Origin of the sequence: Streptomyces amritsarensis (assembly GCF_001953875.1) — a bacterium.
GTDB classification, from domain to species: domain Bacteria; phylum Actinomycetota; class Actinomycetes; order Streptomycetales; family Streptomycetaceae; genus Streptomyces; species Streptomyces amritsarensis.
The window spans coordinates 1-99,147 of sequence record NZ_MQUR01000015.1 but is presented as its reverse complement, the minus strand read 5'-3'; the positions used below and the strand labels follow the sequence as shown (position 1 = coordinate 99,147).

Below are 99,147 nucleotides of genomic sequence, written 5' to 3'. Positions count from 1 at the left end.
GCGCTCGCTCATGCACCGATGATGACCCGCAAAGCTGTGCCCCGCCCGGCCGGTGGGCCGGGCGGGGCACAGGCGCGCGAGCGCTGCGGCCGGTCCTACTCCTCGCCCGCCAGCGTCAGGCGGCGCAGCTTCTGGCCTGCGTAGACGGTGGCCCCGACCGTGACCACGACGAGCAGGACCGACGCTGTCGGGAGAGCCACCGTGGCGTCGACGTACCCCTCCCCGGCAACCTTCTCGGCCAGGGCCAGGGCCCACTGCTGGACGCTGAGGGTCTTGGCCCCCGAGACCAGGCTGCCGAAGAGCGACTCCCAGATCAGGGCGTAGACGAGGCCGAAGACGACCGCGTGCCGGCTGACCGTGCCCAGCAGCAGGAAGAGGGCGCTGTAGGCGATCGAGGCCACGAGTGCGGCGATCGTGTAGGCGACGGCGATCTGCTGGCCGTTGCCGTTGAGGATGAATCCGGCGATGAGGGTCGGGATCGCGGAGAAGGCCATGGTGACGGCGATCGCAACGATCAGCTTGGTCATGATGATCTTCGGCCGCTTCACCGGCTTGGCCAGCAGATAGACGATGGAACCGTCGTCGATCTCGGGTCCGATGGCGCCGGTGCCGGCGATGACACCGATCAGCGGGACCATCGTGGCGAGGGCGAAGCCCCCGAGGAGGTCGGCAGCGACCTTGTCGTCCACACCGACGAAGGCACGGACGACGCAGGCGATGACGATCAGCAGGGCGGGCAGTGCGAAGAGGATCAGCGCGCGGCGCCGACCGAGCAGGGCCCGGTAGGTGAGCCGGGCAACGGTGGGGTCGTACACGTACATGGGTGCCAGCTCCTTTCAGGCCGTGACGAGGTAGGAGAAGACCGACTCGAGGGACTCGTCGGAGGGCGAGACCGTCAGCAGTCGGATGCCGTGCTGACGGGCCACCAGGGGCAGCAGCTCGGTGAAGCGGCCGAAGTCGACGGCCTGGATGCGCAGTGCGCCCTCCTTCACGTCCACCTCGATGCCGGCCGTGGAGGGGTCGGCGATCAGGGCTGCGGCGAGCGACCGGTCGTCGGAGGAGCGGACCAGGTAGCGGTGCGGGCGGTCCGTCATGAGGCGGCGGATCTTGCGGAAGTCGCCGGAGGCGGCGTGCCGGCCGGCCACGACCACCTCGATGTGCGAGGCGAGCTGCTCGACCTCCTCCAGGATGTGGGAGGAGAACAGGACGGTGCGTCCTTCGTGGCCCATGCGTCGCAGCAGGTCCATCAGCTGCATGCGCTGGCGGGGGTCCATGCCGTTGAACGGCTCGTCCAGGAGCAGTACGGACGGGTCGTGGACGAGCGCGGACGCCATCTTGACGCGCTGGCGCATGCCCTTGGAGTAGGTGGAGATCTTGCGGTCCTGCGCGTACTCCATCTCGACGGTCGCGAGGGCGCGCTGCGCGGCCGCGTCGTCGAGTCCGTGGAGCTCGGCGTTGGCGACGACGAACTCACGGCCGGTGAGGAAGTCGTACATCGCCTCACGCTCGGGCACGACGCCCACGTGCTTGTAGATCTGCTCGTTGCGCCAGATCGGGGCGCCGTCGAGGGTGACGGTGCCCGTGGAGGGCGCGAGGAAGCCGCCCATCATGTTGATGAGGGTGGACTTGCCGGCGCCGTTGGGGCCCAGCAGTCCCGTGACGCCGGGACCGATGCGCATGGTCACGTCGTTGACGGCGACGACGTTCCCGAACCAGCGGGAGGTGTGGTCGATGTCGATGGTGGTCACAGCCCGGCCTTCCGGTAGCGGGCCATCAGGGCGGCGTAGGAGCCGGCGATCAGGCCGAGGGCGACGAGCAGGTAGACGAAGCCGATGCCGGCCGAGGGGCCCTCACCGCCGGGGAAGGCGGAGGTGGCGCCGAGGAACGCGGTCTGCACGCCGTCGATCAGGGTGATCGGGGAGAACAGGCCCATCCAGTCGATGGCTCCGGCGTTCCCGGTGCTGTAGGCGATGCCCTGCACCGCGGTGACCGCGCCGTAGGGGATCAGGAGCACTGCGATGATCGCGGCGACGCCGAACCCGCGGCGCGGGGTGAGCGCGGCCATCACCAGGCCGATCCCGGAGAAGAGCAGCGAGAGCAGCAGAACCGACACGAGTCCCTGCCCGAATCCCTTGGTCTGGTCGGCGAAGTCGAACTTCGCCAGGAGCGCGCCGATCCACATGATCAGCAGCGGGGTCGCGGTGAGGATGAACATGGCCGAGGCCATGGCCGCGTACTTGGCCACGACGTAGTCGACGCGCTCGATGGGCCGCGAGAAGTAGAGCGGGACCGTCTTGAAGCGCAGGTCCCGCGAGACGGACTGCGGCGCCTGGGAGGCGAGGTAGAGGCCGATGACCACCTGGGTGGTCAGGGCGTACGTCGTGTACTTGATCGGCAGGTCCGTGGAGCCGGGCACCGCGATGGCCACCGCGACGATGATGAGCGCCGGGACGCACATCACGGCGAAGAGCAGCATCGGCAGGACCTTGGACTTGGCGGACCGGCCGAGCCCGTAGGCGCCGCGCAGGGACTGCGAGAACAGCGACGTGCGGGCGTAGGCGCGGCCGAGCCGGGGTCCGTCGTAGGACCGGTAGCCGATGTTGTGGATCTGCGTCGAGGTCTCAGGCGCCATCGGAACCGGCTCCCTTCTGCTGAGCGGTGTACGCGGGCTGGTCGTTGTCGCGGAAGACCTCCGCGATGTGGTGGCGGCGCTGCTCCATCCGGACCAGGCCGATGCCCAGCTCCGCGACGGTGTCGCGGATGGTGTCGTAGGTGTGCTCGCCGGTGGCCTCGACGAGGAGGATGTGGCCGGCGCCGGGCAGGCCCTGCTCCGCGCCGGCGTGCAGGGTCAGGCCCGCCTCGGTCAGTGCCTTGCGCAGCGCGGTGGTGCCGTCCGGGTGGGCGTCGGAGTCGGTGACCTCGACCGCGAGGGTCGCGGTGGTCTGCGTGAAGTCGCTGGTGGAGCTGGAGCGCAGCAGCTTGCCGCCGTCGACGACCACGACGTGGTCGCAGGTCCTCTCCAGCTCGCCGAGGAGGTGGGAGGTGACCAGGACGGAGATGCCGAAATCGGTGTAGACCCGGCGGATCAAACCGAGCATCTCGTCGCGGCCGACCGGGTCCAGGCCGTTGGTCGGCTCGTCGAGGAGGACCAGCTGGGGGTCGTGGACGAGCGCCTGGGCGAGCTTGACGCGCTGCTTCATGCCGGTGGAGTAGCCGCCGATGGGACGGTAGCGCTCCTCGTACAGCCCGACGTGGCGCAGGGTGTCGGCGGTGCGCTCGCGGGCCGCGGTCGGCGGCAGCCCGGACATGCGCGCCATGTGGACGACGAACTCGGTGGCCGAGACGTCGGGTGGCAGGCAGTCGTGTTCGGGCATGTATCCGACGCGTTCACGGATGGCGCTGCCATGCGTATTGACGTCGAGGCCGAGCACGGCGGCGCTGCCCTCGGTGGCGGGGGACAGTCCCAGCAGAATCTTGATCAGCGTGGACTTGCCGGCTCCGTTGGCGCCCACGAGCCCGGTCACGCCGGGGCCGATGTCCAGGGAGAGCCGGTCGAGGGCGGTCACTCGGGGGTACCGCTTGCTCAGGCTTTCAGTCGCGATGACAGTCACGGATCCGACGTTAGTGGCGCGGCTCTCGCGCGGCGTCAGACCTGGAGCTGGATCCCGTCTCCGCCTTCAGGCGTACATGCCCGTACTGGAGGCTGATGTGGACCGGACAACTTTGTCCACAGGTCCCCGCACGACCCTTGACGTGATCTCCGGTCATTGTCACATTCATCAGTGTCAACTTACGGGCGCGTACGGCTACACGGATGGACGGGCTGACATGGCTGGGGACACCAGGCAACGCACCGCGCGGCACTCCGGACGGCTCTGCGCCGACCTGAACGGTTTCAGAGAGGTGCAGCGCCTCTCCTACGAGTGCGCCGAGGCCGTCGCGGCCCGACTGCGGCCCGGAGTGACCGAGCGCGAGGCCGCGCGCATGCAGCGCGAGTGGCTGCGCGAGCGTGGGGTGCGGGACTGGTTCCACCTGCCGTTCGCCTGGTTCGGGGACCGCACCGCCTTCGCGAACTTCCGGATCCCGCTGCAGTTCTTCCCGACCAACCGGCGGCTGGAGCCGGGCATGCCGTTCATCCTCGACATGGCGCCGGTCTACAAGGGCTTCTCGGCCGACATCGGATACTCGGGCAGCCTCGGCCTGAATCCGGTGCAGGACCGGCTGATGGCCGATCTGCAGGCCCACCGGGCGCTGATCCTGGAGCAGGTGCGCGAGCGCCGCTCCCTGCGCGAGATCTACGAGGACGTCGAGCGGCTGATGAACCGGCAGGGGTACGCCAACCGGCACCGCGCCTACCCCTTCGGCGTGATCGCCCACAAGATCGACCGGGTGCGGGAGCGGCGCTGGTCGCCGACGGTGTTCGGCTTCGGCACCCAGTCCCTCAAGGGGCTGGCCGGTGACGCCCTGCACGGGCACCGTGAGGGCTGGTCCCCGCTGTGGAGCCCGTACCACTTCTCCGACCACCCGCCGCAGCCCGGCCTGTGGGCGGTGGAACCGCATCTGGGCTTCCGGGGCACCGGCGCGAAGTTCGAGGAGATCCTCGTGGTCACCGACTCACGGGACCCCGAGGAGAGCGCGTTCTGGCTCGACGACGACCTGCCGCACGTGCGGCGCTGGGCCGAGGAGGAGAAGGCAGCATGAGCGGCATGAGTGGAGCAGGAGCGGCGGAGCTCGCGGGTGCGCGGGAGCGCTGGGTGCGCACCGGCGGGATCGAGCTGTGCGTGGTCGAACTCGGCGAGAAGGGCCGCCCGACCGTGCTGCTGGTGCACGGCTACCCGGACAGCAAGGAGGTCTGGACGGAGGTCGCCGAGCGGCTCGCGACCCGCTTCCACGTCGTGCTGTACGACGTACGCGGCCACGGGCGCTCCACCGCGCCGCAGCCGCTGCGCGGCGGCTTCACCCTGGAGAAGCTGACCGACGACTTCCTCGCGGTGGCCGACGCGGTCAGTCCGGACCGGCCGGTGCACCTGGTCGGCCACGACTGGGGTTCCGTGCAGGGCTGGGAGTTCGCGACGGTCGGCCGTACGGAGGGGCGCATCGCCTCCTTCACCTCGATGTCCGGGCCGTCCCTGGACCACTTCGGGCACTGGATCAAGAAGCGCATGGCGCGGCCGACCCCGCGTGCGGCGGCGCAGCTCCTCGGACAGGGCGCCAAGTCCTGGTACGTCTACATGCTGCACACGCCCGTGCTGCCGGAGCTCGCCTGGCGCGGACCGCTGGGCAAGAGGTGGCCCGCGATGCTGCAGCGCGTCGAGAAGGTGCCGGCCGGCTCCTACCCGACGGCCTCACTGCCCTCCGACGCGGCGCACGGCGCCTGGCTCTACCGTGACAACGTCCGCCCGAGGCTGCGCCGACCGCGCGCCGACGCCTACGCCCACGTACCGGTGCAGCTGATCACCCCGACCGGGGACGCGTTCTTGTCCGAGCGGCTCTACGACGGCCTGGAGCGGTGGGCGCCGGACCTGCTGCGGCGGACCCTGCCCGCCAAGCACTGGATACCCCGCACCCGGCCCGACCAGCTGGCCTCCTGGATCGCCGACTTCGTCTCGGCCCGGGAGGAGCCGACCTCGCGGGCACTCGGGCAGAAGGCCCCGGCGAAGTACGCCGACCGCTTCGGCGGCCAGCTGGTCCTGATCACCGGCGCGGCCAGCGGCATCGGCCGGGCCACCGCCTTCGCCTTCGCCGAGGCGGGGGCACGGGTGGTGGCCGTGGACCGGGACGCGGAGGGCGCGGCGCGCACGGCCGACATGGCCCGCCTCGTCGGCGCCCGTGAGGCGTGGGCGGAGTGCGTGGACGTCAGCGACGAGCAGGCGATGGAGAAGCTCGCGGTGAAGGTCGCCGCCGAGTACGGCATCGTCGACGTCCTGGTCAACAACGCCGGGATCGGCCTGTCGGGATCCTTCCTCGACACCACGGCCGAGGACTGGAAGAAGGTCCTGGACGTCAATCTGTGGGGGGTCATCCACGGCTGCCGGATCTTCGGGAGGCAGATGGCCGAGCGCGGTCAGGGCGGGCACATCGTCAACACCGCCTCGGCCGCGGCCTACCTGCCTTCCCGCACCCTGCCCGCCTACAGCACCTCGAAGGCCGCGGTGCTGATGCTGTCGGAGTGCCTGCGTGCGGAGCTCGCCTCGAAGTCCATCGGCGTCTCCGCGATCTGCCCCGGCATCGTCAACACCAACATCACCGCCACGTCGCGCTTCGCCGGGGTGGACGAGGCGGAGGAGAGGCGCCGGCAGGAACGCTCCTCGCGGCTGTACGGCCTGCGCAACTTCCCGCCGGAGAAGGTCGCCGACGCGATCCTGCGCGCCGTGGTCCGCAACGAGGCCGTGGTGCCGGTCACGCCCGAGTCCAAGGGCGCCCTGTGGATGTCCCGCTTCACCCCGCGCGTCCTGCGGCGCATCGCACGCCTGGAGCCCCGGCTGTGAACGGGGGGTCGTGTCCGGTCGTCCCGCGCCGGGTCGCCGGCTGAGGTACGGCGTGGAGAGAGCTCGGCACGGCCATACCCCGCTCCTTCCGGCGGTCGTACCATCCCTCGCAGGGGGGCTCGCTGCGCAGGGCGGTCGAGTACCTTGCGGCTTCACCTGCCGCCCGGGCCGCAGCCGGCGCGGGCGGCCGAGCCGCGATGTCGTAGGGAGCCGGGATTGTCCGATCAGGCGGTAGCCGAGTACCGGATCGAGGATCTGGCGCACCACAGCGGAGCGACGGTGCGCACGATCCGCGCGTACCAGGACCGCGGTCTGCTGCCCAAGCCGGAGCGGCGCGGCCGCTCCAACGTCTACCGGGACACGCACCTGGCGCGCCTGCGCCAGATCGCCGACCTGCTGGACCGCGGCTACACCCTGGCCTCCATCAAGGAACTGCTGGAGGCCTGGGACGCCGGGCGCGGGCTGGGCGGCGTACTGGGGCTGGTCGCCGAGGTGCACGGGCCGTGGACCGACGAGGAGGCGGCCCGGATCAGCCGTGCCGAGCTGAACGAACGATTCGGCGGCCTGCCGGACGACGAGGCGGTGAGCGAGGCCTGCGAGCTGGGCGTGCTGGAGCGGATCCCGGGACGCCCGGACCAGTTCCTGGTGCCGTCCCCGCAGGAGCTGGCGGTGGCGGCCGAACTCTACGCGGCCGGGGTGCCGCTCGCGGCCATCACCGGACACCTCCGGGAACTGCGGGGGCAGGTGGAGCACATCGCCTCGCGCTTCCTGGAGTTCACCACCGAGCACGTCTTCGCGCGCTACCTCGGGCAGGTGCCGCCCACGGACGCGGACGCCGCGGAGGCGGCGACGATGGTACGGCGGCTGCGGCCGCTGGCCCAGCAGACCGTGGACGCGGAGCTGGCCCGGGCGATGCGGCTCTTCGCGACCCGGCACCTCCAGCGGCACCTGGGAGCGGCCGGGGGACCGCAGCCGACGGGGCCCTCGCCGGTGGCGCTGCCGGCCGGGACGGTACGGGCGGTGCAGGAGCTGGTCGGAGCCGACCACGTGGCGGAGTTCGTGCGGGCCGCGACGGAGCGGGAGCTCCAGGCCCGGACGATGAACGATCTGGCGCGCCGGGGCGACCGATAGGGGGGACGCCCCGCCGGGGGACGGCCGACGGCGCGGTGACCCGTGGCGGCTCCACGGAATCGGTCCACAGGTTCCACAGGGCGGATCACGCGTTTGCCGTCAAAACCCACCCAAACGGCTGTGGACAAGTCCCCTTTTCCTGTGGGCAACTGAGACGGCGTCTCAACCGATGGTCTGGTACGCGGTCCTGTCGGGGCCGACGCCCTCCACCGGCCCCGCCCCGGGGAGCACGGCCGGCACGGCTGCTCCGCCCGGCCCCGGCTCGGCCTTGCGGACCTCGGGGCCCCCGGGCGCGGCGGCGTCCTTTGCCCGGGACCCGTAGAGGAAGGCCGCCAGCGCCAGACCGAGGACCCCGCCGAGGAGCTGGGCGGCGACGAAGCCCGGCAGCGATCCGGGCGATATGCCGGTGAAGGAATCGCTGAAGCTGCGGCCGATGGTGCCGGCGGGGTTGGCGAAGGAGCCGGAGGAGGTGAACCAGATCGCCGCCGCGATGTACGCCGCCACCGCCGCCGGGACGAGACCGGCGCGCCCGGTGCGCCCCAACCCCTGGATCACGAGGACGAGGCCGGCGGTGGCGAGAACCTCACCGGCGAGCAGGTGGCCCCCGTCGAGCACCCGGGTGGCGAAAGTGCCCGGAGTCCGACCGAACATGGCCTCCGCGACGACGGCGCCGCCGATGGCTCCGGCCGTCTGGGCCACGACGTAGACGAGCACCTCGCGGCCGCCGAGTCCCTCGCCGCCGGTCCGGCGGGCCCACCATGAGGTGAGGGTGACCACCGGGTTCAGGTGGGCGCCGGACAGCGGCCCGAAGAGGGTGATGATCAGCCCGAGGCCGATGGCCGACACCAACGAGTTCGCGAGGAGGGCGACGCCGGTGTCGGGGCTGAGCTCGGCGGCCTTGAGCCCGGAGCCGATCACGACGACGAGCAGGCCGGCCGTCCCGATCAGCTCGGCCGCCGCCCGGCGTGGCAGAGAGGTATGGGCTGTCATGGTTTCTCCCCCAGAGTGGAAGCGACAATGGAAAATGTATTCCGCATCTTGGAATGAGGATAGGGGACGTCCATCGGCCGCCGCCCGCCGCACGGGCGCCGAAAATCCCTGCCGGAGGCCCTCACGAGCGGGCACGCTGGGGTCCATGGATGAAAGACGCACCGTGAAGGTGTCCAAGTACGTCTCGAAACACCTGCGGCACCAGCCGGAACGGATCGGACTGGTGCTCGATCCGCACGGCTGGGTGGAGATCGACGATCTGCTGAGCGCCGCCGCAGCACACGGTTTCCACTTCAGCCGCGCCGAGCTCGACCACGTCGTGGCCGCCAACGACAAGCAGCGGTTCGCCGTCGACGGCACCCGCATCCGGGCCAGCCAGGGCCACACCGTCGCCGTGGACCTGGACCTTCCGGAGGCCGAACCGCCCGCGTACCTCTACCACGGCACCGTCGCCGGCGCTCTCGACGCGATCCGCGCCGAGGGCCTGCGTCCGATGGCCCGCCACCACGTGCACCTCTCCCCCGACCGGGAGACCGCGACCCGCGTCGGCGCACGCCGCGGCCGGCCCGTCGTCCTCAGCGTCGACGCCGGCGCGATGCGGGCGGCCGGGCACGTTTTCCGGATCAGCGCCAACGGGGTGTGGCTGGTCGACGCCGTGCCCCCGCAGTTCCTGCGCTTCCAGTAGCCCGGCCGGCAGCACCTGGCGGACGCCTGAAATCGCGCGGAGATTGTCGGACCATCCGCCTAAGGTGTGTCCCACTCCGGGATCAGTGAGGGGGGGACCTCGCGATCGCCGAACCATTCACGCATGCACGCGAGGTGACGCCCCATGACGTCCACACCCACGCCCCCGCCGATGTCCGCACACCACAGCTTCCAGGTCGATCTGCGCGGTCTGGTGGACCTCCTCTCCCACCACCTCTACTCCAGCCCGCGCGTCTACGTCCGCGAGCTGCTGCAGAACGCCGTGGACGCGGTCACCGCGCGCCAGGCGGTCGACCCGGGGGCACCGGTCCGCATCCGGCTGTCGGCTTCCGGCGGCCGGGTGACCATTGAGGACAGCGGCATCGGCCTGACCGCCGCCGAGGCCCACTCCTTCCTCGCCACCATCGGCCGCAGCTCCAAGCGGGCCGGCGGGGACGGGCTCCACGACCAGGCCCTGGAGGCCACCCGGAGCGAGTTCCTCGGCCAATTCGGCATCGGGCTGCTCGCGTGCTTCGTCGTGGCCCGCCAGATCCGGGTGGTCACCCGCTCCGCCCGCGACCCCCAGGCAGCACCCGTGGAATGGCTGGCCGCCGACGACGGCTCCTACACGGTGCGCGAACTGCCCCACGCGGCCCGCCCCGAGCCCGGCACCACCGTCGTCCTGGAGGCCCGCCCCGGTGCGGCGGAATGGACCGTCCCGGCCAAGGTCGAGGAACTGGCCCGCGACTTCGGCTCCCTGCTCCCCTACGACATCACCTTCGAGGACGGCGAGGGCGGCGGGCCGCGCCCCGTCACCGACCGGCCCGCCGTGTGGGAGCGCGCCTTCCCCACCCCCGCCGCCCGCCGCGCCGCACTGGCCGGCCACTGCGCGGAGCTCTACGGCTTCACCCCGCTCGACAGCATCGACCTCGACCTGCCGGTCGCCGGCGTGCGCGGGGTGGCGTACGTCCTGCCCGACCCGACCAGCCCCGCCCACCGGGCCGGACACCGCGTCCACCTCAAGGGGATGCTGCTGACGCAGCGGGCCGACAACCTGCTGCCGGACTGGGCGTTCTTCGTCCGCGCCGTCATCGACACGGACACCCTGCGCCCCACCGCCTCCCGCGAGAACCTGTACGACGACGAAACCCTCTGCGCCGTACGGGAAGCCCTCGGCGCCCGCATCCGCGGCTGGCTCGCGGAGCTCGCGGCGAGCGATCCGGAGCGCCTGGCCGCGTTTCTGCGGGTCCACCACCTCGGTGTGAAGTCCATGGCCCGGCACGACTCCGAACTGCTGGGGCTGATGCTGCCGTGGCTGCCGTTCGAGACCAGCGCCGGCTCGATGAGCCTGCAGGAGTTCGCGGCGGCCCACACCGACATACACTTCACGCGCACCGTCGAGGAGTTCCGCCAGATCGCGCCGATCGCCGCGGCCCACGGCCTCGGCGTCATCAACGCCGGCTACACCTACGACGCGGACCTGCTGGCCCTGCTGCCCTCCGTACGTCCCGAGCTCAAGGTGACCGAGCTGGACGCCGGAGCCGTCACCGAACGCCTCGACCCGGTGCCCACCGCGGCCGAGCTGGCACTCGCGCCCTTCCTCGCCACCGCGCGCACCCGCCTCGAAGCCCAGAGCTGCGACGTGGTGCTGCGCGCCTTCCAACCCGTCACCGTGCCCGCGCTCTACCTGGACGACCGCCAGGCCCGCCAGGAACGCGACCGCGGCGCCGCGATGGAGAGCGCCGACTCCCTGTGGACAGGCATCCTGGGGGCACTGCGTGGATCCGCGCCCCGTGCGCGACTGGTCCTCAACCACAACAACCCGCTGATCCGCAGGATCTCCGGTCTGCAGGACGAGGCACTGACCGGCACCGCCGTCGAATCGCTGTACGGGCAGGCCCTGCTGATGTCCCAGCGACCCCTGCGACCCGCCGACTCCGCCCTGCTCAACCGGGCCTTCCTCGGGCTCCTGGAGTGGGCTACGCACTCCACCGCGCACCCCACCGACGCCCGTGACGGCGAGGAGGACCAGAAGTGACGACCCTGACGCACGAGGAGATCGTGCGGGGACTGGCGGAGAACCGCGAGGCGCCGAACGGTGCCGCGCGCAACGCACACGCCGAGGCACTGGCCGGCGCGGCCGAAGCGGTCGGCGACCGGGCCCTGTTCCGCGAGGCCCTGGACAACCTGATCAACGCCTACCTCTACAGCTCCGAGTCGCCGAAGATCCTCGTACCGTTCGCGCGTCTGCTGCAGGAGTACGACAAGGATCCGGCCGCCTTCTCCGAATGGGAGACCCACTCGCTGTTCTGGCAGTTCAAGTGGGTGGCAACCGCCATCGCCGATTCGCCCGGCATCCCGCTGGAGTCGGCGACCGGCTGGCTGGAGGAGATGGAGCGCCGCTACCGGCTCGCCGGATACAGCGAGCGGCCGGTGCGCGACGCCGAACTGTGGCTGGCCCATGCCACGGGCGACGACGAGCGCGCCGAGCGTGCCTTCCGGAGCTGGCTCGCGGCGGAACGCGACGACATGAGCGACTGCCAGGCCTGCGAACTCGGGGGCCAGGGCCACTACGCCGTCCTGCGGGGCGACGACGCCGAGGCCCTGGAACTGTGGCGGCCGGTCCTCACAGGGGAACTGGTCTGCGCCGAGGAGCCGCACCGCGTCCTCGCCAGTTCGCTGCTGCCGCTGCTGCGGCTCGGCCGGAACGACGAGGCACGCTCGAACCACCTGCGCGGCTACCGCATGGCCCGCGGCAACGAGAGCCTGCTGCCATCGGTCGGCAAGCACATCGAGTTCTGCGCGCTCACCGGCAACACCTCGCGCGGCCTGGAGATCCTCGCCGAACACGCCTCCCACGTGGCGCCCCTCGCGAACCTCGACGACCGGCTGGCCTTCCACGGCGGCATCCTCGTCCTGCTGCACCGCCTGCGGGAGCTGGGCCACGGCGATCTCCCGGCCGTCTCCTACGAGGGCACCCCCCGCACCGTCTCCGGGCTGTACGAGGTGCTGTACGCGGGCTGCCTGGACGTCGCCGGCCAGTTCGACGCGCGCAACGGCACCGCACGGGTCTCGGAGCGCTTCCGCGCCCGGGTCGTCCGGGAGCCGCTGGCGGCGGACCTGCCGCTGGGGGTGCGCAGCACCGGGCTGCCCCGGCCGACCAACGACACCGGAAAGGCCGCTCCCGCCGTGCCGGCGCCGGACGCGGCGACGCCCAACGGCTTCGCCGAACTGGTGGCGCGGGCCCGCAACGCCCGGGACCTGGGCCATCCGGGTGCGGACGCGCTGTGGGCGGAGGTGGCCCTGCGGCTGGACGCGCAGCCGGCGGCGGATCCGCTGGTCCGCGCCGACCTCGCCGATCAGCAGGCACTGGCCGCCGCGCGGCGCGGGGCCCAGGAGGCCCGCGAACTCCTTGCCGCCGTCCGGGACGAGTACCGGGTGCTCGGCCGCGCGGAGCGGGCGGCCCTCGCGGAGCTGCGGATGGCGGGCGCGGCCGCTCAGTCGGCAGCCGCGCCCGCCGAAGTCCGCGAACTGCTGCGGGCCGCCCTGCGATCCGCCGAGGCACTGGACCACGCCGAACCGCTGCGGGCGCGGCGGATCGCCCTCGCGGAGCTGTCGGCGATCCGCCTCGAGTCATACCTTCGCTCGGTGGAGGCATCCGGGCCGGGCGGGCACCACCAACACGGCCATCCCGGCGAAGAGGGCCAGGAACACGCTCACGGTGAGCTCGCCGCCGAGCTGGCCTCCTTCATCGCCGCCCACGAGGAAGCCGCACCCGATGTGGTGGCGGAGGCCGAGGAGATGTCGGGCCGGGTGACCCTGGCCCAGGGCGACCCCGAGCGGGCCCTGCCGCTGCTCGCGACCAGCGCCGCGCGGGCGGTCACGGCGGGCCGCCCCTGGCAGGCGGTGGACCCGCTGGTGCTGCGGGCCGGGGTACTGATGTCGCTGGACCGCACCGAGGAGGCGGAGCAGGCGGCGCGGTCCGCACTGGAGCATGCCGCCGAGCTGACCGACGCCGAGGCGCAGGGCGCCGTACGGCTGACCCTCGCGGACATCCTGCTGCGGCGTGGCGGGACAGCGGCGGAGGCCGCGGAGCACGCGCTGACCGCGGCCCACTGGTTCGACCGGGCAGGCCTCGGGACCGACGGCGGCGCGCAGGCCCGGCTGCTCCTGGTCAGGGCGTACGCGAACGACGAACGCACCGTCGAGGCCGCAGAGGTACTGCAGTCGACCTTGCCGGACCTACTGGAACACGGCGACGGCCAGACCGTGTTCGTACGGGAGTTCCTGGGCGACCTGCTGCGCCGGCTGGGCGAGCTCCGCCCCGCGGCGGAGCAGTACCTGCTGGCGGCGGAGGTGGCCAAGGGCTGGGAGGACCCCCGCCCGCAGGCGAGCCTGGCGCAGTCGGCCGCCGACACCCTGGACGACGCAGGGCTGGCCGAGGAGGCGGTCGCCGCCTACGAGCGGGCCCTGGAGCTACACCGCAGGACCGGCGCCGACCCCGTCGCCGAGGTGCGCGTTCTGCGCTCCCTGGCCTGGCTGGGGCTGCGCGAGGAGATCACCGCCCCGGCGGTGGACCTTGCCCGGGGGCGTATGGGGGAGGCCGCGGCCGTACTGGAGGCGGCCCTCGCCGCCGATCCCGGAGCCCCCGCCCTGCGCTCCGAACTCGCCCAGACCTGGCACCAGCTGGCGCAAGTGCTCGACCGGTACGTCGCCACCGCCCGGGAAGCCGACGGGGACGAGGACATCGACGATGCCCGGCCGACCCCGCTGAGCCCGGCGCAGGTCGACGCACTGCGCCGGGAGGAGATCGAGCTGTGGGACCGCTCCGGCCGCACCTACGCGGAGCTCGGCCCGGACCACCTGCGGGACCGGTTCCAGTGCCTGAACAACGCGGCCTGGACGGAGCAGGAACGCGGCGACGCCGAAGCGGGAGCGGCACGCGTCGCCGCGCTGATCGAGGAGGCCCGGGCGCTTGCCGAGGACGAGGTGCCGGACTGGCTCCTGCCGTCCGCGGAGAGGCTGCTCACGCAGCTGAAGGGCCGGGCCGGGTAACGGGCCCGGTGCGGTTTCCAGCACCGGTGGTCGCCGCTTCCGTACGGGAGCGGCGACCACCGGGTGGGTCAGCTGTCGAGCTGCGCCAGGGCCTCGGTGGCGATCTTCTCGAAGACGGCCTCGTCCGCTGCGAAGTCGGAGTCCGGGATCGGTGCGTGGATCACCAGCTCGGTGAACCCCAGCTCGCGATGCCGTCCTGCGAAGTCGACGAACGCGTCCACGGACGCGAGCACGGTGTTGGCCTCGGGAGTGAAGCCGGTCAGCAGGATCTTCTCCATGGGCTCGGGAGCCCGGCCGACCTCCACGAAGGCCTTCTCAAGCCGTTCGAGCTGCCCTCGCAGAGCCTCCCGCGACTGCTCGGGCGTGCCGCTCTCGAAGAGTTTCGGGTCACCCGTGGTCACCCACGCCTGCCCGTGCCGGGCGGCGAGCCGCAGACCCCGCGGGCCGGTCGCGGCGACCGCGAACGGCAGCCGCGGCCGCTGCACACAGCCGGGGATGTTGCGGGCCTCCTCGGCGGAGTAAAAGGTGCCCTCGTGGCTCACGGCCCCCTCGGTCAGCAACCGGTCCAGCAGGGGCACGAACTCGGCGAAGCGATCGGCGCGCTCACGCGGGGACCATGCCTCCTGACCCAGGGCCGTGGCGTCGAAGCCGTTTCCACCGGCGCCGATACCGAGGGTGATCCGGCCGTCCGATACGTCGTCCAGGCTGATGAGGTCTTTGGCGAGGGTCACCGGATGACGGAAATTCGGCGAGGTGACGAGCGTGCCCAGGCGCATCCGCTCGGTGGCGGCGGCCGCCGCGGTCAGTGTGGGCACCGCACCGAACCAGGGACCGTCGCGGAAGCTCCGCCACGACAGGTGGTCGTAGGTGTAGGCGGTGTGGAACCCGAGCTGCTCGGCGCGCAGCCACTGGTCCCGACCCCCCTCGTGCCATCGACGTACCGGAAGGATCACCGTGCTCAGACGCAGACTCATGCATCGAGCCTACGGTGGGGCCGATGTTTCACGTGAAACATCGACCCGCAGACGTGTTTCACGTGAAACACCGTCGATCACCCAGCGAGCAGACTGGCTTGATCATGGTCCGGCCCTCTCCTCCCATGGGCGAAGATGGAGCCGTGACCTCGGCTCCTCAGTGCCCGGACGGGCAGACCCCCGCGCCCCGGCTCATCGCCACCGACCTCGACGGCACCCTGCTCCGGGATGACCAGTCCGTCTCGCCGCGTACCGTCGCGGCGCTCGCCGCCGCCGAGGAGGCGGGCATCGAGGTCTTCTTCGTCACGGGGCGGCCCGCCCGGTGGATGGACGTGGTCGCCGACCACGTCCACGGACACGGCCTCGCGATCTGCGCCAATGGCGCTGCGGTGGTCGACCTGCACGCAGGACGGGAATTCGTACAGGTCAGGGCCCTCCCGAGGACGTCCGCCCTGTCCGTCGTCGAAGCCCTGCGCGCGGCGGCACCCGGTACGTCCTTCGCGGTCGAGCTGACCACCGGCATCAACTACGAGCCGGCCTACCCTCCCTTCTTCAAGGATCCGGGCGCCAGGCTCGCGACCGCCGAGCAGTTGCTCCGTGACAACACGGACGGCAGTGCCGCACCCGTTCTCAAACTGCTGGCGCACCACTCCGAAATCACCCCGGACGAGTTCCTCGCACTGGCCCGCTCCGCCGCCGGCTCGTACGCGTCGATCACCCGGTCCAGCCCCACCGCCCTGCTGGAGATCAGCGGGCACGGCGTGTCCAAGGCGAGCACCCTGGCTCTGTGCTGCGCCGAGCGGGGCATCTCCCCCGCCGAGGTCGTCGCGTTCGGGGACATGCCGAACGACGTCGAGATGCTCAGCTGGGCGGGCACCTCCTACGCGATGGGCAACGCCCACCCCGATGTGATCGCTGCCGCGTCCGGCCGTACGGTCGCCAACAACGAGGACGGGGTCGCCCTCGTCATCGAGCGCATCCTGGCGGAACGCCTCGCACGGCACCAGGCCTAGGCAGCGCGACCAGGCGCTACTGGAGCGGGGCCTCCCACACCAGGGTGGTCCCGCCACCGTCCTCCCCGATGCCGGGGCCGTAGGAGCTCGTGCCGCCGAGCGACTCCGCCCGCCGCCGCAGGTTGCGCAAGCCGCTGCGCCTGCCGCTGTCGGGGATGCCCACCCCGTCGTCGGCGACTTCAAGCCGGACTCCGGGCCTGCCGTCGGGCAGTGTGACGGTGCAGTCCAGGACCACCTCGATCCGGGAGGCGTCGGCGTGCCGGAAGGCGTTGGACAGCGCCTCGCGCAGCGCGGCGATCAGGTTCTTGCCGACGAGCTCGCCGACGACCGTGTCGACCGGCCCGAGGAAGCGGTGCGCGGGCTTGAAACCCAGGGGAACGGCCGCCATGTTGATCTCCCGCAGAACGCGGGTGCGCAGCCCGGACGGTGCCTCCGCAGGCCCCTGCTGGAGGGCGAAGATCGCCGTGCGGATCTCCTGGATCGTGACGTCCAGTTCGTCCACGGCCTTGCCCACCCCGTCCCGGACTTCGGGAACGATCGACCGGCGCTGGGCCCCCTCCAGCATCATCCCGGTGGCGAACAGCCGCTGGATGACGAGGTCGTGCAGGTCGCGGGCGATCCGATCGCGGTCCTCGAAGACCGCCAGCCGCTCCCGGTCGCGTTGTGCCTCGGCCATCATCAGGGCGAGCGCCGCCTGTGAGGCGAACTGAGTGGCCAGGGTCCGTTCGGCCTCGGTGAAGGGTCGCTTGCCGCGCGCACGGGGGGTGACCAGCGCGCCCAGCACGCGCCCGCCGCTGTGCAGGGGCAGCATCATGCAGGGGCCGTACTGGCTGGTGAGCGGGCTGATCATACGGGGGTCCGCCGAGGCGTCGTCCGTGAAGACCGGCTCGCCGCGCAGCAGATGGCCGGCCACCGGGCTCTCACCGGGGACCACCACGCCGAGCGACGTGGCCGGGTTCTCCGCCGATACGGCGACGATCTCCATCCCGCCCTCTTCGGCCGGCAGCAGGACGATCCCGGCGGCGGAGTCGGCCAGTCGGCGGGCCTGCTCGGCCACCACCGAGAGGGCATCGTCGGCGTCCCCGCCGGACAGCAGGGCCGTGGTGACGGCGACCGAGCCGTCGATCCAGCGCTCGCGCTGGGTGGCCGCCTCGTACAGTCGGGCATTGCCGATGGCGATGCCCGCCTCGGTGGCCAGAACCCGGACCATGTGGACGTCGTAGTCGTTGAACTCGACGCCGCCGTTCTTCTCGGCGAGGTACAGATTGCCGAATATCTCCCCCTGCACCCGGATCGGGACACCGAGGAACGTCTTCATGGGCGGGTGGTGCGCCGGGAAGCCCGCCGAGCGCGGGTCCTTCGTCAGATCGGCGAGCCGCACGGTGTCGGAGTGCGAGATCAGCGCTCCGAGCAGACCCCGCTTCCCGTCCGGACGGTGTCCGATCTTCCGGGACACCTCCGGGCTGATCCCGTGGGTGACGAAGTCGGAGAGCCCGCGGCCCTCCGTGTCGACGACACCGATCGCCGCGTAGCGGGCCCCCGCGAGCTCGGCCGCTGTCTCGCAGATGCGGTCGAGGGTGGAGTGCAGCTCCAGGCCGGTCCCGACCGACCGCATGGCCTCCAGCAGCTGCGGTACCCGCGCCGTCAGCTCGGTGGACAGTCCGTGCAGGCTCCTGGTGGCCTCCGTGGCGACAGCCAGGGGATCCGATGTCCCCTGCGGCGGATCCGGCAGGGGATCCGGTGATTCCTGCGACGGCTGCACTGGCATGCCCTTGAGAGTAGTTAGTCCCCATTAGCGGGGAAAGTCGGCCAGAGTCCCGTCCGTCGCCCGTTCCCGCTCCAGCATTCGGCGCAGCGGCCCCTCGACCGCGGCCAGCTCCGCGTACCCGCCGCGCTGCACGACCTCGCCGCGGTCCAGCACGAGCACCTCGTCGACCGCGTCCAGGCCGGCCAGCCGGTGCGTGATCAGCACGGTGGTGCGGCCCTCCGTGGCGGCCAGCAGGTCCGCGGTCAGGGCGTCCGCCGTGGCCAGGTCCAGATGCTCGGCCGGCTCGTCCAGGACCAGTACGGGGAAGTCCGCCAGCAGTGCCCGGGCCAGGGCGAGGCGCTGGCGCTGGCCGCCCGAGATCCGCTCGCCGTGTTCGCCGACCAGCGTGTCCAGCCCGTCGGGGAGGCCGTCCGCCCATTCCAGCAGCCGGGCCGCAGCCAGAGCGTCCCTCAGCTGTTCCTCGCTCGCCCCGGTCCTGGCCAGCCGGAGGTTTTCCCGGACCGAGCTGTCGAAGAGGTGCGCGTCCTGGGCGCACAGCCCCACGAGCGCCCGTACGGCGTCGCTGTCGAGCGTGCGCGCGTCGGCGCCTCCCAGGGTGTAGAAGCCTTCGGCCGGGTCCAGGAACCGCAGCATGACCTGTGCCAGCGTGGTCTTGCCGGAGCCCGAGGGGCCGACGACCGCGATGCGGCGCCCGGCCTCCAGGGTGAGGTCCACCCCGCGCAGCGCGTCGTGTTCCTGGCCCGGATGGCGGGCGGAGAGCCCTGTCAGCCTGAGGGGGAAGGGCGAGGCGAGGGCCTCGGCGGGCTGCTCCGGCTCCGCAAGGGGAACGGGCGCGTCGATGACCTCGTAGACCCGCTCGGCGCTACGGCGCACCCGCTGGCGGTACTGGACGGCGAGGGGGAGTCCGGTCACCGCCTCGAACGCGGCGAGGGGCGTCAGGACCGCGACGGCCATGGCGACCCCGGACAGCCGGCCGTCGTGGACCGCGTTCGCGGCGACGGCCGCGGCGGCCACAACCGTGAGTCCGCAGACGAGGGCGGACAGCCCACCGCCCAGCCCGCCCGCGGCGGCGCCCCGCGCGGCGATGCGGGTCAGCACGCCGTCGCTCTCCCGGGCCCGGTCCTTGCGGTCCGCCAGCGCCCCGGCCACAGTCAGCTCCGCGGTGCCGGTCAGGAGGTCGGCCACCCGGGTGGCGAGCTCGCCCCGCGCGGGCGCGAGCCTGCGCTCCGCACGGCGGGCGCAGGCGCCGCTGACCAGGGGCACCCCGATGCCAGCGGCGAGGAGGCCGGCGGCGAGCACGGCTCCGGCCTCGGGCAGCAGCCATGTGGTGAAGGCGACGGAGCCCGTTCCGACGAGGACCGCGGTGCCGACGGGCAGCAGCCAGCGCAGCCAGTAGTCCTGCAGGGCGTCGGCGTCGGCGACCAGCCGGGCCAGCAGGTCCCCTCGGCGGTGTTCACGCAGCCCGGCGGGTGCGATGCGCTCCAGCCGCCGGTACACGGACACCCTGAGGTCGGCGAGCATCCGCAGGACGGCGTCGTGCGAGACGAGCCGTTCGGCGTACCGGAAGACGGCACGGCCCATTCCGAAGGCCCGGGTCGCGGTGACGGCCACCATCAGATAGAGGACGGGCGGTTGTTCGGAAGCCCTTGAGATCAGCCAACCCGACACGGCCATCAGTCCGACGCTGCAGCCGACAGCCAGTGATCCGAGCAGCAGCCCCAGCCTGAACCGTCCCTGCCATGCCCTGGCCACCGCCCGCACCCGGCGCAGCGGATCGGCTCCGCCCGCGTCCGCCGAGGTCCCGCCGATCCGCACCCGCTCGGGAGCGGCGCCGAGGATCCACTCCCCGGCGTCGGGGCCGAGGTCACCGGCGGCCGGCTCCTCGGCCGCCGTGGGCACCGCGGTGCGGGGGAGGGTGTCGGGCCCGTCGGGTACGGGGCCGGCCGCCATACGGACCACCCGGTCCGCGACGGCGAGCAGGGCCGGCCGGTGCACGACCAGCAGGACCGTCCGTCCCGCGGAGAGACGCCGGACGGCGTCCACGATCCCGGCCTCGGTCTCGCCGTCCAGCGCCGCCGTCGGCTCGTCCAGCAGCAGCACCGGCCGGTCGGCCAGGAAGGCCCGCGCCAGCGCCAGCCGCTGCCGCTGCCCGGCGGACAGGCCCACGCCGCCCTCGCCCAGCAGGGTCTCGGCCCCGCGCGGCAGCGCGGAGACGAACTCCCAGGCGCCGGCGTCCTCCAAAGCGGCGGCCACCTCACTGTCCCGGGCCCCGGGCCGGGCCAGCCGTACGTTCTCGGCGACGGTTCCGGCGAACAGGTGCGGCCGCTGCGGCACCCACGCGATCCGCTCCCGCCACTGCTCCGGCGACAGCTCGGCCAGGTCCACGCCCGCGATCCGCACCCGCCCGGCGGTCGGCCGCACGAACCCCAGCAGCACCTGGAGCAGCGTGGACTTGCCGGCCCCGCTCGGGCCGGTGAGGGCCACGCACTCCCCCGGTCCGACGGTCAGCGAGACGGGGCGGGGCGAGTCCTCGTCCCGGCCCTCGTAGCGGACGGCGACCCCGTCGATCTCGATTCGCAGGGGAGCACCGCCGGGCAGCTCCGCCGTACCGGCCGGGCCGGCGGCGGGGCTCTCCAGGACCTCGAAGATCTCCTCGGCGGCTGCCAGCCCCTCTGCGGCCGCGTGGTACTGCGCGCCCACCTGCCGCAGCGGCAGGTAGGCCTCGGGCGCCAGGATCAGGATGACCAGGCCGGTGTAGAGGTCGAGTTCGCCGTGGACGAGGCGCATGCCGATGGTCACGGCCACCAGCGCGACCGACAGGGTCGCCAGCAGTTCCAACGCGAAGGACGAGAGGAAGGCGATCCGCAGCGTCCGCATCGTCGCCCGGCGGTAGTCGTCGGTGATCTTGCGGATCGACTCGGCCTGCGCCTTGGCCCGGCCGAAGACCTTCAGCGTGGGAAGACCGGCCACCACGTCGAGGAAGTGCCCAGACAGCCGCGACAGCAGCCGCCACTGGCGGTCCATCCGGGACTGGGTGGCCATGCCGATGAGGACCATGAAGACCGGGATGAGGGGGAGGGTGACCACGATGATGGCCGCCGACACCCAGTCCTCGGTGACGATGCGGGCGAGTACCGCCACCGGCACCACGACGGCGAGCCCCAACTGGGGCAGGTAGCGGGAGAAGTAGTCGTCGAGCGCGTCCACGCCGCGGGTGGCCAGCGACACCAGCGATCCGGTGCACTGACCGCCCGCACGCCCGGGCCCGAGCTCCGCGGCCCGGTCCAGCAGGCGGCCCCGCAGTTGCGACTTGACCGCCGCACTGGCGCGGTGCGCGGCCAGCTCCGTCAGCCACGCGACCAGGGCGCGGCCGAGGGCGACCGCCGCGAGAAGCAACAGCGGCGTACGGAGCGCCGCAGCGTCGAGGCCCTGCTCGAAGGCGCCGACCACGATCTCGGCGACGAGCATCGCCTGGCCGACCACCAGCCCCGCCCCGGCAAGCCCCAGGGCCACCACCGCCCCCAGGAAGAGGCGGGTGGACCGGGCGTACCGGAGCAGGCGCGGGTCGATCGGTTTCACGTGAAACATCCTCCGGGGGAGGGCCGGCCGGGCCGGCGGGGCAGGTGGCGCGGGGGCGCGGGCACGTCCGCGAACACGGGAGTCAGTGCGCGTCGACGATGTGCTGCGTCCCGATCCGCTTGCGGAACACCCAGTACGTCCACCCCTGGTAGAGCAGCACGAGCGGGGTGGCCACAGCGGCACACCAGGTCATGATCTTCAGCGTGTACGGGCTGGACGAGGCGTTGGTGACCGTGAGGCTCCAAGCCGGGTCGAGCGAGGAGGGCATCACGTTCGGGAAGAGCGTCAGGAAGAGCATCGCGACGGCCGCCGCGATGGTGATCCCGGACAGGGCGAACGACCAGCCCTCGCGGCCCGCCAGGTTGAAGCCGAGCGCGCCGAGCAGGGCCGTCACCGCGACGGCCATCGCGATCAGGCTCTTGCCGTCGCCGTGCGAGACCTGCGTCCAGATGAGGAAGACCAGCGCCAGGACGGCGGTGACGAGACCCAGCGTCGTCGCCGTCCTGCGCGCCCGGTCGCGGATGTCGCCGACGGTCTTGAGCGAGGCGAAGACCGCGCCGTGGAAGGTGAACAGCGTGAGAGTGACCAGCCCGCCGAGCAGCGAGTAGACGTTGAGCAGGTCGAGGAAGGTGCCGACGTACTCCTTGTCCTGGTCGATCTTCACTCCGCGCACGATGTTGGCGAAGGCCACACCCCACAGGAAGGCGGGGATCAGCGAGGTCCAGAAGATCGCGTGTTCCCAGTTGGCCTGCCAGCTCTCCTCCGGGCGCTTGTGCCGGTACTCGAAGGCCACACCCCGGATGATCAGGCAGACCAGGATGAGCAGCAGCGGCAGGTAGAAGCCGGAGAAGAGGGTGGCGTACCAGTCGGGGAAGGCGGCGAAGGTCGCACCGCCCGCCGTGAGCAGCCAGACCTCGTTGCCGTCCCATACGGGCCCGATGGTGTTGATCAGGACCCGCTTCTCCGTACGGTCGCGGGCGAGCAGCTTGGTCAGCACGCCGATGCCGAAGTCGAAGCCCTCCAGGAAGAAGTAGCCGATCCACAGGACGGCGATCAGCGCGAACCAGACGTCGTGGAGCTCCATGGTGCGTTCTCCTCAGCCTCAGTACGAGAAGGCCATCGGCCGGTCGGGGTTCTTGTCGTCCCCGCCGATCTTGGTGGGCGGGTTGAGGTCGGCCTCGGTGAGCTCCGGCGGGCCGAGCTTGACGTACTTGACCAGGAGCCTGACCTCGATCACGGCGAGCACGGCGTAGAGCAGGGTGAAGCCGATCATCGAGGTGAGCACCTCGGCCTGGGAGACGTGCGGCGAGACCGCGTCGCGGGTGCGCAGGACCCCGTAGACCACCCACGGCTGGCGGCCCATCTCGGTGAAGATCCAGCCCCAGGAGCTCGCGATGAGCGGGAAGCCCGTGGTCCAGAGGGCGACGATCCAGTAGAGGTTGCCGATCCTGGGGCTCAGCGCCTTCTTGAAGAGCACCAGGTTCGGGACCTCGTCCTCCCCGGTGCGCAGCCCCGGCGGCAGCAGGAACTTCTTGCGGGTCAGCCAGAGCCCCAGCACGCCCACACCGAGCGAGGCCATGCCGAAGCCGATCATCCAGCGGAAGCCCCAGTAGGCGACGGGGATGTTGGGCCGGTAGTCGCCCGGCCCAAACTTCTCCTGCTCGGCCTTGTTGACGTCGTTGATGCCCGGGACGAAGGAGGTGAAGTCGTCGTTGGCCAGGAAGGAGAGCAGACCCGGGATCTCTATGGCCACCTTGTTGTGGCCCTTCTCGACGTCTCCGTAGGCGAAGACGGAGAAGGGGGCGGGCGCCTCGCCGTCCCAGAGGGCCTCGGCAGCGGCCATCTTCATGGGCTGCTGCTTGAACATGACCTTGCCCAGCAGGTCGCCGCTGATCGCGGTGCCCAGGCCGGCGATGATCAGGACGACGAGGCCCAGGCGCAGCGAGCTGCGCATCACCGGGACGTGCTTCTTGCGTGCCAGGTGGTAGGCGGAGATGCCGGCCATGAACGCACCGCCGACGAGGAAAGCGGCCGTGATCGTGTGGAAGAACTGGGTGAGCGCGGTGTTCTGGGTGAGCACCAGCCAGAAGTCGGTGAGCTCGGCCCGGCCCCGCTCCTCGTTGATCCGGTATCCGACCGGGTGCTGCATCCAGGAATTGGCCGCCAGGATGAAGTAGGCGGACAGGACGGTGCCGATGGACACCATCCAGATGCAGGCCAGGTGGATCTTCTTGGGCAGCTTGTCCCAGCCGAAGATCCACAACCCGATGAAGGTGGACTCGAAGAAGAACGCGATCAGCGCCTCGAAGGCGAGGGGGGCTCCGAAGATGTCACCCACGAACCGCGAGTAGTCGGACCAGTTCATGCCGAACTGGAACTCCTGGACGATGCCGGTGACGACACCCATCGCGATATTGATCAAGAAGAGCTTTCCCCAGAACTTGGTGGCTCTGAGGTACTTCTCCTTCTCGGTGCGCACCCAAGCGGTCTGCAGGCCTGCCGTGAGCGCGGCCAGCGAGATCGTCAAGGGCACGAAGAGGAAGTGATAGACGGTGGTGATGCCGAACTGCCATCGCGCCAGGGTTTCTGGCGCCAGAGCCAGGTCCACGTCCTCGTCTCCTTCGTGTCGCCGTGATCACAGGGGAGGCCTGCCTTCCGAGCCCGCCCAATCCGGGAGGAAGCAGACACGCTTGTGAACGCGTTCACATTCACAAGCATTATGGCGCACGGCTTTCGGTCGCCTTCACCCGGGGTACCCCTCTAGCCAATCAATTCAACAGATTGTTGAATGCGGCTCATGCAGATTCGAATCTCCTGGCCTGCGGGCCAGCTCACCGCAACCCTCGACGAGACCCCGACCAGCAAGGCGCTGGCCGAGGCCCTTCCGATCTCCGCCTCCGCGAACACATGGGGCGAGGAGGTCTACTTCGACACCGGCGTCTGCGTGGCCCTGGAGGACGACGCCCGACAGGTGGTCGAGCCCGGCACGGTCGCGTTCTGGACCGAGGGCGACGCCCTCGCGCTGCCCTACGGCCCGACGCCGATCTCGCGCGGAGGCGAGAGCCGCCTCGCGAGCCCGTGCAACGTGCTCGGCTCGTTCGACGGCGACCCCCGCCTGCTGTCCACCGTCCGCGACGGCGATCCCGTCCGCGTGGAACTGGCCTGAGGCTGCCGCCCCACCCGTCCGCGCGGCGGTCCGGCCGACAGGACGGAGGCCCCCGGTGCCCCGTGCCGCGTCGGCGCCCGTGCCGCGTCGGCGTCCGGCGCCCTCCGTGTCCGGCGCCGTCCGCGTCCGCGTTCCCGGGTTCGCGTTCGCGTTCTCGCGTTCGCCTTCCCGTTCGCAGGTTCGCGTTCGCGTTCGCCCTGCGGAACCCGGAGGCCTCGCAACGTAGCGGCCGTGGAGCCTAGAGCTCCTTGAAGAACGCCCCCGCCGTGTGCAGGAAGAGGTCGTTCGCCTCGGGCTCACCGATCGTGACCCGCAGGCCCTCACCCGCGAAGGGCCGGACCACCACACCGGCCTTCTCGCAGGCGGCCGCGAAATCCACGGTCCGCTCGCCGAGCCGCAGCCACACGAAGTTCGCCTGCGTGTCCGGCACGGTCCATCCCTGCGCCAGCAGCGTCTCGTGGACCCGCGCCCGCTCGCCCACCAGCGCCCCGACGCGGCCCATCAGCTCGTCCTCGGCGCGCAGTGAGGCAACCGCCGCGTCCTGCGCGAGCTGGCTGACGCCGAAGGGAACCGCCGTCTTGCGCAGCGCCGCGGCCACCCGCTCATGCGCGACCGCGAAGCCGACCCGCAGGCCGGCGAGACCGTACGCCTTGGAGAACGTACGCAGCACGGCGACGTTGGGGCGGTCGCGGTAGAGCTCGATGCCGTCCGGGACGTCCGTGTCGCGCACGAACTCGCGGTACGCCTCGTCCAGGACCACCAGGACGTCCGAGGGCACCTGGTCCAGGAACCGCTCCAGCTCGGCCCGGCGCACGGCGGTGCCGGTGGGGTTGTTCGGGTTGCAGACGAAGATCAGCCGGGTCCGCTCGGTGATCGCCGCGGCCATGGCGTCCAGGTCGTGCACGTCGCCCTCGGTCAGCGGGACCTGCACCGAGGTCGCGCCCGAGATCTGCGTGATGATCGGGTACGCCTCGAAGGAGCGCCAGGCGTACATGACCTCGTCGCCCGGACCCGCGGTGGACTGGATCAGCGACTGGGCCACGCCCACCGAGCCGGTGCCGGTGGCCACGTGCTCGACCGGCACGCCGAACCGCTCGGCGATCTCGTTCACCAGACCGGTGCAGGCCATGTCGGGGTAGCGGTTGAAGGTCCCGGCCGCCGTGACGGCGCTCTCCAGCACACCCGGCAGCGGCGGGTACGGGTTCTCGTTCGAGGACAGCTTGTACGCGACGGGCCCGCCCGCGGCTGCCGGCTTGCCGGGCTTGTATGTCGGAATGCCGTCCAGCTCGGCGCGCAGCTTCGGGCTGTTCTCGCTCACCGCAGGTCCTCCTCGACCGTCCCGTACGACGTCGCCGTCGACTCAATACTGCTCACCTTATGAGGATTCCGCCCTTCCGAGAATGGGGGCGCCTGGAATGAGGGGGAGCGCACGCATATATGCGCGCGCCGGTGGCCTGCGCCGTGGCGCGCATCCCTCGTGCAGGTGAGTTGAGACCGACCCGAATCCCCACCGTTTTGGCATGCCCGGACCCGCCGACAAGCCCCACCAGCTACCCACGCCGCCAAAAGCCTTCATTTCCAAGGTCATTGGGGGTGGCGAACCATGCAGAAACGTGCCTGTCAACGCGTGCATATGCACCCGGACCGAGCACCCCACCGAGCCCTACTATCGGCTCGCCATGACAGCAGCAGGGAAGCATCAGGTGAGCCGGACCGAGACCACCCGGCGGGCCGCCGGCCGACAGGGCCGGGCCGGCATCAGGGACGTGGCCGCCGCGGCGGGCGTCTCCATCACGACCGTCTCCGACGCGCTCAATGGCAAGGGACGGCTGCCCGACGCCACCCGCCGCCACGTTCGCGAGGTCGCCGACCGGCTGGGCTACCGCCCCTCGGCCGCCGCCCGCACCCTCCGTACCGGCAAGTCCGGCCTCATCGGCCTGACCGTGACGACATACGGGGATGAACCTTTCACCTTCACCGAATTCGCCTACTTCGCCGAGATGGCCAGGGCCGCCACCTCGGCGGCGCTCGCCCGCGGATACGCCCTCGTCATCCTCCCGGCCACCTCCCGCCACGACGTGTGGTCCAACGTCGCCCTCGACGGCACCGTCGTCATCGACCCCTCCGACCACGATCCCGTCGTCACCGAGCTCGTCCGCCAGGGCCTGCCCGTGGTCTCCGACGGCCGGCCCGCCGGCTCCCTCCCCGTGACCGCCTGGGTCGACAACGACCACGAGGCCGCCGTGCTCGGCCTCCTCGACCACCTCGCCGCGGCCGGCGCCCGCCGGATCGGGCTGCTGACGGGCACCACCACCGACACCTACACCCGCCTGTCCACCACCGCCTACCTCAACTGGTGCGAGCGCGTCGGCCAGGACCCGGTCTACGAGTCCTACCCCGCCCACGACCCGTGCGCGGGCGCCGTCGCCGCCGACCGGCTCCTCGCCCGCCCCGACCGCCCCGACGCCGTCTACGGACTCTTCGACCCCAACGGCACCGACCTGCTCGCCGCCGCCCGCCGCTACGGCCTGCGCGTCCCCGAGGACCTGCTGCTGGTGTGCTGCAGCGAGTCCACCGTGTACGCCAACACCGAGCCGCCCATCACCACCCTGTCCCTCAAACCGCGCCGCATCGGCACCGCCGTCGTGCAGCTGCTCATCGACGCGATCGAGGGCGTGGACACCGGCCGCCCGGTCGAACAGGTCGTCCCGACCGAGCTGATCATCCGTACCTCGTCGCAGCGCAGGCAGCCCCGAACGACCGTCAGCCCGCCCCGATCTCCCGCCCAGGACTGACCGGCAGACCGCCCGGTCGGCCTGATCGGCGGTCGGTCCAGGATTTCAGCAACGGCAATATCGGGCAAAAACGGTAGGAACGATACGCTCCGCAAAGGATTCACCACCCCTGGTGCGTCACAGAGCGCGAGCCGCATTCCTATGATGGGCGCACGACATCACGGACCCTCCTCCCCGGAGGTCAGGAGGGTCCGCAGGTGTACGGCAGCGCGACGGTGGTGGAGGGGTCGATGACTCAGGGGGCCGGTCAGGGACCCGCGATGCGGACGGAAACGCTGCGGGACTTCCGGGTGCCAGTCACCGAACCCGCCGCTCCGTACGCCGTATCCACCGGTCTGCCCGACGAGGCCCCCGTGTACGGCGAGTACCCCGCGTACTACGAGGACGGCGCACAGGCCGTCGTGCCGCCGCAGCCGGGCTACGCGCCGCAGCCGCCCGCGTCCGACGCGCCGCCGGTCCCGCACCGCGATCCGCGCCAGGATCCCCGCCACGAGGAGCACCTGCACGGGCGACCCCAGGTCCCGGGGCAGGGGCAGGCGCAGGTCCCGGGCCAGGGACGCGCCCACGCGCACACCGATGCCGAACCGGTGCACTCGATGACCAAGGGCCCCGAGGAGGACGAGCCCGAGGGCTACACCCCGACCTACCGGGACCTCCCCGTCATCGGCCGTGCCCCGCTCGGCGGCCCCGGCGACACCGTCCAGGTCCAGTACGTCCCGCAGGACACCGCCGGCCCCGGCCCGCTGTACGTCGTCGGCGACGTCCACGGCTACCTCGACGAGCTCGTCACCGAGCTGCGCGCCCAGGGCCTGATCGACGGGGAGGGCCGCTGGTCCGCGGGCAACGCCCGGCTCTGGTTCCTCGGCGACTTCACCGACCGCGGCCCGGACGGCATCGGCGTCATCGACCTCGTCATGCGGCTGTCCGCCGAGGCGGCCGCCGCAGGCGGCTACTGCAAGGCCCTGATGGGCAATCACGAACTGCTGCTCATCGGCGCCAAGCGGTTCGGCGACACCCCCGTCGTCTCGGGCGCCGGCACCGCCACCTTCCAGGCCGCCTGGCTGCTCAACGGCGGCCAGCGCACCGACATGGAGCGCCTGCAGGACGTACACATCCAGTGGATGTCGCGGCTGGACGCCGCCGTGCTGGAGGAGGACCACCTGCTGCTGCACTCCGACACCACGGCCTACCTCGACTACGGCGACTCCATCGAGGACGTCAACGACACCATCCACGAGCTCCTCAACCGGGGCGACGTCGACATCACCTGGGACCTCTTCCGGAAGTTCACCAAGCGCTTCGCGTTCCGCGACGAGGAGACCGGCCCGCAGGCCGTCCGCGAACTGCTCGACACCTACGGCGGCAGCCGCGTCGTGCACGGCCACAGCCCCATCCCGTACCTGCTCGGCGAAGTGGGCACCGAGGACGGCGACGAGACGCGCGGCCCGGAGGCCGTGGACGGCCCGCACGTCTACGCGGACGGGCTCGCCATCGCGATGGACGGCGGCGTGACGATGGCCGGCAAGCTGCTCGTCGTACGGCTTCCGCTGAGCGACTGAGAGCTTACGCAGAGGGGTATTTCCGGAAAGCCCCTGTCACGGCATGGTGTGGGCGCTCTACCATCGCTCTATCCGTAGCAGGCTCTCCTCCGTTTCAGCCGGCGTCCGGGTCTACGCGGGCAAACCGGCTTCTACGGAGCATCGGGGGATGCACATGACCAGCGCTCCGCACCTGCTGACCGAAGACCGACCCGAGTTCGAGCGGCTCATCGACGAGGCACTGCGCGCCGCGAGCGAACGGCCCGAGCTCGCCACGCTCGGCGAACGGCTGAACGCCGAACAGCTGCGCACCATGGCCCAGGGCGCCAGCGCCCTGCTGGCGGCCGCGGCGGCCGCCGAGTACGGGCACTACGTGAAGGTCCGCGAGGAACGCCGCGACGAGGCGCTCTGCGCACCCGCCGCGAGGGGGGACGAGGACGACACCCGCGACAGCGGTGGCGGCGCGGGCGTCAGCGCCGTGGTCGCGGTCCTCGCGCCGGTCCTGGCGGGCACCGCCATGCTGATCTTCCTGCTCGTCGGCTACATCCTGAAGCTGATCGAGCCCGAACCGGCCTTCGCGCAGACCATGCTGACGGCGGGTTGGCTCTTCGGGGCGCTCACCGCGGCCGCCCTGCTCTTCGCCGTGATCGGGCTGCTGGTCACGGCCGTCCGCAACAGTGCGACCGAGGTGGCCGCGGACGAGACCGAGGCGATACCCGACGAGGTGGCGCGGGCCCGCGAGGCCTGGCGGCACGCCCTGCTGGAGCGCGGCATCATCCCGTTCCTGCGGGACGCGCTGGCCGACCCGAGCGCGGGCCCGGGCTTCCCGACCCCCCGCACGCCGGGGGCCGGGCGCATCCCCAGTCTGGGGTACACCCGGCCCGATTTCACCAGCCCGGGAACCCCGTCGCAGGGATCCCCGCCCGGCTACACGCCACCGGACTTCACGAGCCCGGACTTCGGCGGCCCCGAGCACCGGCCGGAGCTGTGACTCCGGCCGGCCCGGCGGTCTACTTCAGCGTCTTGGACAGGTGGTTGGGATCCGCGCCCTCCAGGGGCCGACTGCGCAGCGGCGGCGGGGTCTCGACCAGCGCGTTCACCGGCGTCCAGTCGTCGTTGCAGGTGAGGGTCGGAGGGTTGTTGCCCGGGTTCACCGTGCAGGTGGTCTCCCAGACCCTGCCGTTGGGAGCCACCGTCTCCACGTTGACGAGACCGGCCTGGTCACTGACCGAGATGCCGCACGCCCCCTCGGGGAAGTCCGTGTTGTCGCTGAGGTCGTACCACGTGAAGTCGTCCGGCGGAGCCGGGGTGAGGCTCCGGATGCCGACCCAGGCCTGACCGTCGATCAGTACGGACTTGACCTCAGTGGCAGCACTGGGCTTGTAGGCGGCGATGTCGGTGCACTGGCCCGCGCCGGTCGCACCTGTGGCACCCGTGGCGCCCGTCGCGCCCGTCGCACCCGTCGCACCCGTGGCACCGGTCGCGCCGTCGGCTCCGTCCTCGCCCGGCTCGCCCTGCGGGCCGCGCGGGCCCCTGGGGCCCGTAGGCCCGCGTTGGCCCTCGCAGTCGTCACCGCCGCCGCGCGGTCCGGCCTGGGTGTCCGCCATCATCGGATCGTGCTTCGTGCTCTTCTTCGCCGTGCAGTCACCGCCGCCGGTCGGGCTCGCCGACCGGACCGTCGTGGCCGCCTGGACGCCCTGCGCGGTGGCGAACGCCGGGCTGGCGATTCCCGCCACCACCAGTGCGAGCGATGCCAGCGTGCCTCCCTTCACCACAGCACTCCGCCGGGCCACCGGGCCGAGGGGTGACCTGGTCCTGTTCACGGGGCTCATATCCGCCGCTCCTTCTTGAAACCGAATCCGACGATGCGCGATCGGCCCGGGACGGGCCGCCTCGCCCATAGTCGGTAAATCGGATTGGAAGCACCGGTTGCCTCGCTCGGCAGTCATCTCATCGGACCAGCGGCAGAGCCCCAATGGCGGCTCGGACCGTGGCTTCCTTGAACGCCACCGGCAGGGTCCCTACGGTCGCCTCACGGTCGTCTTCACCCCCACCCCGTGGACGGGATCCTTGAACGCAAAAGTCTGTCTGAACATGATCGTAAAGAACGAGGCCGCGGTGATCAGGCGCTGTCTCGAATCCGTGCGCCCCTTGATCGATTCCTGGGTGATCGTCGACACCGGGTCGACGGACGGCACCCAGGAGATCATCCGGGAATTCCTCGGCGATCTCCCCGGTGTCCTGCACGAACGCCCCTGGAAGGGATTCGACGGAAGCCGCAGCGAGGCGATCGAGCTGGCCCGCTCCAGCGCCGACTACCTGCTGTTCGTCGACGCGGACGACGTGATCGAGGTGGACCCCGGATTCCGCATGCCCGAGCTCACCTTCGATTCCTACGGCATCGCGGTGCACCACCGGCCGGTCATCCACTGGCGGCCCGCTCTGGTCTCCACCCGATTGCCGTGGAAATACGTCGGCGTCCTGCACGAGTACCTCGACTGCGAGGTGCCGTTCACCCGCGGAGTTCTCGAAGGCTTCCATATCCGCGTCATCGGCGGCGGAGCCCGGCAAGGCGAAGGAGGGGACCGGGAGAAGTACCTCCGCGATGCCGGGATCCTCGAAAAGGGGCTGCTCGAAGAGCCGGAGAATGCCCGCTACGCCTTTTACCTGGCCCAGAGCTGGCGCGACGCGGGCGAGCCGGAGAAGTCCCTGGCGGCCTACGACCGGAGGGCGGCCATGGGCGGCTTCGCCGAGGAGGCCTTCTGCGCCCGGCTCTACGCGGCACGGCTCGCGGCGAACCTCCGGCGCCCGCCGGCCGAGGTGATGGACCGCTACCTCCGCGCCCACGAGAGCCGCCCCGGGCGGGCCGAGGCACTCGGCGATCTGGCCCGCCTCTGCCGTCTCGACGGCCGCTTCGAGCTGGCGTACCTGTTCGCCCGTCAGGCGGCACGGATCCCGCGCCCCGAGGACATCCTGTTCGTCGAGTTCGACTGGTACGAGTGGCGCGCGCTCGACGAGCTCGCGGTGGCCGCGTACTGGGTCGGGGCGTACGAGGAGTCGCTGGAGTGCTGCGAACGCCTCCTGCGGGAGGGCGGGCTTCCGCAGGGCCAGCGCGAACGGGTCGGCGAGAACCGCGCGTTCGCCCTGGCCAAGCTGGGCCCGGAGTACCAGGTGGTGGCCTGACGGCCGCCGCTCCCGCACGGCCGAGGGGCCGGAGGCGTCCACGGCCCGGGACGCGTCCGGCCCCTCGGCACGAGCTCTGCCGGCGGGAGCGGTTCAGGTGAGCTTCGCGCATCGTGTCCGCCGTGCAGTGCCTGCCCCCGGAGGACCGGAGCAGAGGGGCGCGAGCGCGCCGGCCCTGCGCCGACCGTCTCCGTTCCTCCGTTCCTGCGCAGCACGCGGAACGGGGCGGTCCCGCGACTCCCCCCATGGGTCGCGGGTCCGCCCCGTGGCCGGCCTGCCGGACCGGTCTGCCGGACCGGTCTCCGTCGGCCGGCGGCAGGTGGAGACGCGCGTCGCCCGAGCCGCGGACTCGGCGGACTCCTCCGCCAGGCCGCCCGCATCTGGCGGGCCGTCAGCACCACGCCGAGCCATCGTGGCTCGCAGTCACCTCCAGGCCGTACTCCTCGGCGTTCGCCCGAGGCTCCCCCTCCATGCCGTAGGAGCTCGGGAACCACACCGACAGATGGGCGGTGACAGTGCCGTACGGCTTGGAGAAGCACAGGCCGTCGCGCCTGTCACGGCCCGGCTGCCATCCGTCCTTCGCCGCCGTGGCACGGTAGAAGGCGAGCAACTCCTCACGGGGACCCGTGTGCTCGTAGTACTGACCGGCGGCGGCGAAGCCGTCGTCCTCGTCACAATTCGAGTAGCGCTTGCCCGACTTCGGTGCATCCGGCGGACGGACATCGAGGATGGCGAACGCCGCCAGCTCCTCTGCCAACGCCTCGTCCCTGAAGGTGCAGCCGTAGAACCCCCCGGAAGCGGCCCAGACGCCGGCCACGCCACAACCCGCCAGGACGGTCAGACCCAGCAGCCCCAACACCAGCACCTTACGCACCTTCCGCACCTTCATGACGCGGAGCCTAGCGATCACCTCCAGGCACCCGACACCAGGCGGATCGACCAGTGGGCCGACGGGCGGCAGGACCCGGACCAGTGACGACGCGCTGCTCCGGGAGCCGCTTCACCTCCCGGAGCAGTACGCTCGCCGGCCCACCCGGTGTCAGTCCGCCAGCGGCAGGTAGACCCGGTTGCCCGAGGCCGCGAACTCCTTGGACTTCTCCAGCATCCCGGCCTCGATCTCCTCCGGGGTGGCGTCCGCTTCACCGCCGAACTGCTCCGTGATGCTTCTGCTGATCTTCATCGAGCAGAACTTCGGACCGCACATGGAGCAGAAGTGCGCGGTCTTGGCCGGCTCGGCAGGGAGGGTCTCGTCGTGGAACTCACGGGCCGTGTCCGGGTCCAGGGCCAGGTTGAACTGGTCCTCCCAGCGGAACTCGAACCGCGCGTCGGACAGGGCGTCGTCCCACTCCTGGGCGCCCGGGTGCCCCTTGGCGAGGTCCGCGGCGTGCGCCGAGATCTTGTACGTGATCACGCCGGTCTTCACGTCGTCCCGGTTGGGCAGACCCAGGTGCTCCTTGGGCGTGACGTAGCAGAGCATCGCCGTGCCCCACCAGGCGATCATCGCGGCGCCGATGCCGGAGGTGATGTGGTCGTACGCGGGCGCGATGTCCGTGGTCAGCGGGCCGAGCGTGTAGAACGGCGCCTCCTCGCAGATCTCCTGCTGGAGGTCGATGTTCTCCTTGATCTTGTGCATCGGGACGTGGCCCGGGCCCTCGATCATCGTCTGGACGTTGTGGCGCTTGGCGATGGTGTTGAGCTCGCCCAGCGTCTTCAGCTCCGCGAACTGCGCCGCGTCGTTGGCGTCCGCGATGGAACCGGGACGCAGGCCGTCACCCAGGGAGTACGTGACGTCGTACGTCGCCAGGATCTCGCAGAGCTCCTCGAAGTTCGTGTAGAGGAAGTTCTCCTTGTGGTGCGCCAGGCACCAGGCGGCCATGATCGAGCCGCCGCGCGAGACGATGCCGGTCTTGCGGCGGGCGGTCAGCGGCACGTAGGGCAGGAGCACGCCGGCGTGGACCGTCATGTAGTCGACGCCCTGCTCGGCCTGCTCGATGACCGTGTCCTTGTAGATCTCCCAGGTGAGGTCCTCGGCCTTGCCGTCGACCTTCTCCAGCGCCTGGTAGAGCGGCACGGTGCCGATCGGCACGGGGGAGTTGCGCAGCACCCACTCGCGGGTGGTGTGGATGTTGCGGCCGGTCGAGAGGTCCATGACCGTGTCCGCGCCCCAGCGGGTCGCCCAGGTCATCTTCTCCACCTCCTCCTCGATGGAGGAGGTGACGGCGGAGTTGCCGATGTTGGCGTTGACCTTCACCAGGAACTTCTTGCCGATGATCATCGGCTCGATCTCCGGGTGGTTCACGTTCGCCGGGAGCACCGCGCGACCCGCGGCGATCTCCTCGCGGACGACCTCGGGCGAGACGTTCTCGCGGATCGCGACGTACTCCATCTCCGGGGTGATCTCGCCCCGGCGGGCGTACGCGAGCTGCGTGACCGCGGCGCCGTCCCGGCCGCGGCGGGGCTGGCGGGGGCGGCCCGGGAAGACGGCGTCGAGGTTCTTGAGACCGCCGCGCGGCGAGGTGTGCTTGATGCCGTCGTCCTCGGGGCGGACCGGACGGCCGGCGTACTCCTCGGTGTCGCCGCGGCCGATGATCCAGTTCTCGCGCAGCGGCGCGAGGCCCCGCCGCACATCGGTCTCGATCTGCGGGTCGGTGTACGGACCGGACGTGTCGTAGAGCGTCACGTCCTTGCCGTTGGTGAGGTGGACCTGGCGGACCGGCACCCGGATGTCGGGGCGGGAGCCCGCCACGTAGCCCTTGTGCCAACCCGGCTTGCGCTCGGTCGTGCCGTCGGCGTCCTGGCTGACGGCAGGCGTGCGTGCGTCCTGAATGGTCATGAGACCTGATCTCCCTACGCCGGCATTACCCGGTAACAGGTTCGGCGGTCGACGCAGCCTCCTCCCGTACGCATTCGTGATCGCGTACGGTGATCAGCGCCCTCTCAGCCCGGTGCTCCGAGCTCCCGCGTTGTGCAAAGTAGCCCCCACGCTAGCGTCATCCATGGCGTGCTGAACAGTGGGCCCCCTCATCTCTTGCGATGATCTGCTGGTGACGTCCTCGCCGCAGCCCCCCACCGAGCCCACCGACCCCCACGGCCACTCCGGCCACGCACACACGGGAAACGGGCCTTCCTCCGGCCACTCCCACAGCCACGGTCACGGGCCGGCCGCCCCTGTCTCGAAGCACCTGCGCAAGGTCATCGCGGCCGTCCTGATCCCCTTCGCCGTCGCCGTCTTCGTCGGCCTGGCGGTCCTCTGGCCGGGCGGCACGCCGGACCACGAGCGCAGCGGGGTGGGCTTCGACCGGCAGACCCAGCAGGCCAAGGTCGTCTCGCTGGAACTCGTCGACTGCAAATCCGTGAACGCCTCGCAGGTGCCGCCGGCCGGCGAGGGGTCCACCCCGGCGGGCGGCGGGGCCCGGCCCGCGCAGACCGGCGACTGCAAGAAGGCCACCGTCGAGATCGGGAGCGGCCCGGACAAGGGACGCACCTTCGTGGAGATCGTCCAACCGGGCGCGCCGCGGCAGTTGGCGGACGGTCAGGAGGTGGTGGTGGCGTACGCCCCCGACGCGCCCCGCGACCTCCAGTACTCGGTGATCGACGTGAACCGCAAGCTCCCGCTGGCGGTGCTGGCCGGCATCTTCGCGCTCTCGGTCGTCCTGGTCGGGCGGATGCGCGGGCTGTTCGCGCTGATCGCGCTGGTCGTCAGCTTCGGCGTGCTGACGCTCTTCATCCTCCCCGCCATCCTCCAGGGGTCGAACCCGCTGGTGGTCGCGGTGGTCGGGGCGAGCGCGATCATGCTGATCGCGCTCTACATGTGCCACGGCCTGACCGCCCGCACCTCGGTGGCCGTCCTGGGCACGCTCGTGTCGCTGCTGCTGATCGGCCTGCTGGGCTCGGTGTTCATCGACTGGGCGTTCCTCAGCGGCAACACCGACGACAACACAGGTCTGATCCACGGGCTCTACCCGGACATCGACATGAGCGGCCTGCTGCTCGCCGGGATCATCATCGGATCGCTCGGCGTCCTCGACGACGTGACGGTCACCCAGACCTCGGCGGTCTGGGAACTCCACCAGGCGGACCCGTCGATGGGCCCGCGGTCCCTGTACCGGGCCGCCATCAGGATCGGCCGCGACCACATCGCGTCGGTGGTCAACACCCTGGTGCTGGCCTACGCGGGCGCCGCGCTCCCGCTGCTCCTGTTGTTCTCGATCGCCAACAGCAGCATGGGTTCGGTGGCCAACAGCGAGCTGGTCGCGGTGGAGATCGTACGGACCCTCGTCGGCTCGATCGGGCTGGTGGCCTCGGTGCCCGTGACCACGGCGCTGGCCGCGCTGGTGGTTTCGGCCGACCGGCCGGAATCCCCGGCCGTCGCACCGGGCTCGGGACCGGTACGCGGCGGCCGGGGCCGACGGCGCAAGCGCTGAACGGCGGTTCGGCCCGGGTGGTGGGCCGGTCCGGGCGGCGGTTCAGCCGGCGTTCTGCTCGTTCTGCTTCGACTCGGCCAGGATTCTGCCGAGCGCCTCGTCCAGGTGTTCCTCGAAATCGCCCGTGCTCCGCTCCTGTCCGAGCGGAACGAGCCGGTCGGTGCGGTCGAGGAACGCGACGAGCGGCGCCGCGCCGGCCCGGAACAGGGCCCGGTCGCCGCCGACCTGGAGCCGGATGTGGACGTCGGACAGCTCCTCGGGGCTGGTGGGGGCGATGTGCACGTCGCCGTCACCGCAGGGCTTGTTGATGCCGTCGAGGAGCAACTCCCGGCCGAACGCCCAGGTCACGGGCGCGTCTCCGGGAAGGTGGAAGGTCAGGCGGACTGCGTAGGGGTCACGGGCGTCGTACCGGAGTTCCACCGGGATCCGGAACGAGAGCTCCTCGGAAACGAGGAAACTCATCATGACCTCTGCCTGTACGGACTCGCGCATTGCCTACCCCGCTGTAGTGGAAGTGGCCAGGAATGATCCCCCAGGGCCCTCTTGACAAGAGTGGTGGAAGCGCATGCGGATCACAAGGAGTGAGTTTTCAGATACTGATAGAGAACGAGAGGGTGCTCAACAGCGCGCCTACTTCACTCCGTAGCCGATCGACTACATACAGCAATCGATCTTCCTGGTGCAGGGGCAAAGAAATGGCCATCGTGGCGGCCGTATCTCCGGCGGTGATGGGGATGGCGGCACAGACCGTGCCCAAGGCATATTCCTGCCGTTCGATTACAGGCTGCATTCGCCCCAGGGCCCCGATCCGGTTCTCCAGCGCGCGCAGATCACGCACGGTATAAGGGGTGATGGCCTCTACCGGATGGCGGTCGTAATAGTCCCTGCGCCCGCTCTCGTCGAGCTGGCCGAGCAGGCACTGCCCGATCGCATGCGCGAATCCCGTCGCACGGAAGTCGGCCCACTCCTCGCACGCCGGACTGCCCGGGGTGTCCGAGACACCCACGACCTCGATTTCACCCTCGCGGTAGACCGCGAAGTAGACGGGCGCCCCGACCGCGTCGCGGAAGTGCGCGAGCGAGTCGCGGATCATGGTGCGACGTTTCTGCTGGAGGCCCCCGCCGGCCAGCCTGCCGGCCGCGGCACCGAGTACGAAGACTCCGCCCTCTCTGCGCAGATAGCCCTCGTGCGTCAGGGTGCGCAGCAGGTGGTAGGCGGTGGGAAGCGGGAGCCCGGCCTCACGCGCCAGCTGCTTCGCCGGGGCTCCCCCGCTGTGGGATCCCGCGGCTTCGAGCAGCCTCAGCGCCCTCTGCACCGAACCGATCAGTGTCGGCACACCCGCATTGTGGACCGGAGACAAGCTCACCCCCAGGCGTGGCGGCGGGCCTTCAGGGGTGGCCCGCCCCGCGGGGGCCGCCCCCGCTCATGCCGGGTCCTGGGGGTCGCGCTCGGCGGGTCGTCGGCGTCACCACAGGTCAGGCGGTGCCGCCGGCTCTCGTGCCCAGGAACGGCACAGTTCGCGACTCTATCCACCGATTCCGGGGCTGTGAGCGGTTCAGGGCGTCCGGTTCCCTCAGCTGGGTTAACGAGGGAACCGCCCCCGCCCGTCACCTACCACTCGGTGGAGGAGGACTTCGAACGTCCGCCGCCGAGCTTCTTCACGGCGAAGATCAGACCGCCGACGAGGCCGACGAAGAGCAGCAGCTTGAAGGCGAACGAGATCAGCGCGCCCAGGATGCTGGTGATGACACCGCCGAACACGAACAGCGCCAGCAGCGGAACGGCGACCCACTTCACCCACCAGGGCATGCCTGCGAATATCTCCCGGATCCCGTTCATGTCCTCGACCTCTTCCTGGTCTTCCCGTCCGTGACTTCCTGCTTTCGATGCTAGGAGTCCGCGGGCCCCGATCGGGGCCCGCGAGCCCTCGCAGTCCCCTGATCCGCCCCTTAGGGGGAGCAGGGGCGCGACCCTCACCCGGGCCGCTCAGCCCTCCGGCGGGGAGAACACCACCATCACCTTCAGGTCCTCGGTGATGTGGTGGAACTTGTGCGGGACGCCCGCCGGCACGTAGACGACGCTGCCGCGCGCCACGGTGGTGGTCTCCTCCCCGACCGTGATCGCGGCCCTCCCGCTGACGACGAAGTACACCTCGTCCTGACCGTGCGGCCGCTGCGGATCGATCTGGCCGGCGTCGAGCGCGTACAGCCCGACCGACATGTTCCGCTCGCGCAGGAACTGCAGATAGGCGCCGTCGTTGGCGGCCCGCTCCGCTTCGAGCTCGTCAAGCCGGAAGGCTTTCATCGTCGTTGTGCCCCTTGTACTCGATCGTTCCCTCGCATCCGCTGATCTGCGGATGTCCCACCGGGATCTTCTCTGCCACGATCAGACACATGACGAATTTCGTAGTCAAGACGCTCGCCAACGCGGCGGCCCTGGCCGTGGCCATCTGGCTGGTTGCCGGCATCACCCTGGACGACGGCAGCACGATGGGCCGCCGGACACTGACCCTGATCCTGGTCGCCCTGCTCTTCGGCCTGGTCAACCTCATCGTCAAGCCCCTGGTGAAGCTGCTGTCGCTGCCGCTGTTCATCCTCACGCTCGGCCTGTTCACCCTCGTCGTGAACGCGCTGATGCTGCTGCTGACCTCGTGGCTGGCCGACCAGTTCGACCTGAGCTTCCACGTGGACAACTTCTGGTCGGCGCTGATCGGCGGCCTGATCATCTCCATCGTCTCCTGGGCCGCCAACCTGGTCCTTCCCGACAACGACTGACCGGGCTGCACATGTACCGCGTCTGCTTCGTCTGCACGGGCAACATATGCCGCTCCCCCATGGCCGAGTCCGTCTTCCGCGCCCATGTGGCACGGGCCGGCCTCGGCGCCCTCGTCGAGGTGGACAGCGCCGGGACGGGCGGCTGGCACGAGGGCGACGGTGCCGACCCGCGCACCGTCTCCGTCCTGGAGGCCGCCGGTTACACCCAGGACCACCGCGCCCGGCAGTTCCGCTCCTCCTGGTTCTCCCGCCTGGACCTCGTCATCGCGCTCGACGCCGGGCACCTGCGCGACCTGCGGGCCCTCGCACCCACTGCGCAGGACGCCGCGAAGGTCCGCCTGCTGCGGTCCTACGATCCGGCGGCCCCGGCCGGTCAGCACGACGTGCCGGACCCCTACTACGGGTCGCTCGACGGCTTCGAGGAGTGCCTGGAGCTCGTCGAGGCGGCGAGCCCCGGACTGCTGGACGCCGTACGCGAGGCGATGAAGGAGCACACCCCGTGAACGAGCACTACCCCGAAGGCCCCGGCGAGCCGATCGGCGACGGCACCCGCGCCGTGCGCGCCGGCCTGCCCGAGGTCGTCAAGAACGAACCGCCCCTGCCGGGGCCGGTCTTCGCCGCCCACTTCCACCTCCCCGGAGACGTCGAGGGCCCGTACGCCTACGGCCGCGACACCAATCCGACCTGGACCCTGCTGGAACGGGCGATCGGAGAGCTGGAGGCCCCCGGCCAGGACGTGCACACCGTCGTCTTCGCCTCCGGCATGGCGGCGATCGCCGCCGTCCTGCTCTCCCAGGCCCGCACCGGCGACACCGTCGTCCTGCCCGACGACGGCTACCAGGCGCTGCCCCTCCTGCGCGAACAGCTGGAGGCCTACGGGATCCACGTCCGCACCGCGCCCACCGGCGCGGACGCCCAGCTCGAGGTCCTCGACGGGGCCCGGATGCTGTGGATCGAGACGCCGTCCAATCCCGGGCTCGACGTGTGCGACGTACGGCGTCTCGCGGAGGCCGCCCACGCCGGCGGGACCCTGGTCGCCGTGGACAACACCCTCGCCACGCCACTCGGACAGCGGCCCCTGGAGCTCGGGGCGGACTTCTCCGTGGCGAGCGGCACCAAGGGCCTCACCGGCCACGGCGACCTGCTGCTCGGGTACGTCGTGTGCCGCGACCCCGAACTCGCGGCCCGCGTCAGGGGGTGGCGCAAGATCGTCGGCGCGATCCCCGGGCCCATGGAGGCCTGGCTCGCCCACCGATCGCTGGCCACGATCCAGCTGCGCGCCCAGCGCCAGTGGGCCAACGCCCAGGCCGTCGCGGAGGCGCTGGGCGACCGCCGCGAGGTGAGCGGGGTGCGCTACCCGGGGCTGACCATGGACCCCTCCCACAAGACCGCCGCCCGCCAGATGCGCGGCTTCGGCTCGGTGGTCTCCTTCACCCTGCCCGGCCGGGCCCACGCGGAGCGGTTCATGGCCGCCCTGCGCCTGGTCGAGGACGCCACGAGTTTCGGTGGCGTACGGTCCACGGCCGAGCGGCGCGGACGGTGGGGCGGCGACGCCGTACCCGAGGGCTTCATCCGCTTCTCCGCGGGAGCCGAGGACACCGAGGACCTGGTCGCGGACGTCCTGCGGGCACTCGACCGTGCCCTCGACCCGGCCGGAGTCGACCGCTGAACACGAGGTGGAAGGCGGTCCGAGCCTCCCCCCTAGTGGCTCGGACCGCCCCGGGTTCCGCGCGCGAAGAACCACGCGACAAGGCTAGTTGACTCTGCGTCAGAGTCCAATCACGGTAGCGACAGGGGCCTATCTGCATATTTATAGTTGTAGGCCCCCACCGAGAGGTGTCGCGATGGATCTGGCCCTGCTGCGCACCTTCGTCACCGTTCACCGGGCGGGCTCGTTCACGCGCGCCGCCGCCCTCCTCGGGCTGTCCCAGCCCGCCGTGACCTCGCAGATCCGCACGCTGGAGCGCCAGTTGGGGCGGCCGCTGTTCCACCGCCGGGCCCGCGGGGTCACTCCCACCGCCGTCGGCGACGAACTCGCCCACAAGGCCGCCCCGCACCTCGACGCCCTGCTCCGGATCACCGAGTCCGAGCGGGAGGACGCGGGCGGGCTGCGGTCCCTCCACGTCGCGGGGCCCGCCGAGTTCCTGTCGCTGCGGGTGCTTCCCGCCCTCGCGCCCCTCGTGGGCCAGGGCCACACCCTGCGCGCCACCCTGCAGAGCGACTCCGCGACCGTCCTCGACGGGCTCGCCGCCGGCCACCACGACCTCGTCGTCACCACCGCCCGGCCCCGCGGCGGGCCCTTCACGGCGACCGCCCTGTGCGACGAGGAGCACGTGCTGGTCGCAGCGCCCTACTGGGCCGCCCTCGTCGACACGGACCGGCTGCGGGACGACGGCCCCGCAGCGCTGGAGGGCATCCCGCTGGTCGAGGTCCACGAGACCCTGCCGCTCGTCACCCGGTACTGGAGCGCCGTCTTCGACACCCTGCCGGACGCCAGGTCCCTCGCCGCCACCGTGGTCGCACCCGACCTGCGCGGCGTACTGGAATGCGTCATGGCGGGCGCGGGGCTCGCCGTGCTGCCCCGCTACCTGTGCCAGGACGCCCTCGACAGCGGCCGGATCACCGCCGTGGCCGAGCCTGCCGTACCACCGCTGCGCACCTGGTTCCTGGTGCTGCGGACGGGGAGCCCCTCCCTCGCCCACCTCGCCCGCGCCCGCGAGCGGCTGCTGGATGCCGCCGTGCACTGGTGAGCCCCCTGTTTCCGGCCCGTGGCGCGTTTCAGAAGCGGAGCGGCGGGCCACTCTTCTCCCATGACCGAACGTCCCGTGGTCAAACGCACCGCTCGCGCGATCCTGCTCGACGGTGACGACCTGATCCTCATCAAGCGCACCAAGCCCGGCGTCGACCCGTACTGGGTCACCCCCGGCGGGGGAGTGGAGTCCTCGGACGCCACCGTCGTCGACGCCCTCCACCGAGAGGTCCACGAGGAACTCGGCGCGAAGATCACCGATGTTGTGCCCTGCTTCGTCGACACCGTCGAACACATCGCCGGCGGCGGGGTGACCGGCGTGAAGGTGCAGCACTTCTTCGTCTGCCGTCTCGAATCCATGGACCCCGGCCTCCGGCACGGCCCCGAGGTCGACGAGCCCGAGGGCGAGTACGAGATCGTCCGCGTGCCCTTCAGCCGGGTGGGCATCGCCGCGGTCCACCTCGTCCCGCTGTCGCTGCGGCACTACCTGGACGGCAACATCGAGGGCGTGCGCGCCATGCACGCGCCCGATCTGGGCTGAGGCCCCTCGCGGTCCGGGTCCGGTGGGCTGCCGCCGGTCCCGGACCGGCCGTGCCCGCCGGTCTCACCCGGCGATGCCCACCAGTTCCTCGACCGCGTCGTGCCGGATCCGCTCGCCGGGGATTCCGATGCGCAGCAGTTCGTCGACCCCGCTGCGGATCATCGCGGGCGGGCCGGAGATGAACGCGTCGTACGAGCTCCACGGCCCGTGCTCGCCCACGGCGTGCGGCAGCTGTCCCGCCAGCCCGTCCCCGACCACCGGCCGGACCGAGAGCCACGGGTGCGAGCGCTGCAGCCCCAGCAGGGTGTCCTTGTCGTACAGGTCGCTGTCGCTGCGCGCCCCGAAGAACACCTCCACGGGCCGCCGCTCCCCGTGTCCGGCCACATCCTCGATCAGCGCCTTGATCGGGGCGATACCGGTGCCCCCGCCCAGGCACAGCATCCCGTTGTCCGTGGTGTGGTCCACCACCATCGACCCGGCCGGCGGCCCCAGGCGCAGGACGTCCCCGGGGCGGGCGTGGCGTACCAGCGCGTTGGAGACCCAGCCCGCGGGGACTGCCTTGACATGGAAGGTGAGCAGTCCGTCGGCCCGCGGGGCCGAAGCAAAGGAGTAGTGCCGCCACACCCGCGGCCACCACGGGGTCTCCAGGCTCGCGTACTGGCCGGCCAGGAAGGGGTACGGCTGGTCGGGGCGGACGGTCAGCACGGCGATGTCCGGGGTGCGCAGGTCGTGGGAGACCACCTCCGCGTGCCACCACGCGGGACGCTTCACCTCGTCCTCCGCCGCGGCGTCGATCATGATCTGGGAGATCGCGGTGTACGCCCGCACCCACGCGGCCTCGGTCTCCGGACCCCAGCTCCGCGTGGCGAAGCGGGCCAGCGCCCCGACGAGGGCCTCGCCGACCACGGGGTAGTGACCGGCCATCGTGCCGTACTTGCGGTGCCCGGTACCGAGGCGGCAGAGGTAGGGGGCGAGCACTTCGGGGTTGTCGATGTGCTCGGCGGCGGTCAGGAGCGCCTTCAGCAGTCGGTCGCGCTGGGTGTCCATGGCTGCCGGGAACATGCCCCGTACTTCCGGATGCCCGGTGAAGACCAGAGCGTAGAAGTACGAGGTCACCTTGTCGGCGACCGGGGCGATCTCCGCGAGGGTCCGGCGGATGAGTACTGCATCCGGTGAGGGCTCGGCCGCGCCGCCCTCGGAGGGTATCCGGGCCGCTTCGCGTCTGGCCGATCTGGTGGGCGGAGCGTCCATGCGGTGCCTCGCTTCGAGCATCTCGGTCGGTCTGCACACGCCACGGTCATGAATCCGTGGTTCCCGGTTCCACAGCGTGCCACCCGCCCCAGAGGCCTGCGGGGAAACGCGGAAAATCCGCGTTTCGAACCCACTTTCCTCCTAAGATGCGTCAACTTCCGGGCGTGCCACCGCCACGATCTGGTATGCCTCCCGCAGATCCCGGCCCTGGTATACGTGGGTCGCACGCGCGGCCAGGTGCGGCCGCGCGTTGACCGCCACCGAGACGGACACCGCCTCGAAGAGGTGGATATCGGTCCCCGAGTCCCCGTACGCCACGCAGTCGCTGCGCGTCACGCCGAACTGCTCGCACAACCGGTCGGCCACCATGACCTTGCCCTCGGGAGTCAGGATCCCGGCCTCCTCAACCGGCCGGGTGAACGGCACTTCCGGGAAGACGGACCCGTGGGCGGCATGAGCGCCCCACTCCAGCAGAAGCTCCACGAAGAAGGACGGCGACAGGGAGACCACCGCGCAGTACTCGCCGCGCCGGCGGATCTCCTGCCAGACGTCCCGGATCCCCGCAAGCCAGGGCGCCCCGTCGAACGCCGCCCTGACATGCGCGGGCGTCAGCTCGGCCCACAACGCGTGTACCGCCACCGAGAACTGGTGCGGCCCGATCTGACGAGCGGCGAAGGACCGCTCCAGCTGGGCGATCTCGGCACCCACCCCGAGTTGGCGGGAGATCTCCACCGGAGCCGCCGAGCCGTACATCAGCGTTCCGTCGAGGTCGAAGAGGTGCAGGCGCGTCATAGCCATCGAGGCTAGTGGGTTGGTTTCACGTGAAACACCGTGTTTCACGTGAAACATCGACCGGCACGACCGCCCCGTCGCTCATGTTTCACGTGAAACATCGACCCCAAATCCTCTGGACGGCTCCCAGTCCATGATCCAGTCTGGGCCGGTGACACCACACATCACCGATCTGCCGATCCGGGCGCTGACCGTGGACGATCTCCGCCGCTGCGCCGACCTGTCCGAAGATCGTGGCTGGCTCCGCGAGGAGCACAAGTGGGGGCTGCTGCTCGCAGCAGGCAACGGCTTCGGCGTCGATGCCCCGGACGGCCGGGGGCTCGCCGCCGCGTGCGTCGTCACCCGGTACGGCAGCCTCCCCGCCGGCCCCGGACTCGCCGCCATCGGCATGGTCCTCGTGGCCGACCGCTACGCCCGCCAGGGTCTGGGGCGCGCCCTGATGACCCATGTCTGCAACGACGTACTCAAGGGCGTGCCACTCACCCTCCACGCCACGCCCTATGGGCTCCCGCTCTACGAAGAGCTCGGGTTCAAGACCACGGGCCGCGCCGAGATGCTGGTGGGCACCTTCCGTCAGGAAGGCCCTTCCGACCCCCACGGCACACAGGTCCGGCGGGCGGTCGCAGAAGACCTCCCGCGGATCCTGCGCCTGGACGCCGAAGTCTTCGGTGCGGACCGCACGCACATGATCACGCGGCTGCCCGCCTTCGCCGATCAATTGCTGGTCGCCGAGGACGGCGGGAGGGACGGCACGCTCACCGGATACGCCGCAGCCTGGCCCAATATGCACACCCATGTCATCGGCCCGCTGATCGCCCGCGACACCGAAACCGCCCAGGCCTTGATCACCGCCCTCGCCGAGGGCACGGACCGTGCACTGCGCACCGACATCGACGTACGGCACGGGGAACTGCTCGCGTGGCTCAAGGAACGCGGCTTGGAGTCCGTCGCCTTCAACGCCGTGATGGCCAGGGACATCCCCGAACTGCCCGGTGACTGGACCCGCCGCTGGGCGCCGCTGACCGTGGCCGCGGGCTGAGAAAGGGCTTTCCTCATGAACGAGATTCCCGAGCCGACGATCCGGCCCGCGACCGACGCCGATCTGCCTGCCATCGTCGCCATGCTGGCCGATGACCCACTCGGCGCCACCCGCGAGTCCCCGGAGGACCTCACCCCCTACCGTGCGGCCCTGAAACGTCTTGTCGGCGACCCGAACCAGCATGTGGTCGTCGCCGTCCGGGCCGGCCGTGTCGTGGGCACCCTCCAGCTGACGGTCGTCCCGGGCCTCTCCCGCAGGGGAGCCACCCGCGCCATCATCGAGGGCGTACGTGTCCATGCGGACGAGCGCGGCAGCGGACTGGGCACCCGGTTCATCGAGTGGGCGATCGAGAAGTCCCGCGCCGAGAACTGCTCGCTCGTCCAGCTCACGTCGGACGTGACCCGGACCGACGCACACCGCTTCTACGAACGACTCGGGTTCACGGCGTCACACGTCGGCTTCAAGCTGCAGCTCTGACCGTGCCGGAACGTCGGCCGGGCCGGGCAGCTGCGCCGGCGGCCCGGCCTACGATCGGGAGGACGAGCGCCGGTCTCCCCCTCCTCAGCACCACCGAGCGCCGCAACCGGCTCGGCCGACGCCACCGCCTGGCTCCGTAGGCCCGCGCCGCGACGGTCGCGGAAGCGGCGTCCGCTGGAGCGTGAACTCGTCGCCTGAGAGGCTCCCCGGGCCGTCAGCCGATGCCGCGCCAACCCTGCGGGTCGACCCCGCCGGGCACCGGGGCGCCGGGGTCGTAGGGCTCCCTGGTGAACACGAAGGACGCCAGATCGAGGTGGCTCACCGAGCCGTCCTCGCGGCGCACCGCCCGCAGCGTCTCGCCTGCGTAATACCCGGACAGGCCGGTCCACGTGCCGTCGGGCCGGGACCGGAACCGGGCCGTACGCCCCGTACCGCCGACGGGGGCCAACTCCAGCGAGCCGTCCGCGATGAGCCGGACCACCTGGGGCGAAGTCCCCCAGTACCAGGGGCCGCACAGCTCCAGGGGCACCCGGTCCGCCTCCCGGAACGGCCGCCACGGCCGCGGGAACGGGGGCTCTGCATCCGCCACGATCGCGACCAGGTCGGCGGCCACAGCCGCCGCCGGCAGCCCCGACGTGCAGTTGGCCAGCACGACCGCCGCGACGTCGTCGTCCTCGCTCAGCCACAGCCCCGCGACGAACCCGGGCAGCGAGCCGCTGTGGCCCGCCAGCCTGCGTGCGCCCTGGGCCATCAGCTGCATCCCCAGCCCGTAGCCGAGGTCGGCCAACCCCGGCTCCGGGGGCGCCGCCGGCCGGCGCATCTCCCGGACGGACTCCGCGCTCAGCACCCGCTCGTCACCGCGCATCAGGAAGTCGGCGAACCGTGCGAGGTCCCGGGTCGTGGACCACAGCTGGCCGGCCGCGGCCATCAGCCCCAGGTCCTCGAGCGGCTCGGGCAGCATCACGTCGGCCCAGGGGTGCACCGCCCAGCCGCCCGCGTGCGGGGCCTGCGGCCGGCCGCTCGTACGCTCCAGGCCGAGGGGCTCCAGCACCTCGGCCCGCAGGACCTCTTCCCAAGGCTTGCCGCGCAGTGCCTCCACCAGCGAACCCAGCAGGGTGTAGCCGGGGTTGGAGTAGTGGTGCCTGCTGCCCGGGGTGAGCTTGAAGGGCTCCTCGCCCAGCACGTCCGCGAGCTCGGGACGCTGCGCGCCGGGAGTGCGCTCCCACCACTCGCCGGGGGTCTCCGCGGCCAGCCCTCCGGTGTGTGCCAGGAGTTGGGCGATGGTCACCCGGCCGGCGGCGGTGCCCGGGAGGTGCTCCTCCAGCGGGTCCTCGAGCCTGAGGAGCCCTTCGTCCCGCAGGCGCATGACGAGGACGGCGGTGAAGGTCTTGCTGATCGACCCGATCCGGTACTGCACGTTCCCGTCGGGACCGTGCCCCTCGACGGAGGTCCGGGAGCCCTCCCAGACCACCTCCCCGCCGCGCAGCACGGCAGCCGCGACCGACGGGGCTCGTCCCGTGCTCTGGGCGACGGCGATCCGGTGCCTCAGCGCACGCCGGGTGGCGGGGAGCAGTTCAAGGTCCTCGGCAAGCTCATCCATGATCGGATGCTACGTGTTGGCCATGTCCACGAAGCGCGAATAGTGGCCCTGAAAGGCCACCGTGATCGTCGCGGTCGGGCCGTTACGGTGCTTGGCCACGATCAGGTCGGCCTCACCGGCGCGCGGGGACTCCTTCTCGTAGGCGTCCTCACGGTGGAGCAGGATCACCATGTCGGCGTCCTGCTCGATCGATCCCGACTCACGCAGGTCGGAGACCATCGGCTTCTTGTCGGTTCGCTGCTCCGGGCCACGGTTCAGCTGGGAGAGCGCGATCACCGGAACCTCCAGCTCCTTCGCCAGGAGCTTCAGGTTTCGGGACATGTCCGATACCTCCTGCTGACGGCTCTCGGGACGGCGCGAGCCGCCCGACTGCATGAGCTGGAGGTAGTCGATGACCACGAGCGAGAGGTCGTTGCGCTGCTTGAGCCGACGGCACTTGGCCCGGATCTCCATCATCGAGAGGTTGGGGGAATCGTCGATGTAGAGGGGGGCGGCGGAGACGTCCGGCATCCGGCGGGCCAGCCGGGTCCAGTCGTCGTCCGTCATCGTGCCGGAGCGCATGTGGTGCAGGGCCACCCTGGCCTCGGCCGACAGGAGGCGCATGGCGATCTCGTTGCGGCCCATTTCGAGGGAGAAGATCACGCTGGGCAGGTTGCTCTTGATGGAGCAGGCCCGGGCGAAGTCCAGGGCGAGCGTGGACTTGCCCATGGCCGGACGGGCGGCGATGACGATCATCTGGCCCGGGTGCAAGCCGTTGGTCAGGGAGTCCAGGTCGGTGAAGCCGGTGGGCACGCCCGACATCTGCCCGCTGCGCGAACCGATGGCCTCGATCTCGTCGAGGGCGCCTTCCATGATGTCGCCGAGCGGCAGGTAGTCCTCGGAGGTCCGCTGCTCGGTGACGGCGTAGATCTCGGCCTGGGCGCTGTTGACGATCTCGTCGACGTCGCCGTCGGCCGCATACCCCATCTGCGTGATCTTCGTACCGGCGGCGACGAGGCGCCGCAGGACGGCCCGCTCGTGGACGATCTCCGCGTAGTACTCGGCGTTCGCCGCCGTGGGCACGGACTGGACCAGCGTGTGCAGGTACGAGGCGCCGCCGACCTTGCTGATCTCGCCGCGCCGCGTCAGCTCGGCGCCGACGGTGATCGGGTCGGCCGGCTCGCCCTTGGCATACAGGTCGAGGATGGCCTGGTAGATCGTCTCGTGCGAGGGCCGGTAGAAGTCATGGCCCTTGAGGACCTCGACGACGTCGGCGATGGCGTCCTTGGAGAGGAGCATGCCGCCGAGGACCGACTGCTCGGCGTCGAGGTCCTGCGGAGGAACGCGTTCGAAGCCGCCGCCGCCACCGTCCCAGGAGCCGCCCTCGCGACCCCGGTCGTGCTGCTCGTCTCCGCGGCCCCGGCCTTCGCTGTTGCGGCGGGGACGGGCGGGCAGACGGTCACTGGGACCGCTGTCGGCCCAGGGGTCGTCCATGGGCTCGGGCATGCTCACGGGCCGCCTCCTCCCGTCCGCAACGCGGACCTCGCCGTGCGGCATTTCTACGGCACGGCTCTGACATATGGGGCACCCGGATCGGCTGTCGGCGAGTCGGGCAACGCACCACGGTAGGGCCGCGAGCGGCGTCAGCCAATCTTGTTATCCACAGGCTCTGTGGATGAGATGTGGACGACGGCGCGAATGCTGTGGGTAACTCCCCGGAAGCTGTGCACGGACCGGGGGACGGCGCTGTGGACAAAATCACCCGGGCCACCCCACCACCCCATCTGACCTGGGATTTCCTCATCCACCGGCAGTGGGCGAGAAAATTCTTCGCCCAGGTCTCGAGAACGCCTCCAACGGGGCGGGACGAACGCCCAAGTCAGCACACAGGTAAGGATTGATACGAGGTTGCGTCCGTTACCTGTGGAAGATTAGATTGGGCGCATGACACAGGCCCTCGCAGCGCCCCCGGCAGGGCCGAGACGGCACGACCGGGAGATCTTCGCACTCGCTGTCCCCGCCTTCGGCGCCCTCGTGGCCGAGCCTCTCTTCGTGATGGCCGACAGCGCCATCGTGGGACACCTCGGCACTCCCCAGCTGGCCGGCCTCGGCATCGCCGCCGCCTTGCTCACCACCGCCGTGAGCGTCTTCGTCTTCCTCGCCTACGCCACCACCGCGGCCGTCTCACGCCGTGTGGGCGCCGGAGACCTGCCGGCAGCCATCCGGCAGGGCATGGACGGCATCTGGCTGGGCCTTCTGCTCGGCGTCGCCGTCGTCGCCGTGGTGCTGCCCGCCGCACCCTCGCTGGTCGCCCTCTTCGGCGCATCGGACAGCGCCGCCCCCCACGCGATCACCTACCTGCGCATCTCCGCCCTCGGCATCCCGGCGATGCTCGTGGTCCTGGCCGCCACAGGGGTCATCCGCGGCCTCCAGGACACCCGTACGCCGCTCTACGTGGCCATCGGCGGCTTCGCCCTCAACGCGGGACTGAACGTCGCGCTCGTCTACGGCGCGGGCCTCGGCATCGCCGGCTCCGCCTGGGGCACCGTCCTCGCCCAGTGCGCCATGGCCGCCGCCTATCTCTTCGTGGTCGTCCGCGGGGCCCGACGCCACGGCGCCTCGCTGCGTCCCGACACCGCCGGCATCCGCGCCTGCGCCCAGGCCGGGGCCCCGCTGCTGGTCCGCACCCTGTCCCTGCGTGCCATCCTGCTGATCGCGACCGCCGTGGCCGCCCGGCTCGGCGACGCAGACATCGCGGCCCACCAGATCCTGCTCTCCCTGTGGAGCCTGCTCGCCTTCGCCCTGGACGCCATCGCGATCGCCGGCCAGGCGATCATCGGCCGCTACCTGGGCTCGGGTGACACGGACGGCGCGAAGGCCGTCTGCCGCCGGATGGTGCAGTGGGGCATTGCCACGGGCATCGTGCTCGGCCTCCTGGTGGTCCTGGCCCGACCTGTGTTCACTCCGCTGTTCACCAGCGACCCGGCCGTGGAGAAGGCACTACTGCCCGCTCTCCTGGTCGTCGCGCTCGCCCAGCCCGTGTCCGGCATCGTCTTCGTGCTGGACGGCGTCCTGATGGGTGCGGGCGACGGCCCTTACCTCGCCCGGGCCATGCTGGTCACGCTTGCCTCGTTCACCCCGGTCGCGCTGCTCGTCCCGGCCCTGGGCGGCGGCCTGACGATGCTCTGGTGGGCCATGACCCTGATGATGCTGGTCCGGATGCTCACTCTGCAGCTGCGCGCCCGCTCCGGCCGATGGGCGATCGCGGGCGCCACCAGATAAGCCGTTTCACGTGAAACATCGCCGAGCCGTCGCCGTGTTTCACGTGAAACACAGCCCGGCCGCCGACATGCGGCGCTTCCCGGAGAAGCCAGGGAACGACGAAGGGCCGCACCCCGGCGGGGTGCGGCCCTTCGCGTGCAGCCTTAGGCGGCGACGACCTCGATGCCCACGTTCGCGGCCACGTCGGTGTGCAGACGCACGGAGACCTGGTACGAACCGAGGGTCTTGATCGGGGAGCCGAGCTCAACGCGGCGCTTGTCGACCTTCGGGCCACCGGAAGCCTCGATCGCCGTGGCGATGTCGGCCGGGGTCACGGAGCCGAAGAGACGACCGGCGTCACCCGCGCGGGTGGCCAGACGGACCTTCACACCCTCGAGCTTGGCCTTGACCTCGTTGGCCTGCTCGATGGTCGCGATCTCGTGGATCTTGCGGGCGCGGCGGATCTGCGCCACGTCCTTCTCGCCACCCTTGGTCCAGCGGATCGCGAAACCACGCGGGACCAGGTAGTTGCGAGCGTAACCGTCCTTGACGTCGACGACATCGCCGGCGGCACCGAGGCCAGAAACCTCGTGGGTCAGGATGATCTTCATTAGTCGGTCACCCTTTCCTTATCGCGCGGTGGACGTGTAGGGCAGCAGCGCCATCTCACGGCTGTTCTTCACGGCCGTGGCGACGTCACGCTGGTGCTGCGTGCAGTTGCCGGTGACGCGGCGGGCACGGATCTTGCCGCGGTCGGAAATGAACTTCCGCAGCATGTTCGTGTCCTTGTAGTCCACGTAAGCGGTCTTGTCCTTGCAGAACGCGCAGACCTTCTTCTTAGGCTTGCGCACAGGCGGCTTCGCCATTGTGTCTCTCCTGTGTGATCAAGAAGTTTGGATGGAGCTGCCCTAGAAGGGCGGCTCGTCCGAGTAGCCACCGCCGGAGCCGCCGGAGCTTCCGCCCCAACCGCCCCCGCCGCCGCCCTGCTGCTGGCCACCGGCCGGCGCGCTGGACGCCCACGGGTCGTCGGAGGGAGCTCCGCCGCCCTGCTGGCCGCCGCTGGGGGCTCCGCCCCAGCCACCGCCGCCGCCCTGCTGCTGACCGCCGCCGCCGTATCCACCCTGGCCACCGCGGCCGGTGGTCTTGGCGACCTTGGCCGTGGCGTTCTTCAGGCTGGGGCCGACTTCCTCGACGTCCAGCTCGTAGACCGTGCGCTTGACACCCTCACGGTCCTCGTACGACCGCTGCCTCAGCCGGCCCTGCACGATGACGCGCATGCCTCGCTGGAGGGACTCGGCGACGTTCTCCGCCGCCTGCCGCCACACCGAGCAGGTCAGGAACAGGCTCTCGCCGTCCTTCCACTCATTGGTCTGACGGTCGAAGGTGCGGGGGGTGGACGCGACACGGAACTTCGCGACCGCCGCACCCGAGGGGGTGAAGCGCAGCTCGGGGTCGTCGACGAGATTGCCGACGACCGTGATGACGGTCTCGCCTGCCATGGATGAACCTCTCGGCGGGGATTGCTGCTGGGCTGCTGTGCTACTCGATCCCGATTACCGCTGAACCGAAGTTCAGTGGGTCTCGGGGCGAAGGACCTTGGTCCGGAGAACCGACTCGTTCAGGTTCATCTGTCGGTCAAGCTCCTTGACGACCGCAGGCTCGGCCTGGAGGTCGATGACCGAGTAGATGCCCTCGGGCTTCTTCTTGATCTCGTAAGCGAGACGACGACGGCCCCAGGTGTCGACCTTCTCGACCTTTCCGTTGCCCTCACGGACGACGGAGAGGAAGTTCTCGATCAGCGGGGAGACAGCGCGCTCCTCGAGATCGGGGTCGAGGATGACCATCACTTCGTAGTGACGCATGTGGAACCCACCTCCTTTGGACTCAGCGGCCACGGTCGTTCCGTGGCAGGAGGGTCGTGATGCGTGAGCACGGCGTCCGCAGAGCAGACACCGCGCAGCTGTACAGACTACCTGCTCGCGTCCTTCCGGTTGAAATCCGGCAGGAGAGGGCCACAATCTGTATCCATCGGGTGTGCTCGGTGCTATGCCCTCGGCCCCCTGCCGGAGGCAGCCCGCAGCACTGCCAGCTTCAGCCAGGAGGTGCCTTCCGATGGCACAGGCAATGCGGTCCCCTCAGATCTCCCTGCTCTCCACCGACGGAAAGCCCCACCCGCTGCAGGACGCCCTGATGGCGGTCACCCTGACCCTCGGCGCCGTGGCGTTCGTCACGGCCTTCTTCCACAACCTGCATCTGATCAGCTCGTGGGCCGGGCTGATCGGCATCCTGACCGGCGCGTACGGACAGTTCGTCTCCGTCACGACACGCGAGCGCTTCGCGCTGATCATCGGCCTTGGCGCGTCTGCCATCGGCTTCTACCTCGGCATGTTCCACGGCGGCCTCTTCGGGGGCTGACCGGGCCGCCCGCGGCACCTCCTCGGCAGGGCGCCGGCCGAACACCGGCCCGGGCCCACGGCCCGTCCCCCAGAAGGGTGGCGCCCCTGTCGCAGTAGGCTTCGCGCCATAGCCAGCGAAGCCGCCGAGGAGACGCCCCGCATGAGCCTGTCCCTGAGGACCATCAGCCGAGAGCAGCATCTGGGTTACCTCCAGAGCCTGCCCTCGGCGAGCCACTGCCAGGTCCCGGCGTGGGCCGACGTGAAGAACGAGTGGCGTTCCGAGAACCTCGGTTGGTTCAACGAGTCCGAGGAACTCGTCGGAGCGGCACTCGTGCTCTACCGCCAGCTGCCCAAGGTGAAGCGCTACCTCGCCTACCTCCCCGAGGGCCCGGTCATCAACTGGTACGCCCCGAACCTGGAGGAGTGGCTCCAGCCGATGCTGGCCCACCTCAAGCAGCAGGGTGCCTTCACCGTGAAGATGGGCCCGCCCGTCGTCATCCGCCGCTGGAACTCGGCCGCCATCAAGGCCGGGATCCAGGACCCCGACGTCAAGCGCCTGCGCGACGTGGAGGCCTCGGTCATCGAGCCGCGCGCCTTCGAGGTGTCCGACAAGCTGCGCCGCATGGGCTGGCAGCAGGCCGAGGACGGCGGCGCCGGCTTCGGCGACGTACAGCCGCGCTACGTCTTCCAGGTACCGCTCGCCAACCGCTCGCTGGACGACGTCCTCAAGGGCTTCAACCAGCTGTGGCGCCGCAACATCAAGAAGGCGGAGAAGGCCGGCGTCGAGGTCGTCCAGGGCGGCTACGACGACCTGCCGACCTGGCAGCACCTCTACGAGATCACGGCCGAGCGCGACAAGTTCCGCCCGCGCCCCCTCAGCTACTTCCAGCGCCAGTGGACGGCCCTCAACTCCGAGGACCCCAACCGGATGCGCCTGTACATCGCCACGCACGAGGGAGAGCCGCTGGCCGCCGCCACGATGCTCACCGTCGGCCAGCACGTCTGGTACTCGTACGGCGCTTCCGCCAACCACAAGCGTGAGGTCCGTCCCTCGAACGCGATGCAGTGGCGCATGCTGCGCGACGCGTACGCACTCGGTGCGAGCGTCTACGACCTGCGCGGAATCTCTGACACGCTGGACGAGAACGACCACCTGTTCGGTTTGATCCAGTTCAAGGTCGGTACCGGCGGCGAAGCCGTCGAGTACGTCGGCGAGTGGGACTTCCCGCTGAACAAGGTGCTGCACAAGGCACTCGACATCTACATGTCGCGTCGCTGACCCACCCCCAGATCCACCCGCTTTCCCCGCACAGTCCCGCTGCACCAGGCAGCTTCACAGGAGAGGTTCCGGACGGGCATGGCGCTCACGCTCTACGTCGACACCGCGCGCTGGCGTGCGCACCAGAAGCAGGTCCAGGACCAGTTCCCCGGGATGGTCCCGGTCTGCAAGGGCAACGGCTACGGCTTCGGGCACGAGCGGCTGTGCGAGGAGGCGACCCGGATGGGCGCCGACGTGCTCGCGGTCGGCACGACGTACGAGGCCGCCAGCATCAAGGACTGGTTCGGCGGCGACCTGCTCGTCCTGACCCCGTTCCGCCGGGGCGAGGAGCCGGTGCCGCTGCCGGACCGGGTCATCCGCTCGGTGTCCTCGCTGGAGGGGGTCCGCAGCCTGGTCGGTGCCCGCGTGGTCATCGAGTGCATGAGTTCGATGCGCCGCCACGGCATCTCCGAGCAGGACCTCGGCCAGCTGCACGGCGCCATCGAGGACGTGCGGCTGGAGGGCTTCGCCCTGCACCTGCCGCTGGACCGCCCGGACGGCTCGGACGCCGTGGAGGAGGTCATCGGCTGGATGGACCGGCTGCGTGCGGCCCGGCTGCCGCTGCACACCATGTTCGTCAGCCACCTGCGGGCCGAGGAGCTGGCACGACTCCAGCAGCAGTTCCCGCAGACCCGCTTCCGGGCCCGCATCGGCACCCGGCTGTGGCTGGGCGACCACGAGGCCACCGCCTACCGCGGCTCGGTACTCGACGTCACGCGTGTGGCCAAGGGCGACCGGTTCGGCTACCGCCAGCAGAAGGCCGCGTCGGACGGCTGGCTGGTCGTGGTCGCCGGCGGTACCTCGCACGGTGTGGGCCTGGAGGCCCCGAAGGCGCTGCACGGTGTGATGCCGCGTGCCAAGGGTGTCGCCCGGGCGGGCCTGGCCACGGTCAACCGGAACCTTTCGCCGTTCGTGTGGGCGGGCAAGCAGCGCTGGTTCGCCGAGCCGCCCCACATGCAGGTGTCGATCCTGTTCGTGCCCGCCGACGCGACGGAGCCGAAGGTCGGCGACGAGCTGGTGGCGCACCTGCGCCACACCACCACGCAGTTCGACCGGATGCTCGACTCCTGAGCCGTCCCGGTCAGTCCTTGGGGCCGGCGCCCCAGTCGACCCGCTGTCCCTCCGAGGGCGTCGCGTACCGCGGCGCCCTCGCTGCGTCCGACATCACGAACACGTCCTCGGCGCCGTCCAGGATGCCCCCGGAGGGGTCGTCCGAGCCGTCCCGCCGTACGACGTCGTGCTCCGGGTACAGGATGTCGCGGACGACGACGGCGCACAGGTACAGCGTGGCGAGCAGGTGGGCCGCGATCGCGAGCTGGTAGCCCTCCACGGGCAGGCCCTGGTGCTTGTCCCCGCTGTTGATGTAGGCGAGGTAGAACCAGATCCCGAGGAAGTAGGCGACCTCTCCGGCCTGCCAGACCAGGAAGTCGCGCCAGCGCGGCCGGGCCAGCGCGGCGAGCGGGATGAGCCACAGCACGTACTGCGGCGAGTAGACCTTGTTGCAGAGGATGAAGGCGGCGACGACCAGGAAGGCCAGCTGGGCGAAGCGCGGGCGGCGGGGGGCGGTCAGGGTGAGGAGTGCGATGGCCCCGCACAGCAGGAGCGTCAGCCCGGTCGCGTACGTGTTGGCGTCGTGCAGGGGGTTGCCGGAGCGCTGGGAGATCAGCAGCCAGACGGAGCCGAAGTCGATGGGCCGCTCCTGGCTGAAGGTGTAGAACTTCTTCCAGCCGTCCCAGGCGAAGTACATGACGGGAAGGTTGACCACGAGCCAGGCTCCGGCCGCGCCGCAGGCGGCCAGGCCGAAGTCGCGCCACTTGCCGGCCCGCCAGCAGAGCACGAACAGGACCCCGAGCAGCAGGACGGGGTACAGCTTCGCGGCGGTGGCCAGGCCGATGAGGACGCCGAAGAGGACCGTCCGCCCACGGGACCACATGAGCATGCCGGCCGCGGTCAGGGCGATGGCCAGCAGGTCCCAGTTGATCGTCGCCGTCAGGGCGAAGGCGGGTGCGAGCGCGAAGAGCAGGGCGTCCCAGGGCCGGCGGCGGTGGGTGCGCGCGACGCACACGGCGATGACCGCGGCGCAGGCCATCAGCATGCCCGCGTTGACCATCCAGTACATCTGCTCGCGGTGCTGCATCGAGCCGCTGCCGGGGGTGAGCCAGGAGGCGATCTCCATGAAGAGCCCGGTGAGCACCGGGTACTCCAGGTACTCCATGTCGCCGGGGAGCCGGTCGAAGTAGGGCGTCAGGTTGTCGGCGAAGCCCCGGACCGCGTACAGGTGCGGGATGTCGGAGTAGCAGGCGTGGGTGTACTGCGAGGACGCACCGCGGAACCAGGCCCACTCGTAGCAGGGCAGCTTCTGCACCATGCCGAGCGCGAACATGCCGATGGCGATGAGGGCCACGACGCGCACCGGTCCCAGCCAGTGGCCGCCGAGGCGGGCGTAGCGGCCGATCGGGCCGCCGATGAGCTCACTGCCGGCTGCGGCGACCTCGTCCTGCTGCGTGGGCAGTACGGGGCGGTCCTGGTGCACCTGGGTCATGGGGGTCATCCTGCCGTACGGGACCGGGAACGGGGGAAGGCCGCCGCACAGCGTGTGCGACGGCCTTCCGGGCCTTCGGGGGACGGTGGAGCGGATCAGTCCACCGCGGTGCCGGTGGTCGATCCGGTGAGGCCGCCCGGACGTCCGGGTCTGCCGCTGGGCGACGGGGACGGGGAGCCGCTGGGCCCGCCGATGACCCCTGAGCTGGTGCCGGTGTCCGTGCCCTCGTTGGTGCCGCCGCGCGTGGTGTCCGGGTCGCAGTACAGCTCCCACGGCTTGCACGGCCGGCCACCGCCCGTGGACGGGGACGGAGACGGCGGCGGCGAGCTCGGCGGGAGCGACGACGGGGACTGGGACGGCGTGACGGGTGCCGCGGGGGTGGGGGAGGGGGCGCCGGCGGAGTCGGCCGTGACGCCGATGTCCTCGGCCTCCGGGAACTGCTTGACCGGGGTGCCCTTGAGGGCCTCGGCCATGTACTCGGTCCAGATCTCGGCAGGGATGTCACCACCGTGCAGGGAGGGGATGTCGCCCACGCCCTTCATGGAGATCAGCTTCTTCTCCGCCGAGTTGGGGTCGGTGCGGAAGAGGACCACGGAGGTGGACAGTTCCGGGGTGTAGCCGACGAACCACGCCGACTTGTTCTCGTCCGTGGTACCGGTCTTGCCCGCTGCGGGCCGGCCCAGCTTCTTGGCCTTCTTGCCGGTGCCGTTCTCGATGACGTTCTCCAGCACCTTGGTGACGTTGTCCGCGACCGCGTTGTCCATGGCCCGCTGGTCCTTGGGCGGCTCGAAGCCGGACAGCTTCTCGCCGTCCTTGTCGACCGCGGTCACGGAGTACGGCTCGCGGTGCATGCCGGAGGCGGCGAAGGTCGCGTACGAGTCGGCCATGCGGATGGCGCTGGGGGTGGAGGTGCCCAGGGCGAAGGAGGCGTCGTTGTTGGGGTTGATCGACTCCTCGAGGATGCCCGTGGACTTCGCGACGTTCTTGACCTTGTCGTGGCCGACGTCGAAGACGAGCTGGGCGAACGGGACGTTGATGGACTTCTCCATCGCCTCGTTGAGGGTCACGTACCCGAAGGGGGTGGGGCTCTCGTTCTTCTGCCTGAACGGGTTGCCCGAGGAGTCGCGCAGCGGCTTGCCCTCACGGTTGTTGATCACCGTGAGGTCGTTCGCCTGGTACTTGCTGTCGACCGAGATGCCCTTGCCGTTGGAGTTCTGTGTGCCGTACTCCATGGCCGCGGCCAGCACGTACGGCTTCCAGGTCGAGCCGACCGGGACGCCGCTGGTGTTGGCGTTGTTGCTGAAGTACTTCTTGTCCCAGCCCGGGCCGCCGTAGAGGGCCACCAGCGCGCCGGTCTTCACGTCCACGGAGGCGGCGCCGAACTGTACGAAGGTGTCGGTGTCCGGGCGCTTCTTCTCGTCGATCAGCCCGGCACGGATGTCCTCGACCGCCTTCACCATGGCTTCCACCTTCGGCTTCTCGAAGGTGGTTTTGATCCGGTAGCCGCCCCGGGCCATCTGCTCGGCGGTGATGCCCTTGGTCTTCATCACGTACGCCTTGGCCGTGTCGACCATGTAGCCGATCTGGCCGGTCATCCCGCGGGCCTGCTCCGACTCGACGAGCGCGGGGAACTGCGTGTGCTTCGCGCGCTCCGCCGGGTCCATGCGGCCGACCTCGACCTCGCGGTCCAGCACCCAGGCCCAGCGCTTCTTGGCACGGTCCGAGTTGAGCTCGGGAGTGGCGGCGGCGCCGATGCCGCCGTCCGGGTTGTAGAGGTTGGGGCCCTTGAGCACGGCCGCGAGGAAGGCGCACTCGGATGGGTTCAGGTCCTGGCTGTCCTTGCCGAAGTAGGCGCGGGCCGCGGCCTGGATGCCGTAGGCGTCCCGCCCGTAGTAGGCGGTGTTGAGGTATCCCGCGAGGACCGTGTCCTTCTCCTCCTTGACACCCAGCCTTATCGCGATGAAGAGCTCGGTGACCTTCCTCTTGAGCGTCTGGTCGGAGTCCAGGTACGTGTTCTTCACGTACTGCTGGGTGATGGTCGAGCCGCCCTGGGTGGACCCGCCCGTGCCCATGTTCCACACGGCGCGGGCGATGCCCATCGGGTCCACGCCCTTGTCGGTCTCGAAGGACTCGTTCTCCGCCGCGATCACGGCGTCCCTCATCGCCTGGGGGATGCTCGAGATGGGGACGATCTGCCGGTTCATCGAACCGCCCGTCGCCACCATCTGGCTGCCGTCGGCCCAGTAGAAGACGTTGTTCTGCGCCTCGGCCGCCTTGTTCGGGTCCGGCGTGTCCACCATCGCGATGCCGATTCCGGTACCGGCGATGATGACCGAGAAGAAGCCCAGTGCGGTGCCGGAGACCAGCTTCCAGGAGGGCACGAAGCGCTTCCAGCCGTCCCGGTCGGACCGCGGGTAGTTGATCAGCCGCTTGTCCGGGCGGCCGGCGCCGCGCGCGCTGCCGGCGCCTCTACCGCGGCCCGAGGCCCCTCTTTGCGCGGCCCGGCGGGCATCGGCGCGGCTGCCCTGGGCGGGCTGTTGTGCGTACGGGCCGCTGTGCGACGCGGTGGAAACGTCACGTCCGGCACCCCTACCGGGGCGCTGCTGGGCGGCGCGGCGGGCGGAGGCCCGCCCCCCGCCCTGGGGCTGCGGCGGTTTGCGGCGGTGCTCGCTCATCGAACGACTACTCCTCGGGCAGGCGAGTGGCCTGGAAGCGGCAGATGAATTCCGGTTCCCCCCGGTGTCATGGCGCACAGACTACGCACGCTCAAAACCCGACCAGTGCCGAAGTTCACCCCAAATCAGGCAACCTGCCTGGTGCGAATCGGTGATGTGATGCCGGTCACCATGTCTCCCCTTGTCGATGGAGGCGGCCCGTTCTATCGTCTGGATGTATCGAGCCGATACATCAGCTCGACATAAAGACTCAGGGGTGGAGGAGAGGCAGGCGGATGAGCAGACGCTCCGGCATCCTCGAGTTCGCCGTCCTCGGACTGCTCCGCGAATCCCCCATGCACGGCTATGAGCTGCGCAAGCGGCTCAACACCTCGCTGGGAGTGTTCAGGGCCTTCAGCTACGGGACGCTCTACCCCTGCCTCAAGACGCTCGTCGCCAACGGCTGGTTGATCGAAGAACCGGGCAACGCCCCGGAAGACGCTCTCGCCGCTTCACTCGCAGGGCGCCGCGCCAAGATCGTCTACCGGTTGACGGCCGCGGGTAAGGAGCGCTTCGAGGAGCTCCTCTCCCACACAGGCCCCGAGACCTGGGAGGACGAGTCCTTCGCCGCCCGCTTCGCCTTCTTCGGCCAGACCGAACGAGACGTGCGCATGCGGGTACTGGAGGGCCGCCGCAGCCGGCTGGAGGAGCGCCTGGAGAAGATGCGCGCATCCCTCGCTCGAACGCGGGAGCGCCTCGACGACTACACGCTTGAGCTGCAGCGGCACGGCATGGAGTCCGTGGAGCGCGAAGTGCGCTGGTTGAACGAGCTCATCGAGAGTGAGCGGGCGGGACGGGATCGCAGACGATCCGGTCCGTCCGACGAAACCGAAAAATGAGGACTGCAGCTTGCAGGCCTCGTCCGAGAACAAACAGGGAGCAACCGGAATGGGTTCGGTTCGCGTAGCCATCGTCGGCGTGGGCAACTGCGCCGCCTCGCTGGTGCAGGGCGTCGAGTACTACAAGGACGCCGACCCGGCGTCCAAGGTCCCCGGGCTGATGCACGTCCAGTTCGGCGACTACCACGTGCGTGACATCGAGTTCGTCGCCGCGTTCGACGTCGACGCGAAGAAGGTCGGCCTCGACCTTTCGGACGCCATCGGCGCCAGCGAGAACAACACCATCAAGATCTGCGACGTCCCGAACGCCGGTGTGACCGTTCAGCGCGGCCACACCTACGACGGTCTGGGCAAGTACTACCGCCAGACGATCGAGGAGTCCTCCGAGGCCCCGGTCGACATCGTCCAGGTCCTCAAGGACCGCGAGGTCGACGTCCTGATCTGCTACCTGCCGGTCGGTTCCGAGGACGCGGCGAAGTTCTACGCGCAGTGCGCCATCGACGCCAAGGTCGCCTTCGTCAACGCCCTCCCGGTCTTCATCGCCGGCACCAAGGAGTGGGCGGACAAGTTCACCGAGGCCGGTGTCCCGATCGTCGGCGACGACATCAAGTCGCAGGTCGGCGCCACCATCACGCACCGCGTGATGGCGAAGCTGTTCGAAGACCGCGGTGTCCGTCTCGAGCGCACCATGCAGCTCAACGTCGGCGGCAACATGGACTTCAAGAACATGCTCGAGCGCGACCGCCTCGAGTCGAAGAAGATCTCCAAGACGCAGGCCGTCACCTCGCAGATCCCGGACCGCGACCTGGGCGACAAGAACGTCCACATCGGCCCGTCCGACTACGTCGCGTGGCTCGACGACCGCAAGTGGGCCTACGTCCGCCTCGAGGGCCGTGCCTTCGGCGACGTCCCGCTGAACCTCGAGTACAAGCTCGAGGTGTGGGACTCCCCGAACTCCGCCGGTGTCATCATCGACGCCCTGCGCGCCGCGAAGATCGCCAAGGACCGCGGTATCGGCGGCCCGATCCTGTCGGCGTCCAGCTACTTCATGAAGTCCCCGCCGGTCCAGTACTTCGACGACGAGGCCCTGGCCAACGTCGAGAAGTTCATCAAGGGCGAGGTCGAGCGCTAGTCGAAGCCCGCGAGTCCTGTCGACACCTGGACTTCGGCTGTTCTTCCGCGGAGGGTCCCCGGGCAATGTGCCCGGGGACCCTCCGCGTATGTGACCCTTTCCCTCATGCCTGTCGTACGTGATCTGCGCGTACTCCTGCGCCTGAGAGACTTCCGCAACCTGCTCGCCGTACGGCTGCTCTCCCAGGCGGCGGACGGCGTGTACCAGGTCGCGCTCGCCACCTACGTCGTCTTCTCCCCCGAGAAGCAGACCTCGCCGGCTGCCATCGCCTCGGCCATGGCGGTACTGCTGCTGCCCTACTCGGTGATCGGCCCGTTCGCCGGAGTGCTGCTCGACCGCTGGCGCCGCCGCCAGGTCTTCCTCTACGGCAACCTGCTACGGGCCTTCCTCGCCTGCATCACCGCGGTGCTGATCGTCGCGCACGTACCCGACTGGCTGTTCTACGCCTCGGCGCTGTCCGTGACCGCGGTCAACCGCTTCGTCCTGGCCGGCCTGGCCGCCTCGCTGCCCCGCGTCGTCGGAGCCGATCAGCTGGTCACCGCGAACGCACTCTCCCCCACTGCCGGGACGCTCGCTGCCGTGGCAGGCGGAGGGCTGGCCCTCCTCGTCCGGCTGCTCGCGTCCGGCTCCAACGCCCTCGTCGTGCTGCTCGGGGCCGGTCTCTACCTGTGTGCGGCCCTCGTCTCCCTACGACTGGCCATCGGGCTGCTCGGCCCCGACCACTCCGCAGGGCAGGCCCACCCCTCGGTGGCCCAAGGCATCGCCCTCACCGTGCGGGGCATGGCCGAAGGCCTCCGGCACCTCGCCGCCCGGCGTCAGGCGGCCCGGGCGCTCACCGCGATGACCGTGATGAGGTTCTGCTACGGAGCCCTGTTCGTCATGCTGCTGATGCTCTGCCGCTATGCCTGGTCGGACAGCGAGGCCGAGGGACTCGCCCTCCTGGGCATCGCGGTCGGCGCTTCCGGGGCAGGATTCTTCGCGGCCGCCGTCGTCACCCCGTGGATGGTGGGGCGGCTGGGGACCCTCGGCTGGATCACCGCCTGCGCCGCCGGCTCTGCCGTCCTGGTACCGGCCCTCGGCCTGTTCTTCGCCCCGGGTCCGATGCTGGTCGCCGCGTTCGTCCTCGGCCTCGCCACCCAGGGCGCCAAGATCTCCACCGACACCGAAGTGCAGTCCCGCGTGGACGACGACTACCGCGGCCGGGTGTTCTCCGTCTACGACGTGCTCTTCAACGTCGCGTTCGTCGCAGCGGCGGCCGTGGCCGCGCTCATGCTCGCCGCCGACGGGCAGTCCGTGGTCCTGCTCCTCTGCGTGTCCCTGCTCTACGGCCTGACCGCGGTTCTGCTCGGCCGGCGCCGCCGATGTTTCACGTGAAACATCGCCCGAGGCCGGTCCGCCCGGGTGCCGATGTTTCACGTGAAACATCGGCACCGCACCGGCGGATCAGTTCTGGGACGCCCACCACTCCTTGAGCGCGGCAACCGCGGCGTCATGCCCCATGGGGCCGTTCTCCAGCCGCATCTCCAGCAGGAAGGCATAGGCCTTGCCGATCACCGGCCCGGGGCCGACGTCCAGGACGCGCATGATCTCGTTGCCGTCCAGGTCGGGCCGGATGGCATCCAGCTCCTCCTGCTCCTGGAGCTGTGCGATGCGCTGCTCCAGCCCGTCGTAGGTGCGGGAGAGCGCGTTGGCCTTGCGCTTGTTGCGCGTGGTGCAGTCGGACCGCGTCAGCTTGTGCAGCCGCTCCAGCAGCGGCCCGGCGTCCCGTACGTAGCGCCGCACCGCGGAGTCGGTCCATTCGCCGTCACCGTAGCCGTGGAAGCGCAGGTGCAGCTCGACCAGCCGGGACACGTCCTTGACCATGTCGTTGGAGTACTTCAGCGCGGTCAGCCGCTTCTTGGTCATCTTCGCGCCCACCACTTCGTGGTGGTGGAAGGAGACCCGGCCGTCACTCTCGAAGCGGCGCGTGCGGGGCTTGCCGATGTCGTGCAGCAGGGCAGCGAGCCGCAGCACGAGGTCCGGGCCGTCCTCCTCCAGCGCGATCGCCTGCTCCAGCACGATCAGCGAGTGGTCGTAGACATCCTTGTGCCGGTGGTGCTCGTCACTCTCCAGCCGCAGCGCGGGCAGCTCCGGCAGGACCCGGTCGGCCAGCCCGGTGTCCACCAGCAGTCCCAGACCCCGGCGCGGGTTGGCGGACAGGATCAGCTTGTTCAGCTCGCCCTGCACCCGCTCCGCGGACACGATCTCGATGCGGTCCGACATGGCCTTCATCGCCGCCACGACCTCCGGGGCGACCTCGAAGTCCAGCTGCGCGGAGAACCGAGCCGCCCGCAGCATGCGCAGGGGGTCGTCGGAGAAGGAGTCCTCAGGGGTTCCGGGGGTGCGCAGCAGGCCGGCGGCCAGGTCCTCCAGGCCGCCGTGCGGGTCGATGAACTCCTGCTCGGGCAGGGCCAGGGCCATCGCGTTGACCGTGAAGTCACGGCGCACGAGGTCCTCGTCGATCGAGTCGCCGTAGGAGACCTCCGGCTTGCGCGACGTGCGGTCGTAGGCCTCCGAGCGGTACGTCGTCACCTCGATCTGGAAGGTCCGCACGGCATCAGCGACGCGCGCGTTCTTCTGGGCCCCGACCGTGCCGAAGGCGATGCCCACGTCCCAGACCGAGTCGGCCCACGGCCGGACGATCTTCAGAACGTCCTCGGGGCGGGCGTCGGTGGTGAAGTCGAGATCGTTGCCGAGACGCCCGAGCAGCGCGTCGCGTACGGACCCGCCGACCAGGGCGAGGCGGAAGCCCGCCTCCTGGAACCGGCGGCCGAGCTCGTCGGCGACGGGAGCGACCTGCAGCAGTTCACTGACCGCGCGGCGCTGCACCTGACTCAGGGCACTGGGGTTGTCTTCATTGGCGTTCGGCACAACTGAAAAGGGTACGTGCCCGGCCCACCGGAGACCGCCCCGTTTATCGGCGACCCCGGTACGCGGCCGCCGCGGCGCTGTGCCGATCATGTGGAGCAAGGGGCGGCACTCGCACACAGCGCACCTCGTTACCATTCGTGGACGCACAAAAGACGACCACTGACACTTCTAGGGACGGGCTAGCGCGTGGCCGAGGCGGCAGACATCCAAGGGGCGTCGCCCGCCCCTGTCCGGCGCCGGTGGCTGCGGCGCGCGATCGTCCTGCTCGCCGGGACCCCCGTGCTGGCCGCCCTCGTCTACGCCCCCGCCCCGCAGGCCGAGGCCGTGCAGGCCTCCTCCGTCGACGTGCAACTGGTCTCCATGGCGCCGAGCGCCCCCGTGAAGGGCGACACCCTCACCATCGAGGGCACCGTGGTCAACACCGGGTCCGAGACGATCACCGACGCCCACGTCGGCCTGCGGGTCGGCCCCGCGCTCACGGACCGGTCGTCCATCGACGAGACGGCGGACCGCAACGGCTTCCGGGCCGGCACCGACCCCGGCGAGATCGACTCGGCCTACGCGGTGAAGATCGCCTCCCTGCCGTCGAAGGTCACCCAGAACTTCACGCTCACCGTCCCGGTCAACAAGCTCGAACTCGACAAGGACGGCGTCTACCAGCTCGGTGTCTCCCTGTCCGGGGTGACCGAGAGCCGGCCCTCCGAGCAGGTGCTGGGCATCAAGCGGACCTTCCTGCCCTGGCAGCCGGAGGCCGCCGCCAAGCGCTCCCAGCTCACCTACGTCTGGCCGCTGATCTCCGCCACCCACGTCACCGCCGAGACCGGGTCCGACGAACTCCAGACACCGGTCTTCCTCGACGACTCACTGTCCGAGGAGCTCAAGCCGGGCGGCCGCCTGGAACAGATGGTCACCCTCGGCAGGGACCTGCCGGTCACCTGGGTCATCGATCCCGACCTTCTCTACACGGTCGACGCGATGACCAAGGGCTACCGGGTCCGCGGAACCAACGGAAAGTCCGTCCAGGGCAAGAACAAGGCCGTCGCCGAGCAGTGGCTGAGCTCCCTGGAAACAGCCGTCCAGGGCAAGAAGGTCGTCGCGCTGCCCTTCGCCGACCCCGACCTCGCCTCCCTCGCCCACCACGGCAAGGACGTCTCGGGCACGCTGGGGCAGCTGCGTCCGGCCACGGACAAGGCGAAGAACGCCGTGCAGACCGTTCTGCACGTCCCCGCGTCCACCGACTTCTCCTGGCCCGTGAACGGCGCCATCGACCCCTCGATCGTCAACGTGGCCACCTCGGCCGGTGCCCACAACGTCCTGACCCGCAGCGACAGCCTCGTGGAGACCGGCGCCCTGGGCTACACGCCGTCGGCCGCCCGGCCCATCGGGGCAGGCACCACCGCCGTCGTGGCGGACGCCGAGCTGTCCACCGCGTTCGAGGGCGACATGCTGAACGCCGGGCCCTCCACGCTCGCCGTACAGCGGTTCCTCGCCCACAGCCTCGCCCTGAACCTGCAGAAGACCGACGAGCAGCGCAGCTTCGTCGTGGCTCCGCAGCGGATGCCGACCGTCAGCCAGGCGCGGTCGATGGCCGCCGCCATACGCGGCCTCCAGGGGGGCCGCTGGACGCAGCCGGCGGACCTCGAGGCGGCGGCCGCCGCCAAGCCCGACCCGGGCGCCGCCACCCAGGTGCCGGGCGCCGGCCAGTACCCGGACGACCTGCGCAAGCAGGAGCTGCCGGTTTCTGCCTTCGAGAAGATCCGCACCACGCAGAACACGCTCGACCATTTCAAGGTGATCCTCGCCGCGCCCGACCGCGTGGAGATCCCCTTCGGCAACACCGTCAACCGGGAGATGTCGACCTCCTGGCGAGGCCGCCCCGACGAGGCCCGCCTCTACCGGGACCAGGTTCAGGAGTACCTGATCGGTCTCACCGAGAAGGTCAAGGTCATCCCCAAGTCCGACGCCACCCTGTCCGGACACAGCGCCACCATCCCGGTCAGCGTCCAGAACAGCCTCGTGCAGGACGTGCGCGACCTGGTCCTGCGGGTGAAGTCCGCCAACCCGTCCCGCCTGATGTTCGGCGAGAGCGGCCAGGCCGAGCAGCAGGTCACCGTCCAGGGCGACCACACCCAGACGGTGAAGTTCCCCGCCAACGCCACCGCGAGCGGGCCCGTCGAGGTCACCGCGCAGCTCTTCACCAAGGACGGCATCCCCTACGGCAAGGAACGCCGTTTCACCGTGGAGGCCACCGAGATCACTCCCACCGTGATGCTCGTGATCGCCGGCGGTGTGCTCCTCCTGGTCCTGGCAGGCATCAAGATGTACGCCAGTCGCAAGCGTGTCGCCGCCCGCGCCGCCGCCGAGGAGAGCACGCAGCCGAGTGACGAGTCCCCGGACACCGAACCGCAAAGCACCGAGGGGTCCGGCACGAGTGAGACAGTGGACCGTTGAGCGATGCCGTGGCCGGTCGGCCTGGGGACGATGAGGTGGGGTTTCGATGAACGCGCCGTACGACGGTGACCGCGCGCAGGGCACTGGTGGGCCTGCGCCCTCCCAGGGCACTGCCCCGGGCATGCCGGTGCCCGGGCAGGTTCCCGTGCCTGCGCCCGCGCCGGACCGCGACCCGTATGTCCAGGATGCCTACGACTACGACCCGTACCGGTCCCAGGACCTGTCGGCCCAGGACCCCGTCGACGAGGTCCTCTACGACCGCGCCGCGCACCCTCCGCCGCCGCCCGGCACCTTCCAGGAGCCCGGCCCGCTCTACGCGGCACCGAGTGCGCCCATGTACTCCCCCGATCCGCGCGTCTGGGCCCAGACCCCGCCGCCCGAGCCGGACGGCCCCTCCCGGCACCTGCCGTACGGCGACCGCGCCACCACGACCGAGTTCGTGGGCGTGGACTCGCTCGTCACCCGGGCCTCGGAGGAGCAGCCCGAGCCGGATGCCTTCGCCCACCTCTACCGGGACCAGGAGGCGGCTCCCCGGGCCCCCGCCGAGGACGTTCCCGTCGCCGCCCCGGCCCCGAGCAAGCCCGCCGGACGTGCCGCGAGCCTGCTCAAGTCGAGCGCGCTCATGGCCGCGGGCACGATCGTCTCCCGCATCACCGGCTTCCTGAGAACCCTGGTCATCGCCGGGGCGATCGGCGTCGGCACCTTCAACGACACGTACCAGATCGCCAACACGCTGCCCACGATGATTTACGTGCTCGTCGGCGGCGGCGCCCTCAACGCCGTCTTCATCCCGCAGCTGGTCCGCGCGATGAAGAACGACGACGACGGGGGAGAGGCGTACGCCAACCGGCTGCTGACCCTCGTCGTGGTGCTGCTGGCCGGCATCACCACCATCTGCGTCCTGGCCGCACCGGTGTTCATCACGATGATGTCGCCGAAGATCGCCTCCGACCCGCAGCAGATGGACGTGGCCGTCGCCTTCGCCCGCTACTGCCTGCCCACCATGTTCTTCATGGGCGTCCATGTGGTGCTGGGTCAGATCCTCAACGCGCGCGGCCGATTCGGCGCGATGATGTGGACCCCGGTCCTCAACAACATCGTGGTCATCGCCACCTTCGGTGCCTTCATCTGGGCCTTCGGCGGTTTCACCACCTCCGGTGTCAACGCCACCACCGTCACGCCGGAGGGCGTCCGCCTCCTCGGCCTCGGCACCCTGCTCGGCCTGACCGTCCAGGCCCTCGCCATGCTCCCGTACCTGCGCGACGCGGGCTTCAAGCCGCGCCTGCGCTTCGACTGGAAGGGCCACGGCCTCGGCAAGGCCGCCCGCCTGGCCAAGTGGACGTTCTTCTTCGTCCTCGCCAACCAGGTCGGCCTCGTCATCGTCACCCAGCTCGCCACCTGGGCCGGTTCCGTCGCCGAGAAGCAGGGCCACCCCGGTACCGGCATCACCGCCTACAACTACGCGCTGCTGCTGTGGCAGATGCCGCAGGCGATCATCACCGTCTCCGTCATGACGGCCGTCCTGCCCCGTATCTCCCGCTCCGCCCACGACGGGGACGCCGCCGCTGTCCGCGACGACATCTCCTACGGACTGCGCACCTCTGCCGTCGCGATCGTCCCCTGCGCCTTCGCGTTCCTCGCGCTCGGCGTCCCGATGGCGACCCTGCTCTACGCCGGTTCCGGCTCCGGCGCCCAGAACATCGGCTACGTCCTGATGGCCTTCGGCCTCGGACTGATCCCGTACTCCGTCCAGTACGTCGTCCTGCGCGGCTTCTACGCCTATGAGGACACCCGGACGCCCTTCTACAACACCGTCATCGTCGCCGCCGTCAACGCGGCCGGCTCGGCGGTCTCCTTCTTCGTCCTGCCCGCCCGCTGGGCGGTCGTCGGCATGGCCGCCTCCTACGGTCTCGGCTACGCCGTGGGCGTGGGTGTCGCCTGGCGCCGCCTGCGCACCAGGCTCGGTGGCGACCTCGACGGTGCCCACGTGATGCGCACCTACGCCCGCCTCACCGGTGCCTGCGTCCCGGCCGCCGCCGTGGCCGGCGCGGCCGCCTACGCGGTCACCCAGTGGCTGGGCAGCGGAGTCCTGGGTTCCGCCGCGGCCCTCGTCGTCGGCGGGATCGCCCTGGCGGCCGTGTTCCTCATCGCGGCCAAGCGGATGCGGATCGAAGAGCTCAACGCGATGGTCGGGATGGTCCGCGGACGTTTGGGGCGCTGATGCGCACAACCGTCGCCCCCTTTCGTGTGTCGTGCATAGCGTCGGACTGTGGGCACAATTGGCATGGCTTCGCAGACTGGCCTACAGCGCGCAACGGATGGGGAGGCAGGAACGACGGTGGCGGAACGTAGCACGGCTGCCGTCGACGTGGCCGACAACGACGGCGACGAGCCGTCTGCCGCTCAGGCGGCAAAGGCCACGTCCGACGGGGTGGACACCCAGAACGGACGAGCCGCGGACGGACCCATGCCCGACAAGGACGGCGAACGCAAGAACACGGCCTCCACGGCCGCACCCGAACTCCACAGCGGCCACAAGCTCGCCAGACGCTACCGGCTGGAAGAGTGCGTCACCCGTGTGGACGGATTCAGCAGTTGGCGCGCGATGGACGAGAAGTTGCGCCGGGCCGTGGGCGTGCACCTGATGCCCGCCGACCACTCACGGGCGCGCTCCGTCCTGGCCGCCGCCCGCTCGTCCGCCCTGCTCGGCGACCCGCGCTTCGTACAGGTGCTCGACGCCGTGGAGGAGAACGACCTCGTCTATGTCGTCCACGAGTGGCTGCCCGATGCCACCGAGCTCACCGCCCTGCTCGCCGCCGGCCCGCTGGAGGCCCACGAGGCCTACCAGCTCGTCAGCCAGGTCTCCCAGGCGATGGCCGCCGCGCACCGTGAGGGCCTCGCCCACCTTCGGCTGACGCCGAGCGCGATACTGCGCACGTCCACGGGCCAGTGGCGCATCCGCGGCCTCGCCGTGAACGCCGCACTGCGCGGCATCACCAGCGAGACCCCGCAGCGCGCCGACACCGAGGCCATCGGTGCCCTGCTGTACGCGGCCCTCACCCAGCGCTGGCCGTACGAGAGCGACGCGTACGGCCTCACCGGCCTGCCCAAGGGCGTCGGTCTCATCGCCCCCGACCAGGTCCGCGCCGGCGTCCACCGCGGTCTGGGCGAGCTCGCCATGCGCGCGCTCGCCAACGACGGGGCCACCGCCTCCCGTCAGGAACCGGCCTGCACCACCCCGGAAGAGCTGTCCAAGGCCGTTTCCGCGATGCCCCGCATCCGTCCGCCGGAGCCCGCCTTCACGGCCCCGCCGGAGTACCAGCACACCACCTACCAGCAGGGCAGCTACGGCCGCACCACGCCCTCCGGCGTGTCCACGGTCCAGAGCCTGCCCGTCGCGCCCCCGCCGGCGCCGTTGCAGAGCCGCACGGGCCGCGCGCTCAAGTGGGGTGTCGCAGCCCTGCTCATCGCCGCCCTCGGCCTGGGCAGCTGGCAGCTGGCCGACACGCTCCTGGAGCGCGGCACCCAGAAGGGCAACAGCGGTACGAGCAACAACACCAAGCCCGGCACCGACGACAACCCGAAGGCCGAGCCCGGTGAGCAGCTGGAGCTGTCACACGCCAGGGTCCTCGCCATAGGCGGCGATGACCAGGTGAAGCCCGAACTCGCCGCGAAGGCCATCGACGGCAGCACAGAACCGGGCTGGGTCACCCCGCAGTACCTCGGGTACTCGAACCTCGGCAACCTGCCCGGTCGCAAGGACGGCAGCGGCATCGTCGTGGACCTGGGCAAGGTCAAGGACGTGACGGGGCTCGAGGTGGAGCTCTATGTCGAGGGACAGAAGGTCCAGGTCCTCGCCGCACCCGAGGAGGCCTCCAACCCGAACTCCCTCTCCGCCTTCTCCCAGCACCTCACCAAGCTGGAGATCGCGCCGAAGAAGCTGGAAGCCACCCTCGAGAAGCCGATTCGCACCCGGTTCGTCCTGATCCACATCACCGACCTGCCGTCCGACGGCGAAGGCGGCTACCGCGGCGGCATCAACGAGATCAAGGTCCTCGGCAAGCCCTCCTAGCCATTCCGCTCCCGCAGGGTCCGCTGCGCCACCGGCACGGCGGACCCTCGTGTTTCCCGATCCCAAGCCGTAATCTCCCCCGGGGAGGCGAGGTGTGATGCACGAAGCGAAGGCCGAGGGCACCGGCGACCAGGAGCTCCTGGCGCTGCACCTGGGTGGTGATCCCGATGCCTTCGGGGAGCTCGTACGGCGGCATCGCGACCGGTTGTGGGCCGTGGCCCTGCGGACGCTCGGGGACCGGGAGGAGGCCGCGGACGCCGTGCAGGACGCTCTGGTCTCCGCGTACCGGGCCGCGCACACCTTCCGGGGCGAGTCCGCCGTCACCACGTGGCTGCACCGGATCACCGTCAACGCCTGCCTCGACCGTGCCCGCAAGGCCGCCTCGCGCAGGACCGCTCCCCTGGACGACACGGAGCGCCTGGAGAGCCTCCTGGAGCCCCACGAGTCCGCCGAGGCGCCCGCGGAGCGCGAGGACCTCCACCGACAGCTCCTGGCCGCCCTCAGGACCCTCCCGGACGAGCAGCGGGCCGCCCTGGTCCTCGTCGACATGCAGGGATACCCCGTCGCCGAAGCCGCCGGCATCCTCGACGTGCCCACCGGCACGGTGAAGAGCCGGTGCGCGCGCGGCCGGGCGAAACTGCTGCCCCTCCTCACTCATCTGCGCACGAATGCCGGGGATAACACCACCGCCGAGCGGGGAAGGAACCGGACGCCGGGCACGCCCGTCACACCAGCGGCAGCACAACCCCGGCAACCAGACCCAGACGCTGTGAAGGGCGGAGGTGGACGACCGTGAGCCCTGCGACTGGCACGCCCGGCACGACCGGCACGATCCGGCACCCGGACGTCTCGGAGATCTCCGACCTGACCGAAGGACTCCTCTCCCCGTCCCGAACCGCGGAAATCCGCCGCCATCTCGACGGCTGCACCCTGTGCGCCGACGTCCGCTCCTCCCTGGAGGAGATCCGCGGCCTCCTCGGCACCCTGCCCGGGCCTGCCCGCATGCCCGGCGACATCGCCGGACGGATCGACGCGGCCCTCGCGGCCGAGGCCCTGCTCGACGCGACCCAGCCGCGGGACCAGGACACGCCGGCCCCCGGCCCGCACACGACGAAGCGTGCCGTTTCACGTGAAACGGCGCCCGCAGGTCACCCGGCCGGCCCAACCGGTCCCGGGCGACGCCGCGCCCGTCGCCGGATCGCCGTTCTCGGCGGCCTGGCCGGCGCCGCCGCGTGCGCCCTCGGCCTCTTCCTCTTCGTCGACTTCTCCGGCACGCCCCACCCCAACACCGCTGCCTCGGACTCCGCCGCCCACCCGCCCGTCAGCGCGGCCGGCGGCACGTACACCGCGCAAGGCCTGCGGGGCAGCGTCCAGCGCCTCATCGCTTCCGGAACGGCTGCCAAGACCGACCCCGGAGAGCAGAACAACACCTACGGGCTGGACGAGACCACCGGCGCTCCCGGGGTCGCGCCCGATGACAGGCGGGCGGCGCCTGCCGTCCCCGCCTGCGTCCAGGACGCCACCGGCCGCTCCGATGCGCCGATCGCCGCCGAACGCGGCAGCTACCAGGGCTCCGACGTCCACCTGCTCGTCCTGCCGCACCCGGACGACGCCTCACGCGTGGACGCCTACCTCGTCGACACCACGTGCGAGAACCCCGGTTCGGCCACCCCGGGCAAGGTCCTCCTGAAGAACACCTATCCGCGAAGCTGACACTTCAGGTCCGCACTGCGACGGGTGGGGAATGCAGGCGCCGTAGGATCCGTTGGGTGGGGTGAGAGTCCGCACCGGCCCCCGGTAGGCAGCACGCAGTCCGCAGAGACGAGGAAGAAACCCGTGAGCGACGTTCGAAACGTGATCATCATCGGCTCCGGGCCGGCCGGTTACACCGCCGCCCTGTACACCGCACGCGCTTCGCTCAAGCCGCTGGTCTTCGAAGGCGCCGTGACCGCCGGTGGCGCGCTGATGAACACCACCGAGGTGGAGAACTTCCCCGGTTTCCAGGACGGCATCATGGGTCCGGACCTGATGGACAACATGCGCGGCCAGGCCGAGCGCTTCGGCGCTGAGCTGGTCCCGGACGACGTCGTGGCCGTGGACCTCACCGGTGAGATCAAGACCGTGACCGACACCGCCGGCACCGTGCACCGCGCGAAGGCCGTCATCGTCACCACCGGCTCGCAGCACCGCAAGCTCGGCCTGCCCAACGAGGACGCCCTCTCCGGCCGCGGCGTCTCCTGGTGCGCCACCTGTGACGGGTTCTTCTTCAAGGACCACGACATCGCCGTCGTCGGCGGCGGCGACACCGCGATCGAGGAGGCCACCTTCCTCTCCCGGTTCGCCAAGTCCGTGACGATCGTCCACCGCCGCGACAGCCTGCGCGCCTCCAAGGCCATGCAGGACCGTGCGTTCGCCGACCCGAAGATCACGTTCGCCTGGGACAGCGAGGTCGCCGAGATCCACGGCGAGCAGAAGCTCTCCGGTCTCACCCTGCGCAACACCAAGACCGGTGAGACCTCCGAGCTGCCCGTGACCGGCCTGTTCATCGCCGTCGGCCACGACCCGCGCACCGAGCTCTTCAAGGACCAGCTGGACCTCGACGACGAGGGATACCTCAAGGTCGACGCTCCCTCCACCCGCACCAGCGTCACCGGCGTGTTCGGCGCCGGCGACGTCGTGGACCACACGTACCGTCAGGCCATCACGGCCGCGGGCACCGGTTGCTCCGCCGCCCTCGACGCCGAACGCTTCCTCGCCGCCCTCGCGGACGCCGAGAAGGCGCACGCCGCGGTCTGACCTGTCCCACCCCCCGCACCAGCCCCACACCCCACCCCGCAGGAAGAACAAGGAGGCCGCTGTGGCCGGCACCCTCAAGAACGTGACCGACGCCGACTTCGACGCCGAGGTCCTCAGGAGCGACAAGCCCGTACTGGTCGACTTCTGGGCCGCCTGGTGCGGACCGTGCCGCCAGATCGCGCCGTCCCTCGAGGCCATCGCCGCCGAGTACGGCGACCAGATCGAGATCGTCAAGCTCAACATCGACGAGAACCCGGCCACCGCCGCCAAGTACGGCGTCATGTCCATCCCGACGCTCAACGTCTACCAGGGCGGGGAGGTCGCCAAGACCATCGTCGGCGCCAAGCCGAAGGCTGCCATCCTGCGCGACCTCGCAGACTTCGTCGAGGTCAAGACCGCCTGACGACCGCCTATGTTTCACGTGAAACGGGCCCGTCCCCTCGGAGGGGGCGGGCCCGTTTCACGTACCCCATCAGAGCGGGCGTAGTGCCGGTTCCTTGCGCGCGCCGCCCAGCAGCCGGTCCAGAGCCAGCTCGACGTCTTCCTTCCACGACAGCGTCGACCGCAGCTCCAGCCGCAGCCGGGGATGGGCCGGATGAGGCCGCACGGTCTTGAAGCCCACGGCCAGCAGATGGTCCGCCGGCAACAGGCAGGCCGGGCCCTCCCACCGTGCGTCTCCGAACGCCTCGATCGCCCGGAACCCCCTGCGCAGCAGATCCTTGGCCACCGTCTGGACCATCACCCGGCCCAGCCCCTGCCCCTGGTATCCGGGCATGATCCACGCAGTGATCAGCTGAACGGCATCCGGCGAGACGGGACTCGTCGGGAAGGCGGTGGACCGGGGCACGTACGCCGGTGGTGCGTACAGCACGAAACCCACCGGCACCTCGTCCACGTAGACCACACGGCCGCAGGATCCCCACTCCAACAGGACAGCGGAGATCCACGCCTCTTTCTCCGTCGCCGAAGTGCCCGCCTTCACGGCGGCCTCACCGCTGACCGGGTCCAGTTCCCAGAAGACACAGGACCGGCAACGTCGGGGCAGATCCTGGAGGTTGTCCAGCGTGAGCGGTACCAGCCGACGACCCATGACCGCATCGTATCCACTGGTCCATCGTTCTTCGACAGCAAAGCGATGGGGCGGATCAAGCCGGTTCACACCGGCACGATCCGCCCCTCGGCCTACTCGGGGATCACTCCCCCGCGAGCCCCTGATCCAGCACCCGGCCCTCGCCCGGTGCCAACGTGCCCAGAATCCGCTCCAGATCCTCCATCGAAGCGAACTCGACGGTGATCTTGCCCTTCTTCTGGCCCAGGTCCACCTTCACCCGGGTCTCGAACCGGTCCGACAACCGCGTCGCCAGCTCGCTGAGCGCCGGCGACACGCGGGCTCCCGCGCGCGGACCCTTCGGCTTCACGGCGCTCGAAGGCTCCGAGGCCATCAGCGTCACGATCTCCTCGACCGCACGCACCGACAGCCCCTCGGCCACGATCCGGTGCGCCAGCCGGTCCTGCTCCGCGGAGTCCTCCACCGAGAGCAGCGCCCGCGCGTGCCCCGCGGAGAGCACCCCGGCGGCCACCCGGCGCTGTACCGGCGGCGACAGCTTCAGCAGCCGCAGGGTGTTCGACACCTGGGGACGCGAGCGGCCGATCCGGTCGGCCAGCTGGTCGTGCGTGCAGTTGAAGTCCTGGAGCAGCTGGTCGTAGGCGGCTGCCTCTTCCAACGGGTTGAGCTGGGCCCGGTGCAGGTTCTCCAGCAGGGCGTCCAGCAGCAGCTTCTCATCGTCGGTGGCGCGGATGATTGCCGGAATGGCCTCCAGCCCGGCTTCCCGGCAGGCGCGCCAGCGCCGCTCACCCATGATCAGCTCATAGCGGCCGGGTGCTGACTGGCGCACGACCACCGGCTGGAGCAGACCCACTTCCTGGATGGAGGTCACCAGCTCGGCGAGCGCGTCCTCGTCGAACACCTCGCGTGGCTGTCGCGGGTTCGGGGTGATGGTGTCCATCGGAAGCTCTGCGAACGTCGCTCCCGCCACCGTGTTGGTGTCGGCCTCCGGCTCCGGCTCCGGCTCGGCCACCGGGAGGACCGCGAGCGATGTTTCACGTGAAACATCGGCCTGCGTCAGCGCCGCGAGCTTCGCCGCCGCGACTCCGCGCTCGGACGTCAGCTCCGGCACCGCTGCGGGAGAGGTGGAACCGGCCGTGCTCGTCGGCAGCGTCCTCTCCTGCGGAGCCTGCGGGATCAGTGCGGCGAGCCCGCGTCCCAGACCTCTACGTCGCTCACTCACTGGATCCCCTCCGCCATGCTCTGCGTGCTGTTCATGCTCGCGCCCAAGTGGGCGTGCTGGGACTCGTACTGCATTCCGACCCCCCGATACGCGATTTCTCGCGCCGCCTCCAGATAGGAGAGGGAACCGCTGGAACCCGGGTCATAGGTGAGGACCGTCTGCCCGTAGCTGGGTGCCTCGGAGATGCGCACCGACCGGGGGATGCTCGTCCGGAGCACCTCCTTGCCGAAGTGGCTGCGCACCTCATCCGCCACCTGTGATGCCAGCCGGGTCCTGCCGTCGTACATCGTCAGCAGGATGGTCGACACGTGGAGCGCCGGGTTGAGGTGGGCCCGCACCAGATCGACATTGCGCAGCAGCTGGCCCAGGCCCTCCAGTGCGTAGTACTCGCACTGGATCGGGATCAGCACCTCGGCGCCGGCCACCAGGGCGTTCACCGTCAGCAGGCCGAGCGAGGGGGGGCAGTCGATCAGGATGTAGTCGAGAGGCTGGTCGTAGGCCTGGATCGCCCGCTGCAGCCGGCTCTCCCTCGCCACCAGCGACACCAGCTCGATCTCCGCACCCGCCAGATCGATCGTTGCAGGAGCGCAGAAGAGCCCCTCCACGTCGACCACCGGCTGGACGACCTCCAGCAGCGGACGGCTGTCCACGAGCACGTGGTAGATGGACGGCACATCCGCGTGGTGGTCGATGCCCAGAGCGGTGGACGCGTTCCCCTGAGGGTCGAGGTCGACCACGAGGACCCGTGCCCCGTTCAGAGCAAGCGAGGCCGCCAGATTCACGGTCGTCGTGGTCTTGCCCACGCCGCCCTTCTGGTTGGCGACCACGATGACACGGGTCTGGTCCGGGCGCGGCATGGCCGCACCGGAGCGCCCCATCGCCTCGACCGCCAGCTGGGCGGATCGACCGATGGGGGTCTCGTTGTCTACAAGGGGTGGGGGCGATGTTTCACGTGAAACATCCTCACCCACCGGTTCAGAGCGGGGACCGGGGACCGGGTCGGCCATCGGCCCCGCGAGGTTGGCGTCGGACCGCACGGTGTCACTCTCCTCGGCATCAGGCTCGCGATGAACAGAGCCTGCCATGTCACCGGGGTCGCGAACCAGCGGGGCCCGTACTCCTGTGGATGAATCCACCGATGTGGACAACTCCGTCCCCCTTGCGCCCTTGGACTGGAGGGGGGACGCAGCCGCACGGCCGCGGCTGATGATTCCGTGCAGCAGAGAGCGACGTTTCACGTGCAACACGATGCCCGGACGGAGTCTTCAGACCTCTACGACACTCCGAAATGCATACCTATAGGGCCCAACGCAGACGAAATCTCCGCGTGGGCCCCACACAACCAGCGAATCAACGACGCCGACGAGCCCGTCCGACCCTGGCGGCCTTAGCCCGCTTGGCAGCGAACCTCACTCCACCGGGGCTTTCTCCGACCTCGACCCGGACCACCGTCGACAGCGGATCTACCAGACCCTCGCCCACCTGCAGCACCGAGGTCTTCACCACACCGAGCTTCGTCAGCGCCGTCTTGGCCGACACCAGCTCCTCCTCGGCGGTGTCGCCCTTGAGCGCCAGCATCTCCCCGTACGGACGCAGCAGGGGAACGCCCCAGCCGGCCAGCCGGTCCAGCGGAGCGACGGCACGCGCCGTCACGACGTGCACCGGCTGGAGCTTGCCGAGGACCTCCTCGGCCCGCCCGCGCACCACGGTGACGTGGTCGAGGCCCAGCAGCTCCACGGCCTCCTGGAGGAAGGTCGTCCGCCGCAGCAGCGGCTCGAGCAGTGTGATCTTGAGATCCCGCCGCACCAGGGCCAGTGGGATGCCGGGCAGACCCGCGCCGGAGCCCACGTCGCACACGGTGACGCCCTGGGGCACCACCTCCGACAGGACCGCACAGTTCAGCAGGTGCCGCTCCCACAGGCGCGGCACCTCGCGCGGCCCGATCAGGCCGCGCTTGACTCCCGCGTCCGCGAGCAGCTCCGCATACCGCACAGCTTCCGGGAAAAACTCACCGAACACCGCGCGCGCCTCTTCGGGCGCCTCGGGAAGCTCAGCTGCCTCCGTCACGGGGACCGTCCTTCCGTACCTCGTGGTCCCGAAGACCACATATTCAAGATGCCGCGTCGTTCACATGCCAGGCTGACAAACATCGGCCCCGCCTGCGACACAGACGGGGCCGAACACTCGTGCTGGCGATCAGGCCGGGAGCACAACGACGAAGCGCTGCGGCTCCTCGCCCTCGGACTCGCTCCGCAGACCGGCGGCCGCCACGGCGTCGTGGACGACCTTCCGCTCGAACGGGGTCATCGGAGCCAGCTTCAGGGGCTCGCCGGACGCCTTCACGTCCTCCGCCGCCTTCGCGCCCAGGGCCGCCAGCTCCTCGCGCTTCTTCGCACGGAACCCGGCGATGTCGAGCATCAGCCGGCTGCGGTCCCCGGTCTCGCGGTGGACGGCCAGGCGGGTCAGCTCCTGGAGGGCCTCCAGGACCTCACCGTCGCGGCCCACGAGCTTCTGCAGGTCGCGGCTGGCGGAGTCACTGACGATCGACACCGCGGCACGGTCGGCCTCGACGTCCATGTCGATGTCGCCGTCCAGGTCTGCGATGTCCAGCAGACCCTCGAGGTAGTCGGCCGCGATCTCACCCTCCTGCTCAAGGCGGGTCAGGGTGTCGCCACTCTCAGCGGCGGCGGTGGTGGTGCCTTCCGTCACGGGAGGGACTCCTTCTTACTTCTTGGGAGAGGGCTTGCTGGGCGTCTGGCGCTGCGACTTCGTCTGCCGCTTCGGCTGCTGCCGCTTCGCGGCACCGCTGCTCGCGGCGTCCGAATCCGCCGTGGCCTCGGAACTCTTGATCACGGAGCCGTCCGCCTGAGCGGCCAGGCCCTGCTTCGACAGGGCCGTGATGAACTTCCGCTCGATGTCGTTGCGGTCCGGCCCCTTGGCCACGATGGCAGCGACGGTCTTCTTCTTGCCCCGGCCCTTGACCTCACCGTGCGAGGTGGCGTGCTTGAGCAGCCGCGTCAGGTACTGGTCCTGCGCCTTGCTGCCCGGAGTCGGGTTCTGGTTGATCACGTACATCTGCTGACCCATGGTCCAGACGTTGGTGGTCAGCCAGTAGACAAGGACACCGACGGGGAAGTTGACACCCATGACCGCGAAGATCACCGGGAAGATGTACATCAGCATCTTCTGCTGCTGCATGAACGGCGTCTTGACCGACAGGTCGACGTTCTTCTGCATCAGCTGGCGCTGGGTGTAGAACTGCGACAGCGACATCAGGACGATCATGACCGCGGTCACGATCCGGACGTCCGTCAGCGAGGCGCCGAGGGCGGCGACCTTCTCGGAGCTGTCCATGAACTTGGCGGCGATCGGCGCGCCGAAGATCTTGGCCTCACGGGCGCTGTCGACGAGCTGCTGGTTCAGGACGCCGATGGTCTTGCCGTCGGCGATGTTCGCCAGCACGTGGTACAGCGCGAAGAAGAACGGCGACTGCGCCAGGATGGGAAGGCACGAGGAGAGCGGGTTGGTACCCGTCTCCTTGTACAGCTTCATCATCTCTTCGGACTGACGCTGCTTGTCGTTCTTGTAGCGCTCCTGGATCGCCTTCATCTTCGGCTGGAGCGCCTGCATGCCGCGCGTCGCCTTGATCTGCTTCACGAAGAGCGGGATCAGGCAGATACGGATCAAGATCACCAGGGACACGATGGACAGGCCCCAGGCCCATCCACTGTCCGGCCCGAAGACCGCCCCGTACAGCGAGTGGAACTGGACGATGATCCAGGAAACGGGTGTGGTGATAAAGCTGAACAGACCGGCGATCGTGTCCACTAATCAGGCTCCTTGAGCATTGCGAGATCTACGCAACGCACTGCGCAGCTGCTCGTGCCAACGCGGGCGTTTACGGGGTGGGACATGGTCCACGCCGCCCGGGGACCACGGATTGCACCGCAGGATCCGCCAGGCGGTCAGCGCTGTCCCCTTCACCGCACCATGCCGGTCGATGGCCGTGTACCCGTAGTGCGAACACGACGGGTAGTAGCGGCACACCGGCCCGAGCAGCGGACTGATCGTCCACTGGTACAGCTTGATCAAAGCGAGCAGCGGGTACTTCATCGAGCCAGGCCTCCCAGGAGCCGCGCCAGAGCGGCATCCAGGTCCCGGGCCAGTTCCTCGGGGCCGGCATCGCCCGCTCCGGGCAACGCTCGTACCACCACCAGGCTACCGGCGGGCAGCTGCGACAGCCGCTCGCGGACCAGATGGCGAAGACGGCGCTTCACCCGGTTCCGTATGACGGCGTTGCCGACGGCCTTGCTGACGACGAAACCCGCACGCGACGAGGGATCGATCTCCCCCGACTCGTGCGGGTCCGTTGCACCGCTTGTACGTAGGTGGACGACGAGGAGTGGGCGGCCGGCCCGGCGTCCTCGGCGTACCGCGCTCGCGAAGTCCTCGCGCCGCCTCAGCCGATTCTCGGGAGACAGCACGATGTCACGACCTGCGCGCTGTTACGCGGAAAGGGCGGCGCGGCCCTTGGAACGGCGGTTCGCGAGGATCGCGCGACCGGCACGGGTACGCATCCGCAGGCGGAAGCCGTGGGTCTTGGCACGACGGCGGTTGTTCGGCTGGAAGGTGCGCTTGCTCACTCGGGGGCTCCAGAGAATGAATCGTTGTGGCGGGACATCGCCTGGCTGTCACCGTGCGCCCACGAGGAAACTCGCGTGTTCGCCCGAGTGGCACCGCTAAATGATCACTATCAGTGACCTTCGCCCATCGGTAGGCAGGCGGCAGCAGCCATCGACAACTCGACCTCGTTACGGTACGCGCGGCTACGCCATCCGGTCAAACCGAGCTTGCCCTGCCCCACACTGTGCACAGGCTGTGGACAACGACTTGAACCGCAGCCTCTGGCCTGACTACCGTTGCCTGACCCCGGATTTTTTGTCCCGACCGTCCCAAAGAACCACACATTCGTGGGACCCCTGTGAGAGAGCGTGCTCTGTGGCTGACGTACCTGCCGATCTTGCCGCAGTGTGGCCAAGGGTGCTCGAAAAGCTCCTCGGGGAGGGACAGCCGGGCATCGAGCCCAAGGACAAGCAGTGGGTCGAGCGGTGCCAGCCCCTGGCACTCGTCGCCGACACCGCCCTGCTCGCCGTCCCCAACGAATGGGGCAAGCGCGTCCTCGAAGGCCGCCTCGCCCCACTGATCAGCGACGCGCTCAGCCGGGAGTGCGGCCGCCCCATCCGGATCGCCATCACGGTGGACGACTCCGCCGGCGAGCCCGCCCCCGCCGCCCCTCCCGTCCAGCAGCCCGGCGGCTACGAGCCGTACGGCGGCCAGCGCCAGGGCGGCGGCGGTCCCTCCGACGACCAGCTCCCCACGGCCCGCCCCGCCTATCCGGACTACCAGCAGCCGCGCGCCGAGCCCGGCGCGTGGCCCCGCGGCGGCCAGCAGGACGACTACGGCTGGCAGCAGCCGCGCCTGGGCGGCTTCCCCGAGCGCGACCCCTACGCCTCCCCGCAGCCGGGCTACCTCCAGCAGGCCGAGCCCTCGGGCTACGACCAGCAGCAGTACGACCAGTCCTCCTATGACAAGGGCTCCTACGACCAGCAGCAGTACGAGCAGTCGCCGTACGAGCAGCAGCCCTACGAGCAGCCCGCGCCGCGCCAGGCTCCCGGCCGGCCGGCCCCGCCGCCTGCCCCGTCCGGCGGCTCCACCTCGGGTCCGCTGGAGCCGACCGCCCGGCTGAACCCCAAGTACCTCTTCGACACGTTCGTCATCGGCGCGTCCAACCGCTTCGCGCACGCCGCCGCGGTGGCCGTCGCCGAGGCGCCGGCCAAGGCCTACAACCCCCTCTTCATCTATGGGGAGTCGGGTCTGGGCAAGACGCACCTGCTGCACGCCATCGGGCACTACGCGCGGAGCCTGTACCCCGGCACCCGCGTGCGGTACGTGAGCTCCGAGGAGTTCACCAACGAGTTCATCAACTCGATCCGCGACGGCAAGGGCGACGCGTTCCGCAAGCGGTACCGCGAGATGGACATCCTGCTCGTCGACGACATCCAGTTCCTCGCGAGCAAGGAGTCGACGCAGGAGGAGTTCTTCCACACCTTCAACACGCTCCACAACGCCAACAAGCAGATCGTCCTCTCCTCCGACCGGCCGCCCAAGCAGCTCGTCACCCTCGAGGACCGGCTCCGCAACCGCTTCGAGTGGGGCCTGATCACGGACGTCCAGCCGCCCGAGCTGGAAACACGCATCGCGATCCTGCGCAAGAAGGCGGTGCAGGAGCAGCTCAACGCCCCGCCGGAGGTGCTGGAGTTCATCGCCTCCCGCATCTCGCGCAACATCCGCGAGCTGGAGGGGGCGCTGATCCGGGTCACGGCCTTCGCGAGCCTCAACCGGCAGCCGGTCGACCTGGGCCTCACCGAGGACGTCCTCAAGAACCTGATCCCGGGCGGCGAGGACAGCGCGCCGGAGATCACCGCCAGCGACATCATGGCGGCCACCGCGGACTACTTCGGCCTGACCGTGGACGACCTGTGCGGCTCCTCCCGCAGCCGGGTCCTGGTGACCGCCCGGCAGATCGCCATGTACCTGTGCCGGGAGCTCACCGACCTGTCGCTGCCCAAGATCGGGGCCCAGTTCGGCGGCCGCGACCACACCACGGTCATGCACGCGGACCGCAAGATCCGCGCTCTGATGGCCGAGCGGCGCTCCATCTACAACCAGGTCACGGAGCTCACCAACCGCATCAAGAACGGCTGAGCGCGGGCGCCGGCCGACTTCGCCGGCGCCGCGTCAGACCCTTTCAAACACCTTGCACAGGGCGCTCCCGGTCCACAACGGGGGCGCCCTTCTTCGTGCGTGCGCCCCTGACCTGTTCGAATACGCCCCCTGGCGAGCAACTTATCCACAGATTCGGAGACTTTCTTCCGTCCACACCCTGGGGACTGCCCGCATCGCCCACAATCTGTCCACAGGAGCGCCTGTTGATGACCCATCAGGGCTGGTCAAGGCCCTGTGGATTTGTGCGCAAGCGTCATCCACAGCCTGTGGACAAAGATCTCGTCCACAGACCTGTCCACGCCGTTGTCCACCGCCACCCCACAGGTTCCCTCATCCTGTGCACAGGTTCTGCGGGGTTCTCCACACCCTTGTCCACTGTTCGGCAACCCGCCACCCCCTCTCACCGCCCGGAGTGAAAGGCGTCACACGGATGTAGACGTTTGGGCTGTGGAGTACCGGGGGAAAGCTGGGGACACACCTGTGGAGTAATGGGGGTCACCTGGGGACAGCCTGTGCAGAACTTTTTGTTCTCCACAGGGACACCGGGTTGTCCACCGGTGCCACCCACAGGGCCGGTGGATAAAAAACGCACTCTGAGCTGCGCGGACGGGGTTATCCACCGTTTCCACAGGCCCTACTACTACCCCCATAGAGAGTTAGCCCGGTTTCGGTTTTCAAGCGGGTCCTGTGCACAACTCGCCGCTCGGCCGTCCCGCCGCCTCGCTCCCGACTTGACCGCCGGCCGCACCGAGTGTCGGCGCCGTACGTCAGACTGGTCCCCGGCATCGGTCGAGGCATCGACGAGCCGACGACGAAGGCCGGCAGACGAGCGAGCAACAGCAGGAGGCGGTTCCGGTGAAGATCCGGGTGGAGCGCGACGTACTCGCGGAGGCGGTGGCCTGGGCGGCCCGCAGCCTCCCGGCCCGGCCGCCGGTGCCCGTCCTCGCGGGCCTGCTGCTCAAGGCCGAGGAAGGCACCCTGAGCCTCTCCGGCTTCGACTACGAGGTCTCGGCCCGCGTCTCGGTCGAGGCGGACGTCGAGGAGGACGGCACCGTCCTGGTCTCCGGCCGGCTGCTCGCCGACATCTGCCGCGCCCTCCCCAACCGGCCGGTGGAGATTTCCACAGACGGTGTACGGGCGACCGTGGTCTGCGGCTCCTCGCGGTTCACACTCCACACCCTCCCTGTGGAGGAGTACCCGGCGCTGCCGCAGATGCCCACCGCCACCGGCACCGTGGCCGGCGAGGTCTTCGCCGCCGCCGCCAAGCAGGTCGCCACCGCCGCCGGCCGTGACGACACGCTGCCCGTGCTGACCGGTGTCCGCATCGAGATCGAGGGCGACCGCGTCACGCTGGCCTCCACCGACCGCTACCGCTTCGCGGTCCGCGAGTTCCTGTGGAAGCCGGAGAACCCGGACGCGTCGGCCGTGGCCCTGGTGCCCGCCAAGACGCTCCAGGAGATCGCCAACTCGCTGACCAGCGGTGACACCGTCACCCTGGCGCTGTCCGGCTCCGGTGCGGGCGAGGGCCTGATCGGTTTCGAGGGCGCCGGCCGCCGCACCACCACCCGGCTCCTCGAGGGCGACCTGCCCAAGTACCGCACGCTGTTCCCGACGGAGTTCAACTCGATCGCCGTGATCGAGACCGCGCCGTTCGTCGAGGCCGTCAAGCGCGTGGCCCTGGTGGCCGAGCGCAACACCCCGGTCCGCCTGAGCTTCGAGCAGGGTGTGCTCATCCTGGAGGCCGGCTCCTCCGACGACGCACAGGCTGTGGAAAGGGTCGACGCCCAGCTCGACGGCGACGACATCTCCATCGCCTTCAACCCGACCTTCCTGCTGGACGGCCTCAGCGCGATCGCCTCCCCGGTGGCCCAGCTCAGCTTCACCACGTCGACCAAGCCCGCGCTGCTCAGCGGCCGCCCGGCGGTCGACGCGGAGGCCGACGAGGCCTACAAGTACCTGATCATGCCGGTGCGCCTGTCCGGCTGACGTCCCGCCTGTCGACGCCGGGCCCGGTCTCGCACACTGCTGCGGGACCGGGCCCGGCGTCGTCCACAGGCTGGGGAGGGAGCCGGGAAACCGGCAAGCCGGTCCGCTCGCCATGGAGCGCCCGCGGGGCCCGCCGCCACGGCCCGGCGTAGGCTCGGATCCGGTGGGCGACCCCCCGCCCGTCCGCGAGGACACGGCCGGGTCCGCCCCGGCAAAGACGGCCACAACGCTTAAGGAACCACCTGATGGAGCTTGGTCTCGTCGGTCTCGGCAAGATGGGCGGCAACATGCGCGAGCGCATCCGCCGCGCAGGCCACACCGTCATCGGATACGACCGCAACCCGGACCTCGCGGACGTCCACAGCCTCCGGGAACTTGTGGACAGCCTGCAGGCCCCCCGCGTCGTGTGGGTCATGGTCCCCGCCGGCGCGGCGACGCAGTCGACCATCGACGAGCTCGGCGAGCTGCTCTCGATCGGCGACATCGTCGTCGACGGCGGCAACTCCCGCTGGACGGACGACGAGAAGCACGCCGAGGAGCTCGCGGCCAAGGGCATCGGCTTCGTCGACTGCGGTGTCTCCGGCGGCGTGTGGGGCCTGGAGAACGGCTACGCGCTGATGTACGGCGGTGCCAAGGACCACGTCGCACGCGTCCAGCCGGTCTTCGACGCACTCAAGCCCGAGGGCGAGTTCGGCGCCGTGCACGCCGGCAAGGTCGGCGCGGGCCACTTCGCGAAGATGGTCCACAACGGCATCGAGTACGCCATGATGCAGGCCTACGCCGAGGGCTGGGAGCTGCTGGAGAAGGTGGACTCGGTCACCGACGTCCGCGAGGTCTTCCGCTCCTGGCAGGAAGGCACCGTCATCCGTTCCTGGCTGCTGGACCTGGCCGTGAACGCCCTCGACGAGGACGAGCACCTGGAGCGGCTGAAGGGCTTTGCACAGGACTCCGGCGAGGGGCGCTGGACGGTGGAGGCGGCGATCGACAACGCCGTTCCGCTGCCCGCGATCACCGCGTCGCTGTTCGCGCGGTTCGCCTCGCGCCAGGAGGACTCCCCGCAGATGAAGATGATCGCCGCACTGCGCAACCAGTTCGGCGGCCACGCGGTCGAGAAGGCCTGAGCGGCCACAGCGCGCAGGTCAGCAGCACAAGCACCACGAAAGAGCAGTTGGTAAGCCGGGGGAGGTCGGCGCCGTATGCATGTCTCGCATCTCTCACTGGCCGACTTCCGCTCGTACGCCCGGGCCGAGGTTTCCCTCGACCCGGGCGTCACCGCTTTCGTGGGTCCCAACGGCCAGGGCAAGACCAACCTCGTCGAGGCGGTCGGCTACCTGGCGACCCTGGGCAGCCACCGGGTCTCCTCGGACGCCCCGCTCGTACGGATGGGCGCGGACCGGGCGGTCATCCGCGCGGCCGTCACCCAGGGCGAGCGCCGGCAGCTGGTCGAGCTGGAGCTGAACCCCGGCCGCGCCAACCGCGCCCGCATCAACCGGTCCTCGCAGGTCAGGCCCCGGGACGTGCTGGGGATCGTACGGACGGTGCTGTTCGCGCCGGAGGACCTGGCCCTGGTCAAGGGCGACCCGGGCGAGCGGCGCCGCTTCCTGGACGAGCTGGTCACCGCCCGCTCGCCGCGGATGGCCGGGGTCCGCTCCGACTACGAGCGCGTCCTCAAGCAGCGCAACACCCTGCTGAAGTCCGCGGCGATGGCCCGTCGGCACGGCGGCCGCCAAGGGGCGGACCTGTCCACGCTCGACGTGTGGGACCAGCACCTCGCGCGCGCGGGCGCCGAGCTGCTGGCGCAGCGCCTGGACCTGATCGCGACGCTGCTGCCGCTGGCGGACAAGGCGTACGAGCAGCTCGCGCCCGGCGGTGGCCCGCTGGGGCTGGCGTACAGGTGCTCGGCGGGCGAGCCGGTGGACAGCGGGGCGGCACGCACCCGCGAGGCCCTGTACGAGGCGCTGCTGGCGGCGCTCGGCGAGGTGCGCAAGCAGGAGATCGAGCGCGGGGTGACCCTGGTCGGCCCGCACCGCGACGACGTGCTGCTGCGGCTGGGGGAGCTCCCCGCCAAGGGCTACGCCAGCCACGGTGAGTCCTGGTCGTACGCGCTGGCGCTGCGGCTGGCCTCCTACGAGCTGCTGCGCTCGGAAGGCAGCGAGCCGGTGCTGATCCTGGACGACGTCTTCGCGGAACTCGACGCGCGGCGCCGGGAGCGGCTGGCGGAGCTGGTGGCGCCGGGCGAGCAGGTCCTGGTGACGGCGGCCGTGGACGACGACGTGCCCGGCGTGCTGGTGGGAGCGCGGTTCGGGGTGTCCGGCGGTGAGGTGACCCGGTTGTGAACGAGCAGGGCAAGGACCCGCAGCAGGGTCGCAGGGCCCCGGAGGCCTCCGGGGTGGACCTGGCCCGCCAGGCGCTGGCTGCCGCGCGCGAGCAGGCGCGGGCCCGGGGCAACGCGGCGGGCGGCAGGAAGCGCCAGCAGCAGCCGGGGCTGCGGTCGGGCGCCCGCGCGGACGGCCGGGACCCGATGCCGCTCATGGCGGCGCTGGACCGGCTGCGCACCGAGCGCGGCTGGGAGATGCCGATGGCGGTGGCGGGCGTGATGGAGCGCTGGCCGGAGATCGTTGGCCCCGAGATCGCGGCCCACTGTGAACCGCAGCGGTACGAGAACCGTGAGCTGGTCGTGAGATGCGACTCCTCCGCGTGGGCGGCGCAGCTGAAGCTGCTGGCCCCACAGCTGGTGGCGCGGCTGAACGCGGATCTCGGGCAGGGCACGGTCCGCCTGATCAAGGTGCAGGGACCGGGCGGACGCCCGAAGGGGTACGGGCCGTGGCGGGCTCCGGGGAGCACCGGACCCGGCGATACCTACGGGTGAGTAGCACCCGCGGACCGCTGTCGCGCACGCGTCGGCGGGTGGCGTCCCTCACGGTAGCCGGAGGTTGACAGCCCGAAGCGCTGGGTGCCCGTGTGAGCCTCTTTGAGCCCCTCCCCGGATGTGGGGAGTCGGAGAGAGGAGGTTCAGGGCGGCACATGCGGACTCAGGTACCGGCAAACCCCCATTCATGTCCGTGGTACCGGTAGACTGGAGCAAATCCCGCCCGATCGCGGGATCACGCAGACAACGCAGATCGACGCGGCCGCTCCCGCCGGCGTACATGCTGGTCCGGAGTACGGGCTGCGCTGTGCCAGAAAGGGCGCTTCGTGGCCGATTCCGGCGACTCCAACGAGAAGAATTACGACGCCAGTGCGATCCAGGTCCTCGAGGGCCTGGACGCGGTCCGCAAGCGGCCGGGTATGTACATCGGCTCGACGGGTGAGCGTGGTCTGCACCACCTCGTCTACGAGGTCGTCGACAACTCGGTCGACGAGGCGCTGGCCGGACACGCGGACACCATCGACGTGACGATCCTCGCCGACGGTGGGGTGCGCGTAATCGACAACGGTCGCGGTATCCCGGTCGGCATCGTCCCGTCCGAGGGCAAGCCGGCCGTCGAGGTCGTCCTGACCGTCCTGCACGCGGGTGGCAAGTTCGGCGGCGGCGGCTACGCGGTCTCCGGCGGTCTGCACGGCGTCGGCGTGTCCGTCGTGAACGCCCTGTCGACCAAGGTCGCGGTCGAGGTCAAGACGGACGGCCACCGCTGGACCCAGGACTACAAGCTGGGCGTGCCGACGGCCCCGCTGGCCAAGAACGAGGAGACCGACCAGACCGGCACCTCGGTCACCTTCTGGGCCGACGGCGACATCTTCGAGACGACCGAGTACTCCTTCGAGACGCTGTCGCGGCGCTTCCAGGAGATGGCCTTCCTCAACAAGGGCCTGACCCTCTCGCTGACCGACGAGCGCGAGTCCGCGAAGGCGACCGTGGGCGCGGACGACCCGGACGCGGACACGGCGGAGCCCACGGCACGCACGGTGAAGTACTACTACGAGGGCGGCATCGTCGACTTCGTGAAGTACCTCAACTCGCGCAAGGGCGAGCTGATCCACCCGACCGTCATCGACGTCGAGGCCGAGGACAAGGAGCGCATGCTCTCGGTCGAGATCGCGATGCAGTGGAACTCGCAGTACACCGAGGGCGTCTACTCCTTCGCGAACACGATCCACACGCACGAGGGCGGCACCCACGAGGAGGGCTTCCGCGCGGCGCTGACCGGTCTGGTCAACCGCTACGCGCGGGACAAGAAGCTGCTCCGCGAGAAGGACGACAACCTCGCCGGCGAGGACATCCGCGAGGGTCTGACGGCGATCATCTCGGTCAAGCTGGGCGAGCCGCAGTTCGAGGGCCAGACGAAGACCAAGCTGGGCAACACGGAGGCCAAGACCTTCGTGCAGAAGGTCGTCCACGAGCACCTGAACGACTGGTTCGACCGCAACCCGGTGGAGGCCGCGGACATCGTCCGCAAGGCCATCCAGGCGGCCACGGCGCGCGTCGCGGCCCGCAAGGCCCGCGACCTCACGCGCCGCAAGGGCCTGCTGGAGAGCGCCTCGCTGCCGGGCAAGCTGTCCGACTGCCAGTCGAACGACCCGACCAAGTGCGAGATCTTCATCGTCGAGGGTGACTCCGCCGGCGGCTCGGCCAAGTCCGGCCGCAACCCGATGTACCAGGCCATCCTGCCCATCCGCGGCAAGATCCTGAACGTCGAGAAGGCGCGCATCGACAAGATCCTCCAGAACACCGAGGTCCAGGCGCTGATCAGCGCCTTCGGTACCGGTGTCCACGAGGACTTCGACATCGAGAAGCTCCGCTATCACAAGATCATCCTGATGGCGGACGCCGACGTCGACGGCCAGCACATCAACACCCTGCTGCTGACCTTCCTCTTCCGCTTCATGCGGCCGCTGGTCGAGGCCGGCCACGTGTACCTGTCGCGTCCGCCGCTCTACAAGATCAAGTGGGGTCGCGACGACTTCGAGTACGCGTACTCCGACCGCGAGCGCGACGCCCTCGTGGAACTCGGCAAGCAGAACGGCAAGCGGATCAAGGAAGACTCGATCCAGCGCTTCAAGGGTCTGGGCGAGATGAACGCCGAGGAGCTGCGCGTCACCACCATGGACGTGGACCACCGCGTGCTCGGCCAGGTCACCCTGGACGACGCGGCGCAGGCCGACGACCTGTTCTCGGTGCTCATGGGTGAGGACGTCGAGGCCCGGCGCTCCTTCATCCAGCGCAACGCCAAGGACGTCCGCTTCCTCGACATCTGAGTCGGCCCGACGCTGACCGCCGCCTGAAAGGATTTCTGACCAGCAATGGCCGACGAAACCACCCCCACCGCAGAGAATCCCGCGGACGAGGAGCCGCAGCTGCGCATCGAGCCCGTCGGGCTCGAGACGGAGATGCAGCGCTCCTACCTCGACTACGCGATGTCCGTCATCGTCTCGCGCGCGCTGCCCGACGTGCGGGACGGCCTCAAGCCCGTCCACCGTCGTGTGCTCTACGCGATGTACGACGGCGGCTACCGGCCCGAGAAGGGTTTCTACAAGTGCGCCCGCGTCGTCGGCGACGTCATGGGCACCTACCACCCGCACGGTGACAGCTCGATCTACGACGCCCTGGTCCGCCTGGCCCAGCCGTGGTCGATGCGCATGCCGCTGGTGGACTCCAACGGCAACTTCGGCTCCCCGGGCAACGACCCGGCGGCCGCCATGCGCTACACCGAGTGCAAGCTGATGCCGCTGGCCATGGAGATGCTCCGGGACATCGACGAGGAGACCGTCGACTTCCAGGACAACTACGACGGCCGCAACCAGGAGCCGACGGTCCTCCCGGCGCGCTTCCCGAACCTGCTGGTCAACGGCAGCGCCGGCATCGCGGTCGGCATGGCGACGAACATCCCGCCGCACAACCTGCGCGAGGTCGCGGCCGGTGCGCAGTGGGCGCTGGAGCACCCGAACGCCTCGCACGAGGAGCTCCTGGACGCGCTCATCGAGCGGATCAAGGGCCCGGACTTCCCGTCGGGCGCCCTGGTCGTGGGCCGCAAGGGCATCGAGGAGGCGTACCGGACCGGTCGCGGCTCCATCACGATGCGCGCGGTGGTCGAGGTCGAGGAGATCCAGAACCGCCAGTGCCTGGTGGTCACGGAGCTCCCGTACCAGACCAACCCCGACAACCTCGCGCAGAAGATCGCCGACCTGGTCAAGGACGGCAAGATCGGCGGCATCGCCGACGTCCGCGACGAGACCTCCTCGCGGACCGGTCAGCGCCTGGTGATCGTGCTCAAGCGCGACGCCGTGGCCAAGGTCGTGCTGAACAACCTCTACAAGCACACCGACCTGCAGACGAACTTCGGCGCGAACATGCTGGCGCTGGTGGACGGGGTGCCGCGCACGCTGTCGATCGACGCCTTCATCCGCCACTGGGTGACGCACCAGATCGAGGTCATCGTCCGGCGCACGCGCTTCCGCCTGCGCAAGGCGGAGGAGCGCGCCCACATCCTGCGCGGTCTGCTCAAGGCACTGGACGCGATCGACGAGGTCATCGCGCTGATCCGGCGCAGCAATACGGTCGAGATCGCGCGCGAGGGCCTGATGGGCCTGCTGGAGATCGACGAGATCCAGGCGAACGCGATCCTGGAGATGCAGCTGCGCCGCCTCGCCGCCCTGGAGCGGCAGAAGATCGTCGCCGAGCACGACGAGCTCCAGGCCCGGATCAACGAGTACAACGCGATCCTGGCCTCCGAGGACCGCCAGCGCTCCATCGTGAGCGAGGAACTGGCCGCGCTCGTGGAGAAGTTCGGCGACGACCGGCGTTCCAAGCTGGTGCCCTTCGACGGTGACATGTCCATCGAGGACCTGATCGCCGAAGAGGACATCGTCGTCACCATCACGCACGGCGGTTACGTCAAGCGCACCAAGACCGAGGACTACCGCTCGCAGAAGCGCGGCGGCAAGGGCGTGCGCGGCACGAAGCTGAAGCAGGACGACCTGGTCGACCACTTCTTCGTCTCCACCACGCACCACTGGCTGCTGTTCTTCACGAACAAGGGCCGGGTCTACCGGTCCAAGGCCTACGAGCTGCCGGACGCCGGCCGGGACGCGCGCGGGCAGCACGTGGCGAACCTGCTGGCCTTCCAGCCGGACGAGAAGATCGCGCAGATCCTCGCCATCCGCGACTACGAGGCGGCGCCCTACCTGATCCTGGCCACCAAGGGCGGCCTGGTGAAGAAGACGGCGCTCAAGGACTACGACTCGCCCCGCTCCGGCGGTGTCATCGCCATCAACCTCCGGGAGACCGAGGACGGCAGCGACGACGAGCTGATCGGCGCCGAGCTGGTGTCCGCCGAGGACGACCTGCTGCTGATCAGCAGGAAGGCGCAGTCGATCCGCTTCACGGCGACCGACGACGCGCTGCGCCCGATGGGCCGCGCGACCTCGGGCGTGAAGGGCATGAGTTTCCGCGAAGGAGACGAACTGCTCTCCATGAGCGTGGTCCGGCCCGGTACGTTCGTCTTCACCGCGACCGACGGCGGCTACGCCAAGCGGACGGCCGTCGACGAGTACCGCGTCCAGGGCCGTGGCGGTCTGGGCATCAAGGCAGCGAAGATCGTGGAGGACCGCGGGTCGCTCGTCGGGGCGCTCGTGGTGGACGAAACGGACGAGATTCTCGCCATCACGCTCAGCGGTGGTGTGATTCGTACGCGCGTCAATGAAGTCAGGGAGACCGGCCGTGACACCATGGGCGTCCAGCTGATCAACCTGGGCAAGCGTGATGCCGTGGTCGGCATCGCCCGCAACGCCGAGGCCGGTCAGGAAGCTGACGAGGTCGAGGTCGACGAGAACGAGACCGAGGCGGCCGACGCACCGGCCGTCGAGGCAGCCGAGGGCACGCAGCCTTCGGCCGGGGAGCACGAGGAGTAAGTCGTGAGTGGAGCCACGGGCGCCGGACCGGCCAAGACTGGAGCGAACGGTGCCCGTGGCCCTGCCGCGGACTCCCAGGGGGGAACCGTGACGGACACCCGAGGACCGCAGGCGCCGGACGAGGCCAAGGCCGCTGCCGACGCGGACCAGGACAAGCCCGCGCAGCCGTACCAGCCGCCGCAGGCGTACTCGGCGCCCGCGGGCCCCGGTGCGCCGCGCGCCGGCGGTACGGCCGCCACCCAGCGCAAGCCGCGCACGCAGGTCCGTACGGCCCCCAGGACGCGCAAGGCGCGGCTGCGGGTGGCCAAGGCGGACCCGTGGTCGGTGATGAAGGTCAGCTTCCTGCTGTCGATCGCGCTGGGTGTCTGCACGATCGTGGCGGCGGCGGTGCTGTGGATGGTCATGGACGCGATGGGCGTCTTCTCGACCGTCGGCGGCACGATCAGCGAGGCGACCGGCTCGAACGAGAGCAACGGCTTCGACCTCCAGTCCTTCCTCTCGCTGCCGCGCGTACTGATCTTCACGTCGGTGATCGCGGTGATCGACGTCGTGCTGGCGACGGCGCTGGCGACGCTGGGCGCGTTCATCTACAACCTGTCGGCGGGATTCGTCGGCGGCGTCGAGCTCACCCTCGCCGAGGACGAGTAGGCCTTCCGCCGGAAGCGTCGGTGACGGGTCGGATGACCTGCGCAGACGCCTCCCGGGAACCGATTTTGGCCTGACCGGGTCTGTGCGCTAATCTTCAGGAGTCAGCGCGCAGCGCGGAGGGGCTATAGCTCAGTTGGTTAGAGCGCATCCCTGATAAGGATGAGGCCACAGGTTCAAATCCTGTTAGCCCCACAGTGTCGAAGACCCCCAGGCCGAAGGCCTGGGGGTCTTCTTCGTCGGGCCGGTTGGCGGACCCCATGCCGGTCCGATGGCACCGATCGGATATCGGTCGGTGTGTATTGTTGGGCGCCAGAAGTCCCCTACGTCAACGAAAGACGAGGTCGCGCGGTGAAGAAGCTGCTCCTGGTCGCACTGGCCGCCATCGGCGGGCTCCTCGTGTACCGCCAGATCCAGGCGGACCGCGCCGAGCAGGACCTGTGGACGGAGGCAACCGACTCCGTGCCCTCTGGTTCCGGTGTGTGAGACCGAAGGCTGAGTTCATGAAGCCCCGGCTGCCGCTGCGGCCGGGGCTTTGTGCTGTTCTGTGACGAAAACTTACGTTTTGCAAAGTTTCGGCTTGCGGTAGCAACCTCGGGGTGGGCGTGATGGGTCGGGTACGGACGACGGTGTGGGCGGCGGCCCTCGGCATGGTGGCGGCCGGCGTGCCCGTCGCCGCGCACGCCGAGGCGGGCGCGCCCCAGCCGCTGCCCGCCTACCGCCCCGCCGACGGCGCCAGGAAGGTCGAGGGCAAGCCCTCCACGGCGGACGCCCCGCTCATCGAGGCCGGCAACACCTACGAGGACACCATCGGGCCCGGCGACCGCCTCTACCGGCTCGTCCTGGAGCAGGACGGCTCCAACGCCTACGTCTCCGCCGTGCTCCGCCCCCCGGCGGGCGCCAAGGTCTCCGGCAGCGACGGCGTCGAGGTGGAGATCATGACCACCGCGGGGCGTTCCTGTCCGGCGAGCACGGGCCGGGCGACCTTCGGCTACGACGCGGTGCCCCTCGCCGCCGCCGGGGTCCGCCGCGGGGCCGAGGACGACGACTGCGCGCCGGCCGGCGTGTACTACGCGAAGGTCACCCGGACTGCGGCCAAGGGCTCCGACCAGAGCCCCTGGCCGCTCGAACTGAAGGTCCAGCGCGAACCGGGCCGGGGGCCGGGCGCCCCCACCACCGCGCCCAGCGGCTGGCCCACCGGAGCGCCGTCCCTGCCCGGCACCGAAGCGGTGGGGCGGGCCGGCGGCACCGGCTTCAACGACGCACGGGCCCTGGGCGCCGGCGTGTGGCGCGACGAGATGCGTCCCGGGCAGACCCGCTGGTACCGCGTCCCGCTGGACTGGGGGCAGCGGCTCGGCCTGGGCGCCGAGCTCTCCGCCGCGAAGAAGACCAAGGACTTCACCTCCGCCTCGGGCGGACTGGGCGTCACCCTCTACAACCCGTACCGGAGCCCGGTGTCGGGCAAGGACGTGTCCTACGACGGCGTGCAGGCCGGGGTCACCCTGGAGAAGACCCCTCCGGTCGACTACGGGAACCGTTTCTCCGGTGACCGCGAGACCCAGCCCGTGAGCGTCGCGGGCTGGTACTACGTCGCCGTGACGATGGGCGCGAAGGTCGCCGACTTCACCGAGGACGCGGTCCCGGTCCCGCTGACGCTGCGGTTGGAGGTCACCGGTACGCCGGCCGAGGGGCCGGCGTACAAGGAGGACCCGGCCGCGGGCGGCTTCGCGGTCGGGGCCGATGACCGGACGGCCGCGCGGGAGGGGCTCACGGCCCCGGAGGCCGCCGAGGCGGCCGGGACCCGCTCGCTGATGCGCGTCGTGGCGGGCGCCGGCTTCGGCGCCGGGACGCTGCTGCTGGCGGTGCTGGGCGGCTGGGTGGTGCTCGGCCGGAGGCGACGCGGCGTCACATCTGAGTGAGGGCCCAGACGCCGACCGCGAAGCACAGCAGCGCCGCGGCGAGCAGGGAAGCCACCGCCTTCGGCGGGGGCGGGGCGATGCCGGCGCGCCTCCCGACCGGCGCGGCCGCGGGTGCGGCCGGGACCGGCGCGGTGGGCGCCCCCGGCGTTCCGGCCGCGGCCGACGGCGGCAGGTGGAAGCTGCCCGTCTGCGAAGGGCCGTACGACGGTGCGTACGAGGGCCCGTACGAGGGCGCGTGGACCGCGGCGGCGGCCTGCCGGGGGACCGGCGGCGCGGTGGCGGAAGCACCGCGGGGGTCGGTGCGGGCGGGCTCCGCGGCCCGGGTGACGGCGGATCCGCCGGGCACGGGCGCGCCCGCCGTGGGCGGCTGCGGGGCGACCGCTGGGGCTGCGGCGGGATCGGACGGAGTCGTTCCGGTCGGGCCGTCGGGTCCGAATCCGGGCGGGAGCGGGCCGAGTTGGTCGAACACCTCCACCGGATCCTCGTCCGGGGCGGTCGGGGGCAGCAGCTCGACGGCCCCGGCAAGGGCCTTGCGCGCCCCTGTGGCGGTCCGGAAGCGGTTCTGGGGGTCGGGCTGCAGGAGGTTCGCGACGACGTCCCAGAGCGGGCCGGGGACGCCTTGCGGGGCGTCCGGGGTCCCGTGGGCGAGGAAGTGGTCCACCAGGGCCTGGGAGTCGGGTTTGCTCCCCTGGAGCAGGTACAGCGCGACCAGTCCCACGGCGAAGAGGTCGGCGGCGAAGTCGGGCTCCGCGCCCATGAGTTGCTCGGGTGCGAAATAACCCGGCGTGCCGACCACGTAGTTGGTCTCGGTCAGGCGGGGCTCGCCCTTGCGCATGGAGATGCCGAAGTCGGACAGCCGCAGGTGCGGCCGCCCGCTTCCGGTGGCCTCCAGAAGGATGTTGGCCGGTTTGATGTCGCGGTGCACGACGCCTTCTGCGTGCACGGCCGCCAGGCCCGACAGGAGCTGGTCGAGCAGGGTGCACACGAAGCGGGGCGGGAGCGGGCCGTAGTCCCCGATCACGTGGCCGAGGGAGCCGCCGCCGACCAGGTCCATGGTGAAGAGGACCTTGTCGTCGTCGGCCGCCCAGCTGGCGGGAGCCAGTACGTGCGGGTGGTCGATCCGCAGCGCCTGCTCCCGGACGAACCGCAGGAGCGTGTGGGCGTCGCTCTGCAGGAGGACCTTCGCGGCGACATACCGGCGCCGGCGGTGGTCCCAGGCCCGCCACACGGCACCCGCGCCACCGCGCCCGATCGGATCGATCAGCTCGTACCGGCCGGCGAAGACCTCACCCATCGCTGCGCCCGTCCCCCGTCACCCGTTGTCCGCCCTCGTGCGTGTCAGTTCTGGTGCGCCTCGTAGTGGGCGACCGCGTCCGCGGTGCGGCCCGCTCCGTACACCCGGAGGAACTCTGCCAGTTCCGGGTGGCTGGGAGCGAGGCTGTTCGCCGCGTCGATGATGTCGCCGGCCGCGGAGACCGAGCGCAGCAGCGACTGGATCTCGCGGACCACGCGCTTGACGGTGGGCGCGCCGGAACCGGTGGCGGTCTGGCCGCTGCTGCTGAGGACGGAGCCGCCCTGGGTCTTCTTGATCTCGTCCATCCGGTCGGCCGCCTCCGCCGCGCTGACACTGCCGTCGGCCACCTGTCCGGCGAGGTCCTGGAGGGCTTGGACGCGCTGCACGACGGCAGGGTTGCCGATCTTGGCGCGCTGGCCGCTCATCAGCTGGGACAGCATGGGCGCCGACAGCCCGAGTACGGCAGCGAGCCGGGCCTGGTTCAGGCCGAGGTCGTCTATGAGCCTGCGGAAGAGCGCTCCCAGCGGCTCTCCGTACCAGCTGCGCTGAAGCTCTCTGGCTCTGGCCGTGGCCTCTTGCTGCACTGCGTCCACTCTTACTACTCCCCTTCGCTGGTGCGAACCTCGCGAGCATCTTACGGAGAGTGGTCGCAGGGCGGGAGTCCCTATCATTTTGCGAGATGAGGGGGTAAACCCGGTACTCTGTTCTGCGGAACGACCGCATCCCTCACACGGGACCGGTGCGTCCAGTTCCATGGGGCCTTAGCTCAGTTGGTAGAGCGCTGCCTTTGCAAGGCAGATGTCAGGAGTTCGAATCTCCTAGGCTCCACATTCAAATGCCCTCCGACCTGCGGAAACGCTGCTCGGGGGGCGTTTTTCATGCCCGGCCGCGGGTGCCTGCCCGGCCGTGCGGCGGGCCATGGCCCGCGGGTATCGCCAGGTCTGCCCGGCTGTCCCTTCCCGAGATGCCCCCGACAGGCCGCGGGCGGGGTCCCGGGGTGCAGAGCCCCGCGACCGGCCGACCGCCTCCGCCCCCGAGGCCTCCGCCTCGGCCGCGGCTGGTCGTGCGGCCGACTACCGGCCCGGCCCGCACGGGAGTTGAGCGTCCGGGGCCGTGATCCCGCGGGTGCTCCGGCGGCGGCGTCCTCGACGCCGGTGCGGCGGGGAGCCGGGCGGCCGGGGCCGGGCGTCCCCCGGACGGCTTCGTCGCTGGGCCGCCCGCCGCAGGGTGGCGGACAGTGGAGGAAGGGCATCGACGCAGGGGGGAAGCTCACGCCGGAGGCGCACAGACATGGGACTCTTCGACTTCCTGAAGTCCGACAAGAAGAAAGCGCACGAGAACGCCGAGAAGGCGCAGGCGCAGGAGCAGGTGCAGCGGCAGGCGGACCAGGGGCCGGGCCCCGCCAGGAGCGCCGCGGCCGACGCCGCCTCGGCGACCAGGGCCGCCGCCGAGCGCATGGCGGCCGCCGCCCCGCCCGAGCGCGGGCCCGCCCCCGCCCCCGCGACCCCGACCCCCGGCTCCGCGGCGCACAAGGCGGTGCCCGCACCGCCCAGGCCCGCCGCGATGCCGAAGCCCGCGCCGCCGTCCACCCCGCGGGGGGCGGCGCACACTCCCACGCCCCACTCGGCCGCGCACAAGGCGGTGCCCGCGGCCCCGGTCGCCAAGCCGCAGCCCACCGCGAAGAAGCGCACCTACACCGTCAAGCAGGGGGACACCCTGGCCGTGATCGCCGGCCGCGAGCTCGGCAACGAAGCGCGCTGGCGCGAGCTCTACGCCATGAACAGGGGCGTCATCGGGGCCAACCCGGAGCTCGTGCCGCCGGGCACGGTGCTGACGCTCCCGTCCTGAACGCCACCCCGTCGCCCCCTGGACGGCAGGCGCAACGGCAGGCGCAAGGGCCCGGTCCCTCTCGGGACCGGGCCCTTGCGCGCCGCGCGCCGACCGCCGGGGGCGGTCCACC

84 protein-coding genes, 2 tRNA genes and 3 pseudogenes are annotated in these 99,147 nt (G+C 70.4%); 49 read left to right on the top strand and 40 right to left on the bottom strand.

The features are described from left to right. Nucleotides 1–95: 95 nt before the first annotated feature. The 4 genes from AVW11_RS09735 to AVW11_RS09720 are packed head-to-tail and all read right to left on the bottom strand — an operon-like array spanning nt 96 to nt 3,611. On the bottom strand, nt 96–815 hold the full coding sequence (locus AVW11_RS09735; protein ID WP_030839473.1) for an ABC transporter permease: 720 nt from the start codon (nt 813–815) through the stop codon (nt 96–98). 21 nt (nt 816–836) lie between these two features. Continuing rightward, nucleotides 837–1,748 (bottom strand): ABC transporter ATP-binding protein, encoded by a 912-nt coding sequence (locus tag AVW11_RS09730; RefSeq protein ID WP_060177185.1) that lies wholly within the window; start codon nt 1,746–1,748, stop codon nt 837–839. Further along, the gene (locus AVW11_RS09725) at nt 1,745–2,632 is read right to left on the bottom strand and encodes an ABC transporter permease subunit (RefSeq protein ID WP_030839467.1); all 888 of its coding nucleotides are present in this window, start codon (nt 2,630–2,632) and stop codon (nt 1,745–1,747) included. Before AVW11_RS09725 ends, AVW11_RS09730 begins: the two co-directional genes overlap by 4 nt. Continuing rightward, entirely contained in the window at nt 2,622–3,611 is a 990-nt protein-coding gene (locus tag AVW11_RS09720; protein ID WP_076043755.1) for an ABC transporter ATP-binding protein, read from the bottom strand. Before AVW11_RS09720 ends, AVW11_RS09725 begins: the two co-directional genes overlap by 11 nt. A 217-nt stretch (nt 3,612–3,828) precedes the next feature. Here AVW11_RS09720 and AVW11_RS09715 point away from each other — a divergent pair, with 217 nt between their 5' ends. The 4 genes and pseudogenes from AVW11_RS09715 to AVW11_RS09705 all read left to right on the top strand — a co-directional run bounded on the left by AVW11_RS09715 (nt 3,829) and on the right by AVW11_RS09705 (nt 7,619). Then, the gene (locus AVW11_RS09715; RefSeq protein WP_030839462.1) at nt 3,829–4,701 is read left to right on the top strand and encodes a M24 family metallopeptidase; all 873 of its coding nucleotides are present in this window, start codon (nt 3,829–3,831) and stop codon (nt 4,699–4,701) included. Further along, nucleotides 4,698–6,488, top strand: coding sequence for an SDR family oxidoreductase (locus tag AVW11_RS09710; protein WP_240528153.1), 1,791 nt, complete (start codon nt 4,698–4,700; stop codon nt 6,486–6,488). Before AVW11_RS09715 ends, AVW11_RS09710 begins: the two co-directional genes overlap by 4 nt. Before the next feature lie 53 nt (nt 6,489–6,541). Beyond that, nucleotides 6,542–6,694: pseudogene (locus AVW11_RS39080) on the top strand (metal-dependent hydrolase); the annotation flags it as partial. 10 nt (nt 6,695–6,704) lie between these two features. After that, nucleotides 6,705–7,619 (top strand): MerR family transcriptional regulator, encoded by a 915-nt coding sequence (locus AVW11_RS09705; RefSeq protein ID WP_030839456.1) that lies wholly within the window; start codon nt 6,705–6,707, stop codon nt 7,617–7,619. Between the two features lie 162 nt (nt 7,620–7,781). Here the strand turns inward: AVW11_RS09705 and AVW11_RS09700 are convergent, their stop codons facing one another. Further along, on the bottom strand, nt 7,782–8,609 hold the full coding sequence (locus tag AVW11_RS09700; protein ID WP_079070421.1) for an aquaporin: 828 nt from the start codon (nt 8,607–8,609) through the stop codon (nt 7,782–7,784). A gap of 145 nt (nt 8,610–8,754) precedes the next feature. Here AVW11_RS09700 and AVW11_RS09695 point away from each other — a divergent pair, with 145 nt between their 5' ends. From AVW11_RS09695 to AVW11_RS09685, 3 genes are all read left to right on the top strand, one after another. Next, nucleotides 8,755–9,294 carry an RNA 2'-phosphotransferase gene (locus tag AVW11_RS09695; RefSeq protein ID WP_030839453.1) on the top strand — a complete coding sequence of 180 codons (540 nt, stop codon included), beginning with the start codon at nt 8,755–8,757 and terminating at the stop codon, nt 9,292–9,294. 144 nt (nt 9,295–9,438) lie between these two features. Continuing rightward, nucleotides 9,439–11,331: an HSP90 family protein gene (locus AVW11_RS09690; RefSeq protein ID WP_076043754.1), complete on the top strand. Its 1,893-nt coding sequence runs from the start codon at nt 9,439–9,441 to the stop codon at nt 11,329–11,331. Continuing rightward, complete coding sequence (locus AVW11_RS09685) at nt 11,328–14,348, top strand: hypothetical protein (RefSeq protein WP_076043753.1); 3,021 nt, start codon at nt 11,328–11,330, stop codon at nt 14,346–14,348. The genes AVW11_RS09690 and AVW11_RS09685 overlap by 4 nt, the downstream gene beginning before the upstream one ends. A 68-nt stretch (nt 14,349–14,416) precedes the next feature. Here AVW11_RS09685 and AVW11_RS09680 read toward each other — a convergent pair whose 3' ends face one another. Next, the gene (locus tag AVW11_RS09680) at nt 14,417–15,322 is read right to left on the bottom strand and encodes an LLM class flavin-dependent oxidoreductase (protein ID WP_076043752.1); all 906 of its coding nucleotides are present in this window, start codon (nt 15,320–15,322) and stop codon (nt 14,417–14,419) included. 125 nt (nt 15,323–15,447) lie between these two features. Here AVW11_RS09680 and AVW11_RS09675 point away from each other — a divergent pair, with 125 nt between their 5' ends. Next, nucleotides 15,448–16,335 (top strand): Cof-type HAD-IIB family hydrolase, encoded by an 888-nt coding sequence (locus AVW11_RS09675; RefSeq protein ID WP_078094662.1) that lies wholly within the window; start codon nt 15,448–15,450, stop codon nt 16,333–16,335. 16 nt (nt 16,336–16,351) lie between these two features. Here AVW11_RS09675 and AVW11_RS09670 read toward each other — a convergent pair whose 3' ends face one another. The 4 genes from AVW11_RS09670 to AVW11_RS09655 all read right to left on the bottom strand — a co-directional run bounded on the left by AVW11_RS09670 (nt 16,352) and on the right by AVW11_RS09655 (nt 24,290). Next, nucleotides 16,352–18,103, bottom strand: a complete 1,752-nt coding sequence (locus tag AVW11_RS09670; protein WP_079070419.1) for a GAF domain-containing sensor histidine kinase — start codon at nt 18,101–18,103, stop codon at nt 16,352–16,354. Nucleotides 18,104–18,127: 24 nt separating this feature from the next. Next, complete coding sequence (cydD, locus tag AVW11_RS09665) at nt 18,128–21,682, bottom strand: thiol reductant ABC exporter subunit CydD (RefSeq protein WP_076043750.1); 3,555 nt, start codon at nt 21,680–21,682, stop codon at nt 18,128–18,130. Between the two features lie 82 nt (nt 21,683–21,764). Beyond that, nucleotides 21,765–22,766 (bottom strand): cytochrome d ubiquinol oxidase subunit II, encoded by a 1,002-nt coding sequence (gene cydB, locus AVW11_RS09660; RefSeq protein ID WP_060177179.1) that lies wholly within the window; start codon nt 22,764–22,766, stop codon nt 21,765–21,767. 18 nt (nt 22,767–22,784) lie between these two features. After that, nucleotides 22,785–24,290, bottom strand: coding sequence for a cytochrome ubiquinol oxidase subunit I (locus tag AVW11_RS09655; RefSeq protein WP_030839431.1), 1,506 nt, complete (start codon nt 24,288–24,290; stop codon nt 22,785–22,787). A 189-nt stretch (nt 24,291–24,479) separates the two neighbouring features. Between AVW11_RS09655 and AVW11_RS09650 the strand changes: the two genes are divergently transcribed. Next, entirely contained in the window at nt 24,480–24,848 is a 369-nt protein-coding gene (locus tag AVW11_RS09650; RefSeq protein ID WP_234362139.1) for a cyclophilin-like fold protein, read from the top strand. Between the two features lie 238 nt (nt 24,849–25,086). On the opposite strand, the gene hisC is transcribed toward AVW11_RS09650, so the two are convergent. Then, nucleotides 25,087–26,166, bottom strand: a complete 1,080-nt coding sequence (hisC, locus tag AVW11_RS09645; protein ID WP_060177177.1) for a histidinol-phosphate transaminase — start codon at nt 26,164–26,166, stop codon at nt 25,087–25,089. 361 nt (nt 26,167–26,527) lie between these two features. Between hisC and AVW11_RS09640 the strand changes: the two genes are divergently transcribed. From AVW11_RS09640 to AVW11_RS09630, 3 genes are all read left to right on the top strand, one after another. Next, entirely contained in the window at nt 26,528–27,643 is a 1,116-nt protein-coding gene (locus AVW11_RS09640) for a LacI family DNA-binding transcriptional regulator (protein WP_030028209.1), read from the top strand. 215 nt (nt 27,644–27,858) lie between these two features. Then, complete coding sequence (locus AVW11_RS09635; RefSeq protein ID WP_079250571.1) at nt 27,859–29,202, top strand: metallophosphoesterase family protein; 1,344 nt, start codon at nt 27,859–27,861, stop codon at nt 29,200–29,202. A gap of 148 nt (nt 29,203–29,350) precedes the next feature. Further along, nucleotides 29,351–30,172, top strand: a complete 822-nt coding sequence (locus AVW11_RS09630) for a membrane protein (RefSeq protein WP_030839419.1) — start codon at nt 29,351–29,353, stop codon at nt 30,170–30,172. A gap of 19 nt (nt 30,173–30,191) precedes the next feature. Here the strand turns inward: AVW11_RS09630 and AVW11_RS38010 are convergent, their stop codons facing one another. Continuing rightward, complete coding sequence (locus AVW11_RS38010) at nt 30,192–31,013, bottom strand: hypothetical protein (RefSeq protein ID WP_216825334.1); 822 nt, start codon at nt 31,011–31,013, stop codon at nt 30,192–30,194. Nucleotides 31,014–31,275: 262 nt separating this feature from the next. Here AVW11_RS38010 and AVW11_RS09620 point away from each other — a divergent pair, with 262 nt between their 5' ends. Then, a complete protein-coding gene (locus AVW11_RS09620) occupies nt 31,276–32,364 on the top strand; it encodes a glycosyltransferase (RefSeq protein ID WP_063898447.1) in 1,089 nt (362 codons plus the stop codon). Between the two features lie 391 nt (nt 32,365–32,755). On the opposite strand, the gene AVW11_RS09615 is transcribed toward AVW11_RS09620, so the two are convergent. Together AVW11_RS09615 and thiC are read right to left on the bottom strand one after the other, a co-directional pair. Next, entirely contained in the window at nt 32,756–33,253 is a 498-nt protein-coding gene (locus AVW11_RS09615) for a hypothetical protein (RefSeq protein WP_143568825.1), read from the bottom strand. Between the two features lie 150 nt (nt 33,254–33,403). Next, nucleotides 33,404–35,197 carry a phosphomethylpyrimidine synthase ThiC gene (gene thiC / locus AVW11_RS09610; RefSeq protein ID WP_030839408.1) on the bottom strand — a complete coding sequence of 598 codons (1,794 nt, stop codon included), beginning with the start codon at nt 35,195–35,197 and terminating at the stop codon, nt 33,404–33,406. A gap of 208 nt (nt 35,198–35,405) precedes the next feature. Here thiC and AVW11_RS09605 point away from each other — a divergent pair, with 208 nt between their 5' ends. Further along, nucleotides 35,406–36,788 (top strand): YibE/F family protein, encoded by a 1,383-nt coding sequence (locus AVW11_RS09605; protein WP_076043759.1) that lies wholly within the window; start codon nt 35,406–35,408, stop codon nt 36,786–36,788. A 42-nt stretch (nt 36,789–36,830) separates the two neighbouring features. Here the strand turns inward: AVW11_RS09605 and AVW11_RS09600 are convergent, their stop codons facing one another. The 4 genes from AVW11_RS09600 to AVW11_RS09585 form a co-directional block, all read right to left on the bottom strand. Further along, entirely contained in the window at nt 36,831–37,280 is a 450-nt protein-coding gene (locus AVW11_RS09600) for an SsgA family sporulation/cell division regulator (protein WP_030839402.1), read from the bottom strand. Between the two features lie 97 nt (nt 37,281–37,377). Then, nucleotides 37,378–38,115, bottom strand: coding sequence for an IclR family transcriptional regulator (locus AVW11_RS09595; protein WP_276209058.1), 738 nt, complete (start codon nt 38,113–38,115; stop codon nt 37,378–37,380). A 284-nt stretch (nt 38,116–38,399) separates the two neighbouring features. Then, nucleotides 38,400–38,627, bottom strand: a complete 228-nt coding sequence (locus AVW11_RS09590) for a DUF5326 family protein (RefSeq protein WP_030839397.1) — start codon at nt 38,625–38,627, stop codon at nt 38,400–38,402. A gap of 147 nt (nt 38,628–38,774) precedes the next feature. Continuing rightward, entirely contained in the window at nt 38,775–39,092 is a 318-nt protein-coding gene (locus AVW11_RS09585; protein ID WP_030839393.1) for a cupin domain-containing protein, read from the bottom strand. Nucleotides 39,093–39,181: 89 nt separating this feature from the next. On the opposite strand from AVW11_RS09585, the gene AVW11_RS09580 reads away from it, so the two are divergent. From AVW11_RS09580 to AVW11_RS09560, 5 genes are all read left to right on the top strand, one after another. Next, nucleotides 39,182–39,562, top strand: coding sequence for a phage holin family protein (locus tag AVW11_RS09580; protein ID WP_030839390.1), 381 nt, complete (start codon nt 39,182–39,184; stop codon nt 39,560–39,562). An 11-nt stretch (nt 39,563–39,573) separates the two neighbouring features. Beyond that, nucleotides 39,574–40,065 (top strand): low molecular weight protein-tyrosine-phosphatase, encoded by a 492-nt coding sequence (locus tag AVW11_RS09575; protein ID WP_076043748.1) that lies wholly within the window; start codon nt 39,574–39,576, stop codon nt 40,063–40,065. Then, a complete protein-coding gene (locus AVW11_RS09570; RefSeq protein ID WP_076043747.1) occupies nt 40,062–41,231 on the top strand; it encodes a cystathionine gamma-lyase in 1,170 nt (389 codons plus the stop codon). Before AVW11_RS09575 ends, AVW11_RS09570 begins: the two co-directional genes overlap by 4 nt. 175 nt (nt 41,232–41,406) lie before the next feature. Continuing rightward, entirely contained in the window at nt 41,407–42,312 is a 906-nt protein-coding gene (locus tag AVW11_RS09565; RefSeq protein ID WP_076043746.1) for a LysR family transcriptional regulator, read from the top strand. Between the two features lie 60 nt (nt 42,313–42,372). After that, nucleotides 42,373–42,852 (top strand): NUDIX domain-containing protein, encoded by a 480-nt coding sequence (locus AVW11_RS09560; RefSeq protein ID WP_030839379.1) that lies wholly within the window; start codon nt 42,373–42,375, stop codon nt 42,850–42,852. A 63-nt stretch (nt 42,853–42,915) separates the two neighbouring features. Here AVW11_RS09560 and AVW11_RS09555 read toward each other — a convergent pair whose 3' ends face one another. Both AVW11_RS09555 and AVW11_RS09550 read right to left on the bottom strand, forming a co-directional pair. Beyond that, the gene (locus tag AVW11_RS09555) at nt 42,916–44,220 is read right to left on the bottom strand and encodes a globin domain-containing protein (RefSeq protein WP_381784162.1); all 1,305 of its coding nucleotides are present in this window, start codon (nt 44,218–44,220) and stop codon (nt 42,916–42,918) included. A gap of 24 nt (nt 44,221–44,244) precedes the next feature. After that, nucleotides 44,245–44,895, bottom strand: coding sequence for an HAD family hydrolase (locus AVW11_RS09550; RefSeq protein ID WP_060177166.1), 651 nt, complete (start codon nt 44,893–44,895; stop codon nt 44,245–44,247). Between the two features lie 151 nt (nt 44,896–45,046). Here AVW11_RS09550 and AVW11_RS09545 point away from each other — a divergent pair, with 151 nt between their 5' ends. Both AVW11_RS09545 and AVW11_RS09540 read left to right on the top strand, forming a co-directional pair. Continuing rightward, nucleotides 45,047–45,934, top strand: a complete 888-nt coding sequence (locus AVW11_RS09545; RefSeq protein ID WP_234362137.1) for a GNAT family N-acetyltransferase — start codon at nt 45,047–45,049, stop codon at nt 45,932–45,934. A gap of 15 nt (nt 45,935–45,949) precedes the next feature. Continuing rightward, a complete protein-coding gene (locus tag AVW11_RS09540) occupies nt 45,950–46,411 on the top strand; it encodes a GNAT family N-acetyltransferase (protein ID WP_107052206.1) in 462 nt (153 codons plus the stop codon). A 214-nt stretch (nt 46,412–46,625) separates the two neighbouring features. On the opposite strand, the gene AVW11_RS09535 is transcribed toward AVW11_RS09540, so the two are convergent. After that, on the bottom strand, nt 46,626–48,011 hold the full coding sequence (locus AVW11_RS09535; protein WP_076043744.1) for a serine hydrolase domain-containing protein: 1,386 nt from the start codon (nt 48,009–48,011) through the stop codon (nt 46,626–46,628). A 9-nt stretch (nt 48,012–48,020) separates the two neighbouring features. Then, a complete protein-coding gene (gene dnaB / locus AVW11_RS09530) occupies nt 48,021–49,484 on the bottom strand; it encodes a replicative DNA helicase (protein WP_031156067.1) in 1,464 nt (487 codons plus the stop codon). Between the two features lie 450 nt (nt 49,485–49,934). Here dnaB and AVW11_RS09525 point away from each other — a divergent pair, with 450 nt between their 5' ends. Next, nucleotides 49,935–51,272 carry an MATE family efflux transporter gene (locus tag AVW11_RS09525; protein WP_060177163.1) on the top strand — a complete coding sequence of 446 codons (1,338 nt, stop codon included), beginning with the start codon at nt 49,935–49,937 and terminating at the stop codon, nt 51,270–51,272. A 143-nt stretch (nt 51,273–51,415) separates the two neighbouring features. Here AVW11_RS09525 and rplI read toward each other — a convergent pair whose 3' ends face one another. The 4 genes from rplI to rpsF all read right to left on the bottom strand — a co-directional run bounded on the left by rplI (nt 51,416) and on the right by rpsF (nt 53,113). Next, entirely contained in the window at nt 51,416–51,862 is a 447-nt protein-coding gene (gene rplI, locus AVW11_RS09520; RefSeq protein WP_030839357.1) for a 50S ribosomal protein L9, read from the bottom strand. Between the two features lie 18 nt (nt 51,863–51,880). Next, on the bottom strand, nt 51,881–52,117 hold the full coding sequence (gene rpsR / locus AVW11_RS09515) for a 30S ribosomal protein S18 (RefSeq protein ID WP_005315025.1): 237 nt from the start codon (nt 52,115–52,117) through the stop codon (nt 51,881–51,883). Nucleotides 52,118–52,159: 42 nt separating this feature from the next. Then, a complete protein-coding gene (locus AVW11_RS09510) occupies nt 52,160–52,750 on the bottom strand; it encodes a single-stranded DNA-binding protein (protein WP_060177162.1) in 591 nt (196 codons plus the stop codon). A 72-nt stretch (nt 52,751–52,822) separates the two neighbouring features. Then, entirely contained in the window at nt 52,823–53,113 is a 291-nt protein-coding gene (gene rpsF, locus AVW11_RS09505) for a 30S ribosomal protein S6 (RefSeq protein ID WP_004950685.1), read from the bottom strand. 250 nt (nt 53,114–53,363) lie between these two features. Here rpsF and AVW11_RS09500 point away from each other — a divergent pair, with 250 nt between their 5' ends. The 3 genes from AVW11_RS09500 (at nt 53,364) to AVW11_RS09490 (ending at nt 56,036) form a co-directional block, all read left to right on the top strand. Continuing rightward, complete coding sequence (locus AVW11_RS09500) at nt 53,364–53,666, top strand: hypothetical protein (protein ID WP_030839351.1); 303 nt, start codon at nt 53,364–53,366, stop codon at nt 53,664–53,666. Between the two features lie 141 nt (nt 53,667–53,807). Continuing rightward, a complete protein-coding gene (locus AVW11_RS09495) occupies nt 53,808–54,926 on the top strand; it encodes a lipid II:glycine glycyltransferase FemX (protein WP_030839348.1) in 1,119 nt (372 codons plus the stop codon). A gap of 78 nt (nt 54,927–55,004) precedes the next feature. Then, a complete protein-coding gene (locus tag AVW11_RS09490; RefSeq protein ID WP_030839345.1) occupies nt 55,005–56,036 on the top strand; it encodes an alanine racemase in 1,032 nt (343 codons plus the stop codon). Nucleotides 56,037–56,046: 10 nt separating this feature from the next. Here the strand turns inward: AVW11_RS09490 and AVW11_RS09485 are convergent, their stop codons facing one another. Then, nucleotides 56,047–57,507, bottom strand: coding sequence for a glycosyltransferase family 87 protein (locus AVW11_RS09485; RefSeq protein ID WP_030839342.1), 1,461 nt, complete (start codon nt 57,505–57,507; stop codon nt 56,047–56,049). A gap of 95 nt (nt 57,508–57,602) precedes the next feature. After that, the gene (locus AVW11_RS09480) at nt 57,603–60,182 is read right to left on the bottom strand and encodes a transglycosylase domain-containing protein (protein WP_079070416.1); all 2,580 of its coding nucleotides are present in this window, start codon (nt 60,180–60,182) and stop codon (nt 57,603–57,605) included. Nucleotides 60,183–60,457: 275 nt separating this feature from the next. Here AVW11_RS09480 and AVW11_RS09475 point away from each other — a divergent pair, with 275 nt between their 5' ends. The 3 genes from AVW11_RS09475 to AVW11_RS09465 all read left to right on the top strand — a co-directional run bounded on the left by AVW11_RS09475 (nt 60,458) and on the right by AVW11_RS09465 (nt 63,566). Further along, on the top strand, nt 60,458–61,060 hold the full coding sequence (locus AVW11_RS09475) for a PadR family transcriptional regulator (RefSeq protein WP_030839336.1): 603 nt from the start codon (nt 60,458–60,460) through the stop codon (nt 61,058–61,060). A gap of 49 nt (nt 61,061–61,109) precedes the next feature. Beyond that, complete coding sequence (locus AVW11_RS09470) at nt 61,110–62,192, top strand: inositol-3-phosphate synthase (RefSeq protein ID WP_060177160.1); 1,083 nt, start codon at nt 61,110–61,112, stop codon at nt 62,190–62,192. Nucleotides 62,193–62,297: 105 nt separating this feature from the next. Continuing rightward, complete coding sequence (locus AVW11_RS09465; protein ID WP_076043757.1) at nt 62,298–63,566, top strand: MFS transporter; 1,269 nt, start codon at nt 62,298–62,300, stop codon at nt 63,564–63,566. Nucleotides 63,567–63,635: 69 nt separating this feature from the next. On the opposite strand, the gene AVW11_RS09460 is transcribed toward AVW11_RS09465, so the two are convergent. Further along, nucleotides 63,636–65,102 carry a CCA tRNA nucleotidyltransferase gene (locus tag AVW11_RS09460; protein ID WP_030839326.1) on the bottom strand — a complete coding sequence of 489 codons (1,467 nt, stop codon included), beginning with the start codon at nt 65,100–65,102 and terminating at the stop codon, nt 63,636–63,638. A gap of 186 nt (nt 65,103–65,288) precedes the next feature. Here AVW11_RS09460 and AVW11_RS09455 point away from each other — a divergent pair, with 186 nt between their 5' ends. The 7 genes from AVW11_RS09455 (at nt 65,289) to trxA (ending at nt 74,824) form a co-directional block, all read left to right on the top strand. After that, nucleotides 65,289–67,553 carry a DUF6049 family protein gene (locus tag AVW11_RS09455; protein ID WP_076043743.1) on the top strand — a complete coding sequence of 755 codons (2,265 nt, stop codon included), beginning with the start codon at nt 65,289–65,291 and terminating at the stop codon, nt 67,551–67,553. Between the two features lie 46 nt (nt 67,554–67,599). Continuing rightward, nucleotides 67,600–69,774: a murein biosynthesis integral membrane protein MurJ gene (gene murJ, locus AVW11_RS09450; protein ID WP_030839320.1), complete on the top strand. Its 2,175-nt coding sequence runs from the start codon at nt 67,600–67,602 to the stop codon at nt 69,772–69,774. A gap of 117 nt (nt 69,775–69,891) precedes the next feature. After that, nucleotides 69,892–71,625: a protein kinase family protein gene (locus AVW11_RS09445; RefSeq protein WP_060177157.1), complete on the top strand. Its 1,734-nt coding sequence runs from the start codon at nt 69,892–69,894 to the stop codon at nt 71,623–71,625. A gap of 97 nt (nt 71,626–71,722) precedes the next feature. Further along, nucleotides 71,723–72,421, top strand: coding sequence for an RNA polymerase sigma factor SigM (gene sigM / locus AVW11_RS09440; protein WP_060177156.1), 699 nt, complete (start codon nt 71,723–71,725; stop codon nt 72,419–72,421). After that, nucleotides 72,418–73,338 (top strand): anti-sigma factor, encoded by a 921-nt coding sequence (locus AVW11_RS09435; RefSeq protein ID WP_076043742.1) that lies wholly within the window; start codon nt 72,418–72,420, stop codon nt 73,336–73,338. Before sigM ends, AVW11_RS09435 begins: the two co-directional genes overlap by 4 nt. Nucleotides 73,339–73,461: 123 nt before the next feature. Beyond that, nucleotides 73,462–74,421: a thioredoxin-disulfide reductase gene (gene trxB, locus AVW11_RS09430; protein WP_030839311.1), complete on the top strand. Its 960-nt coding sequence runs from the start codon at nt 73,462–73,464 to the stop codon at nt 74,419–74,421. Between the two features lie 61 nt (nt 74,422–74,482). Continuing rightward, a complete protein-coding gene (trxA, locus tag AVW11_RS09425; RefSeq protein WP_030839308.1) occupies nt 74,483–74,824 on the top strand; it encodes a thioredoxin in 342 nt (113 codons plus the stop codon). Nucleotides 74,825–74,893: 69 nt separating this feature from the next. Here the strand turns inward: trxA and AVW11_RS09420 are convergent, their stop codons facing one another. The 9 genes from AVW11_RS09420 to rpmH all read right to left on the bottom strand — a co-directional run bounded on the left by AVW11_RS09420 (nt 74,894) and on the right by rpmH (nt 81,352). After that, nucleotides 74,894–75,511 (bottom strand): GNAT family N-acetyltransferase, encoded by a 618-nt coding sequence (locus AVW11_RS09420; RefSeq protein ID WP_030839305.1) that lies wholly within the window; start codon nt 75,509–75,511, stop codon nt 74,894–74,896. A 103-nt stretch (nt 75,512–75,614) separates the two neighbouring features. Further along, on the bottom strand, nt 75,615–76,709 hold the full coding sequence (locus tag AVW11_RS09415) for a ParB/RepB/Spo0J family partition protein (RefSeq protein ID WP_060177154.1): 1,095 nt from the start codon (nt 76,707–76,709) through the stop codon (nt 75,615–75,617). After that, complete coding sequence (locus tag AVW11_RS09410; protein WP_076043741.1) at nt 76,706–77,794, bottom strand: ParA family protein; 1,089 nt, start codon at nt 77,792–77,794, stop codon at nt 76,706–76,708. Before AVW11_RS09410 ends, AVW11_RS09415 begins: the two co-directional genes overlap by 4 nt. Nucleotides 77,795–78,059: 265 nt before the next feature. Next, entirely contained in the window at nt 78,060–78,776 is a 717-nt protein-coding gene (rsmG, locus tag AVW11_RS09405; RefSeq protein WP_030839297.1) for a 16S rRNA (guanine(527)-N(7))-methyltransferase RsmG, read from the bottom strand. 129 nt (nt 78,777–78,905) lie between these two features. Next, the gene (locus tag AVW11_RS09400) at nt 78,906–79,418 is read right to left on the bottom strand and encodes a Jag family protein (protein ID WP_030647477.1); all 513 of its coding nucleotides are present in this window, start codon (nt 79,416–79,418) and stop codon (nt 78,906–78,908) included. 15 nt (nt 79,419–79,433) lie between these two features. Then, a complete protein-coding gene (gene yidC / locus AVW11_RS09395; protein ID WP_060177153.1) occupies nt 79,434–80,537 on the bottom strand; it encodes a membrane protein insertase YidC in 1,104 nt (367 codons plus the stop codon). A gap of 3 nt (nt 80,538–80,540) precedes the next feature. Further along, on the bottom strand, nt 80,541–80,822 hold the full coding sequence (yidD, locus tag AVW11_RS09390) for a membrane protein insertion efficiency factor YidD (RefSeq protein WP_076043740.1): 282 nt from the start codon (nt 80,820–80,822) through the stop codon (nt 80,541–80,543). Then, a complete protein-coding gene (gene rnpA, locus AVW11_RS09385; RefSeq protein ID WP_076043739.1) occupies nt 80,819–81,193 on the bottom strand; it encodes a ribonuclease P protein component in 375 nt (124 codons plus the stop codon). The genes yidD and rnpA overlap by 4 nt, the downstream gene beginning before the upstream one ends. A 21-nt stretch (nt 81,194–81,214) precedes the next feature. Beyond that, on the bottom strand, nt 81,215–81,352 hold the full coding sequence (gene rpmH / locus AVW11_RS09380; protein ID WP_018547628.1) for a 50S ribosomal protein L34: 138 nt from the start codon (nt 81,350–81,352) through the stop codon (nt 81,215–81,217). Nucleotides 81,353–81,707: 355 nt separating this feature from the next. On the opposite strand from rpmH, the pseudogene dnaA (AVW11_RS39230) reads away from it, so the two are divergent. The 12 genes and pseudogenes from dnaA (AVW11_RS39230) to AVW11_RS09320 all read left to right on the top strand — a co-directional run. Next, a pseudogene (dnaA, locus tag AVW11_RS39230) lies at nt 81,708–82,227 on the top strand (chromosomal replication initiator protein DnaA); the annotation flags it as partial. A 134-nt stretch (nt 82,228–82,361) separates the two neighbouring features. After that, a pseudogene (gene dnaA / locus AVW11_RS39225) lies at nt 82,362–83,474 on the top strand (chromosomal replication initiator protein DnaA); the annotation flags it as partial. An 876-nt stretch (nt 83,475–84,350) separates the two neighbouring features. Further along, nucleotides 84,351–85,481 (top strand): DNA polymerase III subunit beta, encoded by a 1,131-nt coding sequence (gene dnaN / locus AVW11_RS09365; RefSeq protein WP_030839288.1) that lies wholly within the window; start codon nt 84,351–84,353, stop codon nt 85,479–85,481. Between the two features lie 245 nt (nt 85,482–85,726). Continuing rightward, complete coding sequence (gnd, locus tag AVW11_RS09360) at nt 85,727–86,602, top strand: phosphogluconate dehydrogenase (NAD(+)-dependent, decarboxylating) (protein WP_030839285.1); 876 nt, start codon at nt 85,727–85,729, stop codon at nt 86,600–86,602. 75 nt (nt 86,603–86,677) lie between these two features. Continuing rightward, nucleotides 86,678–87,817 carry a DNA replication/repair protein RecF gene (gene recF, locus AVW11_RS09355; RefSeq protein WP_060177151.1) on the top strand — a complete coding sequence of 380 codons (1,140 nt, stop codon included), beginning with the start codon at nt 86,678–86,680 and terminating at the stop codon, nt 87,815–87,817. Next, on the top strand, nt 87,814–88,350 hold the full coding sequence (locus tag AVW11_RS09350; RefSeq protein WP_030839279.1) for a DciA family protein: 537 nt from the start codon (nt 87,814–87,816) through the stop codon (nt 88,348–88,350). Before recF ends, AVW11_RS09350 begins: the two co-directional genes overlap by 4 nt. 305 nt (nt 88,351–88,655) lie before the next feature. Beyond that, on the top strand, nt 88,656–90,677 hold the full coding sequence (gene gyrB / locus AVW11_RS09345) for a DNA topoisomerase (ATP-hydrolyzing) subunit B (RefSeq protein WP_030839278.1): 2,022 nt from the start codon (nt 88,656–88,658) through the stop codon (nt 90,675–90,677). A gap of 45 nt (nt 90,678–90,722) precedes the next feature. Further along, entirely contained in the window at nt 90,723–93,329 is a 2,607-nt protein-coding gene (gyrA, locus tag AVW11_RS09340; RefSeq protein ID WP_060177149.1) for a DNA gyrase subunit A, read from the top strand. 87 nt (nt 93,330–93,416) lie between these two features. Next, nucleotides 93,417–93,977, top strand: a complete 561-nt coding sequence (locus tag AVW11_RS09335) for a DUF3566 domain-containing protein (RefSeq protein ID WP_030839272.1) — start codon at nt 93,417–93,419, stop codon at nt 93,975–93,977. A 118-nt stretch (nt 93,978–94,095) separates the two neighbouring features. Then, a tRNA-Ile gene (locus tag AVW11_RS09330) sits at nt 94,096–94,169 on the top strand. 156 nt (nt 94,170–94,325) lie between these two features. Then, nucleotides 94,326–94,460, top strand: a complete 135-nt coding sequence (locus AVW11_RS09325) for a DLW-39 family protein (protein WP_208809277.1) — start codon at nt 94,326–94,328, stop codon at nt 94,458–94,460. Between the two features lie 122 nt (nt 94,461–94,582). After that, nucleotides 94,583–95,893 carry a hypothetical protein gene (locus AVW11_RS09320; protein WP_076043736.1) on the top strand — a complete coding sequence of 437 codons (1,311 nt, stop codon included), beginning with the start codon at nt 94,583–94,585 and terminating at the stop codon, nt 95,891–95,893. On the opposite strand, the gene AVW11_RS09315 is transcribed toward AVW11_RS09320, so the two are convergent. Both AVW11_RS09315 and AVW11_RS09310 read right to left on the bottom strand, forming a co-directional pair. Then, a complete protein-coding gene (locus AVW11_RS09315) occupies nt 95,880–97,187 on the bottom strand; it encodes a serine/threonine-protein kinase (RefSeq protein WP_076043735.1) in 1,308 nt (435 codons plus the stop codon). The two genes, AVW11_RS09320 and AVW11_RS09315, sit on opposite strands and share 14 nt — an antisense overlap. 44 nt (nt 97,188–97,231) lie before the next feature. Next, nucleotides 97,232–97,780 carry a helix-turn-helix domain-containing protein gene (locus tag AVW11_RS09310; RefSeq protein WP_030839263.1) on the bottom strand — a complete coding sequence of 183 codons (549 nt, stop codon included), beginning with the start codon at nt 97,778–97,780 and terminating at the stop codon, nt 97,232–97,234. A 162-nt stretch (nt 97,781–97,942) separates the two neighbouring features. Between AVW11_RS09310 and AVW11_RS09305 the strand changes: the two genes are divergently transcribed. Then, nucleotides 97,943–98,015 (top strand) — tRNA-Ala (locus AVW11_RS09305). Nucleotides 98,016–98,477: 462 nt separating this feature from the next. Further along, entirely contained in the window at nt 98,478–99,035 is a 558-nt protein-coding gene (locus AVW11_RS38935) for a LysM peptidoglycan-binding domain-containing protein (RefSeq protein WP_076043734.1), read from the top strand. The last annotated feature ends 112 nt before the right edge of the window (nt 99,036–99,147 follow it).

Excerpts from the sequence above, each read along its gene's own strand:
- AVW11_RS09725 (WP_030839467.1), bottom strand. The coding sequence starts at position 2,632 with ATGGCGCCTGAGACCTCGACGCAGATCCACAACATCGGCTACCGGTCC.
- AVW11_RS09715 (WP_030839462.1), top strand. The coding sequence starts at position 3,829 with ATGGCTGGGGACACCAGGCAACGCACCGCGCGGCACTCCGGACGGCTC.
- AVW11_RS09710 (WP_240528153.1), top strand. The coding sequence starts at position 4,698 with ATGAGCGGCATGAGTGGAGCAGGAGCGGCGGAGCTCGCGGGTGCGCGG.
- AVW11_RS09700 (WP_079070421.1), bottom strand. The coding sequence starts at position 8,609 with ATGACAGCCCATACCTCTCTGCCACGCCGGGCGGCGGCCGAGCTGATC.
- AVW11_RS09695 (WP_030839453.1), top strand. The coding sequence starts at position 8,755 with ATGGATGAAAGACGCACCGTGAAGGTGTCCAAGTACGTCTCGAAACAC.
- AVW11_RS09690 (WP_076043754.1), top strand. The coding sequence starts at position 9,439 with ATGACGTCCACACCCACGCCCCCGCCGATGTCCGCACACCACAGCTTC.
- AVW11_RS09680 (WP_076043752.1), bottom strand. The coding sequence starts at position 15,322 with ATGAGTCTGCGTCTGAGCACGGTGATCCTTCCGGTACGTCGATGGCAC.
- AVW11_RS09675 (WP_078094662.1), top strand. The coding sequence starts at position 15,448 with ATGGGCGAAGATGGAGCCGTGACCTCGGCTCCTCAGTGCCCGGACGGG.
- AVW11_RS09670 (WP_079070419.1), bottom strand. The coding sequence starts at position 18,103 with ATGCCAGTGCAGCCGTCGCAGGAATCACCGGATCCCCTGCCGGATCCG.
- cydB (WP_060177179.1), bottom strand. The coding sequence starts at position 22,766 with ATGGAGCTCCACGACGTCTGGTTCGCGCTGATCGCCGTCCTGTGGATC.
- AVW11_RS09650 (WP_234362139.1), top strand. The coding sequence starts at position 24,480 with ATGCAGATTCGAATCTCCTGGCCTGCGGGCCAGCTCACCGCAACCCTC.
- AVW11_RS09640 (WP_030028209.1), top strand. The coding sequence starts at position 26,528 with ATGACAGCAGCAGGGAAGCATCAGGTGAGCCGGACCGAGACCACCCGG.
- AVW11_RS09630 (WP_030839419.1), top strand. The coding sequence starts at position 29,351 with ATGCACATGACCAGCGCTCCGCACCTGCTGACCGAAGACCGACCCGAG.
- AVW11_RS38010 (WP_216825334.1), bottom strand. The coding sequence starts at position 31,013 with ATGAGCCCCGTGAACAGGACCAGGTCACCCCTCGGCCCGGTGGCCCGG.
- AVW11_RS09620 (WP_063898447.1), top strand. The coding sequence starts at position 31,276 with ATGATCGTAAAGAACGAGGCCGCGGTGATCAGGCGCTGTCTCGAATCC.
- AVW11_RS09615 (WP_143568825.1), bottom strand. The coding sequence starts at position 33,253 with ATGAAGGTGCGGAAGGTGCGTAAGGTGCTGGTGTTGGGGCTGCTGGGT.
- thiC (WP_030839408.1), bottom strand. The coding sequence starts at position 35,197 with ATGACCATTCAGGACGCACGCACGCCTGCCGTCAGCCAGGACGCCGAC.
- AVW11_RS09600 (WP_030839402.1), bottom strand. The coding sequence starts at position 37,280 with ATGCGCGAGTCCGTACAGGCAGAGGTCATGATGAGTTTCCTCGTTTCC.
- AVW11_RS09590 (WP_030839397.1), bottom strand. The coding sequence starts at position 38,627 with ATGAACGGGATCCGGGAGATATTCGCAGGCATGCCCTGGTGGGTGAAG.
- AVW11_RS09585 (WP_030839393.1), bottom strand. The coding sequence starts at position 39,092 with ATGAAAGCCTTCCGGCTTGACGAGCTCGAAGCGGAGCGGGCCGCCAAC.
- AVW11_RS09580 (WP_030839390.1), top strand. The coding sequence starts at position 39,182 with ATGACGAATTTCGTAGTCAAGACGCTCGCCAACGCGGCGGCCCTGGCC.
- AVW11_RS09575 (WP_076043748.1), top strand. The coding sequence starts at position 39,574 with ATGTACCGCGTCTGCTTCGTCTGCACGGGCAACATATGCCGCTCCCCC.
- AVW11_RS09565 (WP_076043746.1), top strand. The coding sequence starts at position 41,407 with ATGGATCTGGCCCTGCTGCGCACCTTCGTCACCGTTCACCGGGCGGGC.
- AVW11_RS09560 (WP_030839379.1), top strand. The coding sequence starts at position 42,373 with ATGACCGAACGTCCCGTGGTCAAACGCACCGCTCGCGCGATCCTGCTC.
- AVW11_RS09550 (WP_060177166.1), bottom strand. The coding sequence starts at position 44,895 with ATGACGCGCCTGCACCTCTTCGACCTCGACGGAACGCTGATGTACGGC.
- AVW11_RS09540 (WP_107052206.1), top strand. The coding sequence starts at position 45,950 with ATGAACGAGATTCCCGAGCCGACGATCCGGCCCGCGACCGACGCCGAT.
- AVW11_RS09535 (WP_076043744.1), bottom strand. The coding sequence starts at position 48,011 with ATGGATGAGCTTGCCGAGGACCTTGAACTGCTCCCCGCCACCCGGCGT.
- dnaB (WP_031156067.1), bottom strand. The coding sequence starts at position 49,484 with ATGGACGACCCCTGGGCCGACAGCGGTCCCAGTGACCGTCTGCCCGCC.
- AVW11_RS09525 (WP_060177163.1), top strand. The coding sequence starts at position 49,935 with ATGACACAGGCCCTCGCAGCGCCCCCGGCAGGGCCGAGACGGCACGAC.
- rplI (WP_030839357.1), bottom strand. The coding sequence starts at position 51,862 with ATGAAGATCATCCTGACCCACGAGGTTTCTGGCCTCGGTGCCGCCGGC.
- rpsR (WP_005315025.1), bottom strand. The coding sequence starts at position 52,117 with ATGGCGAAGCCGCCTGTGCGCAAGCCTAAGAAGAAGGTCTGCGCGTTC.
- AVW11_RS09510 (WP_060177162.1), bottom strand. The coding sequence starts at position 52,750 with ATGGCAGGCGAGACCGTCATCACGGTCGTCGGCAATCTCGTCGACGAC.
- rpsF (WP_004950685.1), bottom strand. The coding sequence starts at position 53,113 with ATGCGTCACTACGAAGTGATGGTCATCCTCGACCCCGATCTCGAGGAG.
- AVW11_RS09500 (WP_030839351.1), top strand. The coding sequence starts at position 53,364 with ATGGCACAGGCAATGCGGTCCCCTCAGATCTCCCTGCTCTCCACCGAC.
- AVW11_RS09495 (WP_030839348.1), top strand. The coding sequence starts at position 53,808 with ATGAGCCTGTCCCTGAGGACCATCAGCCGAGAGCAGCATCTGGGTTAC.
- AVW11_RS09490 (WP_030839345.1), top strand. The coding sequence starts at position 55,005 with ATGGCGCTCACGCTCTACGTCGACACCGCGCGCTGGCGTGCGCACCAG.
- AVW11_RS09485 (WP_030839342.1), bottom strand. The coding sequence starts at position 57,507 with ATGACCCAGGTGCACCAGGACCGCCCCGTACTGCCCACGCAGCAGGAC.
- AVW11_RS09480 (WP_079070416.1), bottom strand. The coding sequence starts at position 60,182 with ATGAGCGAGCACCGCCGCAAACCGCCGCAGCCCCAGGGCGGGGGGCGG.
- AVW11_RS09475 (WP_030839336.1), top strand. The coding sequence starts at position 60,458 with ATGAGCAGACGCTCCGGCATCCTCGAGTTCGCCGTCCTCGGACTGCTC.
- AVW11_RS09470 (WP_060177160.1), top strand. The coding sequence starts at position 61,110 with ATGGGTTCGGTTCGCGTAGCCATCGTCGGCGTGGGCAACTGCGCCGCC.
- AVW11_RS09465 (WP_076043757.1), top strand. The coding sequence starts at position 62,298 with ATGCCTGTCGTACGTGATCTGCGCGTACTCCTGCGCCTGAGAGACTTC.
- murJ (WP_030839320.1), top strand. The coding sequence starts at position 67,600 with ATGAACGCGCCGTACGACGGTGACCGCGCGCAGGGCACTGGTGGGCCT.
- sigM (WP_060177156.1), top strand. The coding sequence starts at position 71,723 with ATGCACGAAGCGAAGGCCGAGGGCACCGGCGACCAGGAGCTCCTGGCG.
- AVW11_RS09420 (WP_030839305.1), bottom strand. The coding sequence starts at position 75,511 with ATGGGTCGTCGGCTGGTACCGCTCACGCTGGACAACCTCCAGGATCTG.
- AVW11_RS09410 (WP_076043741.1), bottom strand. The coding sequence starts at position 77,794 with ATGGCAGGCTCTGTTCATCGCGAGCCTGATGCCGAGGAGAGTGACACC.
- yidD (WP_076043740.1), bottom strand. The coding sequence starts at position 80,822 with ATGAAGTACCCGCTGCTCGCTTTGATCAAGCTGTACCAGTGGACGATC.
- gnd (WP_030839285.1), top strand. The coding sequence starts at position 85,727 with ATGGAGCTTGGTCTCGTCGGTCTCGGCAAGATGGGCGGCAACATGCGC.
- recF (WP_060177151.1), top strand. The coding sequence starts at position 86,678 with ATGCATGTCTCGCATCTCTCACTGGCCGACTTCCGCTCGTACGCCCGG.
- gyrA (WP_060177149.1), top strand. The coding sequence starts at position 90,723 with ATGGCCGACGAAACCACCCCCACCGCAGAGAATCCCGCGGACGAGGAG.
- AVW11_RS09320 (WP_076043736.1), top strand. The coding sequence starts at position 94,583 with ATGGGTCGGGTACGGACGACGGTGTGGGCGGCGGCCCTCGGCATGGTG.
- AVW11_RS09315 (WP_076043735.1), bottom strand. The coding sequence starts at position 97,187 with ATGGGTGAGGTCTTCGCCGGCCGGTACGAGCTGATCGATCCGATCGGG.
- AVW11_RS38935 (WP_076043734.1), top strand. The coding sequence starts at position 98,478 with ATGGGACTCTTCGACTTCCTGAAGTCCGACAAGAAGAAAGCGCACGAG.